The sequence below is a fragment of the Spartobacteria bacterium UBA695 genome (assembly GCA_002298145.1).
Taxonomy (GTDB): Bacteria; Verrucomicrobiota; Verrucomicrobiia; order Chthoniobacterales; family Chthoniobacteraceae; genus UBA695.
The window spans coordinates 286166-399246 of the sequence record DBMP01000013.1; the positions used below are offsets into that span (position 1 = coordinate 286166).

General features: G+C 59.7%; 105 protein-coding genes, 2 tRNA genes and 1 other RNA gene (1 of these 108 cut by a window edge). 58 read left to right on the forward strand and 50 right to left on the reverse strand.

Translation table 11 applies throughout. The annotated features are described in order from the left end of the window. From B2828_RS07470 to B2828_RS07490, 5 genes are all read right to left on the reverse strand, one after another. Positions 1-1170, reverse strand: partial view of an acetylxylan esterase gene (locus tag B2828_RS07470; protein ID WP_479633082.1) — the 5' portion only. It extends 183 nt beyond the left edge of the window; 1170 of the gene's 1353 nt are visible here — the first part of the coding sequence; its start codon is at positions 1168-1170; its stop codon lies beyond the left edge, outside the window. Positions 1171-1328: 158 nt separating this feature from the next. Beyond that, on the reverse strand, positions 1329-1874 hold the full coding sequence (locus tag B2828_RS07475) for a rubrerythrin family protein (RefSeq protein WP_479633083.1): 546 nt from the start codon (positions 1872-1874) through the stop codon (positions 1329-1331). A 54-nt stretch (positions 1875-1928) separates the two neighbouring features. Next, positions 1929-3401: a PLP-dependent transferase gene (locus B2828_RS07480; protein WP_479633084.1), complete on the reverse strand. Its 1473-nt coding sequence runs from the start codon at positions 3399-3401 to the stop codon at positions 1929-1931. Beyond that, entirely contained in the window at positions 3398-4555 is a 1158-nt protein-coding gene (locus B2828_RS07485) for a trans-sulfuration enzyme family protein (RefSeq protein WP_479633086.1), read from the reverse strand. The genes B2828_RS07480 and B2828_RS07485 overlap by 4 nt, the downstream gene beginning before the upstream one ends. A gap of 275 nt (positions 4556-4830) precedes the next feature. Then, positions 4831-5289, reverse strand: coding sequence for an RrF2 family transcriptional regulator (locus B2828_RS07490; RefSeq protein ID WP_479633087.1), 459 nt, complete (start codon positions 5287-5289; stop codon positions 4831-4833). Between the two features lie 147 nt (positions 5290-5436). Between B2828_RS07490 and cysK the strand changes: the two genes are divergently transcribed. Both cysK and B2828_RS07500 read left to right on the forward strand, forming a co-directional pair. Continuing rightward, positions 5437-6411: a cysteine synthase A gene (cysK, locus tag B2828_RS07495; protein WP_479633088.1), complete on the forward strand. Its 975-nt coding sequence runs from the start codon at positions 5437-5439 to the stop codon at positions 6409-6411. A 106-nt stretch (positions 6412-6517) separates the two neighbouring features. After that, on the forward strand, positions 6518-7693 hold the full coding sequence (locus tag B2828_RS07500) for a glycosyltransferase (RefSeq protein WP_479633089.1): 1176 nt from the start codon (positions 6518-6520) through the stop codon (positions 7691-7693). 87 nt (positions 7694-7780) lie between these two features. On the opposite strand, the gene B2828_RS07505 is transcribed toward B2828_RS07500, so the two are convergent. Further along, on the reverse strand, positions 7781-8509 hold the full coding sequence (locus B2828_RS07505; protein ID WP_479633090.1) for a Crp/Fnr family transcriptional regulator: 729 nt from the start codon (positions 8507-8509) through the stop codon (positions 7781-7783). A gap of 143 nt (positions 8510-8652) precedes the next feature. Here B2828_RS07505 and hcp point away from each other — a divergent pair, with 143 nt between their 5' ends. The 3 genes from hcp to B2828_RS07520 all read left to right on the forward strand — a co-directional run bounded on the left by hcp (position 8653) and on the right by B2828_RS07520 (position 12154). Continuing rightward, entirely contained in the window at positions 8653-10305 is a 1653-nt protein-coding gene (gene hcp / locus B2828_RS07510) for a hydroxylamine reductase (RefSeq protein ID WP_479633091.1), read from the forward strand. 28 nt (positions 10306-10333) lie between these two features. Beyond that, positions 10334-10633 (forward strand): DUF2249 domain-containing protein, encoded by a 300-nt coding sequence (locus B2828_RS07515; protein ID WP_479633092.1) that lies wholly within the window; start codon positions 10334-10336, stop codon positions 10631-10633. A 120-nt stretch (positions 10634-10753) separates the two neighbouring features. Further along, positions 10754-12154, forward strand: coding sequence for an MFS transporter (locus B2828_RS07520; RefSeq protein ID WP_479633093.1), 1401 nt, complete (start codon positions 10754-10756; stop codon positions 12152-12154). Between the two features lie 9 nt (positions 12155-12163). Here the strand turns inward: B2828_RS07520 and B2828_RS07525 are convergent, their stop codons facing one another. After that, positions 12164-15205: an autotransporter domain-containing protein gene (locus B2828_RS07525; protein WP_479633094.1), complete on the reverse strand. Its 3042-nt coding sequence runs from the start codon at positions 15203-15205 to the stop codon at positions 12164-12166. A gap of 437 nt (positions 15206-15642) precedes the next feature. On the opposite strand from B2828_RS07525, the gene B2828_RS07530 reads away from it, so the two are divergent. Together B2828_RS07530 and B2828_RS07535 are read left to right on the forward strand one after the other, a co-directional pair. Beyond that, positions 15643-15718 (forward strand) — tRNA-Ala (locus B2828_RS07530). A gap of 154 nt (positions 15719-15872) precedes the next feature. After that, positions 15873-16496 (forward strand): hypothetical protein, encoded by a 624-nt coding sequence (locus B2828_RS07535; protein ID WP_479633095.1) that lies wholly within the window; start codon positions 15873-15875, stop codon positions 16494-16496. 218 nt (positions 16497-16714) lie between these two features. On the opposite strand, the gene B2828_RS07540 is transcribed toward B2828_RS07535, so the two are convergent. After that, the gene (locus B2828_RS07540) at positions 16715-17605 is read right to left on the reverse strand and encodes a helix-turn-helix transcriptional regulator (protein ID WP_479633096.1); all 891 of its coding nucleotides are present in this window, start codon (positions 17603-17605) and stop codon (positions 16715-16717) included. A 95-nt stretch (positions 17606-17700) separates the two neighbouring features. Between B2828_RS07540 and B2828_RS07545 the strand changes: the two genes are divergently transcribed. From B2828_RS07545 to B2828_RS07600, 12 genes are all read left to right on the forward strand, one after another. Then, positions 17701-19068 carry an FAD-dependent oxidoreductase gene (locus B2828_RS07545; protein WP_479633097.1) on the forward strand — a complete coding sequence of 456 codons (1368 nt, stop codon included), beginning with the start codon at positions 17701-17703 and terminating at the stop codon, positions 19066-19068. A gap of 219 nt (positions 19069-19287) precedes the next feature. Beyond that, positions 19288-19361, forward strand: a tRNA-Arg gene (locus B2828_RS07550). An 81-nt stretch (positions 19362-19442) separates the two neighbouring features. Next, on the forward strand, positions 19443-20663 hold the full coding sequence (locus tag B2828_RS07555; protein ID WP_479633099.1) for a tyrosine-type recombinase/integrase: 1221 nt from the start codon (positions 19443-19445) through the stop codon (positions 20661-20663). A 137-nt stretch (positions 20664-20800) separates the two neighbouring features. Continuing rightward, positions 20801-21238: a hypothetical protein gene (locus B2828_RS07560; RefSeq protein ID WP_479633100.1), complete on the forward strand. Its 438-nt coding sequence runs from the start codon at positions 20801-20803 to the stop codon at positions 21236-21238. 424 nt (positions 21239-21662) lie between these two features. Further along, complete coding sequence (locus tag B2828_RS07565; protein WP_479633101.1) at positions 21663-22022, forward strand: hypothetical protein; 360 nt, start codon at positions 21663-21665, stop codon at positions 22020-22022. Positions 22023-22139: 117 nt separating this feature from the next. Then, positions 22140-23138 carry a CHC2 zinc finger domain-containing protein gene (locus B2828_RS07570; protein WP_479633102.1) on the forward strand — a complete coding sequence of 333 codons (999 nt, stop codon included), beginning with the start codon at positions 22140-22142 and terminating at the stop codon, positions 23136-23138. After that, complete coding sequence (locus B2828_RS07575; RefSeq protein WP_479633103.1) at positions 23138-24283, forward strand: AAA family ATPase; 1146 nt, start codon at positions 23138-23140, stop codon at positions 24281-24283. The genes B2828_RS07570 and B2828_RS07575 overlap by 1 nt, the downstream gene beginning before the upstream one ends. 187 nt (positions 24284-24470) lie before the next feature. Beyond that, positions 24471-24677 (forward strand): hypothetical protein, encoded by a 207-nt coding sequence (locus B2828_RS07580; protein WP_479633104.1) that lies wholly within the window; start codon positions 24471-24473, stop codon positions 24675-24677. Further along, positions 24656-25513 carry a hypothetical protein gene (locus tag B2828_RS07585; RefSeq protein WP_479633105.1) on the forward strand — a complete coding sequence of 286 codons (858 nt, stop codon included), beginning with the start codon at positions 24656-24658 and terminating at the stop codon, positions 25511-25513. The genes B2828_RS07580 and B2828_RS07585 overlap by 22 nt, the downstream gene beginning before the upstream one ends. Positions 25514-25820: 307 nt before the next feature. Further along, on the forward strand, positions 25821-28118 hold the full coding sequence (locus B2828_RS07590; RefSeq protein WP_479633106.1) for a hypothetical protein: 2298 nt from the start codon (positions 25821-25823) through the stop codon (positions 28116-28118). Between the two features lie 6 nt (positions 28119-28124). Next, positions 28125-32090 (forward strand): Ig-like domain-containing protein, encoded by a 3966-nt coding sequence (locus B2828_RS07595; RefSeq protein ID WP_479633107.1) that lies wholly within the window; start codon positions 28125-28127, stop codon positions 32088-32090. Continuing rightward, on the forward strand, positions 32087-33133 hold the full coding sequence (locus B2828_RS07600) for a carboxypeptidase-like regulatory domain-containing protein (RefSeq protein ID WP_479633108.1): 1047 nt from the start codon (positions 32087-32089) through the stop codon (positions 33131-33133). The genes B2828_RS07595 and B2828_RS07600 overlap by 4 nt, the downstream gene beginning before the upstream one ends. Positions 33134-33707: 574 nt before the next feature. On the opposite strand, the gene B2828_RS07605 is transcribed toward B2828_RS07600, so the two are convergent. Further along, positions 33708-33926: a helix-turn-helix domain-containing protein gene (locus B2828_RS07605; RefSeq protein ID WP_479633109.1), complete on the reverse strand. Its 219-nt coding sequence runs from the start codon at positions 33924-33926 to the stop codon at positions 33708-33710. A gap of 96 nt (positions 33927-34022) precedes the next feature. On the opposite strand from B2828_RS07605, the gene B2828_RS07610 reads away from it, so the two are divergent. From B2828_RS07610 to B2828_RS07650, 9 genes are all read left to right on the forward strand, one after another. Further along, entirely contained in the window at positions 34023-34667 is a 645-nt protein-coding gene (locus B2828_RS07610; protein ID WP_479633111.1) for a hypothetical protein, read from the forward strand. 53 nt (positions 34668-34720) lie between these two features. After that, positions 34721-35287, forward strand: a complete 567-nt coding sequence (locus B2828_RS07615; protein WP_479633112.1) for a hypothetical protein — start codon at positions 34721-34723, stop codon at positions 35285-35287. Between the two features lie 218 nt (positions 35288-35505). Beyond that, positions 35506-35997 (forward strand): hypothetical protein, encoded by a 492-nt coding sequence (locus B2828_RS07620; protein ID WP_479633113.1) that lies wholly within the window; start codon positions 35506-35508, stop codon positions 35995-35997. A gap of 67 nt (positions 35998-36064) precedes the next feature. Further along, a complete protein-coding gene (locus tag B2828_RS07625; RefSeq protein ID WP_479633114.1) occupies positions 36065-36313 on the forward strand; it encodes a hypothetical protein in 249 nt (82 codons plus the stop codon). A 19-nt stretch (positions 36314-36332) separates the two neighbouring features. Then, on the forward strand, positions 36333-36689 hold the full coding sequence (locus B2828_RS07630) for a hypothetical protein (protein ID WP_479633115.1): 357 nt from the start codon (positions 36333-36335) through the stop codon (positions 36687-36689). Positions 36690-36847: 158 nt separating this feature from the next. Next, positions 36848-37156, forward strand: coding sequence for a hypothetical protein (locus B2828_RS07635; RefSeq protein ID WP_479633117.1), 309 nt, complete (start codon positions 36848-36850; stop codon positions 37154-37156). 14 nt (positions 37157-37170) lie between these two features. Continuing rightward, a complete protein-coding gene (locus tag B2828_RS07640; RefSeq protein ID WP_479633118.1) occupies positions 37171-37953 on the forward strand; it encodes a DUF932 domain-containing protein in 783 nt (260 codons plus the stop codon). Between the two features lie 407 nt (positions 37954-38360). Further along, complete coding sequence (locus tag B2828_RS07645) at positions 38361-39815, forward strand: hypothetical protein (protein WP_479633119.1); 1455 nt, start codon at positions 38361-38363, stop codon at positions 39813-39815. Between the two features lie 1174 nt (positions 39816-40989). Beyond that, the gene (locus B2828_RS07650) at positions 40990-42597 is read left to right on the forward strand and encodes an ABC-F family ATP-binding cassette domain-containing protein (protein WP_479633120.1); all 1608 of its coding nucleotides are present in this window, start codon (positions 40990-40992) and stop codon (positions 42595-42597) included. 171 nt (positions 42598-42768) lie between these two features. Here B2828_RS07650 and B2828_RS07655 read toward each other — a convergent pair whose 3' ends face one another. Both B2828_RS07655 and B2828_RS07660 read right to left on the reverse strand, forming a co-directional pair. Continuing rightward, on the reverse strand, positions 42769-44892 hold the full coding sequence (locus tag B2828_RS07655; RefSeq protein WP_479633121.1) for a protein kinase domain-containing protein: 2124 nt from the start codon (positions 44890-44892) through the stop codon (positions 42769-42771). Between the two features lie 41 nt (positions 44893-44933). Further along, a complete protein-coding gene (locus B2828_RS07660; RefSeq protein ID WP_479633122.1) occupies positions 44934-45680 on the reverse strand; it encodes an RNA polymerase sigma factor in 747 nt (248 codons plus the stop codon). Positions 45681-45860: 180 nt separating this feature from the next. Here B2828_RS07660 and ald point away from each other — a divergent pair, with 180 nt between their 5' ends. After that, positions 45861-46985, forward strand: coding sequence for an alanine dehydrogenase (ald, locus tag B2828_RS07665; protein ID WP_479633123.1), 1125 nt, complete (start codon positions 45861-45863; stop codon positions 46983-46985). A 245-nt stretch (positions 46986-47230) separates the two neighbouring features. Further along, positions 47231-48166, forward strand: a complete 936-nt coding sequence (aroE, locus tag B2828_RS07670) for a shikimate dehydrogenase (RefSeq protein WP_479633124.1) — start codon at positions 47231-47233, stop codon at positions 48164-48166. Positions 48167-48325: 159 nt separating this feature from the next. Here aroE and B2828_RS07675 read toward each other — a convergent pair whose 3' ends face one another. The 4 genes from B2828_RS07675 to B2828_RS07690 all read right to left on the reverse strand — a co-directional run bounded on the left by B2828_RS07675 (position 48326) and on the right by B2828_RS07690 (position 53216). After that, on the reverse strand, positions 48326-49315 hold the full coding sequence (locus B2828_RS07675) for an NAD(P)H-dependent glycerol-3-phosphate dehydrogenase (RefSeq protein ID WP_479633125.1): 990 nt from the start codon (positions 49313-49315) through the stop codon (positions 48326-48328). Beyond that, a complete protein-coding gene (gene plsY, locus B2828_RS07680; protein ID WP_479633126.1) occupies positions 49312-49941 on the reverse strand; it encodes a glycerol-3-phosphate 1-O-acyltransferase PlsY in 630 nt (209 codons plus the stop codon). The genes B2828_RS07675 and plsY overlap by 4 nt, the downstream gene beginning before the upstream one ends. Before the next feature lie 42 nt (positions 49942-49983). After that, positions 49984-51270, reverse strand: a complete 1287-nt coding sequence (gene hisD, locus B2828_RS07685) for a histidinol dehydrogenase (protein WP_479633127.1) — start codon at positions 51268-51270, stop codon at positions 49984-49986. Positions 51271-51350: 80 nt separating this feature from the next. Continuing rightward, a complete protein-coding gene (locus B2828_RS07690; protein ID WP_479633128.1) occupies positions 51351-53216 on the reverse strand; it encodes an O-antigen ligase family protein in 1866 nt (621 codons plus the stop codon). A gap of 83 nt (positions 53217-53299) precedes the next feature. Between B2828_RS07690 and B2828_RS07695 the strand changes: the two genes are divergently transcribed. After that, positions 53300-54526: a class I SAM-dependent methyltransferase gene (locus tag B2828_RS07695; protein ID WP_479633129.1), complete on the forward strand. Its 1227-nt coding sequence runs from the start codon at positions 53300-53302 to the stop codon at positions 54524-54526. Beyond that, positions 54483-55451: a small ribosomal subunit Rsm22 family protein gene (locus B2828_RS07700; RefSeq protein WP_479633130.1), complete on the forward strand. Its 969-nt coding sequence runs from the start codon at positions 54483-54485 to the stop codon at positions 55449-55451. Before B2828_RS07695 ends, B2828_RS07700 begins: the two co-directional genes overlap by 44 nt. 154 nt (positions 55452-55605) lie before the next feature. Here B2828_RS07700 and B2828_RS07705 read toward each other — a convergent pair whose 3' ends face one another. Continuing rightward, entirely contained in the window at positions 55606-56733 is a 1128-nt protein-coding gene (locus tag B2828_RS07705; protein WP_479633131.1) for a citrate/2-methylcitrate synthase, read from the reverse strand. Between the two features lie 251 nt (positions 56734-56984). Between B2828_RS07705 and B2828_RS07710 the strand changes: the two genes are divergently transcribed. Then, on the forward strand, positions 56985-57281 hold the full coding sequence (locus B2828_RS07710) for a hypothetical protein (protein WP_479633132.1): 297 nt from the start codon (positions 56985-56987) through the stop codon (positions 57279-57281). A 149-nt stretch (positions 57282-57430) separates the two neighbouring features. Here the strand turns inward: B2828_RS07710 and B2828_RS07715 are convergent, their stop codons facing one another. The 8 genes from B2828_RS07715 to B2828_RS07750 all read right to left on the reverse strand — a co-directional run bounded on the left by B2828_RS07715 (position 57431) and on the right by B2828_RS07750 (position 63370). Beyond that, positions 57431-57973, reverse strand: a complete 543-nt coding sequence (locus B2828_RS07715) for a DUF1003 domain-containing protein (protein WP_479633133.1) — start codon at positions 57971-57973, stop codon at positions 57431-57433. Positions 57974-58080: 107 nt separating this feature from the next. Next, positions 58081-58998 (reverse strand): succinate--CoA ligase subunit alpha, encoded by a 918-nt coding sequence (sucD, locus tag B2828_RS07720; RefSeq protein ID WP_479633134.1) that lies wholly within the window; start codon positions 58996-58998, stop codon positions 58081-58083. A gap of 29 nt (positions 58999-59027) precedes the next feature. Further along, positions 59028-60224, reverse strand: a complete 1197-nt coding sequence (gene sucC / locus B2828_RS07725; protein WP_479633135.1) for an ADP-forming succinate--CoA ligase subunit beta — start codon at positions 60222-60224, stop codon at positions 59028-59030. 258 nt (positions 60225-60482) lie between these two features. Further along, entirely contained in the window at positions 60483-61115 is a 633-nt protein-coding gene (locus B2828_RS07730; RefSeq protein ID WP_479633136.1) for a hypothetical protein, read from the reverse strand. A 92-nt stretch (positions 61116-61207) separates the two neighbouring features. Continuing rightward, positions 61208-61603: a 30S ribosomal protein S9 gene (rpsI, locus tag B2828_RS07735; protein ID WP_479633137.1), complete on the reverse strand. Its 396-nt coding sequence runs from the start codon at positions 61601-61603 to the stop codon at positions 61208-61210. A 27-nt stretch (positions 61604-61630) separates the two neighbouring features. Next, complete coding sequence (gene rplM / locus B2828_RS07740) at positions 61631-62065, reverse strand: 50S ribosomal protein L13 (protein ID WP_479633138.1); 435 nt, start codon at positions 62063-62065, stop codon at positions 61631-61633. Positions 62066-62261: 196 nt separating this feature from the next. After that, positions 62262-63221, reverse strand: a complete 960-nt coding sequence (gene rbsK / locus B2828_RS07745) for a ribokinase (protein WP_479633139.1) — start codon at positions 63219-63221, stop codon at positions 62262-62264. Then, the gene (locus B2828_RS07750; protein WP_479633140.1) at positions 63218-63370 is read right to left on the reverse strand and encodes a hypothetical protein; all 153 of its coding nucleotides are present in this window, start codon (positions 63368-63370) and stop codon (positions 63218-63220) included. The genes rbsK and B2828_RS07750 overlap by 4 nt, the downstream gene beginning before the upstream one ends. A gap of 220 nt (positions 63371-63590) precedes the next feature. Here B2828_RS07750 and B2828_RS07755 point away from each other — a divergent pair, with 220 nt between their 5' ends. The 3 genes from B2828_RS07755 to B2828_RS07765 all read left to right on the forward strand — a co-directional run bounded on the left by B2828_RS07755 (position 63591) and on the right by B2828_RS07765 (position 67885). Beyond that, on the forward strand, positions 63591-64034 hold the full coding sequence (locus tag B2828_RS07755; RefSeq protein ID WP_479633141.1) for a hypothetical protein: 444 nt from the start codon (positions 63591-63593) through the stop codon (positions 64032-64034). A gap of 71 nt (positions 64035-64105) precedes the next feature. Further along, complete coding sequence (gene mutS, locus B2828_RS07760; protein ID WP_479633142.1) at positions 64106-66634, forward strand: DNA mismatch repair protein MutS; 2529 nt, start codon at positions 64106-64108, stop codon at positions 66632-66634. Positions 66635-66667: 33 nt separating this feature from the next. Next, positions 66668-67885 (forward strand): acyltransferase family protein, encoded by a 1218-nt coding sequence (locus B2828_RS07765; protein WP_479633143.1) that lies wholly within the window; start codon positions 66668-66670, stop codon positions 67883-67885. A gap of 38 nt (positions 67886-67923) precedes the next feature. On the opposite strand, the gene B2828_RS07770 is transcribed toward B2828_RS07765, so the two are convergent. Further along, on the reverse strand, positions 67924-68358 hold the full coding sequence (locus tag B2828_RS07770) for a DUF1294 domain-containing protein (protein ID WP_479633144.1): 435 nt from the start codon (positions 68356-68358) through the stop codon (positions 67924-67926). Between the two features lie 321 nt (positions 68359-68679). Here B2828_RS07770 and B2828_RS07775 point away from each other — a divergent pair, with 321 nt between their 5' ends. From B2828_RS07775 to B2828_RS07810, 8 genes are all read left to right on the forward strand, one after another. Continuing rightward, entirely contained in the window at positions 68680-69084 is a 405-nt protein-coding gene (locus B2828_RS07775; protein WP_479633145.1) for a ribosomal maturation YjgA family protein, read from the forward strand. A 182-nt stretch (positions 69085-69266) separates the two neighbouring features. Then, positions 69267-71657: a DNA polymerase III subunit gamma/tau gene (gene dnaX / locus B2828_RS07780; protein WP_479633146.1), complete on the forward strand. Its 2391-nt coding sequence runs from the start codon at positions 69267-69269 to the stop codon at positions 71655-71657. A 90-nt stretch (positions 71658-71747) separates the two neighbouring features. Continuing rightward, positions 71748-72059, forward strand: coding sequence for a YbaB/EbfC family nucleoid-associated protein (locus tag B2828_RS07785; RefSeq protein ID WP_479633147.1), 312 nt, complete (start codon positions 71748-71750; stop codon positions 72057-72059). A gap of 99 nt (positions 72060-72158) precedes the next feature. Continuing rightward, the gene (locus tag B2828_RS07790) at positions 72159-73334 is read left to right on the forward strand and encodes a pyridoxal phosphate-dependent aminotransferase (protein ID WP_479633148.1); all 1176 of its coding nucleotides are present in this window, start codon (positions 72159-72161) and stop codon (positions 73332-73334) included. A gap of 64 nt (positions 73335-73398) precedes the next feature. Continuing rightward, positions 73399-74112 carry a nucleotidyltransferase family protein gene (locus B2828_RS07795; RefSeq protein WP_479633149.1) on the forward strand — a complete coding sequence of 238 codons (714 nt, stop codon included), beginning with the start codon at positions 73399-73401 and terminating at the stop codon, positions 74110-74112. Between the two features lie 57 nt (positions 74113-74169). Next, entirely contained in the window at positions 74170-75693 is a 1524-nt protein-coding gene (gene cobA, locus B2828_RS07800; RefSeq protein ID WP_479633150.1) for a uroporphyrinogen-III C-methyltransferase, read from the forward strand. A gap of 15 nt (positions 75694-75708) precedes the next feature. Continuing rightward, on the forward strand, positions 75709-77310 hold the full coding sequence (locus tag B2828_RS07805; RefSeq protein ID WP_479633151.1) for an Hsp70 family protein: 1602 nt from the start codon (positions 75709-75711) through the stop codon (positions 77308-77310). Positions 77311-77339: 29 nt separating this feature from the next. Beyond that, positions 77340-78947, forward strand: coding sequence for a formylglycine-generating enzyme family protein (locus tag B2828_RS07810; protein WP_479633152.1), 1608 nt, complete (start codon positions 77340-77342; stop codon positions 78945-78947). Positions 78948-79187: 240 nt separating this feature from the next. On the opposite strand, the gene rpsU is transcribed toward B2828_RS07810, so the two are convergent. From rpsU to B2828_RS07840, 6 genes are all read right to left on the reverse strand, one after another. Then, a complete protein-coding gene (gene rpsU / locus B2828_RS07815) occupies positions 79188-79385 on the reverse strand; it encodes a 30S ribosomal protein S21 (RefSeq protein WP_479633153.1) in 198 nt (65 codons plus the stop codon). Positions 79386-79864: 479 nt separating this feature from the next. Next, complete coding sequence (locus B2828_RS07820; RefSeq protein WP_479633154.1) at positions 79865-80134, reverse strand: hypothetical protein; 270 nt, start codon at positions 80132-80134, stop codon at positions 79865-79867. Positions 80135-80243: 109 nt separating this feature from the next. Further along, complete coding sequence (locus tag B2828_RS07825) at positions 80244-80885, reverse strand: phosphopantothenoylcysteine decarboxylase domain-containing protein (protein ID WP_479633155.1); 642 nt, start codon at positions 80883-80885, stop codon at positions 80244-80246. A 19-nt stretch (positions 80886-80904) separates the two neighbouring features. Beyond that, on the reverse strand, positions 80905-81438 hold the full coding sequence (locus B2828_RS07830; protein ID WP_479633156.1) for a flavoprotein: 534 nt from the start codon (positions 81436-81438) through the stop codon (positions 80905-80907). Between the two features lie 26 nt (positions 81439-81464). After that, positions 81465-82088 (reverse strand): guanylate kinase, encoded by a 624-nt coding sequence (gene gmk / locus B2828_RS07835; protein ID WP_479633157.1) that lies wholly within the window; start codon positions 82086-82088, stop codon positions 81465-81467. After that, on the reverse strand, positions 82085-82957 hold the full coding sequence (locus B2828_RS07840; protein ID WP_479633158.1) for a YicC/YloC family endoribonuclease: 873 nt from the start codon (positions 82955-82957) through the stop codon (positions 82085-82087). Before B2828_RS07840 ends, gmk begins: the two co-directional genes overlap by 4 nt. A 149-nt stretch (positions 82958-83106) precedes the next feature. Between B2828_RS07840 and B2828_RS07845 the strand changes: the two genes are divergently transcribed. Then, positions 83107-85332, forward strand: a complete 2226-nt coding sequence (locus B2828_RS07845; protein WP_479633159.1) for a tetratricopeptide repeat protein — start codon at positions 83107-83109, stop codon at positions 85330-85332. A gap of 152 nt (positions 85333-85484) precedes the next feature. Here B2828_RS07845 and miaA read toward each other — a convergent pair whose 3' ends face one another. Continuing rightward, a complete protein-coding gene (gene miaA, locus B2828_RS07850; RefSeq protein ID WP_479633160.1) occupies positions 85485-86426 on the reverse strand; it encodes a tRNA (adenosine(37)-N6)-dimethylallyltransferase MiaA in 942 nt (313 codons plus the stop codon). 72 nt (positions 86427-86498) lie between these two features. Between miaA and B2828_RS07855 the strand changes: the two genes are divergently transcribed. Then, positions 86499-86942, forward strand: a complete 444-nt coding sequence (locus B2828_RS07855; RefSeq protein ID WP_479633161.1) for a hypothetical protein — start codon at positions 86499-86501, stop codon at positions 86940-86942. 112 nt (positions 86943-87054) lie between these two features. Here the strand turns inward: B2828_RS07855 and B2828_RS07860 are convergent, their stop codons facing one another. Then, positions 87055-87678 (reverse strand): hypothetical protein, encoded by a 624-nt coding sequence (locus B2828_RS07860; RefSeq protein WP_479633162.1) that lies wholly within the window; start codon positions 87676-87678, stop codon positions 87055-87057. 198 nt (positions 87679-87876) lie between these two features. On the opposite strand from B2828_RS07860, the gene B2828_RS07865 reads away from it, so the two are divergent. Further along, a complete protein-coding gene (locus B2828_RS07865) occupies positions 87877-89151 on the forward strand; it encodes a hemolysin family protein (protein WP_479633163.1) in 1275 nt (424 codons plus the stop codon). Continuing rightward, positions 89148-90095 carry a CNNM domain-containing protein gene (locus B2828_RS07870; RefSeq protein ID WP_479633164.1) on the forward strand — a complete coding sequence of 316 codons (948 nt, stop codon included), beginning with the start codon at positions 89148-89150 and terminating at the stop codon, positions 90093-90095. Before B2828_RS07865 ends, B2828_RS07870 begins: the two co-directional genes overlap by 4 nt. Before the next feature lie 37 nt (positions 90096-90132). Here the strand turns inward: B2828_RS07870 and B2828_RS07875 are convergent, their stop codons facing one another. Next, positions 90133-91518: an MFS transporter gene (locus B2828_RS07875; protein ID WP_479633165.1), complete on the reverse strand. Its 1386-nt coding sequence runs from the start codon at positions 91516-91518 to the stop codon at positions 90133-90135. A 379-nt stretch (positions 91519-91897) separates the two neighbouring features. Here B2828_RS07875 and B2828_RS07880 point away from each other — a divergent pair, with 379 nt between their 5' ends. Next, positions 91898-93967: a carbon starvation CstA family protein gene (locus B2828_RS07880; RefSeq protein WP_479633166.1), complete on the forward strand. Its 2070-nt coding sequence runs from the start codon at positions 91898-91900 to the stop codon at positions 93965-93967. Positions 93968-93972: 5 nt separating this feature from the next. On the opposite strand, the gene B2828_RS07885 is transcribed toward B2828_RS07880, so the two are convergent. Further along, positions 93973-94407, reverse strand: coding sequence for a hypothetical protein (locus B2828_RS07885; protein ID WP_479633167.1), 435 nt, complete (start codon positions 94405-94407; stop codon positions 93973-93975). Between the two features lie 65 nt (positions 94408-94472). Here B2828_RS07885 and B2828_RS07890 point away from each other — a divergent pair, with 65 nt between their 5' ends. After that, on the forward strand, positions 94473-95333 hold the full coding sequence (locus B2828_RS07890; protein ID WP_479633168.1) for a polysaccharide deacetylase family protein: 861 nt from the start codon (positions 94473-94475) through the stop codon (positions 95331-95333). Here the strand turns inward: B2828_RS07890 and B2828_RS07895 are convergent. From B2828_RS07895 to yajC, 3 genes are all read right to left on the reverse strand, one after another. Further along, positions 95330-95698 carry a thiol-disulfide oxidoreductase DCC family protein gene (locus tag B2828_RS07895; protein ID WP_479633169.1) on the reverse strand — a complete coding sequence of 123 codons (369 nt, stop codon included), beginning with the start codon at positions 95696-95698 and terminating at the stop codon, positions 95330-95332. The genes B2828_RS07890 and B2828_RS07895 overlap by 4 nt on opposite strands. Positions 95699-95790: 92 nt before the next feature. Further along, on the reverse strand, positions 95791-98229 hold the full coding sequence (secD, locus tag B2828_RS07900) for a protein translocase subunit SecD (RefSeq protein ID WP_479633170.1): 2439 nt from the start codon (positions 98227-98229) through the stop codon (positions 95791-95793). Between the two features lie 104 nt (positions 98230-98333). Continuing rightward, the gene (gene yajC / locus B2828_RS07905; RefSeq protein WP_479633171.1) at positions 98334-98657 is read right to left on the reverse strand and encodes a preprotein translocase subunit YajC; all 324 of its coding nucleotides are present in this window, start codon (positions 98655-98657) and stop codon (positions 98334-98336) included. A 147-nt stretch (positions 98658-98804) separates the two neighbouring features. Here yajC and B2828_RS07910 point away from each other — a divergent pair, with 147 nt between their 5' ends. The 3 genes from B2828_RS07910 to B2828_RS07920 all read left to right on the forward strand — a co-directional run bounded on the left by B2828_RS07910 (position 98805) and on the right by B2828_RS07920 (position 102767). After that, the gene (locus B2828_RS07910; protein ID WP_479633172.1) at positions 98805-100259 is read left to right on the forward strand and encodes a S1C family serine protease; all 1455 of its coding nucleotides are present in this window, start codon (positions 98805-98807) and stop codon (positions 100257-100259) included. Between the two features lie 10 nt (positions 100260-100269). Further along, entirely contained in the window at positions 100270-101793 is a 1524-nt protein-coding gene (locus B2828_RS07915; protein WP_479633173.1) for a S1C family serine protease, read from the forward strand. Positions 101794-101978: 185 nt separating this feature from the next. Continuing rightward, on the forward strand, positions 101979-102767 hold the full coding sequence (locus tag B2828_RS07920) for an Npun_F0296 family exosortase-dependent surface protein (protein WP_479633174.1): 789 nt from the start codon (positions 101979-101981) through the stop codon (positions 102765-102767). A 95-nt stretch (positions 102768-102862) separates the two neighbouring features. Here the strand turns inward: B2828_RS07920 and B2828_RS07925 are convergent, their stop codons facing one another. From B2828_RS07925 to B2828_RS07945, 5 genes are all read right to left on the reverse strand, one after another. Further along, positions 102863-103300, reverse strand: a complete 438-nt coding sequence (locus tag B2828_RS07925) for an RrF2 family transcriptional regulator (RefSeq protein WP_479633175.1) — start codon at positions 103298-103300, stop codon at positions 102863-102865. A 36-nt stretch (positions 103301-103336) separates the two neighbouring features. Further along, positions 103337-103591 carry a hypothetical protein gene (locus B2828_RS07930; protein WP_479633176.1) on the reverse strand — a complete coding sequence of 85 codons (255 nt, stop codon included), beginning with the start codon at positions 103589-103591 and terminating at the stop codon, positions 103337-103339. A 235-nt stretch (positions 103592-103826) separates the two neighbouring features. Beyond that, the gene (locus B2828_RS07935) at positions 103827-103991 is read right to left on the reverse strand and encodes a hypothetical protein (RefSeq protein WP_479633177.1); all 165 of its coding nucleotides are present in this window, start codon (positions 103989-103991) and stop codon (positions 103827-103829) included. Positions 103992-104015: 24 nt separating this feature from the next. Continuing rightward, entirely contained in the window at positions 104016-104297 is a 282-nt protein-coding gene (locus B2828_RS07940; RefSeq protein ID WP_479633178.1) for a hypothetical protein, read from the reverse strand. Between the two features lie 504 nt (positions 104298-104801). Next, the gene (locus tag B2828_RS07945) at positions 104802-105581 is read right to left on the reverse strand and encodes a hypothetical protein (RefSeq protein WP_479633179.1); all 780 of its coding nucleotides are present in this window, start codon (positions 105579-105581) and stop codon (positions 104802-104804) included. 143 nt (positions 105582-105724) lie between these two features. Between B2828_RS07945 and ffs the strand changes: the two genes are divergently transcribed. After that, positions 105725-105819: signal recognition particle sRNA small type (gene ffs / locus B2828_RS07950), an RNA gene on the forward strand. Positions 105820-105838: 19 nt separating this feature from the next. Here the strand turns inward: ffs and B2828_RS07955 are convergent. After that, positions 105839-106111: a DUF4404 family protein gene (locus tag B2828_RS07955; RefSeq protein ID WP_479633180.1), complete on the reverse strand. Its 273-nt coding sequence runs from the start codon at positions 106109-106111 to the stop codon at positions 105839-105841. 118 nt (positions 106112-106229) lie between these two features. Here B2828_RS07955 and panD point away from each other — a divergent pair, with 118 nt between their 5' ends. From panD to B2828_RS07970, 3 genes are read left to right on the forward strand one after another with little or no spacing between them, the layout of a single operon-like run. Continuing rightward, complete coding sequence (gene panD / locus B2828_RS07960) at positions 106230-106595, forward strand: aspartate 1-decarboxylase (RefSeq protein WP_479633181.1); 366 nt, start codon at positions 106230-106232, stop codon at positions 106593-106595. A gap of 21 nt (positions 106596-106616) precedes the next feature. After that, positions 106617-107087 carry a hypothetical protein gene (locus B2828_RS07965; RefSeq protein WP_479633182.1) on the forward strand — a complete coding sequence of 157 codons (471 nt, stop codon included), beginning with the start codon at positions 106617-106619 and terminating at the stop codon, positions 107085-107087. Between the two features lie 30 nt (positions 107088-107117). Continuing rightward, a complete protein-coding gene (locus B2828_RS07970; RefSeq protein ID WP_479633183.1) occupies positions 107118-107699 on the forward strand; it encodes a GNAT family N-acetyltransferase in 582 nt (193 codons plus the stop codon). Between the two features lie 7 nt (positions 107700-107706). Here the strand turns inward: B2828_RS07970 and B2828_RS07975 are convergent, their stop codons facing one another. Next, on the reverse strand, positions 107707-108384 hold the full coding sequence (locus tag B2828_RS07975; RefSeq protein ID WP_479633184.1) for a hypothetical protein: 678 nt from the start codon (positions 108382-108384) through the stop codon (positions 107707-107709). A 140-nt stretch (positions 108385-108524) separates the two neighbouring features. Here B2828_RS07975 and B2828_RS07980 point away from each other — a divergent pair, with 140 nt between their 5' ends. After that, positions 108525-109307, forward strand: a complete 783-nt coding sequence (locus tag B2828_RS07980) for a class I SAM-dependent methyltransferase (RefSeq protein ID WP_479633185.1) — start codon at positions 108525-108527, stop codon at positions 109305-109307. 90 nt (positions 109308-109397) lie between these two features. Here B2828_RS07980 and B2828_RS07985 read toward each other — a convergent pair whose 3' ends face one another. From B2828_RS07985 to B2828_RS08005, 5 genes are all read right to left on the reverse strand, one after another. Further along, complete coding sequence (locus B2828_RS07985; protein WP_479633186.1) at positions 109398-110039, reverse strand: DUF3592 domain-containing protein; 642 nt, start codon at positions 110037-110039, stop codon at positions 109398-109400. A 4-nt stretch (positions 110040-110043) separates the two neighbouring features. After that, entirely contained in the window at positions 110044-110979 is a 936-nt protein-coding gene (locus B2828_RS07990; RefSeq protein WP_479633187.1) for an L-lactate dehydrogenase, read from the reverse strand. Between the two features lie 283 nt (positions 110980-111262). Then, positions 111263-111691, reverse strand: coding sequence for a hypothetical protein (locus B2828_RS07995; RefSeq protein ID WP_479633188.1), 429 nt, complete (start codon positions 111689-111691; stop codon positions 111263-111265). A 4-nt stretch (positions 111692-111695) separates the two neighbouring features. Then, complete coding sequence (locus B2828_RS08000; protein WP_479633189.1) at positions 111696-112556, reverse strand: P-loop NTPase family protein; 861 nt, start codon at positions 112554-112556, stop codon at positions 111696-111698. Positions 112557-112792: 236 nt separating this feature from the next. After that, on the reverse strand, positions 112793-113038 hold the full coding sequence (locus tag B2828_RS08005; RefSeq protein ID WP_479633190.1) for an acyl carrier protein: 246 nt from the start codon (positions 113036-113038) through the stop codon (positions 112793-112795). Positions 113039-113081: the final 43 nt, after the last annotated feature.

A 113081-nucleotide genomic window follows, 5' to 3' on the forward strand; every position in this document is an offset into this window, starting at 1 on the left:
CGCCGCGTTATCGAGGAGCCCCACGCCGACCAGGGCCGGGCAGCGGATGCGGGCGGCGAAGTAAATCGTGTCGAAATACCCGGCGGTTTGCTTGACCTTCTCGGGGTCGCGGTCCCGGGGGCCCCAGTTGTTAAGCCAGTAGGGCCAGGCGACCGCGTGCGGGGGATTCGCCGTGGCTCCGTACACGTCGGCCCCGGCGGGAACGCCCGTAACGACTGCCGTGATCTTGGGGTAGAGCGCGGCGGTTGCGAACGATTGCAAGCCGCCCTGCGAGACCCCGGTAACGACCAGTACCTTCCCATTCCAGTCGGGCCGGGAGGCGAGGTATTCCGCGCCGCGCACACACCCGAGGAACATGCGCACGAAGTAGGATTGGTCGCGGTCGTCGTTGCCGAAGTAGATGTAATTTTTCAGCGCGTTTTCCTTCTGGTCCTTGTAGAAGGCCTCGCTTTCATCGGGCGGCAAGTCGTGCGCGTTGATGTTGAGCGCCAGCCAGCCCTCCTTTGCCTCGCTGGTGATCATGTTTTTGTCCAGCGGGTAGACTCCGGCGAAATTGACAACCAGCAGCGCGGGGAACTTTTCGCCCTGCGCGGGCCGGGCCAGGAGGCCGCGCGCATGGGTGCCGCGAATATTATCCAGAGTGACGCGGTAGAGATCGACGCCCTCGGCGTTGCGCAGGCCTTCGGTGCCGATTTTTTCAACCTGCGGGTTTGAGGCGACTTTCGCGAGTTCATCGAGCTTCGTTTTCCAGAAGGCGTCGAAATCAGCGGGCGCGGGGCACACCGGGCCGATCTTTTCCGGGGAGACGACCGCGCCCCCCACGCCGATGGGGAGCGATTTCGCTGGATCAGGCAACTTGATTTCCGCCCGCAGCGCGCCGGGGTCCTCGCGCGAAGCGGTGATCTTTGCCGGGCCTGCCGAGAGGTCGATCGTGCCGCTGGCAGCCTCCGCTTTGCCCCCGTCTTTGCTCACCCGGTAGGGCAGCGCGGTGAGCCCGGCGCGGTCGCCGGATTTGATGTCCACGGTCCAGGTGACCGGTTCGCCGGGTTTGTAAATGCCGGTGTCATGGTCCGGTGTGAGGGAGAGGAGGGGATCGGCGGCGAAGGCGAGCGCGGCGGAAAGCAGCGAGGAGGTGGCTGCAAACGCCCTAAGGAAAATGATTTTTTTCATGGGGAGACAGACTGAAATCAGCGGGTAGTTTAGCACAAAGTCGCCCATGGAAATGCTCGGTGTTGTGCTAACAATAGAACCACGCGGGCACAAAGAAACCGGCCCCTTTTCCAGAGCCGGTTTCCAGAGGTGCCCTTTAAAAAAAGCGCCCTTGGGGCTTACGCGATGGTCTCGAACACCTTCGCGGCGGCGTTGCAGACAGAGCATTTCTCCGGAAGCTCGGTGACGGTCTCGCCACAGACGGCACAGACGTAGAAAGGCTTGTCGGCGTTCTTGCCGAGGTTGTCGAGGGCGGCTTGGTAGAGCGCGGCGTGCTGCACTTCGACCTTCATCGCCCAGGTCATCGTCCGGAGGGCTTCTTTGCAGCCGTCCTTTTCCGCGACGGCGATGAACTCGGGGTACATTTCCTTGAATTCGTGGGTTTCGCCCTTGATCGCATCCTTGATGTTCTCGGCCGTGGCACCGGGCGTCACGTCAGCGAGGATCAGCTGATCGACCACGCCGCCGAGGGCGAGGATCGTCTTGCGGTGGTTGTTGGCGTGGATCGTCTCCGCGCGGGAGGCGGCCCGGAAAAGGCGGGCTTCGTAGGCGTAGCCCTCTGCGTCGGCTTTCTTGGCGTAGGCGGCGTATTTGTGGGAAGCGTTGGATTCGCCCTGGAAGGCGGCGTTAAGGTTGGCGATGGTCTCTTGGGATGCGGTGCTCATGGAGTGCGTATATTACCGCATCCGCGCCGCGAGGCAAGGCGGGTTAATCGTTGCTTAAACTACATTCAGCGCTGCTTCCAGCCGCTTCCAGAGGTCTTCCGAATCCTCCAGACCGGCGGAGATCCGGATCAGGTGGCTCGGCACGCCGCACGATTCCACCCAGTCCAGCTCGGTGTAGTGGGCCATGATCGTAAACGGGCAGGCCAGCGTGAAGACCGTTCCCAGGCTCGGGCCCTTGCAGTACGCCAGCGCGTCGTAGATTTTCGGGCTGTTGACCTCGGGGTTTTTCGGCAGAAAGGTAATCAGCGAGCCCCAGCCGCCCTCGGGTCGGCGCAAGGCCTCGTAGGCTTCCTTGAACTCCCACTTGGGGTACCAGACGCGCTCGACCGCCGGGTGACCGCGCAGTCGCTCGGCCAGGTAGAGGCCGTTGGCGTTGTGGATCTTCATCCGCTCGGGCGCGCCGTGGGCTTGGGCGTCGATGATTGCCGCGTCGCTTTCCCAAAGCAGCGGCTCGGCGTGCGCGGCGATGAGTGGCTTTAATACCGAATAATACGGAGAGCGCGGATTGCAGATCGCCGCCCCGCCCATCACGTCGCCCGTTCCGGCGATGTACTTGGTGAGGCTGGTGACGACCACGTCGGCGTCGCGGCTCAGGTCGATGTTGAAGGGCGTTGCGACGGTGTCGTCGACGACCAGCGGGATGCGGTGTTCCCTCAGCACGGGGCCGATGGCGCGCACGTCGGCGCTGCCCAGGGTTGGGTTGCCCGGGATCTCGCAGAAACACCCGGCGAGGCGTTCGCGGGTGAGCAGGTCGCGGAGCTTTTCCTCCAGGTTGTCGAGCCGCGCAAAAAGCGTCGCCCCGAGGCCGAACTTCTGCTGCTGCTTGAGCGTGTCGACATACGGGAAGCCGAGCTGCACGGTTTTCCGCCCCGGCGAGCGCTCGATGGTCGCTTGCAGCGCGGCGAACTGGGCCGCCATGCCCGAGGGGCAAAGAAATACGTCGCTCGGATCGCAGTCGTAGAACCCAGCGAGCTGCGCTTTCAAGGAACGGTGCATATCCGTCTCCACGACTTCGGGCGCATTCCCGGCCAGGAATGCCTCGGCGCGGCGGGTGGAGACGATGAGGCCGGTGTGCTGCCAGAAGGTGCGCAGCGCGGCGTAGCCGGTGGGGGTGGTCTCCACGGCGTGGATCTGCCTTGCCTCGCCCGGGCCTAGCAGCCGAGCCGGTTCGCCGGTGGTTTGACGCACAAAGGCGAGCGCCATTCCGGCCGTTTTCGCGGAAGGGAAGGGGAGGCACTCCAGCTGTTCGCTGAAGCGGCGCGCCACGGCGGCGACCAGCGTGTGGACGACGAAGCGCGGATAGCCTGCCTGGAGCCGGGCGACCACGGCGGGCTTTTTCTCCTCATACCCGATCACATCCTCCCAGCGCGGGAGCGAAACGGAGACGGCGTGCGTGGAGGCCGGGAGCGGGCGGCCCAGGTCGGACGGTTCCCAGAGCGGGTGGGCCAGCAAATCGGAGTCGTTCATCGGAGTACCTCCGTCAACGCTTGCTCGATGTCGCGGCGCAGGTCGGCGGCGTCCTCGACGCCCACCGAAAAGCGGATCAGGCCGTCGGAAATCCCCACGGCGCGGCGCACGCTCGGCGGGACGCCCGCGTGGGTCATTGTCGCCGGGTGGCAGACGAGGCTTTCCACGCCTCCGAGGCTCTCGGCCAGCGTAAAGAGGCGCAGCTTGCGGCAAAACTCCAGGGTCTTGTCCGTCGGGGCATCGAGTTCGGCGATCACGATGCCCGAGCCGCCGCTCATTTGTCTGCGAGCCAGCTCATACTGGGGATGACTCGGCAAATACGGATAGCGCACTGAGCGGATGCCCGCGTGGCCTTCCAGGAAACGGGCTAGCTCCAGGGCGTTGGCGCAGTGGCGCTCCATGCGCAGCGCGAGGGTCCGCTTGCCGCGTGTGATGAGCCAGGCGTCGAAGGGCGAGGGCTGGAGGCCCAGGGCCTTTTGCGCGAAGTCCATGCGCTTGTGCCATACCGGGTCATTAGTAGCCACCACGCCGCCGAGGGCGTCGCTGTGGCCGTTAATGTATTTCGTGCTGGAGGCGAGGCTCAAGGTCGCGCCCAGCTCCAGCGGGCGTTGCAGGTAGGGCGAGGCGAAGGTGTTATCGACCACCGTGGCCGCACCTGCTTCCGCCGCTACTTTGGCGATCCCCGCGATGTCGATGATTTTCAAGAGCGGGTTCGTCGGGCTCTCCAGCCAGACGAGCGCCGGGCGGGCCTGGCGGATCTGCTCCCAGTTCTCCTCGCGGGTCAGATCGACGTAGCGGGCTTGCACGCCGAATTTGTTAAACACGCGTTCAAAAAGGCGGTAGGTGCAGCCGTAGAGATTCTCCTCGGCGAGCACGAGGTCGCCGCTTTTTAGCGTCGAGATGACAGCGGTAATCGCCGATACGCCGCTGGCGAAGCAGGTGGCGAATTGCGACCCCTCCAGCGCTGCGATCGACTCCTGCAATAGACGGAAATTTGGATTTCCCGAGCGGGTGTAATCAAAACCATCGGCGTTGCCTTGTTCGAACGTCGAGGTCAGATAGACCGGCGGCATGACGGCTCCGGTGTTTCCCGTATAGCCCCGTCCTGAGTGGACGGCCTGGGTTCCAAAGCCTGCGTCGGTGTCGTGTGTCATAAAATTTAGGCGAAGGCTGACACTGGGAGCACCCGGAGCGGCGTTGCGCCCGGGGGACTACAGGAGTGTCTTTGAGCCTTCATGGGTGAAAAAATAGATTTGAAATGAGTAAGGTGATGTGGAGCCGGTGCCAGGACATAATAATGGCATGACTCGGATAAGGCAAAAAGAGGCAATCAGGCCCGCAGCATGGACATTCGGCGGACCTGCATACGCATTCGGTCCCCGTTCATGTTCCAGCTTGGGCTCTGATGATCCTCTTGGTTACTCATACTCTAGATCGAATAGTCGGGCGCCGCAGTGGCCTCCCGTAGCTTGTGGGAGCGCTCCACCAGATCGGCCAGGGTGACGCCGCCCAAAACATTCAAAATCGCCTCGCGAACTTCCTGCAACACACTGCGGATGGCCAGCTGCACCTCGTCGGTCCCGCCGGTGAAAGGCCCCGCGGAATCAGCGTCGGGCGGCAGCGCCACCAGCGACCCCTCCACGTACCGGATGAGATCCGAGAGCGTAATTTGCTCCGGCGGGCGCGCGAGTTGATAGCCCCCGGCGATTCCCCTTCGGCTCTCCACGAATCCGCCCGACTTCACATCGTTGAGGATCTGTTCGAGAAACCGCTTCGGGATGTTCTGCCGCTCCGAGATCGTCTGGATACGGACGATCCCCCGGCCGTAGTGCTCGGCAAGCACCATTAGAGCCCGAAGGGCATAGTCACCTCGAAGGGAAAGTTTCATGGAATAGATATGATCCTAATCTACATCGAGAAAATCAAGATAAACTAGAAACTTTTCTACCTAAACCCGATTGACATGCTGTAGTTTAGTGCTATTTTCAACGTGAGTCCGCACGGACGATTTGCAAACCTAAACACCCGAACAACCATGTCCCGTATTTTTAACGACATCAGCGAAACCATCGGCAACACGCCGCTTGTCCGGCTCAACCGCACCGCGCAAAAACACGGGGCACAGGCCGAAGTCCTTCTCAAACTCGAATTTTTCAACCCCCTCTCCAGCGTGAAAGACCGCATTGGCGTGGCGATGGTTGATGCCGCCACCCGCGATGGCCTTATCAAAAAGGACACGGTCCTTATCGAACCGACCAGCGGTAACACGGGCATCGCGCTCGCGTTCATCGCCGCGGCCCGTGGCCTGCACCTCATCCTTACCATGCCCGAGACGATGTCGCTCGAGCGCCGCAAGCTCCTGAAAATCCTCGGCGCCCGCCTGGTGCTGACCGAAGGAGCCAAGGGCATGAAGGGGGCCATCGCCAAGGCCGAGGAACTCCACGCCAAGATCCCCAACAGCATCATTCTCCAGCAGTTCGCCAACCCGGCCAACCCGGAGGCCCACCGCCGCACGACGGCCGAGGAAATCTGGCGCGACACCGACGGCAACGTTGACTTCATCGTCGCGGGCATCGGCACGGGCGGCACGCTCACCGGCATTGCCGAGGTCATCAAGTCCCGCCGCCCGAGCTTCAAGGCCGTGGCCGTGGAACCGGCCCGCTCTCCGGTGCTTGCCGGTGGCCAGCCCGCCCCGCACAAGCTCCAGGGCATCGGCGCCGGGTTCGTCCCCAGCGTGCTCAACACCAAGATCATTGACGAGATCATCCCGGTGCTCGAAGAGAACTCTGGCCCGATCTCCAAGGAAGTTAACCAACTCGACGGCATCCCTGTCGGCATCTCCTCCGGCGCGGCCATCTGGGCGGCGCTCGAACTGGCCAAGCGCCCTGAGAACAAAGGCAAGCGCATCGTCGCCATCGTGCCCTCGTCCACGGAGCGTTACCTCTCCAGCTGGCTCTTCGCCGACGTCGTTGCCGAAAGCGACAACGTGGACGACCTGATCCCGGCGTAGTTTGTAAGTTTCCTGGTTTGTTAAACCCGAAGCCCGTGGAAGTGCCATTCTTCCACGGGCTTTTTTTTGGACATTCCCCGGCGGGTGCGGCAGCATGGGCCTTCCTATGTCCATTTCAGAGAAGCTTCGCGGGGCCACAGTGTTTGTCGGGTGCGGTTTTGCCGCCAAATACCGGCTCGGGGGAGGGAACTTTTCCGTTCCGTTGCAATGGGTACTCGGTCTCCAGCGGATGGGCCTCGACGCGATCTGGCTGGAGCTCCTGCCCGCTACGGATGACCCGGCAAGCGACGCCGAACACATCCGCGTATTCCACGAACGCATGGAGCAGCACGGCCTGGGCTCCAACTACTGCCTGCTGTACCACCGCTGCCCGGGCGAGACGCAAGACCTCGCCGACATGGATGTCCACGGCATCACCCGGGCCGACCTCGAAGCCCGCCTGGCCCGCGCCAATGTGCTCTTAAATCTGAGCTACTCCATCCACCAGCCCTTCCTGGGCCGCTTCGAGCGCCGCGTGCTCTGCGACCTCGATCCCGGCGAAATCTCCTACTGGATGGCCCGCCTTGAGATGGGGCAATCCTACCACGACGTTTTCTGGACCATCGGGCTCAACCTCAACGCGCCCGACTGCACCGCCGCTCCGGCCGTCATGCCGCGCCACACCTTTTACCCGCTGGTCGATACCCGCCTTTTCGTCCCGCAGCCCCGCCCCGAGCGCGCCCGTTTCACCACCGTTACCCAGTGGTACTGGGGCAAATACATGGAGGTTAACGGCACCTACCCCGAGCTCTCCAAGCAGGCGGCCTTCGAGCAGTACATGACGCTCCCCAGCTGCGTGCCCGAGGCCGAGATGGAGCTGGCCGTGAACCTGAACGACGACGACCCCGAGCGCGACCGCATCCGGAGCTTCGGCTGGCGGCTCGCCCACCCGCACCAGGTGGCCTCCGGGCCCGTGGAGTACCGGCAGTACATCGCCAGTTCGCTGGGCGAATTCACCCCCGTCAAACAGGCCGACGCCCTCTGGAAAACCGGCTGGTTCAGCGACCGCGCCGCTGCCTACCTCGCCACGGGCCGCCCCGAGATCACCGAGGACACCACCGCCTCGCGCTACCTGCCGGAGGATTCCGGCGTGCTCATCGTCTCCAACCTAGCCGAGGCAGAGGAGGCCGTGCGCCGGGTCATCCAGGACTGGGAGCGCCTTTCCAAGCGGGCGCGCGAAACCGCCCTAGAATGCTTCGATTCCGTGCGCAACCTGGAGAAGATCCTCGCCAGCGTGGTATAGCTCATTATAAGGGCGCGCCCAAAGCCTTCCGCAAAATCGGCGCAGTGCTTTTAATTTTGCGCCTTTTGCGCCTATTTGCGGCCAATCCTATTCCCGTTCGCCCAGGTTGCGGCGCAGCAGCTCATCCAGCCGGGCCGGGCTGAGCACGGTCACGGTCTTCCCGCCGACCTCCACGAGCCCGCGCTCGCGGAACTTCGCCAGCGTGCGCGAGAGCGTTTCGCTGGCCGTTCCCAGCTCAGCTGCCAGCACGCGTTTCGTGCGGCCCAGCTCAATCTCCACCGGCTCCGCGCCCGGCGGCCGGGGGCAGCGCTTCAAGAGCCAGTGGGCGAGGCGGCTTTCCACATCCTTGAGCTTCAGATCGTCGAGCAGCCCCACCAAGCCGCGCAAATGCTGGCTCATCGAGGCGAGCATCCGCAGCCCCAGCTCTGGCTGGCGGCGGATCAGCTCCAGGAAATCCGCCCGCGGCACCAGCAGCACCGTGGAGGGCTCGATGGCCCGGGCGTCGGCGGGGTAGGTGCCTTCGCCCACCAGCGCGGCTTCGGCGAACGACTGCCCGGCGTGGAATACCGAAATCACCTGCTCCTTGCCCAGCGTATTGACCCGGTGGACGTTGATCGAGCCGCTTTGCACCACGTAAAAGCCCTCGCAGCGTTCTTGTTCGCGAAAGAGCGTCTCCCCTTTTTCCAGCAGCCGGGGCAGCACGAATGCGGCAATGCTCAGCACCGCCTCGCGCGGCAGTCCGCTAAAGAGCTGGCAGGCGCGGAGCGCATTGGCGCGGCCGCTGAGCTGGAGGTCGGCTGGATCGGTCGGAGGCATCGCCGGTTTCTACCACACCCGCCGCCCCGCGCGGAGAAAAACCGCTGAAACCTTGATGTGCGTCAAGGCGCGGCCCAGGCGGAGCCGCTAGCGTGGCGGGAGATTTCACTCCAACCCAACACCTTACCCTACCCATCGCACCCATGTTTTGCTTTCAATGTGAACAAACCGCCAACGCAACCGGCTGCACCCGCTTCGGCGTCTGTGGCAAGGACGGCGACGTCGCCAGCCTCCAGGACCTGCTCATTCACGCCGCCAAGGGCATTGCCCAGTACACCGTGCGTGCCCGGCGCCTAGGAGCCTCCGACCCAGCGATTGAGCGCTTTTTCATCGAGGCCCTCTTTTTGAGCGTTACCAATGTCAACTTCGACGCCGAGGCGCTCGGCCTGGCCCTCCAGCGCGCCGCCGGGGTCAAGGAACAGGCCCGGGCCCTTTACGAGACCGCCGCGCGCGAGGCCGGGCAGGTTCCCGACGAGCCCAAGGGCCCCGCGCTCTGGACGCTCGCGGAGGACCTACCCGGCCTCATCCGGCAGGGCGCGCAGGTCTCCATCCTCCACCGGCGCGACCAGTTCGGCCCGGATATCAGCGGACTCCAGGAGCTGCTCCTCTACGGCCTCAAAGGCATGGCCGCCTACGCCGACCACGCCCTTGTGCTCGGGCGCGAGTCGGAGGAAATCCACGCCTACTTTGCCGAGTCGCTGGCGTATCTGGCCGAGGGCGACCTCACCGTCGAGGGCCTCCTCGGGGCCAGCCTGCGCTGTGGCGAAATGAACCTCAAAGTCATGGAACTCCTCGACGGAGCCAACACCGGCACCTACGGCCACCCCGTTCCCACCCCCGTCCGCATCGAGCCGCTCCAGGGCAAGGCCATCCTCGTCTCCGGCCACGACCTTCACGACCTGGAGTCCCTCCTCATCCAGACCGCAGGCAAGGGGATCAACATCTACACCCATGGCGAAATGCTCCCCGCCCACGCCTACCCGGCGCTGAAAAAATACCCGCACCTCGTCGGCAACTACGGCGGCGCATGGCAGGACCAGAAAGCTGAATTCGCCCAATTCCCTGGCGCGATTTTGATGACCACCAACTGCATCCAGGCCCCGCAGCCCGGCTACGCGGAGCGCATCTTCACCACGGGCCGCGTCGGCTGGCCCGGCGTGCGGCACGTCACCCACCGCGACTTTTCGCCCGTCATCGAAGCCGCGCTTGCCGCCCCCGGGTTTGCCCAGGACGGCACGGATAAAACCATCCTCACCGGCTTCGGCCGCAACGCCGTCTTAAGCGTGGCCGACCAAGTCATCGCCGGGGTGAAAGCAGGCGCCATCCGGCACTTCTTCCTCGTCGGCGGCTGCGACGGCGCGCGCTCCGGGCGCGATTACTACACCGAGTTCGCCCAGTCCGTCCCCGAGGACTGCGTCATCCTCACGCTCGCTTGCGGCAAATACCGCTTCAACAAACTCGAATTCGGCTCAATCGGCGGCATCCCGCGCCTGCTCGACATCGGCCAATGCAACGACGCCTACTCCGCCATCCAGATCGCCGTGGCTCTCGCCAACGCCTTCGGGTGCGGCGTCAACGAACTGCCCCTCTCGCTGGTCCTCTCCTGGTACGAGCAGAAAGCAGTGGCGATCCTCCTGACGTTGCTGCATCTTGGCATCCGCAACATCCGCCTCGGGCCGACCCTGCCCGCCTTTGTCACACCGAATGTCCTCGCCCTCTTGAGCGAAAAATACAACCTCATGCCCATTGGCACCGCTGAAGGTGACCTCAAGGCCATCCTCAAACCCGCCGCGTAAAGTTACTAAATCATTTCAAATCATCCCTATGAGTATCCCATCTTCCATCCCCGCCGCCAGCATCCTGGACGTTCGCGAAACGCCCTGCGCCGATAAGCACCCGCTCATCTTTGCTCGTTACGACGCCCTGGCCGAAGGCGGCTCATTTGTTCTGTGCAACAGCCACGACCCGCAGCCGTTGCGGGGGAAATTCGAGGGTCTCTTTCCCGGCGGCTTCACCTGGGAGTACCTCCAGGAAGGCCCCGACTGGCTCATCCGTATCACCAAACTCCGCGACCAAGGCCCCAGCGGCCTCGCCGGGGCGGAGCCGTGCGGCTGCGATCACTAAAAGGCGGCGGCTTTTTTTGGGTGGGGGAGGTCGGCACCCGGCGGGTGGGGAAATGACTGTCAAGTGACTCCATTTTTGAAGTTAATTGACTGGCACCAAGCATATCTTAGTGTTGCGGCCATGGACACCCCCCGTTCAACCCACCCGCAGGCTACCCAGGCACCGGCTGCTGCCGGATTTTTCAGAACCGCAGACGGTAGAAACCACCTCTTTACCTTCATCCTCGTCACCTCGCTCTTCCTCCTCTGGGGGTTCTGCAACGGCATGATCGACGTGATGGACAAGCACTTCCAGCAGGAGCTGCACCTCACGCTGGCGCAGTCCGCCAACGTCCAGTGGGCTCATTACCTGGGCTACTTCCTCATGGCCCTCCCGGCAGGTTGGCTGGCCACGCGGCTCGGGTATAAAGGCGGCATCATCATGGGCCTCGTCATGGTCGCCGCGGGCGGGTTCTGGTTTATCGCCGCCACGCAAATCGCCGCCTTCTGGTCCTTCCTCGTTGGCGTCTGCGCCATCGCCGCGGGCCTCACCTTCCTGGAGACCATCGCCAACCCTTACTCCACCGTCCTCGGCGCGCCCCAGTTCGCCGCGGCGCGCATTAACCTGGCCCAGTCCTGCAACGGCATCGGCTGGATCTTCGGCCCCATTGCCGGGAGTCTATTTTTCTACTCCAAAGACGCCGCCGGGAATAGCACCGGCAGCCAGACCATCTGGATCCCCTACGTCGCCGTGGCCTTGGTCGTCCTCGTCCTGGCCGTCGTCTTCTACTTTGCCAACGTCCCCGACATCAAGCCCGAGGACGACTACCACCTCGACGAATCCAACGGCCCCGACGCCGGAGCCTCCACCCGCTCCATCTGGACGCGCCCCCACTTCGTTCTGGCCGTCGCCGCCCAGTTCCTCTACGTCGCCGCACAGGCAGGTATCTTCGCCTTTTTCATCAACTACATGACCAGCGAGGTCCCCGTCATTCCCGAGAACTGGAAGACCGCCATGGACACCTTCGCCGCCCACTCCGGCCTGCTGCACAACTGGCTCGGTGGCTGGATTGAAACGAGCAAAGCTGGCGTGCTGGCCATCAGCGACAAAGGAGCCGCCAACCTGGCCTCCGTCGCCTTCATCTGCTTCCTTCTGGGGCGGTTCTCCGGCGCGGCCCTGGTCAAGATCTTCCGTCCCCACACCGTTCTGGGGCTCTATGGGCTCCTCAACGTCGTGGCCACCGCCGTGGTCTTCTGCAAAATGGGCTGGCTCTCCGTCGCGGCCGTCTTTGTGAGCTACTTCTGCATGTCCATCATGTTCCCGACCATCTTCGCCCTGGGCATCTTTGGCCTCGGGGAGCGGGCCAAGACGGCCTCCTCCTTCATCGTCATGGCCATCATGGGCGGGGCGGTCTTGCCGAAGCTGATGGGCTCCATCGCGGATCACTCGGGGATCGCGCACAGCTTCATCGTCCCGATGATCTGCTTCGCCTTCGTGGCCGTCTACGGCTTCTCCTGGAAGCGGCTCAGCCGGGCGCAATAGAGCGCGAACTTAAAAGGCGATCCGCACGCCAGCGTTAACGGCTTGGGAGCTGTAGTTTTTAGCAAAAGCGTTCAGCGTATAGTAGGCGAAGAGCGTGGTCCGCTCGCCCAGCCGCACCGAGGTGCCAACGTCGAGAAGCAGACTGTCGCGCCCGATCTCCGGCCCCCAGACGGTAAACCCAGCCGCCGGGTCCTCCGCGAAATTAGAGCCGATGCCGTGCGCAGTGCTTTGGAACTGGTGCTGCCACTGGGCCCGCACTTCCGGCGTGACGGCGATATTGCATAACCGCCACGCATACGAAGCCCGGGCTCCGACCCGGGACTGAAGCGAGCTCTCGCCTTGATCGTTAATATGCAGAGCGGCCAGCGAACCGTGCTCCGTAAACGAATTGAGATCAATCGACGTATATTGAGCCGATGCGATGGGCCCCACCGTCCATCCGCACGCGCGGTATTCATACCCCGTTCCGATCAAGCCCGTGTACCCGGTTCCCTCCGTGGTTCCATAGGCATGGCCGCCGTAGGACTCCCGCGTGGTATCGTAGGAGCTATAGCTGCCTCCCACCATGCCATTTAGGAAGAAGCCGTTGCCAAACAACGAGGCATAGGCATTGGCGTTGGCGCTATCAATGTTGATCCGGCCGACGCCGAAGCCGTCCGTGGTCGTGTTGGCATAACCGGCGGTAAGGCCAATGACCAGGTGATCGCTCAGCCGGTAATCCACGCCGACGTTGCCACCGCCGGTTGTCATATCCGAGCCGGTGGCGTTCCACGTATTGTCAACGTCCATCCATTCGCCCATTCCGGCGGCGTAGAAGCCCCAGCGGCGGTCGCACGTCTCGTCGGCGAGGTCATGGCCGTTCTTGTCGATGAAGTGCTTGCCGTCTTTTGCCCCCAGGTCATAAGCGCCATGAGTATCACTCGGTACGTTGTCGCGAATCGACTCCAACCGCCGTTCGATATTGCCCGCCTCCAGCTGGGCCGTTGCAAACCCCACGTCGAAGATTGCCGCGAAATCCACCGGGCTGATCGCATTATAGATCCCGGGAAGCCGGGAAAGCTGTTCGTTATCGAGCGCCGCGATCAAGCGAGAGTTGGGGCGGTCGCTGGCCAGCCGGTCGAGCGCACTGGCCACGGCGGCTTGGTTCGGCGTAAGGCCCGGCAGATCCTGGAATGATCCCTGCACAAACTCCAGCAGGACGGAGTTGGCTAAGTAGATCGGTTGCAGAGTCAGCAGCGTGCCCGTGGGTTGCAAATCAATGAAATTGGAGAATTGGCCGATCACGCCCGCCCCTGAAGTAATGATGGTAAAGCTCTGCCCGCGGATCGCCTGGAATCCATTGGCATAACTGACAATCAACGTACCGCCGAGCTGCACCTGCCCGCCGACGGAGAGAAGATTGCTGGCATTGGGGCCGACGAGAGTGGAGACATAGACCGCGTTACCTCCCTGCGCGTAATTGCCCGAGACCGTGAGCGTCCCCCCTGGGTTGATGGCGTTACCTGCCCGGACCTCGCCGCCCGCCGCCGTGACGTTTGCATAAACCGTTCCGGTGCCGTTGAGCATCCCGGCGGTAACGAGAACATTGCTGGCAATGGAGCCGTTCACCTGCAAGGTGCCGTTGGTGACCTCGGTAGCGCCCGTGTAAGTATTTGCGCCGGTCAGGATCGTAACGCCCGCGCCACTTTGCACGAGGGCCCCCGTACCGCTGATCACGCCGGAAACGATATTCGTACCCGACGCGATGGTGGTGACAAGGCCGTTATCGACCACGTTGCTAGTGAAGGCCTCCCCGTTAGCGAGATTGATGGCGAGCGTAGGGTTACCCGTCGCTCCCTGCACGGTGACCCCGCTGGAGGAAGCGATGGAGCTCCCGGCCGTCGCGCCGTCGCCCACTTGCAGCGTGCCGCTGGTAATGAGCGTGGGGCCCGTGTAGGCCTCGGTCGCGGTGAGCGTCAGCTTGCTGGTGCCTGATTTTGTCAACCCGATGCTTCCCCCGATGGCTCCGCTGATCAAAAGACCGGCGGCATTATTCACCGTGATCGTCTGCGACGACCCGGACAGGACCACGTTGGTGGCAATGTTCGTAAAACCCGCGCCGGGGTTGATCGTGATGCCCCTGGGGGAGGTCGTCCCCGAGATCGTGAGCGTGTGGTTTCCGGAAATACTGACCGGATTGCTGTCATTCACCGTCAAGCTGGCGATGTTCGCGTCATAGTCGAGGACGGTATTTTGATTGGCTGGCGTGGTGCCGGTCACTGAGAAAACGACATTGGCCCCCGTGGGCGGCAGGTTCACGTTATCAGCGCCGGTGGTGTCGGTGGACCAGTTGGTGCTGGACCAAAGATTATTAACAGATCCTTTCCAAAAAGACCCAGCCGCCGGGCTCGTGATGTTATTGGTATCCAGCGTGACGGCTCCGTTAATAGCCAGCGCTCTCCCGTTGGTGATGGAAGCGCCCGTGGCCAAAGTAATACTCTGTTGCGCAAGAATCGTTCCCACGAAGGCCGAGCCGCTGCCAAGGCTGGCCGAGGTTCCGATCTGCCAGTAAATATTTGAATCCAGGATACCGCCCAGGATAATAATGGACGACACGTTCGCGGTCGTGAGCGTGGATCCGATCTGAAAAACAAAGGCCGCATTGGGATTGCCCAGCGTGTTCAGGAAAAGCGTCCCCGTCAGGTCCGCCGACGAGGCGAAAAAATAAACCCCGGGGGTGAGCGTAAGCCCGCCCAGGTTTTGCCCCGTCAGGTTTTCCGTCATTTGCATGGCGGCGAAATTATTATAGGCGGTGAGGGTATCGATCTGCGCCTGAGCCGCCAGAGCGTCGGCTGAATGAATCGCCCCGTTGATCACCGTGCCTGGAGGAAAGCCCGTAATAGCACTGCCCGGGCTGACCCCGACATTGCCACTCACGGTGGTGAACCCGGTATTGGTCACCGTGGAGCCCCCCAGCACGCCAAACGACTCAGCCGCGCCCAGCTGCGCATAGAGGGGTGAGGCTAGCGAACCGACAATTGCGAAAGAGAGAAACAAAGGGATGCACTTCATGAGTATCGTCTTGGTTTGGTAATGAGTTTGATGGATTGGCCGCTTCAATCACCTAAGCTACCGTGTTGTATGAGCCCTTATTCGTTTTTGAGCCGATAACACGCGTAAAGCGGGGAACAAATCCAACAGGTGCGGGATAAGCTGCTATGCCCGGCGGCTTTTCCTCTGAACGAACTGGGGGGCTGTTTCTAGCCGGAATGTAGTAAAGGGCGAGGCCAGGCGGTGCTTACGGGCCCGAGCGTCTCCGCCCAGGCCGTTTTTACAGCGGCCACCGGGACGCCGATCTTCCGCCTTTTGAAGCGCCTGCAACCTCTTCCGCTTCGTAGCCTTGCTGGGAAACCCGTTTTTCTGCGCTTTTTTCTTGCCGAAGCCATCGTTTTCGATGAGGCTCTTGGACCTTTCTCGCGGGGAAAGCCGCGTGAAATTTGAAGAAAAGTGGGGGTTTAGCTCAGTTGGTAGAGCGTCTCGTTCGCAATGAGAAGGTCAGGGGTTCGAATCCCCTAACCTCCACCACTTTGTAGCAAGTTATTGAAAATCAGGGGTAATTCGCCGTATGCACCAAAACCCTGCTACAAGTCCCATCGAAAAAGTGTCCGGCCCCCCTCTTCACTGTAGAAGGCGCACGCTATATTCCTGCATATAGCAAGAAGAACACCCGATTTTAGTAATGAACCTCAAACGCTTCATTTATCTCGATTCTCCGGGCATCGCTTCGCTCTATTCTCAACTTCGGGGAGAAGATGTTGTTGAGACGATGATGAATATGGAAAGCAGTCGCTCGTCCCGTTGGAACCTCGCATTGAAAGCCTTTTTAGGTGTGTCTCAAGAGGCCTCTTCGAGAGCCAAAGAAGGAGTTACAAAAAAAGTGATTCTACGGCCCGAGAACATGGTCAGGGAAATTGTGTCTAGCCTGCGAGCAGTAGGTAAGTTGCGTTGTTCCATAGGCGACGCCATTGCGTGCTTACGAACCACGCAAGAGCCGGAATGGTTTGAGACACGGCACCCATTTTCCATGCCGCTCCGAATCGAAGAGTGCAACGAGATGAAGACGGTGGTGTTTTTTTCCGGCTTTACACCTTTTGGAACACCTGTTGCGGGTACGGAACAGGTTAAGATGTCGGCAAGCCTTAACCATTTTCCGGCGGCCTACGGTGGTTATCTTGGCGTGAGTGGTCACGATGCCATGTTTTTTCGGTCGCTAAATGGCGAGGCGTATTCTTATTTGGTTTTTGGCTCTCTCTTTCGTTCTGGGGAGGGACTCCAAATCAAGCCGTACGCCATTAGTCTCTAGGACTGCGCCTCTCTTCCCAATTACATGAAGGGATGGATTCATTGACGAGACGAACAGACTTGCTACAAAAACCTGTAACAAAACACGAACTGCGTAGAATAAATAAGTTGTTGCTTCCAAATGACTTGAGAAGGTTGGTTGGGCCCCTAACCTCCACCACTTCAACATCGCTCGTTGAAGTTCAGGAGATGCCATTTGCGGAGCCTCCTGCGGCATGGCTATGCCGGATGCGTCTTTTGGAATGTCCGGGGCGACTCCCCTTTGAGCCGCCGGAACCATGCCGAAAAGTGCGACAATGAACGAAACCCGAGCAGGCTCGCCACTTCCTTGACAGAGTGCCGATGCAGTTGCAAAAGCGCGGCGGCTTTTTCCATTTGCCGCTGCTCCCGGTAGCGCCGGGGCGAGATCCCCCAATCACGCAAAAAAAGGCGGTTGAGCTGGCTGACGCTCAATCCCACGGCGTGCGCCAGCGCGCTCTCGGATAACGCGGAGTGCAACGGCTGGTCATCCAGGAGCCGCGCCGCGCGGATCGTGCGCGGGTCCGCCTCAGTCCCGCTCGAAGGCTGGAACCCCTCCACTCGCATCATCGCCACGTAGGCAGAGAGCCAGTCCTCAAAGGCCCTGCGGATGGCGAAATAACGCTCCACAGTCGCCTTGCCCTCGGCCAATAGATAGAACCCCTTGTGGCCCACCACGCGCTCCACACTCCTCACCAGCGCCGTAGCCGCACGCTCCAAGCGCCGCTGCTGCCCCGAGGCGGGCAGTAAGAGAATGCCGCGATCCGCAAAAAGCGGCTGTCCAGACGGCCACTCGGCAAAAAAGGCCAGGGAGAGCACCACCGAGCCGGGCTGGAACCGCTGCCAGCCGTCCGCCGACCCCGGAAATACCCACGCCCCTTCGCCCGCCTCCACCGACGCCCCGCGCGAAGTCACCGTCAGCCCCCCTTTGCGCATCCACCAGGCGCGGATACCATGCCTGGCCTGGTACGGGGCATCCAGATACTCCGGCTCCACCTCCCGCTGCGAGGCCCAGACCAACCCAGTGCGCACGTACAGCCAATCCGCAATGGAAACGACGGGAGACTCCGCGTCTGGGGGTGGGAGAGGCATGCGCAAAATCTATAACTTTTTGGCGAAATTGCAGCAACACTAATGATGGAGGAGTCCCCGCTCCCGAGGCAGCATCGAGTCCTCTTCTCGCACCCATGAACACCTGTACGAATACCTATACTCTCTCCCGCAGCATTCCGCTCTCCGATCCATGGGATGTCATCATCGTCGGCGGCGGCCCCGCGGGCTGCGCCGCAGCAATCGCCTCGGCTAGGGAGGGGGCTAAAACCTTGCTCGTAGAGTCTAGCGGCGTGCTGGGCGGCTGCGGCACCGGCTCGCTGGTGCCCGCCTGGTGCCCCTTCTCCGACAAAGAAAAAATCATCTACCGGGGCCTCGCGCTCAAGGTCTTTGAAGCCAGCAAAGCCGGGCTACCCCATGTGCAGCCGCAAGACGTGGACTGGGTGCCTATCGACGCCGAACAGCTCAAGCGCGTGTACGACGAAATGGTCACCGCCTCGGGGGCTCACCTCTTGTTTCACACCGTCCTGTCGGGCGTCGACCGGGATGACCAGGGCCGCGTCCAGGCGCTTATCGTCAGCAACAAAAACGGCCTCTCCGCCCTGCGCGCCAGCGTCTACATCGACGGCACCGGCGACGCCGACCTGGCGGCCTGGGCTGGCGTTCCGTTCCAGAAAGGGGATTCTCAGGGCGATCTGATGCCCGCCACACATTGCTTCCTCCTTACCAACGTCGACGAATACGCCTACCGCAATATCTACGGCAACGGCGGCCGCCTCCACGGAAACAACCCGGAAAGCCCGATCTACCGCATCGTCGAATCTGGAAAATACCCACTCATACGCGATGCCCACATGTGCAATAACCTGGTGGGGCCGGGAACCGTCGGCTTCAACGCAGGCCACCTCTGGGGCGTGGATAGCACCGACCCGGAAAGCGTCAGCCGGGCATTGGTCCAGGGCCGCAAGCTCGCCAAGCAAATCCGCGACGCCCTGGCGGAATATTGCCCGGAAGCCTTCGGCACCTCCTTCCTCTGCAACACCGCCTCGCTCGTCGGCATCCGCGAAAGCCGCCGCATCGAAGGGGACTACACCCTTACCCTTGACGACTACGTGAACCGCCGCAGCTTCCCCGACGAGATCGCCCGCAACTGTTACTTCATCGACATCCACCACAACGCCGAAGAATCGAGCAAGAATGTCGCGGAGCGCAGTGAGGGCTTGGACCAGACCGTCCGCTACAAAGCGGGCGAATCCCACGGCATCCCCTACCGCTGCCTGCTCCCCAAGGGGCTCCAAAACGTACTGGTTGCCGGGCGCTCGATCTCCTGCGAGCGCGTCGTGCAAGGCAGCGTGCGGGTCATGCCCGTCTGCCTCGCCATGGGAGAGGCGGCTGGCATCGCCGCAGCCCACGCCGCGCAATCCCACCACGGCGACGTGCGGGCCATCAGCACCGCGCAACTGCGCCACCGGCTTCAGGAAGAAGGCGCGTATCTGCCCGAGTGAACGCCCCGCTTGATTCCCACCGGGCAATCCTCGTAGCCAGACACGCATGGAATGAACCCGGCCCCAGGCATAATTCAGAGTGAACGGGTAGCGGGGAGGGGAGGGAAACGAGCAAATTGATCAGTAGGCGCAGATTTTTATAAAAAAATTCTTGAAACCGGCAGGCTGAAATAGCATTGTCTCACTCCCTTCCACGGCCACCATGGCCGAAAGGCAAACGCGCTCGTAGCTCAATTGGATAGAGCATCTGACTACGAATCAGAAGGTTTCAGGTTCGACTCCTGACGGGCGCAGTTCTTCTCGCTGAGGAACTTACAGAAGACCTGTTCCTCTCCTTCTTGACGAGTAAGGCACGCCATGAGACACATATTCTCATGAGCGCGAAAAAATCGTTCGCGGTTTACGAAAAACGGCATGCCAGCGGCAATGTCGGCTACCGTGTCGATCTCGGGTTGGTGAACGGTAAAAGGAAGTTCAAATCCTTTGATTCCCGGGAGAAAGCAGAGACTTTCAGCAAGAAATGCCAAAAGCTGGAGGTTCAGAAGAACCCGAACCTTTTGGTTGACCTGGATGAGGTTACCCGCCACGAGGTTCTTGCCGCTCTGGCTCGCTTGAAGGAATACCGCGCCTCGATTACCGATGCTGTTGACTTTTATCTGAAGCACGCCCGCCCAGCAAAGGCTGATGCCACCATTCAGCAGATCATGGACCTCTTTGAGGAGACCAAGAAGAAGGCTGGGCTTTCCTCCAAATACATCACAACGGCCAAGCAGAGCTTCTTTATCCCCTTCCGCGTCCAGTTCAAAAACTGCTTGGTCACGGATGTCACAGCCGATGCCTGCGAAAAGTACATCTACAAGCACAAGGAGTGGGGGACCACCACCCGGGCTACCCACATTCGCCACCTAAACGTGCTGTTCAATTTTGCGATCTCCAAGGGATACGCAACCATGAACCCGATGGAGAGCATCCAGCGTCCCAAGAAACCCGCCAGTAACTCGGGCGAAAAGGTGCTCTCTGTTGATCAAGTCATCCAACTGCTCCAGTACGCCTATAAAAACGACTACAAGCCGGAGTGCGCCTCGCTGGTGCTGGTTCTCTTCTGTGGGGTGCGGGTGGACGAGGTGGACCGCCTAACGTGGGAGAAGATCAAACTCGACGAAGAGAAGCCGGTGGTTGTGCTGGACAACACCAAAGCCAATCGGCGGCGCGTTAATCCGATTCCGGCCAATGCCGTTGCATGGCTTGAAGAACTCCGTGGCACGGGGCGAGTAACTCCCGCCAACTACGAGGGGCGGATGCGCTACTTGCGGAAGGTTTCAAAGGCCGGATGCAAGCAGAACTCCGCACGCATCAGCTTTTGCAGCTATCACGTCGCCATGTGGGAAGACCCTGCCAAGACCTCGCTGCTTCTCGGGCATCAGAACCCCGCTCTTCTTTGGAATACCTACCGCGCGCTTGTTTCCAAAAAGGAGGCGGAGCGGTATTGGTCAATCACGCCTACCTACGATGGCACGGGGGAGATCCAGACTGTTATAACCCAGGCGGAGGCGAGGAAAGCTCGCGGCAAAAGGTTGGCGGCGGCGGTTGGGTAAAAGACGTTCGTCCAATTCAGATCGTGGCGCCGTATTAACTGATAGAGAGCCCGATGAGTCGATCAGGAAAACCTTGACGCCATCCAAGGCCCTCTCTCCCGCAGCCGGTGAACCAAGTGGCTGTATTGACTAAAAACATGCCCACCGCAAAAGAAACCTTCCTCAAGGCGAAGGAAGCCGCCCGTAAAGAGCAGTTCGTTGAAATCACTGACAACCGCGTACAGTTGCTCACCAACCTGAAAGAGCTCGATGATAAGGACGTCGTCGGCTCCTATCGGCATACACTGGAACGGCTTGTGAGAGATGCTGGTTCGGACGGCATCAGCTTGGCGCTCGTCAAGCAGGTGCTCCCTGATCCTGTCATCCTCCAGCAGGCGCGGAATGAAATCGGTACCGGCTCCTATGTGGTCGGGAAAGGCACCCTCGGTGAAAAAGAGGTTGAGGGTGAAAAGTTGATTGTTGAGGGTAAAGGTCAATTTAAAGGTAACACCTTAACCTTTTACCCCGGCGAGAAGATGAAGTTGGAGTCTCCGGTTAATAACAACCCGGACACTAAGGTCGAGGCCGAAGGTTAGGCAAAAAAGGGGCCATAAGGGGTAAAGACCCCAACCTCTATTCTAGTTGGGGTACCTGGTACTACTTGACCGGGTACCCCATTTTTATTCCCTTTTTGGCGTCTCGACACGGACTCATACCCACGGCAACAAAATCGCAGGACCGGCCCTAGCTCATAAACCTCAGTTCGCCCATGATGAATCATATTTGACCTCTTGCCTTTGCTCTTCTCCTGTTTGCCAGTTCACTCTTCTCATCGGCCATGGACCTAGGGGCTTATCGACATGGCCGTATTTTAGCGACCCTGTGGTGAAATTTTCATCATAGGGTCAACTTTTGCGCACTTATTAGCTTGCGTTATTTGTACATACGCAATATACTAGTCTTATTCGTATGACAGTTTGCTTTGCAGTTAAATTAACTAGCTTGAGGGTGGGTGCCGGATTGACCAATATCCAATTGGCCGAACGCGCCGATGTCCCATGCTCGTTAATTGCTGGTCTGCAAAGTGGAAAGCGTAGGATTGGTGAGCTTCAGGCGCGACGTATCGGACTGGCATTGGGACTTCATGGCACTCAGTTTGAGGACTTCATCTTTGAAGCCATTAACCAGTGCTCCGAGAAGGTGCTCTTTGAATCGCGCCACTATCCCGCCGAGGTGTTGAATGCATGGGCCAAGGTACTGAGAGGAGCCGGAATAATGCCGGAACAGGTGCGCTGTGCTAAACTCACCGGCAATGAAGTGACGCTCGCTTTGGTCAATGGCACAAAAGTCAAACTGGAGGCAAAACTTGAAGTCGTATGAGCAACATTTTTTTACGTGAACGGTCTATCACTGATGGCATGAACACGAAGCAAAAACAAAGAAAAGAGCCCGCCAACGGAGTTAATCATTGGCGGGCAGAAACTAGTATCGAACTATATGAATATAATACCGAAAAAACCGGCAGATGTCGACGCAGAACATGATGCCGATGAAAATAAAAATGCGAATTTAGCGAAAGAGGACGGTAACGAAAGCATCGAAACGAACGATATTTCCGTTGCCTGCTACTTTTGGACCGCACCAAGCGCAATTCTAAAGGAGAAGATCTCTTTTCGAGGTCTTCTAGAATCGGATGGGCATAGATTTAAGAAAAGCGGCAAGGGCCATAAATGTCTATGTCCGTTTCACGATGAACGGACAGCTAGCTTTTATATTTGCCCGAACGACAACTACGGCAAATGCTACGGTTGTGGATGGAAAGGCAGCATCTTGGATTACGTAATGGAACGAGATCAGGTTGATTTCAACGCTGCCCTTAAAATATTGACGCAATTTTACGAGCATGGCACTGCGGTTAACAGAATAGTTTCCAGTCAGAAGCCTTCCTTGCCCGGTGAGGTCTATGTTCCTTCCGAATCCCAAAGAACGGTTATGGCTGATGCCGCAATCCGCCTAATGGATGACGAGCGGTTACAACATCGTGTTGCCGACCCTCGTAGCTGGAAAACGTCAACGATCTTAAAATTGGCTCAGGAAGGGTGTCTTGGCTGGGATGGTGCTTTGGCATTCATCTATTCAACCGGGATCAAATTTCGAAATTGGCCAAAGAAGGATTTCTTTTGGGGATTCGGGCATCAGTCGTTATGGCGCATCAATAAATTGGAAACAGCGAGCTCTGTGTATCTCACCGAAGGCGAAACCGATGCGATTAGCATGATCGATGCTGGATTTGAAAACACCCCCGGTGTAGCTGTAATTTGCATGCCAGGTGCGAGCTCATTTCAGGATGCGTGGGCTCCTCTTTTTCGAGGCAAGACCGTAACCCTTTGCTTGGACAATGATCCAGCTGGAGAAGCAGCCACCGGCAAGGTGGCAGAACTCTTGCATCCGTATGCCACCCGACTCCTAACCTTTAACCCAAGGGAGGTGGCATAATGAAGGATGTATCGGATGTATGCCGCGCTGTGGGCAGTGAAAATGCTGCACAGGTCATTACCCGCGCAGTAAGGCCAATCAACCTGCCCAACATCAATGGATCATCTCGTGGGGCTGGAGAACCACACCCTCTTCCACCTATTAAGTCCGTTCGAGATTTATGTCAGACCCTCTACGCAGCCCCTCAGGAAGTTATTGCCGGTTTGCTACATAAAGGGTCAAAGATGGTTCTTGGTGGTGGTTCCAAAAGCTACAAGACCTACTGTTTAACCGACCTTGCAATCAGTGTCGCACACGGCATCAACTGGTGGGGTATGGAGACAACCATGGGCAAGGTGCTTTATGTCAACTTCGAGATTCAAGAGGCATTTTTCCGTCAAAGACTGGATGCGGTTTCCAACGCCAAAAGCGTTTGCCTTAATGTAAGCGATAACCTTGATGTTTGGACACTCCGTGGATATTGCGCCGATTTGTCGGCGTTAATGCCACGCATTATTGAGAAGACCAAAGAACGCTCGTATGACTTGATCATTGTAGATCCTATTTATAAAGGAATGGGGGGCCGCGACGAGAATAGCGCCGGGGATATTAACTCGATGCTTAATGAGATCGAGAAGCTTGCGGTGCAGTCTGGCGCGGCAGTGGTATTTGGAGCTCACTTTTCCAAAGGGAATCAGGCGGGAAAGGACCCCATGGACCGTATTTCTGGGTCTGGTGTATTTGCTCGTGACCCCGACTCCGTTGTGGTTATGACCATGCACGAAAACGAACTTACGTATACGATTGAGGCACGCCTCAGAAATTTCAAACCCATAGATCCATTTTGCCTCCGCTGGGAATATCCCTTGATGGTAAGAGACGATAATGCCGACCCATGTGATCTCAAACGCCCCGGCAACAGGACAACAAAATATTCCCAAGAACAGGTGCTTGATGCCTTGGGCAATGATGCCATGACAACCAAGGAATGGCAAATTAGGCTACATCAGCTGTACGGCATGAGTGAACGGACTTTCCTAAATAAAAAGCGAGAACTCGTCGGAAGCGGACAAGTTATCAAGGCAGAGAGAAATACATGGAAGGCCAATAAACCCGCTATCGACTCGACTGAGAATGCAGCAAATGGAGGTGCAGAGGTGCAATGAATGCAATTTGCAGTTCATTGCAGTTTGCGCGGTGCATTGGTGCAGAGGTGCAGCAGCAGCAGTTACTTAACTGCTGCTGCACCTTATGCACTAGTTTGCATGAGATTCATGAGTTTTTAAAACATCCAACATTCATCTTGGCTTACGGCAATTCGAAAATTGCGGTTGGCCGCTATTCGGAAATATTATGAGCTACGCAGATTTTGAAAGAGGACTGACATCAGAACAGGTAAGGAAGAAAACGCTGGCGGAAAACGCAAAAAATACCGCCATGGAACACCTTTGTAGATTTAAGGAGTCGGAGCACGTTCTGAATATCCTTCGGTCAATTAAGGCGGAAAAGCATCCCATAACCAACGAGGAGGTAAAAAAATGGCTGGAAATAACGGCGTAGAGACAAGCTTAATACAAGAACCACGGTTTCGGATGCCGTCAATCTCGAAGAGGGAAACGGTGGCCGAAAACCCGAATCAATGGTTCGCCGCTAAGTTTCCCCATGCTGTAGCGACATATGGCCCGGCTTTTATGGAGGCAACACTTCTGGACCCTGATGGCTTTGGTAGATTCATCCCGGCCTACCTGAATGACGACTTTTTCGCAGCGATCCTTGGGGGTGATCCAAGGCTTGGGCATCGTGTCATATATTTCGCGCCAGAGGAGAGGTTTTATTTCTTTGATTGGCGGGTGGCTGCATTTTGCCCCACTTCCGAGGAAAAATTAAAGCTGCTGGTCTCTAATTACCTCCTGCGCTGTTCCCAGGAATGCGCGCATTGCGTAGACATCACCAGCCTTGTCATAAGATTCCGCAAGGATGAGGTGCTAAACAGGGTAGTGACCAAAGCCAAGGCGCTGCTGGAGGCAGATGCTGCGTTCTTTTCTGGAAAAAGTGGAAAACATCGGATGGTGAACGGGAAAATAATTAACCCCCTTGATGCGTCGCCCCATGAGATCTTTGTCAAAAACGCCATTGTCCAAGCTCCCAATGGAGCACTAACCGTCACCGAGTGCTATCACCAGTTTTATCTTTTCTGCCGTGAATCAGGAATGATCCCGCCACCACGGGCGGAATTTCAATCTCTGGTCGTCGAAGCTATCCGCTGCTCCTTTAATGTCGGGTTACGCCATGATGTGCCCGGGAACAATGGAAAACAGGCGAACGGATGGATGGGGATTGCGTGTCGATCACTGCTTACACCCCAAGAAAGTCCTGTTCCCCGCAATCCCGCCTAATCCGTACTTCCCGCCCCTGTCCAAAAGCACTCAAATTTCACTTATCACCCTCGGAATGAGAAAAATAGTCATTGCGGGCATGGATGGGGGCTCAGGTAAACGCTTCGCACAAAATGCAAGTGTCACTTTAATTTAGAAAACATACTCAGAAAGACTTTATACAGGAAAACTCTTGAATTCCGAATGGGACCAGCGTAAACATCCGTCGGTAATTTACAATTCAATATCGCCTCTTGGGGCCAGATGTAGCTGGTGGACATGGCTCACGGAAGACATTTTAAATTAAGCAGCCCTCCCCTCAAAACTTATGAGTAAAAACACCTGTTCCCCGCTGGTTTTTGCTTCTTGTTTGCTTTTATTGAGCGAATTCCCGTCGTTTGGACAAGCCCTTCAAGGCTCCAGCTTGGATGTGACCGGAACTGGCGCAATTAACACCCTTGTTTCGGGAACGGCAGCCATCACCTCCGGCTCGATAGGCTCATTGGTGGTTGGTGGCACAGCCGATGTTGTCGGCAATACGCTTTATTTCGGATCTTGGTCCGCCGATCCGACCCACCCGGGCTATTCCATTTTCTATAGTGACGGAGTTGCTGGAACCAACTCTGGCCTGACACAAACTCTTACTCGCCCCCAAGCTGTATGGAATTGGCAGCGAATTGCAACTTCCGGCAGTGCTGTGAATGTGATGCAGATTGATGCTTCCAACCGGCTGATTTTGACAGGAACCGATTCGAGTCAGCAAATCGTAATGGATCCGAACGGAACAATTTTTGTAAACGGCAGCAACCTATTAACGCAAGATGTTGCGGATTCTAGGTACTTCTTGGCGGGAATTGGGCTTACTAGCTTAAATGGGAAAATTGGTATAGGTACGGTGACTCCTGCTGTAGCCCTCGATGTATGGGGTTCCCTAAATGTCTCATCTGGATCTTCATCTGCCTTGTTTGTTGACTCTTCGTCGGGGTATGTAGGAATTGGAACCGCAACGCCATCGGCCAAACTTGATATAAAAGGAACTTTGAATGCTGGCGATAGGGTTAACTTAGGTTTATCTGCGCCAGGAACAGCATTTCATGCTGGCTCATCAGGGGTCATGTTTCGTCCATCATCTAGTGATAGAGCTATCATGGAGTTGCATTCTCCATCAAACAATACGCGAGGAGTCATTCAAGCTGTCGACAATTATGGAATATTTATTCAATCATTGACTTCGTTGCCAACGATATTTGATCAAAACTACGCTGGATCTTACGTACAAATTGCTGGCTCCTCGGTGAGTCGTGGCTTGAGATTCTCGAATGCCTGTGCTGGAGCTAATGATATAGGTCTTGGTCGCGCATCGGCGGGCGTACTGCAAGTGACAGATGGGAACACTGGTCTTGGAACTTTGATTGCTGGAAATTCTAGAATTTCAGGAACTCTTTCTGTTTCTGATACAAATAACGCGGGCAGATATGCCGTCTCATATACAGATGGAACTAATGGAATTGGTTCAAACATATTACAGATTACTTCCCGTCCGTCAACATCATGGACATGGCAACGAACAGCTGCTACCGGCACATCTGTCAATGTGATGCAAATTGACGCTGCAAATCGTCTAGTCTTGACGGGAACGGACTCGACTAAGCAACTTGTGCTCGATCCAAACGGAAATACTGCTCTCAATAGCAATAATATTCTAACCAAGGCAAGTGCCGATAGTCTTTATATTTCCTCTGCTGCCGGATTAACAATATCTGGCGGAAATGTGGGGATTGGTTCTGTAAATCCTTCTGGCCAGTTACAGATAAGTATTTCTGACGCAAGTAATGTTGGTGAAATTATCAAAAGCAATCCGTTGCAGGCTGTAGATTTAATGCAATTGCAAGATGCATACGGTTCATTGTTGGCGAAAATAGATTTGAAAGGAGCGGGGTATTTTGGACTGCAAACAGAGTATCCTGCTATTATTTGCGATAGTGACAACGGATCTAATATCACTTGGAAAAATCCGTATACATCATACAGCGCTCGTCTTAACCAGCGAGGTAATGGTGAGATTGTTTATAGTGCAAACATAAACGACTACGATATGCTGGATGATACGAGCCTTACGTCGTTTAAATTTGCCCTGTGGATGGAACTTGGGAAGGTTAATTTTCAATATAGCCCGGCTGGCAGTTCATATTGGGATGGTCATGAAGTTTTTGCAACGGATCTAAATACAGGGAATACATATTTTACAGCAAATTTTGGCGTAGGTGTTTCGGGGGGGTATATGCCATATCCGACGCATCTATTTGAAGTTGGTCTTTATGGAGCCAATGCTTGGATTGATACCAATCAGGCTTATTTTTCAGGGAATGTAGGCGTGGGTACCGCTACGCCTTTAGCTAAGCTCGATGTTGACGGCAATGCCAGATTTTCCGGAGCAGTTCGAATTGAACCACAGGGGGATCTTGATATGGGTGCATTCACAGTAGAACCAACCACTGCACAAGTTTCCCAGAATAATGCTGTAAAAGCCGCCTCGACAACCGCAAGTGTCTCCTCGACAACTGCAACATCGGGCACAAGCGTTTCTGGAACAACTCGGGCCACTACAAGTGGAACAAATTTCTAGCGTTCTATGGACCGGCCCAAAAACCACAGGAACCGAGGCGGGAAAAGTCTCTGTATTGCATTGGGAATTCTTTTTATTGTGGGATTGCCCTTGTTTCTCTTGGCAGAGAGCACGGCGCCACAATGGTGGACGGTTCGCACTGTTACAAACGGCAACCAAGGAAATGACTATGCCGCCGTCAATCAAGGGCAAATCAAAAATATCACCATAAAAGCAATTGCAGAACTGGATGACGAACTTCCAGGAGGAGCTGGAGATGCCCTGTACACGCTCAGAACAAAACTTTCTGGCACAACTGCAAATACCAATGACTACGCTGCGGTTAACCTTGGGCAATTGAAGGCGGTGGCGAAGCCGATTTTTGACAGGCTTCTGGAAGTGCAATACTTTGGCCATCCACTGGAATCAGGCACTTATCCATGGCTTAGCGGTTCAGCTAACCCCGCAAACGATTATGCCATGGCCAATATCGGCCAGGTTAAGAATCTTTTTTCATTCGACCTAACGGTTACGGGAACTAATGGTCTCCCTGACTGGTGGCAAAATTACTACTTCGGCGGGCCTGTTCCCGATCCTAATGCCCCTGCTCCAAGCGGGGTTTTAGTGGACGGCAATCCTGCGACGATTTTGGAGGCTTACAATAGCCACTTAAACCCTATCGATTTTTATAGCGGGCAAGCGCCGATTTTGACGATTACCAACGGAAACAATCAAACAGGCTCTCCCAGCTCTTTCCTTTCCGCGCCGCTCGTGGTAAAAGTCACTGATAATGCGGGGAACGCAATGAGCAAAGCTCCTGTTATATTTACCGTAACCCAGGGAGGCGGCACCTTGCAGGCCACTGCCACGGGAAGCAACGCCGGTGCGCTGAAGCTACAGACCAACACCAGTGGCTACGCGATTGTCTACTTCCAACTCCCCACCACGACCAGCGCCACTTGCCAGATTACCTGCATACCTGCCACGGGAAATTATGCCCAGGCAGCCGTTATCTTCACCGAAAAGAGCGACAATGGAACAGGCAGTTATGGCACGCCTACGTTGCCATCGGGTAATCAGCCGGAAAACCCGCCAACACCGCCTGTGGTAAGTTATCCAGCAATTAATGTTAGCGGAACAAACGCGGGAAATAACGTCAATATATGCGCCCTTGATGATACTAACAAGATGGCCTTTGCCTTCTTAAGTAATAGTTATACAGCGACCGTCATGACGTGGACGAGCGGTTCAACACAAACAGTTCAGCAGGTGAACCTTTTCGATAGTTTCACTGTAGGTCACGATGATGACCCAAATGATGAATTTGAGGGATATTTCCAAGTTAGCGTAACCTACACTCCAAAATTTGTCACGCCTTCCGGAAAACTCTATGGATCAGCGAGCTGCTATGGCTATGATGGCAATTGGGACTCTTTTGGAAGAGAGTGGGGGTTCTCCAGCTCTGATGGAGTGATTGCCGATATAGGGAAACCCTCGTGGAACTCATTCTCTATATGGGCATACTCAGTTTATAAAATCAATTCTATCACAGAGAATACATGGGGTGGAGAGACTAATGTCTATGGTAGGGGCATTCTTGGTGAATTTGGAATAGGCTTTATTTCTGTGAATGGGAGCCAAACGTACTTCGGTCAAGGTGAGGTTCCCACTCCCTATTCTGATTGGACATCTTATGCGGTAACTGCGGTAAACGACGGCGGATGGTGCCTTGGCTCATGGGGAGACTGGTTTGCGGGTCAGGGAGGTCCCATGGCCTGTGGATTAGGATTCATCTGGAATGGAAACCAAGTAATTATGGTGAGCCCCAATGAATGTTTCTGGGCCCTTAATAACAACAATCAAATCATCGGATGGGATTCCTCCATCAACGAGGGGATTATTTGGCAAGGTGGCGCTCGCACAGTACTAACCGCACTGATTCCTGCCGATTACCAGGGAGAGATCAGCGGGATTTTTCCGCGATTGATCAGTAATTCAGGAACTGACGGGATTATCCATATCCTCATGAATGCTACATTTACCGATCCCACTGATGGCTCCCAGTCAGCTAAAACCTACGTTCTCTCCGGCCCTTACGCTGCCCTAAGTTCCACAAATTGCACTCTCCAGGAAGTTCAGTTGCCCGATGGAATGAGTTCGTCGGACATTAGGTGCATTAACGCAAATGGATGGGTTGCCGGAATCAGCAATCTTTCGACGAGTTCCAGCGGAGGGACGAGTCAGACAATTTTGGCTCGGAGCACGATGGCGGCGTCCTCGTCCAGTTCGTCACAATCGCCTTGGGCAAGCCCACCTATGTATTTAGGAGTGGATGCGAACAGGGATGGAGTTGTGAAACTTGCTGTTACTGGAAGCGACGCCAAAACCACTCAGGGCGGGATATCGATGTCGGATAAGGATTACGACACAACTTCCGAGAACAGACCTTACAGGTTCTGGATGAACGATGACAACGATTTCAGTGAACAGGACCATCCCGGCTCAACAACCAAGGACTCCACTACCAACGGCATCGTGTCCCAGCGCGACCTGGAGGACTATGCGCGACTCCAAATTTACGTCGGGGGATACCAGAAGCAATTCGAGGATGGCACATACCAACTCGGTCTCGAATGGAAAACCGTTACGAGCGGAACCCCCTCAATCAAAATTGTTCAAGCAGCGGAGAATGACGGAGGCGGGAAATATCTGACTGATGACGCTACGGCGACAAACCAACTGAGCGCAATATCGGAAGGAGCTGTTAGCGTCAGCTCGCCGCTGAAATTATCGAGTTCTGTATGGAATCACTTGGGCGGACCATTTGGCACGACCAAAACTTTCCCATACTGCTATTTGCTATTCGACGGAGTCACGGAGGGCAAGGGGCAGCTTCTGGTGACCATTTGGCAGGGAAACACAAAGATTTCCGATGGACCTAGTGTGTGGCTCGACATCAAGGACATCAAGAAGATGTATCAGCGGAAAGACCTAAGCGGGAAGAGCCAATGGCCCGCCGTCCAATTTGAGGCGGCTCCGAATGAAACCAAGCAGGCTATTGTGTTTGTGCACGGATGGAACATGTCCCCCGATGGAGCAACGTCCTTTGCCGAAACGATGTTCAAGCGCCTGTATTGGCGTGGATTCAAGGGACGGTTTGCGGCTGTCCGGTGGGATACAGGGTATTCCGATAATTGGCAATGGGTACCTATGGCAGGACAAACCATTGATGCCTATCTCGCAAGTTATAACGACAGTGAGCACACCGCATGGCAGACTGGCCCGGCCTTAAAGAGCTTCGTGGACTCTCTAACTGGTTTCACATCCAAAAACATTGTTGCCCATAGCATGGGGAACATTGTGGTGGGTGGGGCACTCGCAAACAGCATGTCTGTGAACAATTATGCCCTATTGCAAGCGGCAGTCCCTGCGGCGTGCTACGATGATGGGGCGAATCTAAAACAAAGCCCATCTACAACGACTGTGAATGTTGGGGTAACGAACATAACGGTGAATCTGTGGAATAAGGACACACCCGACGACGACACTGACACCCCAACGCGAGCTATGGCGTATAGAGGGCGGCTAAAATCAGTTGGCGGAACTTTGACCAGCTTTTATCTGCCGCAGGACAATGCAACGTCTTATGCTTGGGAGTTGAACAACGCCATCATGAAACCCGCTAGCTACTTCGGGTATGACAGGACGGCCAGTTCCGGCCAAAGGTTGTATAAAACGAAGCTCGGGGGATTATTGATTGACCACTATCTTACTGACCCTAACGAAGCAGAGCCATACGCCTGTCGGACTTGGGCCAAAGCAGCCGGAGCCGAAAGCAGGACCAGTGGAAAAGTCTCGGGAAGCGTTGATTTGAGTTCGTCAGACTATGGATTTGGCACCCAACACAGCGCGGAATTTAACTGGAATATCCAGGGTTTAGAGCCTTTTTATAACAAACTTTTGGATTCCCTTGGAATCGATTCAAATCCATGAAACCTAATCGGGCCATTCTACTAGCGTCCTCCGCCGGGCTTTTAATTTTATTGTATTTTTGGCTAGGCCGAAGCGGACACCAAAAACGACAAAATTACGAATCCAAAACTGATTCTACAGCGCTTCCATTTGCACCAGCAACAACGCCAACCAAAAGCCCCAATCCATCCGTGGCTCCGACCCCTCCTGCCACTCAAGGGGATGAAGCTGTGTTACGCGAGGAGCGGGTAAAAACTGTGCAGTCCGTATTTGCCGCGCCTATTTCATTCTACGGAAAAGTTCTCGATCAGAACGGGAATCCAGTTCCAGAAGCGCACATCGAATATAGTGCGATAGATAAATTTTGGGCGGATGGGTCGAGATACCAAGGGACATCTGATGATAACGGGAACTTCTCAATTTCAGATATTAAGGGAGCTGGCCTGCTTGTGACCGTGGGCAAAAACGGATATGACTCGATCAATGGGAAGTCTTCACAAGCTTTTGGATACGGGATGCCGCCGGACAGTTCCCGCAAATCCCCACCCACAAAAGATACCCCTTCTATTTTTGTTTTGAGGAAAAAGGTCATAGGGGAACCTCTATTCACAGTAGCAAGAACCTTTCGTATTCCCCGAAATGGATCCCCTGTCGAAATCAATCTTAAAACGGCTATTTCAGTTCCGGCGGGGCAAGGCGATTTGGTAATTGCATGTTGGACGAACGATCAAGAGCAAGATGCGAACCGCCATTATGATTGGCAGTGCCGTTTTTCTGTGCCGGGTGGTGGGTTAGTGCAAAGCCAAGACGAAACAGATTACCAAGCTCCGATAGAGGGATACCAACCATCCGTGGAGATTTCGATGCCACACAATGCGGAGAACTGGAGATCCGATGTTAGCGGAGAATATTATTTGAAACTTGCCAATGGAACCTATGCTAGGGCGAAAATTAACATGATCGCAGGGGGAGACCACTTTGTGAGGATTACTTCATATTTAAACCCGCAGCAAGGTTCTCGAAACTTGGAATACGACCCAGCCCAGCAGGTCAATCTCAAGTAGCCGTCCGATGCGACCGACGCCGATAGCTATCGCCCTGATCGTTGCGGCCCTTCACCGCCTTGCTGTTGTCTTCATTTTCGCCTTGGGATTCCGGGCTGCCATGACTGCCTTCAATGGAAATTCCACATCCGTCCGGTTGTCAGGTCCGTTAATGGTGCTCTTCCAGTTATTGGATTTCCCGGTGTTCGTGATGAACTGCTTTGCGTTCCGGTTTACGCACGACTATTTCCCGCACGGCGGCATATTCGCGATCTTCGCTAACGAGCTTCCCTTTCGGTTTTTGCTTTCCTTGGGATGGTCACTGAGCATCGGGCTATGGTCGGTTGGCTGGTGGCTCGGCGTAGGCGTCGCAAATATGGCCCACCAAAGCCCCGGTATCGGTGATATGTCTCGGATTTACTGGGCGGTTGCCACTCGATTAGCTCGGGCACCTTGTCGCGAGGGGCCCAATGGAGACCTTCGGCGGCGAGGAGGACGAGGAAGAAGAGGGAACCTAGGGTGAGGAGGCTAAAACGATCTTGCGGTGGAGGAAGTCAAGCCAGTCGAACTCAGGTGGCAGGAGAGGCGCAATAGATTACGCCCCAAACACATTCCCCAAGCCCACCTTCAGCTTCGCCATCACCTGTTCCAGGCGCCGGAGGGTGATTGACTGTTCGGTATGCTCCAGCCGGAATAAGGTGGAGGGTGTTAACCCCGTTTTCTTCGAGAAATCGGCGTAACTCTGCTCTCCCCTCGTCTTTTTAAGGAAAGCAGCGAGTTTTTGGTCAAGATTCGGCTGGGAGTGCTTGGGCACTCATGGATTCTCTGAAAGAACTCATTCCGGATGTGGAATTTTTCCTTGATCTGTTCCTTTTAGGGAATAGCATCCGCTCTGGTTTTCCCGAATTTTATGACTTCTCTGCAAAGACAAAGCATGCCGCCCAATACTGAGACGGTTATATTTGAGAATCCTCCGCAGCCTCTTGGAGCCCTCGGTTATGGTCCAGTCGTTCCAGCAATAACCGTGACCAATACCCGTGTGACATTCGGAGAACACACAATCGTCCTTAAGGGAGTCAAAGAGGTAAAACTTGAGACTCGGTGGAAATGGATTGAGCCATGGTTGCGCACACGCAATATTTTTTTGGCGATTTTTCTGTGCCTGCTGACAACACCTCTATTCTTTACCCCGCTGTTCCCTCTATCGATTGTTACGTTTGCCGTCGTCATGGGTATTATATGGCATAGCCTGTTTGCGGCTTGGTACAGGTTTTGGAACGGTGGCTGGAACAGGCTTTGGAGCGGCCCAGCAAAAGGGAAATGGGAAAGGGTTATTCTTGTCTGCGAAAAGCGATCGATTGTTTGTTTTGAAATCTACCTGGAAGGCGGATTTTCCAAATACGAGTTTGCCCCTGGTGGTGGTTCAAGCCAGGAGGCAGTTCAAGAGTTCAAACGAGGCTACGCAGCGAGGGAAAAGCTGGCCCGAGATGTTGCCGTTGCTATTGGCAAGGCTATTGGAAGTTCATCACCGGACAAAAATACGCAGGACAATTAGTAACCAACTCCCCCCATGACAGAGTTCACGCAAAAGCGGGTATAGCAGGGAGAATGAAAACTACCATCAACTACATTTTAGCGGCGCTAATGTTTCTCGGCATGGGAGTCGTGGCAAAAGCGGAAAATAAGCCGGTCATTATCACCACGGTCGATGAACTTGGGGAAGCAGTCGTCAGCGGTTCCATCCAGATGATGTCCGGACGAGACGTTATTCTCAAGGGAACGGTCGCAAACATTGAAAAATCAGCCACCAACAGCACCGCATTTGGTGTGGTCTGCTTCATTGCCCAAAATAATGTTCAAATCAGGGCGGAAATCATCAGTTTTCCGCAAGTACCCGTCAGATCAGTCGTTAGCATCCCGCAAATCCAGGAAAGTAATCGGCTGGTGGGAAAGGTGGAAGGGAACACCCTCTATTTGAAGGTCGTCACTACTCGGAAATTACCCAGTGGTACGTTATATAAGACAGAATCCCAATGGGATCAGGTCATCAAAGCGGGGGATTTTATCGAAGTGGATGGAAAAATTCAGGGTGCGGCTTTCAAGGTGCTCACCATCAAGAATTGCAGTTGCCCAACGTTCTCCAAAAGTGAATCTGGCTTGATGCGAAGGCCGTAATTTCGGGTTCAATGGCCAAGACAGGTCATGGAAATATTTCCACAGGGTTGCATATGCCCCCTGTCTGAAAAATTCGCCCAGAAACAGGTATAATATAGTGAAACCCATGCATTAACCCTCGGCAAACCCGCTGAGCGGCTAAAAATCAACTCATCCGTACAAAACTGCCGCCATCTTGGCGGTTTTTTTGTGCCCAAACACAGAAAGGAAGCATCCCAATGGCAGTATTATTGCAGATGACCTATTCGAAGAAGCTGGGACTGCCCAACTTTAGCAGTCACAGTTGCGCGGTCAGTCTCCAGGTCGAGATTGCCGACGTATCACAGGTAACAACCGAGGTAAAACGCCTCTATGCACTCACCCAGGACTCCGTTGATCATGAAATCCAGCAAGTAGGATGGATGCCTGCCGATCCAGCGTATGGCCTGACCAATGGAAATGGTCATTCCCGCGCCGTAAACGACCGTCAAAGCCCTTCAAATGCTGAGACGGCTCCTATCACGGAAAAACAACTCGCGCTCATCCAGAAGGTGGTGCGGGATAACCATGCCAGCAAGCAGGATATCGAGCAAATGGCCCAACAGATGTTCGGTATTGGTGTGCTTTCATTAAGCCGTACCCAAGCCTCCTCGTTGATTGAGGACGTACTTGATCTCTACGGCAGAAAACCGAGCGCTCACAGTCGTTACCGCGAGAGGAGCAGAGCCTGAACCGTGCAATTCAAGCCAGTCTATCCCATGGGAACGCTGGCTTTTTTGCATTAACGAAAGGAGCCCTATGAAAAAGCACATCATCCTGGCCCTGGCTGTCCTTACGCTTAGCGTATCGACGGTGAGGGCAAGCTGGCTGGATAACGGCGAGAAAGAGCGCCGCATCGAACTCCAGCAACAACTGGATCAACAGCGGCATGAAACAAGTCATTGGCAAGGCATTGCCTTTGTCTTGGGCATCAGCGCTGTTTTCACCCTCATCACGGGAACCATCATTGGGAGCAGAGCACGAAAACATGCAAACCCCTCCCAATAATTGGTGGCAGCGGTGCAAAGTGCAGTGGAAACCTGCGCCAATTAACCAGCCGTCCATCGATCCCAAGATTGAGGAATTGGAGCCCTTGCAACGTTCAGCGGAAGTGATTCGATATTCGATATTATCCATCGAATTTTGGATCTCGCCCAATGGACAAGTGAGGGAATGGCTGCGCAACAACACGCACCTTGCGGCATGGCTTGCCATACCGGCATTTCTGGTTCTACCCATCGTCACCTATGCCTTATGCAAACTGGCGCTTGGGTTGCAAATGCTGGTTAGCATTGCGGGGAAACTCATCATTTTCCCGATCTTTGCGCTCATGGCAACGTGCGTCATTTGGATCAGCATCAAGATCGTCAAAGCGATCCGCTGATGAAAAAGGAAAATTAACAGTAATCCCGTGCAGTTGGTGCAGCAGCACTTAAGGTGTGCTGCTGCTGCACCTCTGCACTTGTACCAGATGCACTGCTGCAATTACTGCAAATTGCATTCATTGCACTTCTGCACCAGCTAAAAGAAAGGAGGCCCATCATGGCCAAATCAAGGAACACGCCGGTATTCGACCGGATTGTCCAAGCACTGACGTATTCATTCCCTACAAGGCAAATCGCTCTCCAGTTATTGGAAGAACGGTTTGAATACGATCTGTTCGTCCATGCCGGAGACATCACCACCATCGAAAAGGCTGCAAAGGAATTGCGGCTCGCCATTACCAAGGAAGAATGCGCCAAGGTGCTCGACTACATCGCCGAGCACTGCATGGTCGTCATCACCATCGAACACGTAGAAACAGCGGCCTACGCCCTCTTCGGCAACCGCTTCATCGAACCCGAAAACTAAACAAAAGAAAAACTATGGTCAACATACTCGAACCTATACCTGCCTTAACCACGAGACACCCCAACCTGCTCCTCCATTGCGGAGCAAAAGCTGTATCACGCCGCGCCGTGCAAAAGGTCGTCACCCCATTTCCAACGGATACATGGACACCCATCCCGCACATGGAGCTCATCCAGCGTGTCGAACATACGCTTAAAAGTAACCGCCTCACCATCGGCACCCAGGCCCACAGCTTGAGTCATGACGGCATGCGTTACTTCGGTCTCATGGAGGTCAAAGGACGCGCCACGGATGCGGACTATTGCTGGGTGCTGGGATTACGCAACAGCCACGATAAAACATTCCCTGCGGGAATTGTGGCTGGTTCCTCCGTGTTCTGCTGCGATAACCTGGCCTTCTCAGGCGAAGTAAAAATCGCCCGGAAACACACCCGGTTCATCACACGTGATTTGCCATTCCTCGTGCAACAAGCCATAGGCCGGTTGCTCGATAAATGGCATGATCAGGATAACCGCATTGATGCCTACCGGAACACGGCCCTGAAGGATCGTGACGCCCATGACCTCATCATCCGCGCCACGGATGTTGGAGCATGCACATCCCGTATGGTCCCTGCCATCCTCCACGAATGGCGCGAGTCCAAATACGAGCAGTTCCATGAGCGCAACGTCTGGTCCCTATTTAACGCCTTCACTGAGGCTTTGAAGGAGGGAGACCTTGCGGTTCTTCCCAAACGTACTGAAGCCCTACACGGGCTGATGGACAGCCATGTGGGGCTGGCGTTTGGTAGGAATTGATTCAAAGAGAAGGGCTTCCATTCATTGGAGACCCTTTTCTTTAGCTGTCCTCTGCGGTATCGGTGCTCTTACGTCGCGCCATGAAGGAAGATTGAATCATTCCCACTCAGGTTTGCAACGGTTGAAAATCGGCTTTGGCCGATGTCATTGGCTGAAAGTCGCCATGCTCGCAGTGTAAAAAGGTTTATGGCCTTCGAGCTGGAGTCGTTCTTGAGCGAATGTTCAGGCAGTCGCATCCAGAGCGAATGTTGTCCTACTGGCTTTACCAGCGATCTGCTCGTTGGTTTACGCCGTCCGGTAGAACCCCGGGGTAACTTTTGGCTTGCAAACAGAACTTTCTTCCGGTTCCGATATACCCGTGTGGAAAGTTTCGGGTGTGACCTTCCTCCCAAAAACAAATCTAATTCATGGCTGAATCCGAAAAATCAAATCAACTGGCGATACGCATGCCCTCTGAACTGGCGAGTTCGATCGAAGCGTTCAGTCCAGCAATGGCTGGCTACCTCGCTACCTTAGGTCTCCCTACTGAGAATGTGCTTTCTCCAATCGAGGAGAGACGCAAAGTAATCGCGTCTCTCGAAAGTGCGCTTGAGCCTCTCTCTTACTCCGAGCGACAAAAGGCATTTTATCTTACTCGTTTTGCAGTCGCTGCGTCAGTCGGACTTTTCAATGGCGCTTTAACGGACCTCTGGAACGAGACAATGGCAGCTCTTCGCTCCATGGTTGCGCGTTTTGATTTGGGATACTTTTTCTCCGTAGCCGAGAAGATCAGTTCCCGAAATAAGAACTTTCAGACAGTGGAAGATTTGGAGCAGGTAGCTGATCACGATCTGCTGGAAGCGTGTCGACGCATTGGTCTGTTGTCGGACGTGAACCATAAAAGATTGGAGCATGTCAATTACATGCGAAATCACGCAAGTTCAGCGCACCCGAACCAAAACGAAATAGACGGATTTGAGTTGGTTGGTTGGCTCACAAACTGTCTGCGTTACGCGATTACAGCAAAGCCTGACCACTCGGTCATCCAAGTAAAGCAACTGCTTGAAAACATTCGATCCCAAGCGATTCCAGCTAGCGACATACCGATAATCTGCCAAGATATAGCGCACCTTAGCGTGGAGCGGATTGACGATCTTCTCTGGACGCTCTTCGGAATCTACATCGACCTCCGACAGTTACCACAAACCAAATCGAACATCGCTCAAATGGCAAGGGCTGTTTGGTTGGTCGCATCAGAAGATCGAAAATACGAAATTGGTGCGAGGTTTGGTGTTTACCGCAAGAACGCGGACATTCCCCGAAAAGACGCTACTGCTGAGTTCTTAAACATAGTATGCGGAAATAGTTACAAGGACGAAGATAGCCTTGCGGGAGAGTTGATTGACAAACTGGGCACGCTGAAGACAGTTCACTACGACACGAACAATTTCTACAACGAATATGCGCACGCGAAAGTATTAGGTGAATCGCTACCGGTGAGCGGTGCTGTTCCGCGCGCAGCTAGGGCACTTTGGGTTAAAGTGATCGCGACCTGTTTCGTTGGTAACGGATATGGTTATCGCGAAGGAGTCGACGAGGGTGCGCTCCCGTATTATACGCATTATATTGCCGCATTTAGTGAATCTGAAACCATAGAATTTGCGCATCTGTTTTTCGATACGGAATTTGCAACTCCATTGGACCGAACCAAATGTGACCAACGACTGCGCCAATTGGCGCACAGCCTGAGATTGAAATCGACCAACATTTATTTACAGCGAGCCTTAGATTTAATGTTGGCTGCTCCTCAAGGCACTTTGGATCGCCTTGGAATAACGGCGGCATTCAAACAGGCTGTGCAATACATCCCAAAGTCAAAATAGCAAGAGCTGCATTGACGACACTTTCGTTGAGCACCCATGCGCAATGGACCGAACCAGTTATCTCGCATCGCCGCTCGGGCATCGCTTTGTTTGAGAAGAAAGGAAACGAGAACCAGCATCAGAACGACAGAGGTTGCAGTGCCGGACACCCATAGGAGCTTTGGAATATTCGCGAGAGCAAACCCTATAGAGACCACGGCGAGAGCAAGGACGACGTATGATGGCCAGCCTAGCGAAATGAAATTGATCCCTCCGAGAACGGGGATACTGCCCACTGGAGTGAATGCACCAAGGCACAGCAGAACAGATCCGATAACGGTAACGATTTTTGGAATCTCAGAACTAATCTGGCTCGATGATGGCGGAGGCGGCGCAGCAAAATTACTAGAGGCGGGGGAGTCCAGCAATTTCGAAAGGGTGACCCATCCTGTAGCCTTTCCACCGTAGGCAAGATCGTAGGATTTGAGTCTACCAGTTCTTAGATACTCGCGGGCATCTGCCTCTGTATATGGCCCAAATCGTTGTCCATCCCTTTCGATCGTGATTTTCATCCTTTGGAACTGTGATGGTCCTCCAGACAGAAGGCAATCTTGTTTTGCGCTGGCCTATTGAGCCGAGCAGGCACACGAAAACCCAACCTCCTATAAAGCCCGTTTTTTAGCCACCCGTACCTGGGACATGGTCCAGGAGTGCCTGATTTTGGTGAGAATGAAGCTTCTCCAAGAGGTATACCTAAAAGGTCGAGGTAAAGAAGAATGTCCGCCTTTACTTTTTTCCGCTCAGCCCGCAATTGTTGAACTCAACACACACGAATTTTCAGGGGTTTAGCCAGCCGGTTTTCGCTTGGGAAAATCATCGCCGAGACACGTAAGCGTGCCTCAATATGAATTTACGAATTTTGTAAGATGCTTAACAACAATTTCTTATAAAAATTTACTGCTCTGACTACGAATCAGAAGGTTTCAGGTTCGACTCCTGACGGGCGCAGTTCTTCTCGCTGAGGAACTTCCGCAAACCTCCATCCGCTCCACTCCTGGCGAGCGAGGTCGCTTGAGCGCGAATGAACGCAGCCCGGCTCTCTGCGAAATTCAGGCCAATCTCTGGAGCGCGGCATTCTTTTTCTGGCGCAATGCGCGCTCTACCGTTATCGAAGGGGCCGCCAACACAAGTTTCCATGCTCACCATTCGCGATCTCAAAAAAACCGTCGGGGGCCGTACGCTCTTTGAAAACGCCTCCATGCAAGTCAACTATGGAGAGCGCGTGGCATTGGTCGGCCCCAATGGCGCGGGTAAATCAACCCTTTTCGGGCTCATTCTGCGCAACGACGAGCCCGATTCCGGAACCGTCGACCGCGACGAATGGACCATGGTCGGCTATCTTCCCCAGGAGGGCGAAGCCGTTGGCGACGAAACGGTGCTCGACGTTGCGACCGGCCGCGCGGGTGAACTCGCCGCTCTGGAGTGCCGCCTCAAAGAACTCGAAGAAGCGGGCACGGTCGACACCCCGGAATACATGGAAGCCCATGCCAAGCACGACGCCCTCAACGACCCCCAGGTGGAGGCGAAGGCCAAGAAAATCCTCCACGGCCTCGGGTACCACGAGGATCAGTTCGGCCGCCGTGCCCGCGAGATGAGCGGCGGCTGGGTCATGCGCGCCCATCTGGCCCGCTTGCTCGTGATGGAGCCCGATCTCCTGCTCCTCGATGAGCCGACCAACCACCTCGACCTCCTCTCCCTCCTCTGGCTCCAGGATTACCTCAAAACCTATTCCGGTGCCATCCTCCTTATTTCCCACGACCGCCAGTTCATGGACGAACTCATCGAGACCGTCTACGAAATCAACGAAACGCAGCTCATTTCCTACACCGGCAACTATTCGGACTTCCTGCGCCAGCGCGAGGCGAACTACGAGCAGCAGCTCGCCGCCTATAACAACCAGCAAAAGGAAATCCGCGCCTTGCAGGAATTCGTCGACCGCTTCCGCTCCGTCGCTTCCAAAGCCTCGCAGGCCATGAGCAAGCTCAAGCAGATCGAGCGGATCAACAAACTCGAAAAACCGCTCCCCCCACGCAAACCCTTTCGCTTCCACATCCCGCAGCCTCCTCGCGGCGGCCAGCGAGCCATCACACTGGATAGTATCCACATGGCCTACGGCACGCACTCCGTCTACCAGGGCGTTGACCTCACCATCGAACGGGGCGAACGCACCGTGCTTGTGGGCCCCAACGGCGCGGGAAAATCGACCCTGCTCAAAATCCTCGCCGGAGTCGTCGAGTTCCAGAAAGGCGAACGCAAACTGGGCCACAACGCCAAGATCGGCTACTTTAGCCAGCACCGGGCCGACACCCTCGACGCCAACAAAACCGTCCTCGAAGAAGTCATGGACAGCGCCCCGGAGATCCGCGAAGACGAAGCCCGAGGGGTGCTCGGCTCGTTCCTTTTCCGCAAAGACGAGATCTACAAAAAAACCGGCGTCTTGAGCGGCGGCGAGAAAAGCCGACTCAATCTCATCAAATTCCTCGTGGACCCGCCCAACATCCTCCTCATGGACGAGCCCACGACCCACCTCGATATCCACAGCGTCGAATCGCTCATCCTCGCGCTTTCCTGCTACGAAGGCACCCTGATTTTCATCTCTCACGATGTGCATTTCATCCGCCAACTGGCCACGAAAGTCATCCACGTCCACTCGGGCCAGCTTTATCCCTATCCCGGCGGATACGACTACTACCTTGAGAAATCCGGTGCCACCAACGACCGCGCGGCCCTGACCGCAAACTAGGTAGTGTCGTCACAAGAGCCACAACGGCATCCACTTCGGCTTTTTGCGCCGTTTTGCAGCTATTTTTGGGTCAGTATTCACTAATATTGCCCTCAAAAATAACCACAAAACGGCATCAAAAATCCTTTGTGGCTGCCATGCGCATCTCGTGCCGATACTACCTAGGGAGCGTTATTTTTGTTCCGGCTGGGGCGTCGGCGTTGGCGAGGGGGCAAAGATGGACGACCCGGCGGGCACGACCCAAAGGCCGCTTACTTTTCCCGCCCGGTTGTACACGATTTTCAGATCCACCTGCATTCGTTCCCAGCGGCAGGGGACATAGGTGATGATGTATTCTTGAAAGATTTCCTGCCGGGGAGAGCCATGCCCCAGGTATTTTCCTCCGCCCGCGCCTAACTGCGCCCAGACGTTGCCGAGCATGGGTTCCGACATCGCGCTGCTCATCGTGGCGTCGAACTCCGCCCTCGCCTTGGCGAAGTCCCCCTTGGCGAGGAGATCGACAAAGGCCACAGCGCGGGTTTTCATATCACCGCTCGGGGCGGCAGGGACCGGCGAAGGCTTGGGAGCTGTTGATGCTGGCGCATCCGGCTGAATCTCGTTGATAATATGATCTGATATGGCCCCAGCGTGTGCGGCTGTCTCGGTCTGAGCTGTATTAGCGGGAGTCGCCAAGCGTTCGGGCCGGGTGTTGAGAATCACCTTGCCGATCACACTGGAGACAAGAATCTCCTGAAGCGGTTCGTTATGCCGCGCGATTTGCAGCATCCCGTGGGCGGGAGCTTGTGCCACGCGGGCAACCCGTACCTCGCGCCCCTGCCGATAGGCTACGAAATCACCGGGAACAAACTTGCGTCCCAGCTTAAAGACCAGAAGCTGGCTGCCACGGGGGATTTCCGGGAGTGCGGCATCGGTTGGCACCCGGTAGGGAGCAAGGAAGAAAAGCCGCGTTAACGCCGCAAGAACTGCGCAAATCATGACGATGGACAAGACCCATGTTATGGAGCGGCCCGAGGCGCATTTATCCAGACTGGCAAGCTGCGCCAAAGGTAATGCCCAGCCTTGCAACAGGCGAATCACCAAAAAAAGAGAGAGCAGCAGAACCCCCACCTCGAAATAAGCCCATGCCGAAAGAAAACGTTCGTTGCTATCAATCATAACGCCATTGAAGGCGATGCAAAGGATCAGAAGAACGAGCAAACCTCTCAGGCCGCACATCGCTACGGCCAGCCAGTGAATGACCCGCTGACCGTTGCGTTGCCCGACAAGCGGCGGCCAGATCCGCCTTCTCCACGGTTGCTGCGAATCCGGCCTCGGAGCCTCTGTGGTGGAAGCGTCCGAAGGCGCCTTTCCTTCCCCAGCTTGCCGCGTCCCCGCGATCGTCTCCACCTCCGTTTTGACCTCCCCGGCTTGCTGATAACGCCGCTCCGGCTCTTTTTCCAACGCCCTGAGCACCACTTCATCCAGGCGCACATCCACGCGGACTTTGCGCGAGGGCGGCGCAAAGCGGCCCAGCGGCAGCTCGCCCGTGAGCATCTGGTAAAAGACAACGCCCAGGGAATAAATATCCGCCCGGTGATCGACCTCGTTGGGGCGTTCCACCTGTTCCGGGGCCATGTAGGCGGGCGTGCCCATTACGTCTTCCGCGCGGGTCAGCGTGAAGTCCCGCGCTTCGCGGCCCACGATTTTCGCGATGCCGAAGTCGGCGATTTTCACCCGGCCCGCCTTGTCGATGAGGATGTTCTCCGGCTTGATGTCGCGGTGAACGATGCCCTGGTTATGCGCATATTGAAGCGCATCGCATATTTGCGGGACGATGGCCAGCGCCTGGGCCGGAGCGATGCCCCCCGCGGCTAAAACCTGCCGGAGGTTCGCGCCGTCCACGTATTCCATGATGAAATAGAAGAGCCCATTCACCTCCCCGGAGTCATGAACCGCAACGATGTTCGGGTGGTCGAGCCGGGCGAGGGCCCGCGCTTCCCGGGAAAAGCGTTCGGCAAACGCCGGGTTGCGCTGCGCCGCCGGGAGGATCTTCAGAGCCACCCAGCGGTCCAGCCCCTTGTGCCGGGCCTTGTAAACCGCCCCCATGCCGCCGCGCCCCAGCAGGTCCACGATCTCGAGCTGCGGAAAATAGCCCGCCAGCGCTTCCGGCGTGGGCGAGGGGATCTCGGGAGTTCCCCCGGTCCCGGCGGTTTGGGTCTCCATGCCGCGCTGCAACAAACACGCCGGGCAAAGGCCCTCGGGCGTTTCGCTGGGGAGGTTCGCGCCACATTGGGGGCACTGTTTTTCATCATTCATACCGATGGAAAAAGCAAAACGCGCCAGAGGTTACAAAAAAATCAGCGGAATGCGGCGAAAAGTTGGCGGAGTTCCTCTTCCACCTCTCCCGGAGTGCCCACCGTCTGCGCGATGTCCTCCCGCAGCACCTCCCGGTAGCGTTTCCGCAGCCGGTGAACGGCCACTTTTACCGCTCCCTCGCTCATCCCAATAGAAGCGGCTATCTGGGCCTGGGATTCGGCTGGGCCATCGCCGGTGAGGCAGCCTTTGAGCGCCTCGAAGAGCGGCTCCTTGCCCGCCAGGGTGTATTCCCTCCGCAGCCGGGAAAGGGCCTGGTCCAACAGCGTCAGCGCCCATTGCCGCTCAAACGCCTTGTCGGGGGAAAGATCGTCGGTGGGCTCAATGCGCTGGCGCTTTTCCAGCGGAATCGCGTCAAAGGCAATCAGCGGGATGCCGCCCCCGCGTTTCAACGCCTGCGCCCGGTCCCATTCATTGGCCAGGAAATGTTTGAGCGAAGCGAGCAGGAATGAGCGGAACTTTCCCTTCGCGGGGTTCACAGAGCCCAGCCCGTTGCCCTGCAATAACTGCTCGAAGAACGCCTGGGTAAGGTCCTCCGCTTGCGGAATATCATAGCCCCGCCAGCGGATATACGCGAAAAGCGGCGGCCAGTAGCTTTGGCACAGCTCGGCCAAGGCTCGGGAGCCCGTTCCCTGCCCATGGCCCGCCGCCGCGAGCACGACCGTCCAGCGCGTCGCGGCGAAGAGGCTGGGGGTGGGGGAAGGCGAAGCAGTGGAATGGCTCAATGGCATGAGGGAGGCTCTCCGTGGCTGAAAAACGAAACGCTTCGCGCGTTATACAACATTTGCCCCCGCCTGCCAGCGAATTACCGGAGCCTTTGCCTCAGCTCTCCGAGGCGTCAATAGGACGAAGGCATGGCCCCCGGCGTGCATTGTGCTATGTTGGTACAATCCGCAACAGGAGCAGACGCTATGATTATTGGAATTCTCAAGGAGATCAAAGCCGAGGAAAACCGGGTCGCCATGACCCCCGGCGGGGTGGATGCCCTGGTGCGCCAGGGACATATCCTGCTGGTTCAAACGGGAGCCGGAGTCGGCTCGGGCTTCGAGGACGACGAATATCGGGGGGCGGGGGCCGCGCTGGTGGCCGATCCCGCCGAGATCTACGCCCGCTCGGAGATGGTCATGCACGTCAAGGAGATCATGCCGCCCGAGTACGCCTTTCTGCGCCCTGGGCAGATCGTCTTTACCTACCTTCACCTGGCCGCCGACGAAGCCCAGACCCGCGCGCTCCTGGCCAGCGGCTGCGTGGCCATCGCCTACGAGACCATCCAGACCGACGACCACCGCCTGCCGCTGCTCCAGCCAATGAGCGAGGTGGCCGGGCGCATGGCCGTGCAGGAGGGGGCGAAGTACCTCGAAATGGCCGAGGGGGGCCGCGGCGTGCTCCTGGGGGGCGTTCCCGGGGTGGAACCGGCGCGGGTGCTCATCATCGGCGGCGGCATTGTCGGCACGAACGCGGCGAAAATGGCCTGCGGCTTGGGTGCCGATGTCACCCTGGTGGACGCGAATCTCGACCGCCTGCGCTACCTGAGCGACGTCATGCCCGCCAACTGCAAGCTTATCATGTCCAACCCGCTGACCATCCGCGAACTGCTCCGGCATGCCGACCTGGTCATCGGTGCGGTGCTCATCCCCGGGGCCAAAGCGCCGAAACTCATCACGCGCGAGATGCTCGGGGTGATGAAGCGCGGCTCGGTCCTGGTGGACGTAGCCATCGACCAGGGCGGCTGTTTCGAAACCTCGCACGCCACCAAGCACAGCGACCCGGTTTACGTCGTCGACGGCGTCATTCACTACTGTGTGGGCAACATGCCCGGGGCCGTCGCCCGCACCTCCACCCTTGCACTGACCAACGCCACGCTGCCCTACGCGGCGACGCTGGCGGACAAGGGCTGGGTGAGGGCCGTGCGCGAGGACGAGGCGCTGGCCCGGGGGCTCAACGTCTGCAACGGCGTGCTAACCTACCTGCCCGTGGGCGAGGCGCTCGGGCTTCCCTCCAAACCGTGGGAGGAAGTGGTGCCCCGGGTGGAGTAATACGAATTACCTATTCAAACGCCACTAAATGGCTTCTCCAGTAAAAATATTTCACGCAAAGCCGCAAAGGCGCAAAGGCGCAAAGGAGTCGAATGCATCTCCTCTTTGCGCCTTTGCGGCTTTGCGTGAGATTTGTCTGTATAAATCGTATAACTAGGCTCCGCTCCCCCTCCGGCAGAATCGTAGGCGGCTTTCCTCCCTTGACTTGCCGCCGCAAATCCTTCGTGATGGGCCCCCCAAGAACGATGAAACCGGTTTATACCCTCGAAGATTTGCGCGACTGGAAAAACGCCACCGCCGGGGAGGCCCTTCCCATCCGCCTGGCCGTCTTTGGCGACCCCGTGGCCCACTCCCTCTCGCCCCAGATGCACAATGCCGCCCTCGAAGCCTGCGGCATCCCCGCGCGCTACTGCCGCCTCCACATCCACCCGGAGGAACTGCCCGAGGCCCTTTCTCTGCTGCCCAAAGCCGGGTTCATCGGCGCGAATTTCACCATCCCCCACAAAGCCGCCGTGCTGGGCCTGCTCGATACCGTGGACGACCATGCGCGCAAGATCGGCGTGGTCAACACCGTCGTTGTCGGCGAGGACGGCCGGATGAGCGGCTTTAACACCGACGGCCCTGGCCTGCTGCGGGCCGTGCGCGCCGAGTTCGGCGTCGACCTGCGGGACCTGCGCGTCATGGTCCTGGGGGCGGGCGGCGGCGCGGGCCGGGCCATCTCCGCCCAGTGTGCCATCGAGAATTGCCAGCGGCTCGTGCTCGTCAACCGCACCTTCGAGAAAGCCCAACAAGTGGCGGCCGAGCTAGCCCCATATTTTAAAGACCCGCGCGTCTTTGGCCCCGCGCGCCGCCTGGAAGCCGTCCCGTGGGAGGAAAAAGAGCTGGCCCGCCAACTGGCCAACACAGACTTGGTCATCAACGCCACCTCCTGCGGCATGAAGCGCACCGATCCCTCCGTGCTCCCCGCCTCCATTCTCCAGGCGAACCTGCTGGTTTACGATACCATCTACACCGCCCAGCTCACCCCGCTTCTGGCCGATGCGCAGTCCGTCGGCGCACGCGGGGCCAACGGAGCCTCCATGCTACTCTACCAGGGCGTGGGATCGTTTGAGCTTTGGTTCGAGCGCGAAGCCCCCGTCGAAGTGATGAAAGCGGCGATGGAGCAGGCGAAACACCTGTAATACGATTTACAGATAAAAGGCATTAAGTCTCACGCAAAGCCGCAAAGGCGCAAAGAAGGCAGGTGCGTTTCTTCTTTGCGCCTTTGCGTCTTTGCGTGAAATATTTTTTATAGAGTGGCCGTTTAGTGGCGTTTGACTATGAAAGTCGTATAAGCTGGATCAATCCTCCGGCTTTGGCTCGCGGGAAAGAATCTCCGTGAGCACCTCGGCGGGCTTTTTCCCCTCGTAGAGAAGCCCGTAAACCGCGTCAATGATCGGCGTTTCCACCCCGTGCTTGCGGGCGCACTCGTAGGCGCTCAAGGCCGTCGGAACGCCCTCGGCTACCATCTGCATGGACCCCGCAATCTGCTCAAGCGTCTCGCCCTTGCCGACGCGCTCGCCCACGGCCCGGTTGCGGCTGTGGCGCGAGAAACAGGTCACCATCAGGTCGCCGATGCCGCTCAGGCCCCGGAAGGTCGCCTTGCGGCCCCCCAGCGCCGTGCCGATGCGGATCAACTCCACCAGCGCTCGTGTCACGAGGGCCGCCTTGCTGTTGTCGCCAAAGCCGAGGCCGTCGCTTACCCCGGCGGCAATCGCGAAAATGTTTTTGAGCGCCCCGCCCAGCTCGATGCCGGGCAGATCGGTGCTCGTGTAGACCCGGAAGGTCGGGCCGTTGAGTTCGAGCTGCACGCGGGCGGCCAGATCAGAGTCCTCGCAGCCGAGCACCACCGCCGTTGGCATATTGATGGCCACTTCCTCCGCATGGCTGGGGCCGGAAAGTACGCCGAGGGGGCTCTGCGGCAGCGCTTCGCGTAAAATCTCGCTCATGCGCAGCCCCGTGCCTTGCTCGATGCCCTTGGTGAAGGAAACCAGCACTCCGCGCGGGTTGACCTTGGCGAGCCCTGCGGCCACTCCGCGCATTCCCTTTGAGGGGGGGACCACCAGGATGAGATCCGCCCCGTCCACGGCCTCGGCCATGTTGGCGGTCGGGTTCACCGCGTCGTGCAGGCGCACGCTGGGCAGGAACGGGGTGTTTACGCGCGTTTCCCGGAGCGCTTCGATCAGCTTGGGCTCATAGCCCCAGAGAGAGACGGTGCGGCCTTTGGAGGCCATGAGATTGGCGAGAGCGGTTCCCCAGCCCCCCGCTCCGATGACGGCTACAGGATTCATTTTTTACGTTCGAATCGGCTTTCAGTGCCAGCTAGCAGGCGCTGCATATTCCCCCGGTGACGCCAGATGGCGATGAGGGCGAGAATCAGTGTGAACCAGAAGAGGGGGGAAAGGTACCCCTGGAGCAGCCGGGTGGTGATCGGCAGTGAGATGGCGGCGATGATGGAGGCCAGCGAAACGTAACGGCTGGCTTGGAAGCAGATGGCCCAGATGATCAGGCCGATGACGGCGGTCAGTGGCAGCAGGCCGATCAAAATTCCCGCGCCCACCGCCACCCCTTTGCCGCCCTTGAACCCGAGCCAGACCGGGAAGCAGTGGCCCAGAAAGCAGCCGAACCCAGCCGTGATGCCCAGGTACTGGTCGAGGGGCAGGCCTGCTTCGTTGACCAAGTTGGCCGCCGGTGAAAAGACGGCGATGGCGATGCGGACGCCCAAGATGCCTTTCAACACATCCAGAGCGAAGACTAGCACGCCCCACTTTTTGCCCATCGTGCGAACTACGTTGGTGGCCCCAATGTTTCCGCTGCCGTGCTGGCGGATATCGATGCCCTTGCACTTCCCGACCACATACCCCGACGGGAAAGAACCGAAGAGATAGCCGACAAAAAGAACGATAAGAAGAAACATGCGAGGGTGGTTTGAAAACGCGGGGGGGTGGGATTGCCGCAACTATTCGAGCCGGATGGCGGCGGAACGCCCGTGGGCGTCGAGACCTTCCACGTTGGCAAAGGTCTGGATGACCGGCAGCGAAGCGCGCAGCGACTCGGCGTCGAAGCGCACGAGGCTGGTGCGGCGCTGGAACTGGTCCACCGTAAGGCCGGGGAACGACTTGCCCGCGCCGCCCGTGGGCAGTTCGTGCGAGGGCCCGGCCACGAAGTCGCCGCCGGAAACCGGGGAGTAGCCGCCAAGGAAAATCGCGCCCGCCGTGCGCAGCCGGGCCGCCACGCCGTCGTCGTCGGCCGTAACCACCGAGGCGTGCTCGGGAGCAAACGCGTTGCAGAGTGCCACGGCCTCGTCGATGTCTTTTACCTGGAGCAGGTAGGTGCTCGTGTCGAGGACTTCGCGCAGGTGCGTCACCCGCGAGAGCTTGGCTGCCTGTGCCTCGACCTCCGCAGCCACTTTTTCCAGCAGCGCACCAGAGTCGGTGGCGAAAATGACCAGGCTATTGTGCCCGTGCTCGGCCTGGGCCAGCAGATCGGCCGCCACCCAGGCCGCGTTGGCGCTCTGGTCGGCGATGATGAAGATTTCGCTCGGCCCTGGGAGCAAGTCCACCGCCACGCGTCCGAAAACCTGGCGCTTGGCTTCCACCACGTAGGCGTTGCCGGGGCCGTAAATCTTGGCCACGGGGCGGATCGACTCCGTGCCAAAGGCCAGCGCGGCCACGGCCTGAGCGCCGCCGACTTTGTAAATTTCAGTGGCTCCGGTGAGCTGGAGCGCGAAGAGGAGCGCGTCGTTGACCTTGCCGTCCGGGCCCGCTGGGGTGGCGACGACGATCTCTGGCACTCCGGCCACCTGGGCCAGCGTGCAGGTCATGACCGCTGTGGAGACGAGCGGGGCCGTGCCGCCGGGGACGTAGACGCCCACGCGCTGGAATGGGTCAAAGCGTTCGCCCACCTGCACGCCCTGGGCGTTCTTGGCGGACCAGTCGACGCGGCGGCTCTTTTCCGCGAAGGTCTTGACGTTGAGGTGCGAGGTGGCGATGGCCTGCTTGGTTTCCTCGGAAACGCGGCCCACGGCGGCGGCCAGCTCGGCTTCGCTCACGCGGACGGTCGCGCCGGTCAGCTCGGGGCCGCCGAATTTGCGGGTCAGCTCAAAGAGCGCTTGGTCGCCTTCCTTGCGGATGCGCGCGACGATTTCCGCGACGGTGGAATGGACTTCCGCGCTCGGTTCCGCGTGGCGGTCTAGGAAACGGATGGCGTCGGGGTAGTCGGTATCGGTGAATCGCAGGGTGCGCATGGAAGGGAAAATCTAGGGGTTTGCGCGGGGTGCCGTCAAGCGCTTCGGCACGGGGCCCCTTTTTCCTCCCTGGCGCGAGGCTATCGCACCGGGGGCGCGCCGTGGGTCAGGATCGGCAGCGGGTCGTCGAGTTCGGTCAGTTTGCGCGAGGGGCCCATCAGCTTTTTGGCCGTGGTGGCGCACTCCAGCGCGCCGTCCAGGTCGCCCGCGAGGCGGAGGTGCTCGGCGTAGTAGCTGTAGAGAACGCCCAGGTTCGGGTCCGTTGCGATGCCCTGGACAAAGGCCTCTTCGGCGGCTTCGTGCTGGCCCGTGGCGTCGAGCGCCTGGCCGAGGCGAATCCAGAGGTTTTCATTGTCCGGGGAGCGCTTCAGCCCCTCGCGGAAAGCGTCAATGGCTTCCTGGAGCAGCTTCTCGCGCCCTTCCGCTGGGGCCTGGAGGGCCAGGTTGCGGAGCGATTCGCCGGAGATATAGTAATTTTCCGGGTTTGCGGGCTCGGATTTGATGGCCCGCTGCGCGATCGCGGCGGCATGGGTGTAATGGTGGCGTTCAAAGGCCTCGGTGGCCTTTTCCGTGAGCCGTTCGGCATGGAACCAGTAGGCGGAGGCGGCCAGCAACACGGTTCCGAGGGCCCCCAGGGCACCCCTCAAGGCGAGCGTCCGTTTTCCGGGAGCCACTTGCGATTCTTTGTTGAGCCCGGCGTTGGAGAGGACGCCGAAGACGAATCCCCACAGGAGAATGTTGGCCGGGGTGTGAAGGGTCGAGTCAAAGGCGCTGTGGACCAGCAGCGCGATGGTGGCGGAGAGCGCCGCCACGGTCAGCGCGAGCGAGTTGGTCTTGGGCGGGCCGAAGGTGTTCATCAGCCGCCGCGCCACGACGTCTTTAATATTGAGGAACCCGGAGATGATGTGGGTTACCAGAAAAAAAGCCACGAGCGCGCCGCCGAGCGCGCCGTACTGGGCCAGGATCTCCAGGTAATCTGAGTGAGTGTTGGTCGCGTCGGTCTGCACCGGGGCGCGGCGAAAAAGGCGCTGGAAGCCGGGGTGGGTTTCGACGCCGGTGCCCACGATGGGCTCGGTCTTGATTTGGTCGAGCGCCGCCGCCCAGTGGTATTTGCGAACGTCTTTCTCCACCCGGCTGATCTGTGCCATGCGTTCGGCGAGCTTCAGGCTCGACTTCATCATCCAGACCGTGCTGCCCAGCAGCGCGATGACCAGGATGGCCGAGCCAATGAGCGCCAGCGGGAACTGCGCGTCGCGGTAAAGGTGCACCACCCAGACGGAAATGGCGGCGAAAACCAGCAGGCCCGTGACGGCCCCGAGGTACCCGGCCTTGCTTCCCGTAATGGCCAGCCCGCCGATGCACACGAGCAGCAGGTAGCCGATGAAGAATTTCATCGGAAGGTGGTAGCGCCCCCAGATGGTGTAGCTCGCCGCGAAGAGGCCCGCGATCTCCAGATAAGCCGCCAGGTGGCTCGGGTTAGTAAAGAGCCCGCTCGCCTCGATGCCGAAAATCTCCGGCCGGGTGTACCCAAAGAGCATGTACCCGGTGCCGTCGGTGAACTGGATGGCCCCGACAAAGACCTGCACGGTCGTCACGACGCAGAGCGCCAGCGCCAGGCCGGTGCGGAACCGGGGCTGGCAGAGGTAGATCGCAGTGATGAGGTAGACGGACATCCCAGCCATGGCCATGAGGACATCAGTCCGCGCCAGGTAGGGCGAGGGAGAGAAAGCCGCCCGCCCCAGGACATAGGCAAAGAGCAACAGCGCCGACCCCACGCACCAGACGGAAGGCTTGATGCAAGCCCGCCGGATGCCGTTCAAGGAAAACAACGCCGCGCCGCCGATGAGCGCGTAAGGGCCAAGAGCACAAGCCAGGCGCGTCCCCCCAATGAGGCATTGGATCGCAACCATCGCTACCGTGAGGATCAGGAAGAGGACAAAGTTCACGCGGGGAAGAGTTTGTCAAAAGAATCGCCCTTGTGCAACTGTGGGTTCTTGCTCAATGGTGAAAGAAAGGTGAAGATTTGGTGATGAATCCGCTCACCGAATGGCTTGCTCTGTTACAAAAGAGCGTGGAAGCGGGCCTTTTCGTCAAGATGACCCTCGGGCATCCCACCGGAGGTCCTGATGCGCCGCGCAAGCTCCTTTTCAAGCCCGTGACGATTAAGGGGCGGCTCTGTTGCAGCGTGGTGAGCCGGTATGAGCGGCGCGACGTGACGAAAAATTACGACTTCCCCGAAGTCCTCCGGGACGTAGCTCAGAAGCTGGGGGGCGAATTCCTAAGCGCCCACTTGGTGACGCAAACCGAGGAGGCCCAGCTCGAACTCGGCCGCAAGCCGCGCCTGAAAGTCATCCCCCAAACGCACGCCCCCGCCGCGTTGGAGCACGACCGGGCCCCGATCCGCTGGGTGGACGCCAACGCCGCATACCTGAAAGCCCTGGAGGTGACTGACGCCCGGGGCCGTGTGCGCGAGCGCATGGGGGATAAGTTCCGGCAGATTGAGCGCTTCGTGGATCTGCTGGCATCCGCGTACAAAGAATCCGCCGGAGCCGGGCACGGCGGGCCGTTCACCTTTTGCGATATGGGCTGCGGCAAGGGCTACCTCACCTTTGCGGCCTACGATTATTTCCGCCGCGTGGAAAAGCTGGCCGTCGAGGCAACGGGCGTCGAGACGCGGCCAGACCTCGTTGGCTTGTGCAACCGGGTCGCCGGGGAATGCGGCATGGAGGGGCTCCGGTTCGTGGCCAGTAACATTGCCGAATACGCCGTCGCCCCGGGGCTGGATTGCCTTATCGCCCTCCACGCCTGCAACACCGCCACCGACGACGCCCTTTTCGCCGGGATCACCGCCGGGGCGCGGATCATTCTCACCGCCCCCTGCTGCCACAAGGAACTGCGCCCCCAGGTCGACGCCGCGCGCCAAGCCGGGCCGCTGGAAGACCTCCTGCGCCACGGCCTGTTCGCCGAACGCCATGCCGAAATGGCCACCGACGCGCTGCGAGCCCTGCTCCTGGAGCGCGAAGGCTACCGCGTGCGCGTGGGCGAATTCGTTTCGCTGGAACACACGGCCAAAAACGTCATGCTGATCGCCACCCGGCGCGAAACGCCGCTCGCGCCCGCCGCCGTCGCCGATCTCGACCGCCGCATAGCGCGGCTGAAAGCTTTTTATGGAATCGAACATCAATTTCTCGAAACCCTTCTCCTGGGCCGACGTGAACTGGAACGCCCTGCGGCGGCTTCGGGCGCGGTTCCTTGAGTTTGGCGACAACGCGGAAACCGCCGACCGGGCCGACTACTGGGGTTCGCACAGCGAACTGGCCAGCTACGACTTCACCTTCGCCGAGCGGATCGGCTGGAAGTGGGACACCCTCCTCGCCGAGCTGCGCCTGCGCGGCTGGACCCCGCCCTCCGGGGGCGTGCTCGACTGGGGCTGCGGTACCGGCGTCGCCAGCCGCCGCGTGCTTTCGGCATGGCCCGGGGTGTTTGATCGGCTCGTCCTCACCGATCGCTCCGGCCCGGCCCGGCGCTTCGCGGCCACGAAGGCCCGGGAAGCCTTTCCCGACGTCACCGTAGAGGTGGGCGGAGGCGGCGACGCGGGGTTGCTGGTCGTGAGCCATGTCCTCAACGAACTGCCCCCGAACGTCCTTGAAGCCCTGCTTGCCACGGCGGCGAAGGCCACGGCGATCCTGTGGGTCGAGCCCGGCACGCACGAGGTCAGCCGCCGGTTGTGCGCCCTGCGCGAGCGCTTGCTGGGGAGCGGCTTCCACGCCGTCGCCCCCTGCACCCACGCGGCGGCCTGCGGCATCCTGGCCCCCGGCAACGAACGCCACTGGTGCCACCACCTGGCGCGAGTCCCCTCCGAAGTCCACACCGACCCGGGCTGGGGGAAATTCGCGCAAACGCTCGACCTCGACTTGGGGCGTGTCCCGTTCAGCTTCCTTGTCCTCGACCGCCGGGCCGAACCGGCGCGCGATTTCCGGGAAGCTCGCGTCATCGGTGAGCCGCGCATGTACAAAGGCTTTGCCAAGGTCCTGAGCTGCCAGGCCGACGGCGTCCGCGAGCTGACCCAGCAAAAACGCGACTCCGGCGAGCTCTACAAGGAGCTGAAAAAAGACCCCGGTTCGCTCTATCGCTGGGAGCGGGAAGGGGACAAAATCGTGGGCGGGGAGCGGGTGTTCTAGATTAGTCTAGCCGCAAAAAGGCGCAAAAAGCTCAAAAGGGTTGCCCGTTTTTCCTCGTTACGAATCTCCAGATTCGTAACGCCCCTTTTCTCCGGGAATCTCCAGATTCCCCCACCGTCGCGAATCGGGGATTTGCCCCAATTGCGCAACGACTTTACCTCTCCTCAATGGGAATAAACTTCAGCCCCGGCGCGGGGCCGACGTATTCCGAGAGCGGGCGGTAGAGGCGGTTGTCGGCGAGTTGCTCCAGGACGTGGGCCGTCCACCCGGCACATCGCGCAATGGCGAAGATCGGTGTGAAAAGGTCCGTCGGGATGCCGAGCGAGTGGTAGACCGTGGCCGAGTAGAAATCGACGTTCGCTTCCAGCCCCTTTTTCTCCCGCATAAGCTGGGCGATGCGCTCGCTCATCCGGATCCACTTCGGTTCGCCGAGTTCGTCGGTCAGCTTAATGGCCATGTCGCGCAGGAAGGGGGCGCGCGGGTCGAGCACTTTGTAGACGCGGTGCCCGATGCCGAGGATTTTGCGTTTCTCGGCGAGCTGTTCGTCCACCCAGGCGTCCACGTTCTCCTCGCTGCCGATCTCCTGGAGCATGTGGATGACCCCCTCATTCGCCCCGCCATGGAGCGGCCCTTTCAGCGTGCCGATCGCGGACGTAATGGCGCTGTACATGTCGCTCAAGGTGGCGATGGTCACGCGCGCGCTGAAGGTCGAGGCGTTCATGCCATGGTCAGCGTGCAGCACGAAGGCGACATCCAGCGTTTTGACGGTCTCGGGCGAGGCCTCCTCGCCGTTAATGAGGTAAAGGAAATGGGCGGCTTCGCTCAGGTCGGTGCGAACCGGCGGCAGCGGCTTACCCTGCCGTGCCCGGTGAAAATAAGCCGCGATGACGCCGATCTTGGCCGTGATGTGGAAGGCCCTGATGCGGTTTTTGTCGACGTTGATGTCCTCCTCCAGGTCCGAGTCGTAGAGGCCGAGCATGGAAACGGCTGTCCGGATGACGTCCATCGGGTTGGCCTTGCGCGGGGCGCGGGTCAGGAACCGGACGACGCCGAGCGGCAGTTCGCGGCGGCTGCGGAGGTTCTGGGTCAGGTCGGCGAGCTCTTTGCGATTGGGGAGGTGGCCGTGCCAAAGCAGGTGGATCACCTCTTCGTAGGTCGCCTTGCCCGCGAGTTCGCTGATGTCGTAGCCCCCATAGATCAGTTTCCCCTGATCGCCCTGGACGTCGCTCAGACGGGTGCTGTTGGCGACGATCCCCTCTAGTCCTTTCGCGGTTACTGGCATACCGTCATGCTGACCTTATTTTGTTAAAAATCAACCCGATTTTTGGCACAAAATCATACCCAAAATGAGGGGTTTTATCAGGAACTCAGCAACTCAGGAAAAAGATGAAGGGCGGCGGCGGTTCAGAGATGAAACACCGCCGCCCATTGGCCGTGCTTTGGGCTCGGGCTTCTCAGGATGGAGACATATTGCTAGCATTGTGCCTACATTGTCAACGCGGATCGGTTTGTATTGGAGGAAAAGTTCTTAAAATGGCAAAAATGTCCACCCCAAGGAAAAACACCGACAGATTTCAGGTTCGAATTGATCGCAAGATTATTGAAAAGCTGAGAGAGGAAGCGGAGCGGCGGGAATTGCCTAACGCTCAGGCGTTGGCAGTGCAGATTCTGACAGAAGCGGTCCAGAAACCTCCGGAAAGCGCAGAGGCGAAAGTAAAGACGACGGCGTTTACCGATATCGACCTACGGGCCCTGCTACTGGATGCCCACAAGAGCATCGCGCACCTGACGGACATCATCGCCAGGATGGAAGCCGAGCGGAAGAAATAGCCGATGCGTTCCTTATTCCGTTTTCCTCGTTCCCAAACTCTATTTGGGAACGCCAGTGTAGCGGCAACTCCATTGCCGCAATTCAGATAGCCGCAATAGAGTTGCGGGCTCAAGTGCGTGCCCAAATGGAGTTTGGGCACGAGAGGAGATCAAGCCTCCCCGGCCGGTCCCCCCGGGACCATCTGCCGATGCATTTCCGCGGTAAGCTGTTCGATTTTCTGGCTGAGTTCCTTGGTCAATTGGGTCAGCTCGGTGTTGACCTTCATCAGGTCGAGCAGTTGCTGGGTCTGGGCTGCCGCGACTTTCTGGCGCTCCTCGCTGGCCGTCGCCAGGGCTTCGCGGTGCTGCGCGTCGGCTTCCATGTGGGCTTTGTCCCGGTCGGCCTGCCGGGTTTGGGCCAGAAGGATCAGCGGAGCCGCGTAAGCCGACTGAAGACTGAAGGCAAGGTTGAGGAGGATGAACGGGTAAACGTCAAATTTCGTAACCCCCGCGACGTTGAGCCCGATCCAGAGGAGCACCACCGCAGTCTGAGCCACCAAAAACACCGGGGTGCCAAAAAAGCGGGCAAACGCCTCGGCCTTGAGCGAGAACCAATCGCCGCCAAAGACGGAATGCAGATGGACGTAAGGTGCGTGAAACCGCAGATGGTGTGGATGCGAGGGTTTCGACAAAACGGCGGGTTGGGAAGTCATGGAAATCCTATGAACTCATCCTCAATGGCAATCAAGCGCGATTGTGGACGCAAAAAAAAAGAGCGGACAGCCGTTTCCGGCCATCCGCTCTTTGGTTTTTTAAGCGTTTAAAGCTTGCCCGCTTTTTTCAGGGCTTCGATGTGCTTGACGAGTGTCTCGGCCAGGACGGAAGGGGTTTCCGCAATGGCGATGCCCGCGTCTTGCATGGCTTCGATCTTGGCTTTCGCCGTGCCCTTGCCGCCGGAGACGATGGCGCCAGCGTGGCCCATGCGGCGTCCGGGAGGCGCGGTGGCCCCGGCGATGAAGCCCGCGATGGGCTTCTTGCAGTATTGCTTGATCCACGCGGCGGCTTCTTCTTCCGCCGCCCCGCCGATTTCGCCGATCATGATGATGGCTTCGGTTTCGGGATCGTCGTTGAACATCTTGATGACGTCGAGGTGCGAGGTGCCGTTGACCGGGTCGCCGCCGATGCCGACAGTCGTGCTCTGGCCGAGGCCGAGCTTGGTGAGCTGCCAGACGGCCTCATAGGTCAAGGTGCCGGAACGGGAGACAACGCCCACGTGGCCCTTGTGATTGATGTAGCCGGGGGCGATGCCGATGCGGCAGCCGCCATGCGAGCCTTCCCCTTCGCCGGGGACGACGATGCCGGGGCAGTTCGGGCCGATGAGGCGGGTCTTGCTGCCTTTCATGGCGGCTTTCACGCGCACCATGTCTTCCACCGGGATGCCCTCGGTGATACAGATGACGAGATCGAGACCAGCGTCGACGCCTTCCAGGATCGAGTCGGCCGCGAAGGCGGGCGGAACGAAGATGGCGGATACGGTGGCTCCGGTTTCGGTAACCGCCTCGGTGACGGTGTCGAAGACGGGCACTTTGTCGGCGAAGAGCAGGCCGCCCTTGCCGGGGGTTACGCCCGCGACGACTTGGGTGCCGTAGTCCAGGGAGAGCTGGGCATGGCGGGAACCGAATCCGCCGGTGATGCCCTGAATGAGAACCTTGGTGTCGGTTTTAACGAGAATAGACATAGGTCAAAGAATGGTTGGATGTTTCGAGGTTAGGCCGCTTTCCCTTCTTTGACGGCGGCGACGATCTTCTGCGCTCCGTCGGCGAGCGAGTCGGCGCTGATGACCGGCAGGTTGCTTTCGAGGATCAGTTTCTTGCCGATCTCCACGTTGGAGCCTTCGAGGCGAACCACGAGCGGCACGGGGAGCTTGGTTTCCTGCACCGCGGCGATGATGCCCTCGGCGATGATGTCGCAGCGCATGATGCCGCCGAAAATGTTGACCAGGATGCCTTCGACCTGTTTGTCGGAAAGGATGATCTTGAAGGCCGCGGCGACGGCTTCCTTGGTGGCGCTGCCGCCGACGTCGAGGAAGTTGGCGGGCTCTCCGCCGAAGTACTTGATGTTATCCATCGTGGCCATGGCCAGGCCTGCGCCGTTGACGAGGCAGGCGATGTTGCCGTCGAGCCCGATGTAGTTGAGGCCGTATTTGCTGGCCTCGACTTCGCGGGCGTCTTCCTCGGTCTCATCGCGCAGGGCGACGACTTCGGCGTGGCGGTAGAGGGCGTTGTCATCGAAGTTGAACTTGGCGTCGAGGGCGAGCACGTTGCCCTCCTTCGTGACGACGAGCGGGTTGACTTCGACGAGCGAACAGTCCTCAGCGACGAAGAGCCGGTACATGGCCTGGATCAACTTCGTGGCTTGGGAGAATTGCTGCCCCTTCAAGCCGAGGGCGTGGGCCAGTTTGCGAGCCTGGTAGGGCTGGATGCCGAGCAGCGGGTGGATCGGTTCGCGGAAGATGCGCTCCGGGGTCTTGGCCGCAACGGCTTCGATGTCCATGCCCCCTTCGGTGCTGGCGATGATGACCGGGGCGCTCTTGGCGCGGTCGAGCAGGATGGCGAGGTAGAGTTCTTTTTCGATGCCAGCGGCTTCGGCGATGTAGACCTTGCGGACGACACGGCCGGCGGGGCCGGTCTGGTGGGTGACGAGGGTCTGGCCAAGCATCTTGGCGGCGATCTCTTTGACTTCAGCCGGGGTCGAGGCGGCATGAACGCCACCCTGGTAACCGTTTTTGAAGGTGCCCTTACCGCGCCCTCCGGCGTGGATCTGAGCTTTGACCACCAACTTTTCAATTCCAAGCTCCCGGGCCGCGATCTCCGCTTCCTCGGGGGTGCTTGCCATCTTGCCACGTGGCGCTGCGACGCCAAACTTTTCGAACAAATCCCGCGCCTGATATTCGTGAATGTTCATAAATGATAGATAAAAACGAGCCGCTTCACCGGGCCCGGGGGCTGGGCGGGGCATGCGGGCAACGCAGATTTTTTATCGGCCGGGCTCGGCGAATGCAAGGATGTGCGTAGATTTGTTAAGAAAAGGGCAACAGAAGGGCAAGGGAAGGGCTTTGAAATGGGGGTCAATATCCCCCTACGACCCCCGCCCCGCGAGGCCGGGATTTTCTCTTTATGCGCGGTGGTTTTCCCCTCCGCTGCCCCGGCTTTGGGGCGGGTTCTAGTTGCCGTTCCAGGCGTGGGAATAGTAGGCCACGTTGGTGAGCGGGTCGGGGTGGTGCCGGAAGCCGGTGACGAGGGGGGTGGAGAGGTAGTTCTCCGCTCCGGCTTGCATGACGTTGGGGCCTTCTGCCGCGAGCTGCTGCGGGGTCTTTTCCCCGGGCAGGACGATGGCGATGTGGCCCGGTTTGTGGCTGTCGGAGTTGCGGTAGACGGCTAGGGTCAGTTCGCCCCGGTTGGCGGCGCTCTGGGCTTCGCCGCTGTTGCTCAAGTGGCTCCAGCCGTGCTGAAGGCCCTTGCGGCTTAGCCAGTCGGATTGTGCATTGGCCAGCAGGATGACGGAGTACTCGGGCGGGCGGGGGAGGTCGATCCCCGAACGGCAACAAACCGAGGCGACAAAGGCGCTGCAATGGGTGCTGTGCCGGTAGATTTTTTCCTTGGTGGGGACGCCGGTGTACCAGTCGACGTGTCTGTACGCCAGCCAGCTGCTATCGACATGGAGGCTGGTGAGAAAGGTCTGGAGCTGCGCGGCCTTTGGGGAGAGCTCTCCCGCCCAGGCCGGGCTCGCGGCCAGCAGCAGGAATAGCAATCCGGCGGCTAAAGCCCGCCCGTTTTTGAACAGTTGCCAGCGCATAAAGCTATTGTTTTCCAGGGGGCCCATTTTTCAAACAAAAAAGGCGATGCCCAGGATGAGCATCGCCTTTTCTGAAAACTGCCAGCGTTGGATTAACGCTTGGAGAACTGGAAGCGCTTGCGGGCGCCGGGCTGACCGGACTTCTTACGTTCCTTCATACGAGGATCGCGGGTCAGGTAGCCTTCCGCCTTCAGAGCGGGGCGGAGGTTGGCGTCCACTTGCAGGAGCGCGCGGGCGATGCCGAGGCGAACCGCTCCGGCTTGGCCGTTGACGCCGCCGCCGTTGGTGTTGACTGCCACGTCATAGGCGTTGACGAGGTTCGTCAAGGTCAGCGGGGCGAGAACCGTGTTCTGCAGGCCAACGGTGGGGAAATATTCTTCGAAAGGCCGTCCGTTCACTTCGATTTTGCCAGTGCCGGCAATGAGACGAACGCGAGCGACCGCGGTTTTGCGGCGTCCGGTGGCCGAGTTAGCAGGAATGTTTGCCATAAGGAAAATTGGATGAAAATTCTAGTGCTAGAGTGCGGTGACCGGAGTGGGGGCCTGGGCGGCATGAGGATGCTCAGTGCCGGCATAGACTTTCAGCTTGGTGAAGACCGAGCGGCCGAGGCGGTTGTGCGGGAGCATGCCTTTGACGGCGTGCTCGATCAAAGCTTCGGGGCGGCGGGCGCGGCGGGCCTTGACGGTCTCATGGTGATGGCCACCGACGTAGCCGGAGAAGCTCATGTAGCTCTTGGCTTCTTCTTTCTTGCCGGTGAGGCGGATTTTCTCCGCATTGATGATGATGACGAAATCGCCGGTGTCGACGTGCGTCGTGAAGATTGCCTTCTCCTTGCCGCGCATCAGATTGGCGGCTTTCACGGCGACGCGGCCCAGGACCTGGTCCTTGGCGTCGATGATCCACCAGTTGCGCTTCACCTCGTTGGCTTTCGCTGAGATAGTTTTGCTCATATTTACGGTTGTATTCAAGAGGGCGAGCAGAGAGGCGGTTTTGGCCCGCTTCTCTGGCAATTGTTTCAGGCAAATCGGCGAACTCGCGTTCGTGTCATTGACGACTCAACCACCCGGTTGAGCGATTTTTGAATCGCCCTGGAAAATCCAGTAAATCAGAGGAGTGCCTCTGGGGCAAGTGGGAAAACGCGCAATTTTACGCTTCCCCGGGGCCGCCTTTGTCGCAGTGTTCCCGGAGGAAGCGCTCGATTTCCTCCCGGCGCGGGGTGGATTCCTGGGCTCCGGAGCGGGTGACGGAGAGGGCGGCGGCGGCTTGGGCGAACCGGACGGCTTCGGGGAGCGGCTGCTTCTCGGCGAGGGCTACGGCCAGGGCGCCGTTGAAGGTATCCCCGGCGGCGGTGGTGTCCACGGCTTCCACTTTGAAGCTCTTAATGATCTGGCTGCGCTCCGGCTCGGAAATAAGAGCCCCGTTTTCGCCCATGGTGACGATGACGGCCTTCGAGCCCAGCCGATGGAGCACTTCGGCGGCTTTGCTGGCCTTTCTTTTCCCTTCGACGAACTGGTACCCGAGGCCGGAGAGGGCTCCGGCTTCGCTTTCGTTGGGGGTCAGGAGGTCGATTTGCTCCCGCAGGTCGTCGGGAAGCGGCTGCGCGGGGGCGGGGTTGAGGATCACGGGGACGCCTGCCTCGTGGGCCATGGCGACAGCGGAGCGGACGGTTTCCAGCGGGATCTCCAGTTGTAGGAGAACGGCATCCGCGCCGGTGATGACGGGGCGCGCCGCCTCCAGATCGGCAGGGGAGAGCTGTGCGTTGGCTCCCGGGGCCACGGCGATGCTGTTCTCCCCATGGCCGCCGACGAAGATGAGAGCCACTCCGGAGGCCGCCGATGGGTCGCGGAAAATGAACCGGGTGTCGATCCCTTCTTTAATATAGAAGGCCAGCGCCTGGTCGCCCAGGGCGTCGCAGCCGAGCCGGGCCACGAACGTCACGTCGCCGCCCGCGCGGACCGCGGCCACGGCCTGGTTGGCTCCCTTGCCGCCGCCGTAACTGGTGAATTCGCCGCCGAGGAGCGTTTCGCCTGGCTTGGGAAGGCGGTCGAGCTTGACGACCATGTCGGTGTTGGAACTGCCGATGACGACGATTTTAGGGGAAGTCATATGAGGGAGGGAATGATTTTGAGGGCAATCCGCGTGCTGCGCCGGGCGCATTCGCCGATGGCCAGCGGATGGTAATCCAGGATCAGGGAATAAAGGGTGTCGTGCAGCGGTGCAACCCATTTTTTGGGAAGCCGGATGGCTCCGTGCATCGCGCCTCAGATGGCCCATCCGTTGCGGCATTGCAATCAGTATCCCTGCGACCCATGACGGCGAAAGTTGCGTCCGTGTCATTGACGACTCGACCACCCGGTTGAGCGATTTTTGAATCGCCCTGGATAATCCAGTAAAGCACAGCTTCCACCATAAAAAGTGGACCGGGTTTGCCATTTTTAGGTTGTTGGGGCGGGCGCCCCCCCTAAAATCCAGACCATGGATGTCCCCCTTGCCCGACGACTCCCCATCGAAACGCCCCGCCGCATGAAATACGTGGCTTGTGCTCTTCTATTGGCCAGTCTGGCGGTGCCGCTGGTCTCGCGGGGTGAGGGTCTGGCCGCTCCTGCTTCGGCGTCATCGGCGAGCGAAGCCTCGCCAATCGTTGCCAGCCCTTTTTCCACGGAAACCAGCCCGAAGGCTGTTGAAGCCGCAAAAAAACGCGGTGCGGCGAGCGCGGCCAGGGACATTGAGGCGGGAGTTTTCCGCATTCTTTCCTATGGGAAACAGCCAGCGCCCACTACCCAACCGCGCTTGGATGCGGCCACGGGCTATCGCATCCAGCCCGTCGCGGGCTGTATCGTCTCCGAGCCGTTTTGCGCGGAGGTGCAGGCCTACAACCAAACGATGCGCGAGTGGCACGAAAAGAACGTGCCTCGGTAGGAAAGGCAAATTGACGGAGCCCCTTTTCCGCCATTGGCAATTTCCTCCCCGTTGTGCAAAGTAAGGGCTCTATGTCTTCCTCCGAAACCCTCACGCCGATGATGCAGCAGTATCAGAGCATCCGGCGGAGCCTGCCTGCCGACACAATCCTGATGTACCGGCTGGGGGACTTTTTCGAAATGTTCTTCGAGGACGCCAAGGAGGCTTCCGCGCTGCTTAACCTGGCGCTGACCAAGCGCGGCCAGACGACCCCCATGTGCGGCGTCCCGGCTCAGGCGGCTGACGGCTACATTGCCAAGCTCGTCGCCGCCGGTAAGCGCGTGGCCCTCTGCGACCAGATCGGCGACCCGCAGCCGGGGAAGATCGTCCAGCGGGAGATCACGCAAATGATCAGCCCCGGCACCATCGCCGACCTCAATCTCCTCGACTCGAAGACAAACAACTACCTGGCCGCCGTCTTCCAGAAGGGCACCGCTTTTGGCCTCGCCTTTGCCGACACCAGTACGGGGGAATTCCGCCTGACCGAGGTTCCCGACGCCGCGGCCCTTGAGGACGAGCTGCTCCGGATCACCCCGGCGGAAGTCTTGATCGCCGACGACCAGCAGGCGACCCTCCCGGCTATCCCTCACGCGGTCGTTTGCGACGGCTACATTTTCCTGCCCGATCACGCCGGGTTCACGCTGAAAGAGCACTTCAAAGTCCAGTCGCTCGACGGCTTTGGCTGCGCGGGGCTGACCGCCGCGACCGGGGCCGCCGGGGCGCTGCTCCATTATCTAAAACACCAGATGCGCCGCCGCGCGGAGAACCTGACCGGCCTCTCCGTCTACCGCAACAGCGCCTTTCTGATGCTGGACGCCGCCACCCAGGCCAACCTGGAACTGGTCGCCTCCCGGGGGAGCCGCAACATGAGCCTCCTCTCCGCGCTCGACCGGACCATGACCCCCATGGGCGCGCGCCTCCTGCGCCATTGGGTGCTCCATCCGTTGCGCGACTTGGGCCCGCTCGTGGCCCGTCAGCAGACCATCGCCGATCTTCTTCGCGACGCCTTTCTATTAAGCAAACTGCGCGAGGCCCTGCGCGGCATCCGGGATATCGAGCGGACCATCGGCCGCCTGAGCGCCTCCGGCGGCAATGCCCGCGACTTACAGGCCCTCAAGACCTCCCTCGACCAGCTCCCCGAACTGCGCGCCCACCTTTGCGCCCTCCTGGAGGCGAGCCAGTTCGGTGCCCCGGAGAGCCCCTCGCTCGTCCAGGCCATCTACGAGGGCATCGCCGAATTCCCCGTCCTGGCCCGCGAGCTCGCCTGTGCGCTCGTGGACGAACCGCCCATCGCTATCAAAGAGGGGGGCATTTTCCGCGACGGCTACAGCGAGGAGCTCGATGAACTGCGCGCCGCCTGCCGCGAGGGCAAGGACTGGATCGCCGCCCTCCAGCAGAAGGAAATCGAAGCCACCGGCATCAAGTCGCTCAAAGTCCGCTACACCTCCGTCTTCGGCTACTTCATCGAAATCACCAAGGCCAACCTCGGCAGCGTCCCCGAGCGTTACCATCGCAAGCAGACGACCGTCAACGGCGAGCGTTTCATCACCCCGGAGCTGAAGGAAATGGAGGGGAAAATCCTCGGAGCCGACGAGCGTTCCAAGAGCGTCGAATACGAGCTTTTCGTCGCCCTGCGCGGGCGGGTGCTCGACGACCTCGTGCCGCTCCAGAAAACCGCCGCCTCCCTGGCCGCCCTCGATGCCCTGGCCTCCCTAGCCGAGACCGCCCGGCTCTTTGGCTACTGCCGCCCCGTGCTCTCAGAGGGCCTGCGCATTGCCATCGCCGACGGTCGCCACCCCGTGCTCGATCAGAGCCTGGGCGATGAGAAATTCGTCCCCAACGATGTGGAGCTCGACGGCGACGAGAACCGCCTCCACTTGATCACCGGGCCCAACATGGCCGGTAAATCGACCTACATCCGGCAGGTCGCGCTCCTGGTCCTCATGGCGCAAATGGGCGGCTACCTCCCGGCTCGCAGCGCGGAGATCGGCTTGGTGGACCGGATCTTCACCCGCGTCGGGGCCAGCGACGACCTCTCGCGCGGCCAATCGACCTTCATGGTCGAAATGAACGAGACGGCCAACATCTTGAACAACGCCACCGAGCGCAGCCTCGTCATCCTGGATGAAATCGGGCGCGGCACCTCCACCTTCGACGGCCTTTCCATCGCCTGGAGCGTCGCCGAATACCTGCATGACGCCGTCGGCGCGCGCACCCTCTTCGCCACCCACTACCACGAGCTGACCGACCTGGAAATGACCCGCCCGGGCGTCAAAAACTACAACGTCGCCGTGCGCGAGTGGAACGACCAGATCATCTTCCTTCGCAAGATCGTCAAAGGCGGTGCGGACAAGAGCTACGGCATCCAGGTCGCGCGCCTCGCGGGCCTCCCCGGGGCCGTGCTGGAGCGGGCCAAGGAAATCTTAACCAACCTGGAGCAGGCCGAGCTCAACGCCGACGGAAAACCAAAAATCGCCGCCACCCCCAGCGCCCTTCCGCGCGTTAAAAAGAAAGCCCCGCCGCCCGAACGGGACCGGCCGCAAATGACGCTCGGGCTTTAGCTTTAGGAAAAAAACAGCGCCGTGGCTACTTTCATGCCAAAACCATTCGGCTCCCAGGGATTGCCTTCGCTCTCCCCGCCTCCGAGCCCGGGCGGGCGCATCGGTTTTCTCGACCGCGTCCGGGGCGTTGCCATCCTGCTGGTCGTCGCCTATCACGCGCTGGGCGCCGGGTATGGCTTGGATCAGCTTCACTGGAGGCGGTTTCTGCGGGATTTTGTGGACGCTCCCCAGGGTTTCGTTTTTTTCACGCCCGTGACCTTCGGCTGGCTCGGCGTCGCCGTGTTTTTCGCCGTCAGCGGCTTTTGCATTCACTTAAGCCACCAGAAAGCCCGCACCCCCGGGTTCCGGAACTTCTTCCTGCGCCGGTTCTTCCGGATTTACCCGCCGTATTTCGCCGCCCTTTGCTTTTTCGCCCTCCTGTTTCCCTTGGTGACGATGCGCGCCGACTGCATCGCCAGCTTCCGGCAGTTCTGGAGCCATCTGCTGCTGGTCAATAACGGCACCTCGGAGCTCTTTTATGGGATCAACCCCTCCTTCTGGAGCGTCGTCGTGGAGGTGCAGCTCTACGTGCTCTATCCGCTGTTGCTTTGGTTTGTGGGGCGTTTCGGCTGGCGAAGCGCTCTCTGGGGGTGTGGCCTTTTGGAAATCGGGTTGCGGCTCGTCCAGAGCGTCCACTGTTTGCCCGATTGGGTCCTCGGCTCCCCCTTCTATTATTGGTTTAGCTGGTCGGTCGGCGCGCGGCTGGCTGACGATTACCTGAAAGGCCGCCCGCTCTTCCTGGCCCGCTGCCCGCTCTGGGTCTGGCCCGCCGCCGTGGTCGGCTCCAACCTCTTCCGGCCCGCCTCGACCCTCACCTTTGTCTTCGGGGCGCTGGCGGCCACGAAGTGGATTTCCTATGAACTCTCGCGCCCCACGGCCCCCGCCGCCGGGAACCTCTGGGGGCGTTTTCTGACTCGCGTGGGCGTGGTCAGCTACAGCCTCTACCTCTTTAACCAGCCGCTCCTGGGTGCCCTCGGTTCCGTGCTCGAAACCGCCGGGGCCCCGCTCCACTTTTCGCCGACACTCCGGTTTGGGGTCGTGCTGATCGGCGGCGGCGCGCTGCTGATCCTGGGTTCGGAGCTATTCTACCGCTGGGTGGAGGCCCCGAGCTCCGAACTCGGGCGGCGTATCTGCGCCCGGTTGGCTCGGTCCAAGGCATCTTCCGCCGCCGCCGAGAAAAGCGAGGTCAACGTTCTTCCGCCCTCGGCGTAATTTTTTCCCTCTTGCTCCGCAGGGAATGATTGAAGTGCCTATTGAAAGAGCAACTGGATCACCTTGATGGAATAGGCCCAGCCATGGAGAAAATCGACCGAGGCGTATTCATGCAGGGCGACAATCGCCCAATACTGGATTTGAAAACTTGTTTTGGATGTTTTATGGCGAAAAGTGCGCTGGGCAAGGAAGGCCCCGGGCCAGCCTCCAATGAACTCTAGAAAATGCAGCGTCGATTCCGGGATTCTCCATTCGCCGGCCTGTGCTCTCTTCTTGTCATGCCGGTAGAAAAAGTAGGTTGCCGCAGAGATGGCCGCCACATAACCAAACAGCCAACTAGGATAGGGGATCATCCCTGCCAAACGCAAAACACTCATCAGTGGCAACAAGAGCAGAGCGAATAGGACGGCAATATGGAGAGGCGAAACGCCGCCGCGGAATTGTCTTTTGGGATATCCGTTGTTGATTGTCACAAATGAAGAGGGCGGCTCTCGTGAATTCTTATCATGGGTTCGCCTCGTGACCCAAGAAATTCGGCGGCGGCATTGTAAACCAGCACCGCCGCCGTTTTGACGCGTTTTGGCGACGGGCTTTCCAAGGCGGGATAGATTTATACGAAAACTCTACAATGTGGCACTTTGACAATAGTTAAAGTCTTGGTTCTGGCTCGCAATGAGGGTGTCACAAGAGAAAATTGACCTCTGGCTGGTCTTGAAAGGCGACAGAACGCACCACAACATTTGCATTCCCTCGCTGGAGATTCGCAAACCGGGATGGTAAAACCTGCGGAACTTATGTCAGCCCAACGCAATCGCTCCTGGTACAGCGCCGCCGTCCTCATCTCCATCGGGGGTGGCCTGCTTTCCCGCTGGTTTCCCGGCCTCCTACCCGTCGCGCTTGGCAAATACCCCGGCGATGCCTTCTGGGCGCTGATGGTCTTTTTCGCCTGGGCCGTGGTGCTGCCGAAAAAGACCACCCTGGGCATCGCCGCCTTCGCCTACATCACCTGTTGCATCATCGAATTGCTCAAGCTTTGCCAGGCTCCGTGGCTCGTGGCCCTCCGCCATAGCACCCTGGGGCACCTGGTCTTTGGCCACACCTTCACGTGGCAGAACTTCATCGCCTACGCCGCCGGAGTCGCGATCGGGATCCTCCTGGAAGCCCTCGCCGCCGGAGTGGCCCGGTTGGGGCTGCGCTAAACATAGGGCAGGGCACCTTGCCAGGCCAGGGATAGCGCCGCTTGCCGCAAAAATTCCTCCTTCCCGCCTCTGTGCCCTCTGTGTTCTCCGTGGTGAGTTCCTTCGCCAAAAAACAAGCTGGCTTTCGCCCGTGGCCGGAATAGATTTTTCCCTTCCAACCCAAACCTTTTTTGCCCGAGACCGTGAGCAGCTACCAAGTTTTTGCCCGTAAATACCGTCCACAGACCTTCGATGAGGTAGTGGGGCAGGAGCATATTACCCAGACGCTGAAAAACGCCATCACCGCGGGCCGCCTCGCCCACGCCTATCTTTTCGTGGGTCCGCGCGGCACCGGCAAGACCTCCACGGCCCGCATCCTGGCCAAGGCCCTCAACTGCGCGCACGGCCCCACCGTCACCCCGTGCGGCGAGTGCGACGCCTGCCGCGAAATCGCCGCGGGCAATTCGCTCGACGTCATGGAGATCGACGGCGCGTCCAATAACGGCGTCGAGCAGGTCCGCGAACTGCGCGACAACGTCCGCTTCGCCCCCACCCACGGGAAGTACAAGATCTACATCATCGACGAAGTCCACATGCTCACCACGGCGGCCTTCAACGCCCTCTTGAAGACCCTGGAGGAGCCGCCGGAACACGTCAAATTCGTCTTTGCCACCACCGACGTCCAGAAGGTCCTCCCGACGATCCTCTCGCGCTGTCAGCGCTTCGACCTGCGGCGCATCCCGGCCAAGCTCATCTCCGAGCACCTGCAATTCATCGCCGGGCATGAGCACATCACCCTCGAAGCCGAGGCCGCCCACGCCATTGCCAAGGGGGCCGAGGGGGGCTTGCGCGACGCCGAGTCGATGCTCGACCAGCTCGTTGCCTTTTGCGGCGAGACCATCGCCGAGGCCGACGTCCTCTCCGTCTTTGGCTTCACGGCCACCCAGACCGTTTCCCAGCTTTGCGACCACCTCCTGGATGGCGACGCCCCCTCGGCGCTCGGCATCGTTCAGGCCCAGGCCCAGGCCGGGCGCGACCTGAGCCGCCTCATGTCCGACCTGATCGGCCACGTGCGCAACCTGCTGGTCGCCAAGGCCAACCCCGAGGGCCTAGCCGCTGAATTCGGCCCCGAGGCGCTCGCCGCTCTCGAAAGCCAGGCCGACCGCCTCCCCATGGACCGCCTGCTGGATTTAATCGAGCAATTCGCGGCGGCCGAGGGGCGCATGAAGTGGGTGCCCAACAAAAAGCTGCATTTCGAAATCGCCGTCATCAAAGCGATCCAGACCCTCGGGCAAGCCTCCCTTACCGAAGTGCTCGACACGCTCACCGCGCTCAAGACCGGCGGCGAAATCCCGGCCTCGGGTCGCATCGCCCCGCGCGCAGCAGCTCCCGCCACGCCGCGCCCGGCGCTCAAAACCGTACCCGAGCCCGCGCCTGAAGCTGCCGCCCCCCGGCGGTCGCTCGTCGCCGCATTCAAGAAAAACCTGGAGCCGCTGAAAGTCGCCCCCAAGCCCGCCGAGCCCACGCCGGAACCCGCGCCCGTGGCGGCGGTACCCGTGGCCGCGCCCGCGCCGGTCGTGCCCGAGCCAGAGGCGACCCCGGTTGCTCCGGAGGCGATCCAGCCTGAGCCAGAGGTGCCCCAGCCGGAACCCGAGCCGACCCAGCCCGTACCGGTCGCGCCCGAGCCCGACCCGTCCGACCGCGCCCCGTGGGAGGAAGCCCCCGAGCCTGCGTCCAAAACCGAGCCGGAACCCGCCGTGAAACCACTTCCCGAGCCCGAGGCGAAAATCCTCCCGGCCCCGGAACCCGTACCCGAAGCGCCCGCGTCCCAGGCCCCCGAGCCGGAGCACATCCCCCGCACGATGTCGCTCTTCGGAGACGACTCCCTATTTTCCACCCCCGAAGCCCCCACGGTAACGCCCGTTATCGAGCCGGAGCCCGAGGCCGACGAAACCGCCCTGCTTGAAGAGCCGGAGGCGCAGGTCGCCGAGGCCGAGCCCGACCGCGAGCCAATGGAGCCCGAGCCCGAACCGGAGCCCGAGGCGTCCGAACCGGAACCCGTTGTTCTCGAACCCGAGCCCGAAGCCGACATCGAGCCCGAAGAGCCCGTTCTCGCCGAGGAACCCGTCGAGGAACCGGAGTCCGAACCCGAACCCGAACCCGCGCCAGAACCAGAGCCGGAGCCCGAACCGCAGCAACCCGCGGCCTCAGAGACCGACGCCATTCTTTGGCCGAAAGTCATCCGGTACGCCCGCGAACGGCGTCGGCTCATCAGCAGCTGGATGGAGATGAGCGCCTTCCGGGGCATCCGCGACGGCGTGGCCACCCTGGCCTTCCCTCAAGACGCCGGGTTTGCCCGCTCCTCCCTGGAGAAGCCCGACCAGATCCGCTTCCTCAAAGAAGCCTTCGCCGAAGCCGTGGGCCAGACCGTCTCAATCGCCTTCGAGGTCCTCCCCGCCGGGGAGATCGTCCCGCCCGTCGTCATTGCCGAGGCCGCCCCGGCCCCGGTCGTCGATCCCATGGCGGAATTCCAGAACGACCCGCTGATCAAACACGCCCTGGAAGTCTTCCAGGCCGAAATCCAATTGGGATAATCTGCGGATTTCTGCATAACTATTTCCGCAAGTCCCCACAGTTCCTGATAAACTAACTTTTTTTCAACCCACACGACCCAACCTGACCCTATGAACATCCAGAAAATGATGAAGCAGGCGCAGAAGATGCAAGAGCAGCTCGCTCGCGCCCAGGAAGACCTCGCAGCCAAAACGGTCGAAGCTAGCGCAGCAGGGGGGAAGGTCACCGTTGTCGCAACGTGCGCGGGCGACATCGTATCCATCAAGATCGCCAAGGAAGTCGTCGATCCCGAGGACGTCGAATTTCTCGAGGAAATGGTCCTCACCGGAGTCAAGGCCGCCATCGCCAAGGGCCGCGAAGAGTCCCAGCAGGAAATGGGCAAGCTGACCGGCGGAATGGGTCTGCCGCCCGGGCTGCTGTAGAGTTTTAACCGCAAAAAAGGCGCCAAAAGCACGTTAGTGCTCGTTCCAGTCACCGGATTGACCGGATTGGGACGGGAAGGCGCGCTATTTTCCCCTAAAATGGATTCCATTCGTCATATAGCTCACCACGTCCGGCCGATCCCGAAATCCGGGATTCGCGACTTCTTTGAAGTCGTGCAGACCATGTCGGACGTCATCTCGCTCGGCATCGGCGAGCCCGATTTCGATACCCCCTGGCACATCCGCGAGGCCGCCATCTACTCCCTGGAAAAGGGCCACACCGGCTACACCTCCAACCTCGGCCAGCCCGCCCTGCGAGCCGCCATCGCCAAATACGTCGAAGAGCACTTCCACGTCGGCTACGACCCTCACACCGAGATCATCGTCACCATCGGCGTCTCCCAGGCCATCGACTCCGCCCTGCGCGCCATCTTGAACCCCGGCGACGAAGTCCTCTACCACGAGCCGTGTTACGTCAGCTACAACCCGAGCGTCACCTTGTGCCACGGGGTCCCCGTCGCGGTGCCCACCCGGGCCGAGGATAACTTCCGCGTCACCGCCGAGGCCATCGCCGCCAAAATCACCCCGCGTTCGCGCGCGCTGATGCTCAACTTTCCCACCAACCCCACCGGCGGCACCCAGACCCGCGAGGAGCTGGAGAAAATCGCCGCCCTCTGCATCCGGCACGACCTCGTCGTTCTCTCCGACGAGATCTACAGCGAGCTGACCTACGACGGAGCCGAGCACTTCTCCATCGCCGCCATGCCCGGGATGCGCGAGCGCACCGTCTTTCTGCACGGCTTCTCCAAGGCCTTTGCCATGACCGGCTTCCGCATCGGCTACGCCTGCGCCCCCGCGCCGCTCACCGACGCCATGATGAAGATCCATCAATACGGCATCCTCTGCGCCAGCACCACCTCGCAGGAGGCCGCCCAGGAAGCCCTCGAAAACGGGGCCCCCGCCGTCGCCAGCATGCGCCGGAAATACGAAGCGCGCCGCAACTACATCGTGCGCGCCTTCAACGACATGGGCCTCGACTGCTTGAAGCCGCTGGGCGCCTTCTACTCCTTCCCGAGCATCAAGAGCACGGGGCTTTCCAGCAAAGAATTCTCGCTGCAACTGCTGAAAAGCAAAAAAGTGGCCGTCGTCCCCGGCAGCGCCTTTGGGGAAAGCGGCGAGGGCTTTGTGCGCGCCAGCTACTCCACCAGCCTGAGCGAGATCAAAGTCGCCATGAAGCGCATCGCCGAGTTCTGCAAAGAGATCGGGGCAAAATGAACGCACGGCGCGGCATGGAGCAGAAGCGTTTCCTACGCCAAGCCCATCTTTTCTAATCAGTCTTATGTCCACTGTCACCAAAGCCATGCTCCTTGCCGCCGGGCGCGGCACCCGGATGCGCGAACTCACCAACGACGTCCCCAAACCGATGATCGCCGTGCGCGGCAAGCCGATCCTCCAGCACATCATCGAGGGCCTCAAAGCGGCGGGCATCACCGACGTCCTCATCGTCGTCGGCTACCGCAAGGAAGTCGTCACCGATTTCTTTAAGGACGGCGCGGCCTTCGGCGTTCGCGTCCATTACGTCACCCAGGAAGTCCAGGACGGCACCGGCCGCGTTGTCGAGCTGGGCAAGGACTTCGCGGGCAGCGATCCCTTCATCCTGAGCTACGGCGACATCCTCGTCGATCCCGCCAACTACCTTCGCCTTGCCAACCCGGGAGCCGAAGAAGCCGTCATCAGCGTCAAGCGCAACGAAGACGTCAGCAAAGGCGGCGCGGTCTTCGTCAACGAGCGCTTCGAGCTTACCGACCTGCGCGAAAAACCCAAGCCGGGCGAGCCGACCAGCCCCTGGTACAACGCCGGAGTCTACACCTTCCGCCCGAGCATCTTCGACTTCACCGCCCGGCTCCAGCGCTCCCCGCGCGGCGAGTTCGAGCTCACCGACGCCATTCGCGACCTCGCCCAGAGCGGCAAGCTCGTGCAGGCCTACGAACTGATAGGCGACTGGGCCGACGTGCGCGACCCCGAAGTCCTCGCCGAGCTGAATTCCAAATAGCGCGCGCCCGCTTTCCGGCGTAGGTTTCCTCTTCATTCTCAACCACTTCACGAACGTATGGCCAAAACGCAAAAAGGGATTTGTTACCTCACCGGGGCGGGCCCGGGGGACCTCGGACTCGTCACACTCAAAGCCCGCCGCGTCCTTGAAGCGGCCGACGTGGTCATCTACGACGCCCTCTGCAACCCCGAAATGCTCGCCTGGGCGCCCAAGGGAGCCGAGATCATCTACGCCGGGAAAAAAGCCGGAGCCCACACCCTGCCCCAGGAGGAGATCAACGCGCTGCTCGTGCGCCTCACCAAAGAGGGTAAACGCGTCGTGCGCCTCAAGGGCGGCGACCCCTTCCTTTTCGGTCGCGGCGGCGAGGAAGCCGAAGCCCTTGCAGCCGCAGGCCAAGCCTTCGAGATCATCCCGGGCATCTCCTCCGCCCTTGCCGTCCCGGCCTACGCGGGCATCCCCATCACCCACCGCGAGCACAACGCGCAAGTCACCTTCTTCACCGGCCACGAGGACCCCTCCAAGCCCGAGTCGTCCCTCAACTACGCCGCCCTGGCCACCCAGCCGGGCGTCAAAGTCATGCTCATGGGCGTCGAGCGCCTGGAAGCCATCGCCGCCGAGCTCCTGCGCCACGGGGCCTCGCCCAAGCTGCCCGTCGCCCTCGTGCACCGCGGCACCACCAGCCGCCAGCAGACCGTTCGCGGGCCCCTCTCCGAGATCGCCCAAATCGCCGCCGACGCCGGGCTCGCCGCCCCCGCCGTGGCCGTTTTTGGCGAAGTCGTGGCCCTGCGCGACAAGCTCAACTGGTTTGAAACCAAGCCCCTTTTCGGCAAACGCATCGTCGTCACCCGCACCCGCAACCAGGCCGGCGCCCTCTCCGACGAACTCCGCGCCCTCGGGGCCGACGCCTTTGAAATGCCGCTGATTCGCATCGAACCGCCGAAGGAACTCCTGGAGTTCGGCCAACTCGTCCAGGAGAGCCATACCTACGACTGGCTCATCTTCACCAGCACCAACGGCGTCGACGCCTTCTTCGACCTCTTTTTCAAACTCTACGACGACACTCGCGAAATTGGGGGTGTCCGTATCGCAGCCGTGGGAGCCGCCACCGCCGCCAAGCTCAAGGAACTGCACCTCCACGTCGACCTCCAGCCCGAGCGCTACCTGCCAGAGGAAATCATCAAAGTGTTCCGGAAGGATCACTCCGTCGAAAACGAAAAAATCCTTATCATCCGCCCGGAGAGGGCACGGGACGTGCTTTCCAAGGAATTAACGAAAATGGGTGCGATTGTAGATGAAGCAATAGCCTACCGGACCGTACCGGAGGCGGAGACTGCGGGCAGCACCCGGTTCCGGGAAGAGGGGGCGGATCTTGTAACATTCGCCAGTTCCTCCGCCGTGGAGAATTTCATGGCGCTGAAACTGCCGCTTCCGGCCGGGGTGCGTACTGCCAGCATAGGGCCGGTGACGTCGGCCACCATGCGCGAGCTGGGTCTTCCCGTCGACATCGAGGCCAAACAACATGATATTCCCGGGCTGGTCAAAGCGATTACAGGGTATTATACTTCCGTAAAAGAGCCGTAGTAAAAGAGCCCTAATATGACCGAGCCCCTCTCCCTCCAGCAACCCTCCGCAAACGGCCGTCGCAAAGCGGTGGGCATCGACCTCGGCACCACCTTTTCGGCGATGTGCCATGTGGACGAGACCGGGCGCACTCAGATCATCCCCAACGCCGAAAGCGAGCGGATCACCCCGTCGGTCATCCTCTTTGATGGCACCACGGCCATCATCGGCTCTGCCGCCAAGCAGAACGCCGTGGCCGAGCCGGAAAAAATCGTCGATTTCGTCAAACGCGAGATGGGCAAGAGTAAGATCGAGTTCAACCGCGAATTTGGCGGCAAACTCTGGAGCGCCGAGGAGCTTTCGGCCTTGATCTTGCGGAAGCTCAAGCAAGACGGCGAAAAATTCCTGGGCGAGCCGATCACCTACGCCGTCATCACCGTGCCCGCCTACTTCAGCGACGTCGAGCGCACCGCCACGATGCACGCCGGGCAACTCGCCGGGTTCGACGTCCTGCAAATCCTCAACGAACCGACCGCCGCCGCGCTCGCCTACGGCATCGACAAGCACAGCTGCAACGAGACCGTCTTCGTCTTTGACCTGGGCGGGGGGACCTTCGATGTGACCATCATGCGCATCGGCGAACACCACATCCAGATGCTCGGCAGCAACGGCGACCACCGCCTCGGCGGCAAGGACTGGGACGACGTCATCGTCAACTGGGTCAGCGAAGAGTTTGACCGGCAGTTCGGCGAAAACCCGCTCCTGGACCTCAACAGCTACCAGGACCTCTACAACCGCGCGCTCACCGCCAAGATCCAGCTTTCCAGCCGCAACAGCGCCACCATCGTCCACAGCTACGCCGGGCACAGCCTCAAGCTGGAAGTCACGCGCGAGGAATTCGAATACCGCAGCCGCCACCTGCTGGAAAAAGCCAAGTCCATTTGCGAGATCGCCATGGCCGAAGCCAAGCTCGACTGGACCGGCATCAACCGCGTGCTCCTCACCGGCGGCATGACGCGCATGCCCTCCGTGCGCGAGATGATCCGGCAGATGACCGGCCGCCCGCTCTCCGAGGACATCAGCCCGGACGAAGCCGTCGCCATGGGGGCCGCCTTGCAGGCCACCTTGGTCCTCCTGGGCCGGGAGGATACCGAAGGCGGCCAGCGCTTCATCTCTGAGGAGACCCGAGGCAAGCTTTCCGACGAAGCGGGCACGCTCGTCAAAGTCACCAACATCACCACCCACACCCTCGGCGTCGTCCTCTGGGATGACGAGGCGCTGGAGGAATACGTCTTCCCGATGATCCGCAAATCGACCCCGATCCCGGCGGAGATCCAGAACTCCTTTGGCACGGCCAAGGCGAACATGAAGAACGTCATCGTCCGCGTCGTTGAGGGGGAGAGCACCGTCCCCGCTGAGTGCACGCCGCTGGGCATCTGCAACGTCGAGCTGCCCCCGTTCTTGCCCAAGGGCTCGCCCATCCAGCTCACCTACCGCTACGACGAGAACCAGGTCCTTGAGGTCAACGTGGACGCCTACGGCAACCAGAGCACCGTCAAAATCGCCCGCGAACTGGGCCTCAACGAAGCCGAAATGGAGAAAGCCACCGCGGATCTGATGTTGATCAACGTCGAATAAGCATTAGGCTGGACGGGACCTGTTTCCTCATGGCGTTGCCCGATCCGTTACCTGATAATCCGCTGCGTTGGGATGGCTGGAAGCTTTACGGCTCCGCCAATGCCTACGAGCGTCTTTGCCTGGATTTCTCCGCCAACCCCAGCAACGCCCAGATCGAGGCGAACTGCCGCCAGCTGCTGATGTGGTGGCAAAAAAAGCTGCCGCTCAAGAACCAGCCGAGCAACCCGCTCTCGCAGCTCCTGCGCGCCGGGCTCGACGAAGCCCCCGCCAAACTGGCCGAAGCCCGCACGCTGCTGCTCGACCCGGAGAGCCGCGCTGAGATCGATAAAACGCTCCTCGCCGCCGAAAAAGAGACGGCACTGGGGGAGTTCGATAAATTTTTGGAATTCGTTCTCGCCGACGGCGCGCTCGGCGAGGAGGAGGAAGAAAACCTCTACACCGTGTGCGAGGCCAATCTCGGCCTCGGTCGCGTGGAGATGAAGGCCATCGTGGATTGCGAGCTGCAAAAACGCGGCTTCCTGCGCATCCCCGCCCAGGCGGCCCCGCTTCCTCCGGCTCCCGAGGCGCCTTCCCGGGTTCAACCCGCCGCGACTTCCACGGCCGGTCCGCGCGAGGAATTCCTGCGCATGCTGCGGCTCTCCGAACTCGACGAGATTACCGACGACCAGCGCGACGCCTTCTGCAACATGGGCGAAGCCCTCGGCCTCAGCGGCGGCGATGCCGAGGACATCATCGACGATTACCTCGAAGAACGGATGCTCGCCGGGACCCAGGCGGTGCGCGCCGCGTTCCCTTCGGCAATTTCCAAGGCGGCCCCCCCCGCGGTCGCCGCTCCGCAGGGGCCCGATCTCTTTGCGCCGGTCTCGCCGCTTCAGCGCGCGGAGGAGAAGCGCCTGCATCCGAATTTCTCCAACTCGCTGGGCATGGAAATGCTGCTCGTGACCACCGGTGCCTTTGAAATGGGGAGCGTTGACGCCGACGCCGCGCCCAACGAAAAGCCTGTTACGCTCACGCAGATTCCTGCCTTTTACCTTTCGCGCTGGACCGTCACCAACGCCCAGTACGAAGCGTTCGACCCCGGCCATTGCAACCGCCGCGCTCCCGGGGCAGGGGACCGCCACCCGGTCGTCTACGTCACGCGCGCCGAAGCCGGGCGCTTTTGCGAATGGCTCGGCAAAAAGGAGCGCCGCCCCTACCGGCTCCCGACCGAGGCCGAATGGGAATACGCGGCGAGGGGAACCGACGGACGACAATTCCCGTGGGGCAATCGCCTCGACTCGGCCGACCGGGCCAATTTTGCCGACGCCAACAAGCGTCTGCCGTGGTCCGAGCCGTCCATCGACTGCGGATTCGCCGCCGCCTCGCCCGTGGGGAGCTTTCCCCTGGGAGCCAGCCCGTTTGGCCTGGAGGACATGGCCGGTAACGTCTGGGAATGGTGCGAAGATTGTTTTTCAGCCTATCCGGGCAGGCAACGGAGCGCCCCGCGAGGGCCCATCGGCGGCCCCCGGCAGATTTACCGAGGCGGTAGCTGGAAGTCGCGCATTACCAGCCTGCGAACTACCTCTCGGGGGATCAATTCCCCGGCCTACTCAGCCAACGACGTTGGGTTCCGGATTGCCTGCGATTGCGGGCGATAGGGGGCTCTTTTTTTCACACGAAGGCGCAAAGGCTCAAAGAAGGCAGGTGCGTCTCTTCTTTGCGCCTTTGCGCTTTTGCGTGAGACTTTATGCCCTTTTGTCTGTGTAAACCGTATAACTGGCAATCCCGGCCAGCTCCGCACGCTGGCGGGGCACGGGTGAGGCATCAGGTAAACACAAACAGCCACCGCTCTCTGTAGAGGCCGGTGGCTGTTTTGAAAAAAACGAGATCGGTAAGACCTAGCTGTTGAAGCGGAAAGACTTCATCTTCGCGCGCTTGGCGTTGGCGCGAGCTTTCCGTTTCGTCTTCTGGGTCGGGGTCTCAAAGGCCCGCAGCCGACGAACTTCCTCCATTACTCCCTCGGAATCGAGTTTGTTTTTGAGGCGCTTGAGCGCGCGGTCAATGGGTTCTCCTTTGCGAACGACTACTTCTGGCATGATGTTCTCCTTATGGGATCTGGTATTGGGATCCGGTATTTTTGGTAGGTAAAAATGAAAGGGTTTGGGCGGTCTAAATTGGGTTCGCGTCAAGAGAGGAGCTGGCCCCCAAGGACGTGAGGGTGGGATATTAGAGGCCGTTTACAGGTTCGTCAACCGCTGTTTCGGGTTTTTTCAATCGTCCTGTTTCCTCCCCAATGCCCCTTTTTTTTGACAAAATCACCCCTCCCCGGAATTTTTAGCCGGGCCTTTGCCGCATTCTTCGCGGCGAACCCTCTATAATTTAGTAACGAGACAACCGCCCCCATTGCGCGCAAATACGATTAACGATTTGCGGTATTACAGGCGGCGAAATTGCCAAGAGCGTATGCGGATATTTTTTCCGCAAAGGTTGCTCTATTACTAAATAGGTAACGCGCTAACTGCAAAAGGGGAGAAGGCATTCAATCCTTCCCCCCTTTTACTAAATAAACGAAGAACTATTTCTTCGCCGCTTTCTTAGCGACCGTCTTCTTGACTACTGCTTTCTTAGCAGCAGCTTTGGGCGCGGCTTTCTTAGCCGCCGCCTTTTTGGCGGGAGCTTTCGCAGCGACCGCTTTCTTAGCAGGAGCTTTCTTGGCGACTGCCTTCTTCGCAGGAGCCTTCTTGGCCGGAGCCTTCTTGGCTACAGCTTTCTTAGCCGGAGCTTTCTTAGCTACTTTCTTGGCCGGAGCTTTCTTAGCAGCGGCCTTTTTTTCTTTAATTGCCATGTGGGATTTTCCCCCCTTTCAAACCGCAGCAGCGGATATAAAAAAGTTGATTGAAACGAGTGAGATCATCGCTCGCTGGCCCTTCCGTAGCCGAAGTGAGGACCGCAAGTCAACTTATTTGTTGCAATGCGCAAAGTATTTTCACAAGGGACTTTGCGAGTTCCGCTTTGGGGGCGCGCGGTAATACCCTACTAGTTTGGTCGGGTAGGAAAATCGTCAGTTCGTTCTCGTCGCTTTCAAATCCTAGTCCGGGCGCGGAGACGTTGTTTCCAATGATGGCGTCGCATTGCTTTTTCGTAAGCTTGATGCGCGCGTTTTTTTCCAGATCGTTGGTTTCCGCGGCAAATCCGGCGAGTAAAAATTTTTTTTCGCTCAGCGCGCCAAGCGAGGCAAGAATGTCTCGCGTGGAAATGAGCTCGATGGACGGAATTCCGTCGCGCTTTTTGATTTTGCGTTCCACGTAGCGCGCGGGTTTGAAGTCGGCGACGGCGGCGCAGAGCACGGCGATGTCGACCCCGGCAAGATTTGCGTGGACGGCGTCGTACATGTCGTCGGCGCTGATCACGTTGACGACGTGCGCGCCGCGCGGTGCGGTGATTGCGACGGGGCCGCTGATGAGCACGACGTCATGGCCCGCGTCGAGCGCGGCTTGTGCGAGCGCGTAGCCCATTTTGCCCGAGGAGCGGTTGCTGATGAAGCGCACGGGATCGATCGCTTCGCGTGTGGGGCCCGCGGTGATGAGGAATTTCATGGCGCTCGGCTTTTAGGCTCTACGCAAGGATTTGAGCGGCGCGGGCTACGATGTCTTCGACGGGGCTCATGCGTCCCACGCCCTCATATCCGCATGCGAGTAACCCCGAGGCGGGGCCGACGAAATGGACGCCGCGTTCGCTCAGCTTGGCTGTGTTTTCCTTGGTCGCGGGGTGTTCCCACATTTTGCCGTTCATGGCGGGAGCGAGGAGAATCGGCGCGCGCGTGGCGAGCGCGATCTCGGTGAGATAGTTGTTGGCGAAGCCGTGGGCGAGGGCCGCGATGGTGTTCGCGCTGGCGGGCGCGACGATGAGCAGATCGGCTTGGTCGGCCAGTGCGATATGGCCCGGACGCCACTCGCCGGTGATGGCGAAAGGATCGGTAACGACATTGTGACGCGAAAGCGTTTGCAATGTGAGCGGCGTGATGAACTGACACGCGGCGGGCGTCATGGTGACATGTACTTCGTAGCCGAGCTTGACGAGTTGGCTGGTGAGGTCGGCTGCTTTGTAGGCGGCGATGGAACCGGTCACGCCGATGACGATGGTTTTCATGCGGGAATGTTTATATCAGATGCGTTTTATGCGATCGGATTGAAGAGCAGGCGCGAACTACGGCTGCGCTCGGAACGCATGATGGCACGGAATCCGGCGAGGTCTTCCTCGGGTGTCGTGGTGACGAGTGCGTATTGGTAGAGCCGCCAGTCGCGCATTTCGATTTCTGCGTTGTGGAGGCGCAGCGCGATTTGCTCGGGCGTCTCGGTGCCGCGTTTGGCGAGGCGCGCGCGCAGGACGTCCATGTGCTCGGGCATCAGGAAAACGTCTACGAGGGCGGCGCGAATTTCCGCGTCGCTGCTGGCGCGGATTTTCGCCGCACCCTGCGTGTCGATGTCGACGAGCACATCGCCGCCGCTGCGCACGACGTCGAGCACTTCGCTTTTCAGCGTGCCGTAGTAGTTGTTGTGCACTTGCGCGTATTCGAGGAATTCGCCCGCGGCGATGCGCCGTTCAAATTCCTCGCGCGAGATGAAGTGATAATCCACGCCGTCGGCTTCGCCGGGACGCGGCGCGCGCGTCGTGCAGGAGACCGAGTAGGCGAAATCCTGATCGCACTGGAGGCCCGCGCGAAGGGTTGATTTTCCCGCGCCGGAGGGTGCGGAGAGGATGAAGAGAATGCCGTGCCGGGGGAGTTTTTTAAGGTTCATTCAATGTTCTGGATTTGTTCGCGAATTTTTTCCATCTCAGCTTTGCACATCACCACGCATTGGGAAATTTCCACGTCGTTGGCCTTTGAGCCGAGCGTGTTGAGTTCGCGCACGATTTCCTGCGTCATGAACTCCAGCGTGCGGCCGACCGGTTCGTTGCGGCGGAGGTGATGGGCGAACTGGGTGAAGTGGCTGTCCAGGCGAGTGAGCTCTTCGGTGATGTCCGATTTATCGGCAAAGAAGATGACTTCTTTGGTGATCCGTTCGTCGTCGATGGGGAGCTCCAGGCCGACCTTCTCGATGCGTTCCTTGAGGTTCTGGCGGAATTTTTTCAACACTCCGGGGTGGAGGATGTGGATTTTGCGGAGCGCCTCGCGCACGGTCTTGAGGCGGCGGATCAAATCCTTGGCGAGGTTCTTGCCCTCGATCTCGCGCATGGCCACGAGCTGCACGAGGGCTTCCTTGAGGGCCTCCTCGATGTGGGGCCAGGCGTCGTGGGTGGAGAGGGACTCCTCCGGCACGCGCACCACGCCCGGGGCGCGCAGGACGGTCTCGATATTCACTTCGCCCGCCGCGCCGAGGCTCGTCTGAAGGTCGCGCATGGCTTTGAAATACGTTCGGGCAAGGTCGAAATCGATGGCGACTTTCTGGGAGGTGGGGCAGGCGTGCGCGGCCACGACCACGTTGAGCCGCCCCCGGGAGATCTCCGAGTTGATCAAATCGCGCACCCGGGGTTCCAGTTCTGCCAAGTCTCGCGGCAGGGTTACGGTGACGTCGCTCTGTTTCCGGTTTACGGAGTTTACTTCTACACTGTATTGGGTTCCGTTGGTGCCACTTTGGCCCCGTCCATACCCGGTCATGCTTCTCATTGTAAAAAGAGTCGATAATCTTTGGTGAAAATACAATGAGAAATAGCACATCCTCTGTTGCTATTCCTCACCATCGATTGTTAAATTCCCGCGCGTCAGACCTACCCATGAGCTCAACGGAAAACCCCGCAGATATCGCCGCTCCTAGTTTGGAGCGTTCCCTCGTATGGCAACCGGCCCGCTGGTTTCTCTCCTTTTTTTGGGGGGTGCTTTTTGCGGCAATTTTTAGTTTTTTCCTGAATGAAACCGATACGGGCAACTTTGCCACCTTCTTAAGAGGGCAGATCGGCCTGGAGGCGCTCGGGATGGCTTGGTTCTGGAAAGTCGGTGCGGGGTTCCTGATCGGGGCCGTGGGCGGCTTCTATTTTTATCTGGAAGTGCCAAAGTCTTATCACAAGAAGGCCAACCAAATGGCCCTGGTGATGAGTCTTTTTCTCATTCCGCTTTTGACCTACATCCCGGCCATGTCGGCGGGCTTCATCTGGGACGATGACCAGGAGATTTCGATGAACCCCTCCATCGTGCTTTCGTACAGTGCGCACGAGCGCGCCTACCATACGAACTGGAAGGGCCTTTGGGAAATCTGGACGGGCGGCATTACCAACCAGCGCGAGAGCGACGAGGGCCGCGCCGAGCTGGGTAAGGGCCCTGCGCCGTGGCTGGTCAAAGCCCTGCGGCCGCCGCTCTGTGCCATCGAGCGCGAGCTTTTTGGCGGAGCTAACAAGGAGGGCTACCTTTTCCAGGGCAATCAGTTTGCCGATTACTTCCCGGTCAAGTCGACCACGCTCTGGATCGAGTACCAGCTCTGGGGCTACCACATTGATCCGCAGGGGCGGGCCATCACCGACGGGCCTCCCTTCCACATCATGACGATCATTTTCCACGCGATCGACTGCGTGCTCCTCTGGGTCGTGCTGCGGCAGTTGGGGGTGCCCGGCGCTTGGCTCGGTGCGTTGCTCTTTGGCATTCACCCGGTGCACTCGGAGTCGGTGGCGTGGATCGCGGAACGCAAAAACACGCTCTCGTTGCTCTTCGTGCTCCTCTCGCTGCGCTACTGGCTCAAGTACGATGAAAGCGGCAACCGGCGGCAATATTTTGTTTCGCTGGGGCTCTTCATGACGGCGCTGTTGTGCAAAACGCACGTCGTGGTTTTCCCCGCCGTGTTGATGCTTCTGGAATGGTGGCAAAAGGGGACGGTGCCCGTGGCGGGGCCGCTCTGGAGGAAGCTGCGTGACGGCGACGTCAATGCCCAGAAGGACCTCGTGCGCGACCTCTTCCGCTACGTCCCGTTCTTTGTCATTACCATTCTGCTTTCCGAGATGACCATCTGGTTCCAGAACGACCGCGCCATTGGCGGCGAGGTCATCCCGATTGGCGACTTCGCCTCGCGGCTCGCCGGGGCCAGCGTAGTCATCTGGTCGTACCTCTCCAAGGCGCTCCTGCCGATCAACCTCAATACCATCTACGCCAACACCGGCTGGCTCTGGTGGCCGCTCACCGATCCGCAGCCGTGGATGTACCTGATGGGCGTGCTGGTGCTCGTTACGCTGCTGGTGCTCTTTTATATCGGGCGCATCTTCCAGTTCCGCACCGAGCGGGCCGCGCGGACGCCGTTCTTTGTCTTCGCCTTCTTTGTCGGAACGCTCGTGCCGGTCCTGGGCTTCCTGACGATGTCCTACATGCGCCTCACCTTGCAGGCGGATCACTTCCAATACTTCAGCGACATCGCGATCGTCGCCGCCATCGGGGCGCTGGTGGCGATTGCCTACGAACGGATTCATAAAACCTACCGGCCCCTGCTCGTCACCGTTTGCGTGTTGGTGATCGGAGGAGCGTGCATGTATAGCTGGGAGCGCGCGGGCGTTCACCAGGGCGAGGAAACGCTCTGGCGGGCCTGCCTGCTAAGGAACGAAGCCTCCTGGCAGGCGCACAACCATATGGGCGCTGTGCTCTATGGCCAGCGGAAGATCGCCGAGGCCGCGCCGCACTTTGAGCGGGCCGTGGAGCTCAAGCCGGAGAACCCGGAAGTCCACAACAACCTGGGGTTGGTCCGGTGGTATTATGGCCGGTTTGACGAAGCTATCGCGCAGTATCGCGAGGCCGTCCGGATCAAAGGCGAGGTGATCGCGCTGCGGCGCAACCTGGCCGACGCCTACGTCGCGCTCAAGCGCTACGACGAAGCCATCCAGGAATACGCGACCATGATCAAGGACGTCCCCAATGACCCGAACCTGCATGCTATGAAAGGCGTGATCCTGGCGGAACGTGGCCGTTTCCTGGAAGCTAAACAGGAAATGGAAATCGCCGTGAGCCTTGATCCCAATAACCTCATGGCGCGTAAGAACCTCGAAATCCTGCGCCAGAAGGGCTTCTAGGTAAAGGCCCGCCAAGCGCTCCGGGAGCTGATCTTCGGGCGCTTTGAGCTGCCCGCCTTGCTGAAAAGGGGAGTTGGGAGGTGCGCCTCCCAAACCCTTGCGAGCAGGAGCTTCGCCTACCGCTGCACCTCAGCCGGGAAACTTCGTTTCCACTAGCTCAGTGCCACGCGCGCCTGCTCCAGTACCAACTCCAACCCGTCGGGGCGGCTGAGCGAAACCGGCTTGAGCATCGGCTCGCGTCGGAACCACGTCAGCTGCTTCTTTGCATAGTGCCGCGTGGCCAAGCTAATGGCGGCTATCGCGTCCTCCCGCGAGAGTTCTCCGCGCAAGTAGGCCTCGATTTCATTCCAGCCGATCACCTGCCGGGCGGTCGGGCTCACGTTGCCGGAAGCCAGCGCCGCGCGCACCTCCTCCACCGCGCCCCCGGCTTCGAAAAGCGCCGCTGCGCGCCGGTCGATCCGCTCGTAAAGCTCCCCGCGCTCGCGGTCGAGCAATACGCCGTGGAAAGGAATTTCCCGCTCCCATTCCCGGCGAAATTCCGAGAACGGCTGCCCCGTGATGAGGCAAATCTCCAGCGCCCGCTGCACCCGGCGGGGGTTGAGAAGGTCAAGCGTTCGCGCCCCCTCCGGGTCGAGCCCTCGCAGCCGCTCCACCAGCGCGGGTAGCGGCGTGGCGATAAGCTCCTCGCGCAGCTCCGGCGGGGTGGGGGGCAGCTCCGCCAGGCCCCGCGTAAGCGCCCGCAGGTACATCCCCGTCCCGCCCACGACAATCGCCGGGCGGCCCCGGCCCCGTACGGACTCCAGCGCGGCACGGGCCAGCTCCAGGTAGCGCCCCACGTTGAAGGTCTCCGAGAGAGGAACCGTCCCCACCAGATGATGCGGGACACGGGCCAGCTCCTCGGGCGTCGGCTTGGCCGTGAGGCAGTCGAGCCCCTGGTAGACCTGGAACGCATCGGCCCCGATAATCTCCGCCCCGAGCGCCTCCGCCAGCTCCAGCGCCACAGCCGTCTTGCCCACGGCGGTCGGACCGGCGAGGAAAAACGCGCCTTTGAGAAGAGTAGGATCGACAGGAACGGCCATGGGGGAGCCCATCATAGCCGAGCCATGACAACCGGGGAGCTTCTTTTCTGGAAATTCGCGCCGCCAGATGCTCTATATACCCGCTACATGCAACTTAACGACGAACAGAAACGGGAAGTTACCCAATGGATTGAAGGCGGGGCGAAGCTATCGGAAGTGCAGCAACGGCTCGCGGAGGAATTTGGCATCCGGCTCACGTACATGGAGGCCCGGTTCCTCGTCGATGATCTGAGCCTGGTGCCCAAGGAACTGGTCGAGGAGAAAAAGCCTGAGGCGACCGAGGCCGAGGCCCCCGAGCCGCCGCAGCCGCCCGCCACGGGCCTGCGCGTGGATGTCGACGCCATCATGCGTCCCGGTGCGCTCATCAGCGGCAAAGTAACCTTTAGCGACGGCGAAACCGCCGACTGGTCGCTCGACCAGAGTGGCCGCTTCGGCATGGTCCCCAAGACGGAAGGCTACCGCCCCTCGCAAGCCGACCTTACCGATTTCCGCAAAGCCCTCGAGCGCGAACTGCAAAAGCAGGGACTCTAGATAGAATTCATCAGGAACTCAGGAATTGAAGGGAAACTTCCCAGAGCGGAAGTTTCCTTCAGTCAGGAGAATGTTGTCCTTATCTCTCTGTTCTTTGCGTTCCTGATATCAATCAATAGCGGATCGCCGGGGAAGAGCGCGCCCCGTAACGGAAGGGATCGGGCGTGAGCGCGATGGCCACTTGCTCCGCCGCGTTGCGGAAATCAAACGGCAGCGGGTAGCCGCCGCCCGGGCGCGTCACGCTCCCCAGCAGCGAGCCGTCCGACCAGGCCTTCACATCAAAAGCGTAGAGCACCGTCCCGTGCCGCACGTCGGAAATGCGCACATGCATCTTCACGCACGAGGGCATTGCGAGCGGGTTGCACCAGGGCCCCCGCCACGGCATCCAGCGCTCCGGCGGGTAGCCGCTTTCAATCCCCGCGAACTCCCCGTCCACCAGCCAGCCTATGGGCGCGGCCTCGTCCTCCTTTAACACCCGCGAAGGAGCGATCTTGGCCAGCTCTTCCTGGAGATTATTAGCGAACGCCACCGGGGCCAGCGAAGCGCGCAAAGGGCTATCGCCGCTGGGCGTGCAGCGGTCAAAGGCCATGGGGTTGAGGCGGAAAGGGCGGATGTAGATCGCCTTCGGGTCGGTTGCCCCCGTGGCGACAGACGTGCTGGTAATGCGAACCGGCGGGGTGGAACAAGAGGAGATCCACGCGAGAACCGGAAGGAGAAAGAGCGGCCACGTTTTCATACCCGGGGGCGAGTATCCCCGTGCCCCGGCCGCAAAGCGAGCCGCATCGGCCCACCTGACCCGCCAATCGGCAGGCCGCCGAGGCAGCTTGAGGGAGGTTCCCCGGGGGGCGGTGCAGGGGCGTTTGCAAAACCGATTCAGGCTGGCATTTTTTCGTGTATCAATCCCGGAACTCGGCTATCTTTTTCCTTCCTGGCAATGTCGTTTTTGATCCTAGCGGCGCTCTTGGGCGCGCTCATTTTTATCTCCGCGTTTTTTTCCGCGATGGAAACCGCTTTCTTCGCGCTGCGCCCCGGTCTGATCCGCCGTGTCGAGGACCGCGCCCTGGCAGACCGTCTTCAGCGCCTGCTGGCCAACCCCCGCCGCCTCCTGAGCGGCCTGCTTTTCGCCGACGCACTGGTGAACCTGCCGCTCATCATGCTCAGCCTCATCTTCATCCGCGAGCAGCATCCCTTTGGGCTCCAGTTCTGGAGCGGCATCCTGGCCATCTTCGCCGTCGTGGTCATCTTCGGCGACCTCATCCCCAAAGCCCTCGCGCTCCGCTCGCCGCTGCGCGTCACCGCCTTTGGCGCGGCGGCCATCGACCGCGTGCTGCCGGTGGTCGATCCCCTTTGCCGCTGGCTGCAATGGGCCGGAGAGCGCGTCACCGATGCGCTCACCCCGAAGTCCCTCGACGTCCACCAGCCGCTCGACGCCGAGGAACTGGAGACCTTGATCGAGCTCAGCGCCGAGGAAGGGGCCTTGCAGCCCACCGAGAGCGAAATCATCCAGGAAATCCTAAAGCTCGGCGACAAAACCGCGCGCGACTGCATGACCCCGCGCCTGGACATGTTCGCCATCCCCGACAGCCTCACCAACGAGCAGGCCATCGAGCGGCTGCGGCCCAAGCGCTTCCGGCTCGTCCCCGTCTACGCCGAGAACCCGGACAACATCCTCGGCCTCCTGGACGTCAAACGCTTCCTGCTCACGCCCGGCCTCCACTTCACCGAAGTGCTCACCCCGCCCAGCTACGTGGCCGAGACCATGCGCGCACTCGACCTCTTGCGCAGCTTCCTGACCCACCCGCAGCGCCTCGCCATCGTCGTCGATGAATTCGGCGGCACCGAGGGCGTTGTCTCGCTCGCCGACGTCGTCGAGCAGATCCTCTCCGACGCCATTCCCTCGGCGGGCAACGGCCTCTACATCGAGACCTCGGGCGACGGCCGCCTGATCGTCGCGGGCAACGCGCGCCTGGATGACCTGAGCGAACGCGTCGGAGCCGACCTGAGAACCGAGGGCATCGACACCATCGGCGGCCTTATCTTTAACCGCCTCGGCTCGCTGCCGCGGCAGGGCGAAGTCGTCGAAATCGGGCAACTGCGGTTCACCATCGAGCGCGTTACGCGCAAACGCATCCAGGAAGTCATGGTGGAGATTCCGCCCGCCACCGTTGCGGCCTCCGAGCCCGAGGACGAAGAGGAGGACGAATCATGATCCTGTGGCTTTGCATCCTGTTGTTCCTGTGCGTCTCCTTCGTATTCTCCGGCATCGAAGCGGGCCTCATGAGCCTTAACCGCGTCCGGCTGCGCAACCGCGTGAAACACCGCGACCGCAACGCGATGCGCCTCCAGCGGCTCCTCAAGAACCCGGGCCGTCTGCTCCTGACCGTGGTGGTCGTGACCAACCTGGCCAACATCTTTGCCATCGCCCTGGCCACCGCCTCGCTGGTGCGCCTCTGCGGGCGGCCGGGGTACGCCGTGGCGTTCGCGATCTTCCTGCCGCTCTATCTCTTTGGCCTGGAGCTTTTCCCCAAAGCGCTCTTTCGCCGCTTCCCCACGCATGCGCTGGCCTTCCTCTCCACACCGTTGCGGTTCGCCTACCTTGCCCTGGCCCCGGTTTTTAAATTGTGCGGCGGCGTGCTGCGGAAATTCCTCGCCCCCGTGGAGGCCGATGCCAATAAACTTTTCGTTGCCCGCGAGGACTTCAAATACCTCACGCTCGAAAGCGAGCGCACCGGCGCGATCTCCGGTGCCCAGCGGCGCTTGATCCACGGTGTGGTCGATTTCCGGGCCGTCACCGCCCGGGATCTGATGCGGCCGCTGGCTGAGTTCCCCACCATCGCGCCCGGCGCGACCTTGGAGGACCTCATCAAGGCGAGCTGCGGCGGCAGTCATGAGGATTTCGTCGTCGTCGATGGCGACGGCTCCGTGCTCGGGGTGATCTCGTTATTCGAGGCGCTCCTGGCGAGCTTGCCCGCCGGGCGCGTCAGCAGCTACTTCCGCCGCGCCCTGCCGATCCAGGCCGACGAGCCGTCGTTCTCCGTCTTGCGCGACCTGCGCACCTCGCGCGCACAGGTCGGCCTAGTCATGGACGGCGAAGCGCCGCTGGGCCTCCTGTTCCCGGGGCCCGTTTGCCGGCGGCTCGTTTCTGGCTCGTAACGGTTCTGGCTCGTAACCGCCGGGGTTGGCCCAGCCTCTAGGGCAACGGAGCCACGTAGTTGTGCGGGCCGCCGTGCTGCTTCCAGCCACGGTAGACGAGCATCATCGGGAAGAGGGACAAGGTCGCCAGCGCGGCGCTCCAAAGGTAAACCATCCGGTAGTCGCTGTGGACGAAGTCCATGTACTGGCCGATTAGGTAATTGCCGAAAATCAGCGCGCCGCATCCGAACACATTTAGGCCGGAGGAGAACTGGCCGAACTTCTCCTCGGGGAAAAGCTCCATGGCCATCGCCTGCGAACCCAGGCCCCAAGCCACACCGGGAACCGTGAAGATGATGCTGGCAATGTAGAAACTGCTCTTGCCCGTGACGAAGAAATAGTAGCTCAACGCGGCGATCAACTGGCCGACAATCGCGGCGAAGCTGACGTGAAGGGGCGACACCTTATCGCAGACCCACCCCAGAGGGAAGTAGGCCAGGGCCGAGATCACCGAGCCCCAGGCGAAAATCGCCCCCATGTCATCCATGTTCAAGCCCAGCGTTTCGCTGGTGAAGAGCATCGTGAAAGCGCCCGCGCAGCTCGTTCCCAGCAGGGAAAGCACGTAGGTGATGAAAAAGTTCCGGTAAAAGGGAATCCTCAGGCACTCGCGGAAGTAAATGGCGAAGCTCTTCAGGATGCCGGGCCGCTGATCGACCGGTTCGGGCTCGGGGTATTCGCCCTCCTTCACGTTGTGGCACATGATCAGGAAGACCACCAGGTAGAACAGGCCGACCCCGGCGCAGATCTCCCGGCGATGCGAGAGGATGTACGGGAATACCAGCCAGAGGAAGAGCGCGCCGCTGATCGACCCAATGATGCGGAACCAGGAAAGAAAGCGGGCCATGACCTCCTGTGGCACCACGTCGCGCAAGAGCCAGTTGTACGCGTTGACGAGCACCATGTTAAAGAAGTGGAAGGAAACCACAAAGGTGCACAGCAGAATCAAGATGAGCGTGCTCAGCGCGAGCGAGGGCGTCAGGTGGCGGAAGATCGCGTTGTAGGACCACTCGGCGATTTCCGGCGCGAACCCGACGGCCACCAGCGAGCCCACCACCAGCGGGGTCACCACGTAGAGGAAAGGAATGCGGCGGCCCCAGCGGCTGCGGTAATTATCGCTCCACTGGCTGATGTTGGGCAAAAAGAGAATATTCACCACGCCCGCGAAGCTCCCGGTCATAATGCCGATGAGCGAGTTGGAGGCGTGCACCTCGCGCAGGTAGAGCGGAATGAAGCGACCCAGCACCGATTCGAAGAAGCTGTAGGCGAAGTCGCCCCAGAGCAGCCAGAGGAAAAGGACCGTCAACCCCTTGAGGGTGTATTTCAGTGTTCCTACGTTGTAAGTCTTATGCTCCTCGGTCTGTATTGATGCGGAAGAAGCAGACACGGTGGGGGGCGGTAATGGGGATTGATCCATGGGGAGGAAGTAGGGAATTGGGAGTGAGCCCTGACGTATAATGCCCCGGAGGGCGTTTGGCAATCCAAGGTGCTGAGATTGTCTTGGTCAAAGGGATGCCTATATTGTGCCCTGTTTTCGCCTTTTTTCTCGCCCGCCGGGGGCGCCCGCCGCCGAATGCCTTTGGTCCCATGGAGTTAACCCGGGAGGCGCGTAGGTGAAAGGGCTGCAAAGTGCTTGCGCTTTGGGGCCGGGCGTTTTTCAATACCTGCAAAAGTTTCCCCACCTGGAGCGGTCCAAACCACCGGCACGGCTTGCCGGATCGCCCCGCTAGGTCCCCCCGGGATTGGGCGAAGCGTCCCCTTCCAACATGAATGCTCTTCGCCGTTTTGCCTCGCTGGCTGCATGGATCGCCTGTGGCGCGCTGGCCGTGGGCGCGCTCGCGCTCTTGGCCACGACCCATAATGAACCCGTCAACGCTCTCTGGATTATCGTCGCGTCGGTTTGTGTTTTTGCCCTCGCCTACCGGTTTCATTCCGCGTGGTTGATGGCCCGGGTCTTTACCCTCGACGAACTGCGCGCCACGCCCGCCCGGGTGCGCGATGACGGTAAGGACTTCGTGCCGACCAGCAAGTGGGTTGTCTTTGGCCACCACTTCGCCGCCATCGCTGGGCCGGGGCCGCTCGTGGGGCCAGTGCTCGCGGCGCAGTTCGGCTTCCTGCCGGGGCTCCTCTGGATGCTCGTCGGAGCCACGCTCGGCGGCGCGGTGCACGATTCCATCGTCCTCTTTTGCTCCACCCGGCGCGGCGGCAAATCCATCGGCCAGATGGTGCGCGAGGAAGTCGGGCCGTTCGCGGGAACCGTTGCATTGATCAGCACCACGGCCATCCTCGTCGTCGTCATGGCCGTCCTCTCGCTGGTCGTCGTCAAGGCGCTCGCCGAGAGCCCCTGGGGCCTCTCCACGATCCTCGCTTCCATCCCCATCGCCGTGGCCATGGGCTTCGCCATGCGTTTCTCGCGCCTTCACATCGGCATCGTCAGCGCGCTGGGCGTCGCGGCGCTGCTCTTCTCGGTCGCTGCGGGCCAGTGGCTCCATGGCACCGTGCTCGAAGCCTGGCTGACGCTCGATGGCCTCAAGCTCGCGGGCGGGATTACTGCGTATGCGCTCCTCGCCTCCTCGCTGCCCGTCTGGATGCTGCTCGCCCCGCGCGATTACTTGAGCTCGTACCTGAAAATCGGCGCGGTCGGCTTGCTGGCTGTTGCGATCGTTATTATCGCCCCGACGCTGCAAATGCCAGCCCTGACCCGCTTCATCGACGGCACGGGCCCCGTCTTTGCCGGGCCGGTTTTCCCCTTCTGTTTCATCACCATTGCCTGCGGAGCCATCTCCGGCTTTCACGCCTTGATCTCATCCGGTACTACGCCGAAAATCATCTCGAGTGAGAAGGAGATCCGCATCATCGGCTACGGCTCGATGCTCACCGAAATGATGGTCGGCATCATGGCGCTCATCGCCGCGTGCGTCATGCAGCCGGGCGAATACTTTGCGGTCAACATGAAGGGCGTGCCGAGCGAAGTCGTCGCGCAGGTTACCGCGCTCGGCTTCCCCGTCACGGAAGCGCAGATGACCGACCTGGCCGCCAGCGTGGGCGAGAAAACGATGATCGGCCGCACCGGCGGCGCGCCGACCTTCGCCGTGGGCATGGCGCAGATGTTCAGCAAAGTTTTCCAAAGCTCCACCGCGCGCGCCCTCTGGTACCACTTTGCCATCATGTTTGAGGCGATGTTCATCCTCACCACCATTGACGCCGGGACGCGCGTGGGGCGCTTCATGGTGCAGGACCTCCTGGGGAGCCTCTGGAAGCCGCTGGGGCGCTCGGACTGGCTGCCCGCGAATCTTTTTGCCGGGGTGCTTTTCATCGCCACGTGGGGCTGGTTTTTGTTTCAGGGCGTCATCGACCCGGCGGGCGGCATCAACTCCCTCTGGCCGATCTTCGGCGTGGCCAATCAGCTCCTGGCCGTCATCGCGCTCTCGCTGGGCGTCACGGTACTCCTCAAGATGAAGCGTGCGCGCTACGCCTGGGTGCCCGGCCTGCCGCTGGCGTGGCTCCTGGCCGTGACGATGAGCGCGGGCTGGATCAAGATTTTCAGCCCCGATCCGCGCCTCGGTTTCCTGAGCGCCGTTGGCAGCTTCCGCGAAAAGATCGTCCATGGTGGCGAGGCCGCGCAGCTCGCCGCGTGGCGCGTGCAGGTTTTCAATAACCAGATCGACGCCGTGCTCACGGGCCTCTTCATGGTGCTCGTGCTGCTGGTGCTGGGGGCCTCCTGCCGCGTCTGGTTGCGGCTGCTGGCAAAGAAAACCGAGCCCGTGCTGCACGAGGAGCCCTACGTCCCCGTCGCCGCGCTGGGCGAGAAATGCGGCGCGCCAACGGCTTTGTAGGGCGTCTATGCTTCGCGCCTTTGGGGCTTTGCGTGAGGCTTGTTTTTCCGCTTCTTCGGTCGCGGATCGACGCCGATGCGCGCGTCGCCCTGGCGGACGCAACGCACGATTTTGAGCGCCACGGATTCGAACGCTGGGTCGTCCTGCGAGAGGTAGAGCCATTTTCCGAGCACCGGGTGGGAGGCGAGGCGCGGCCACTCGGCCTGCAAGGAGGCGTGGAATTCGCGGCACGTCGCCACCATCAGGCCGTTCCACGGTTCCTCGCCCGCGGCGATCACCAGGCACATCCGCCCCTTGAGGTAGGCCGCCTCGCAGCCGAAGATCTTGCGGCGGCTGTAGCCGGGCAGCTCCTCCAGCGGCTCGAAAATCCAGTCGAGCGGGTGGGGCGGCCGAGCGTGGACGCTCAGCAAAGCGTCGAATTTTTTGGAATTCTTGCGCATTGGGAAGCAGGTGGTATGACAGAAAGCTTCTCTCCATTTATCCGTTTCTTCAATCCACAACGAACATGACGACTCCCAAACGCATCGAAATCCCCTCTTTTCCCGGCGGCAAACGCATCGCTCTCACCCTCAGCTTTGACGACGGCGACACCTGCGACCGCCGGATCGTGCCCGCCTTCAACGAGTGGGGCCTCAAGGCGACCTTCAACCTCAACTCCGCGCTGTTTGGGCGCACTGGCAAACCGGCCGTTGAAAAACACTCCGGTCCCGGCGGCCATGTAAGGCTCGACGCCTCCGAGGTGGCCGAGCTCTACAAAGGCCACGAAGTCGCCGTCCACGCCGCCACGCACCCGTGGCTGGAGCGCCTCAGTGAGTGCCAGGTGGTGGAGGAAATCCTGCGCGACCGCCAGGCCTTGGAAGACCTGGTCGGCTACCCCGTGCGCGGCATGGCCTACCCCTTCGGCACCTATAGCCCGAAGGTGATCGAGATTCTCCGCTCGCTCGGCATCGTCTACAGCCGCACCGTGGCGAATGCCGATCCGTGCTTCCCGCCGCAGGAGCCGCTCGCGTGGTCTTCCACCGCGCATCAGTTCGCCGAAAACCCGACCGTCCCCGAGCGCTTCAAAACGTGGCTGGAGAACCCGCACCAGAGCGGCGTTTTCTTCGTCTGGGGGCACGGCTTCGAGTTTCAGAATCGGCAGGACTGGGGGGCCATCGAGCGCATTTACAAGCCCCTCTCGGGTCACGAGGCGGTCTGGTATTGCACCAACATCGAGCTTTTCGATTACGAAGCCGCCCGCGAGCGCCTCGTCATCGCCGCCAACCGCCGCACCGCCTACAACCCGAGCGCCATTCCCGTCTGGGTCAACGTTGACGGTAAGCTTAAGAGCATCGCCCCCGGTGTCGTCGTCCCGCTGGAAGATTAGGGCCGGGAATCGCCCAAAACGCGGCTGAGCCAGCTCCGGTGGGCGGCGACCCAGCGGTAAACCACCTCGGCCACGAGGATCACCCCGGGCACCCACATCAGCAGCGCCAGCGGCGTGAGCAGCGGGACCCGGGAGAAAAGATGCCGGAAGGCCCTGGCGGCCGTCAGCACGCGGCCGCGCGGCGTTACGCAGTGGAGTTCCCGGGTCAGCCCCTCGCGGGTTAGCCCCGGAGCGGCCTCCAGCGCCTCGGGTGCGGAGAGGGGCATCGCGAGAAGCGCGTGGCGCCAGTCCAGCCGCTCCAGGCGGCGCATCTGCACCGTGCAGAAGGCACACCCATCATCGTAGAGCACCACGGTTTTTTTCATTTCCTCAATCTCCCCCCGGGTGCCCGAAAACTCAAATGGCCGCGTGGCTTTGGAAAAAAGCCGCGCGGCCATGAAATGAGTCGCTCGTAGTTTTACGCTTCCACGGCGGGCGAATCGCCCTTCTTCGCCGAGGGGGTGGAGGCACCGTGGCGGTGGTGGCCCGTTGCCCAGAGTACGATCGGCGAGGCGATGAAGATCGACGAGTAGGTGCCGACGACGATACCGATCAGGATCGCCAGCGCGAAGTCCCGCAGCGTTTCGCCGCCGAAGATGAAGAGCGCCAGCACCGAGAGGAGCGTCGTGCCGGAGGTGAGCAGCGTCCGGGAGAGCGTCTCGTTGATGGAGGCGTTCATGATCTCCTGGAGCGTTCCCTTGCGGCCGCTGTGCAGACCCTCGCGGATGCGGTCGTAGACCACGATGGTGTCGTTGATCGAGTAACCGGCGATGGTCAGGATCGCGCCCACCATGACCAGCGAAAGCTCGCGCTGGAACATGGAGAAGACGCCGACGGTGATGATGACGTCGTGCAGCAGCGCGACGACCGCGCCGATGGCGAACGAGAACTCAAACCGCAGCGTGACGTAGATCAGAATGCCCAGGATGCCCAGGCCGAGGGCGATGGCCGAGTTGCGGGCCAGTTCCGCGCCGACGAGCGTTCCCACGTGGTCGCGCTTGTGTTCCTTAAACCCGGCGTCGGGCAGGGATTTGAAGAGTTCCGCCTCGGCTTTGTCCGCCGTGCCGGTCGGGATGCGGATCGAGATGAAGTCTGCCGCGCTCTGGCCGACGCCGCCCGCTTGGTGTTCCTTCTGGATGACCGCTTCGGCTCCGAGGCCCACCTTGTCGAGAGCATCGCGAACCTGTTTTTCCGAGACATTGGCGTTGGCTTGCAGCATGAGCAGATCGCCGCCCTTGAAGTCGATGCCGAAGTTCTTCTCGCCGCGCCAGGTAAAGGAGACGACGCTGGCCAGGATGACCAGGAGTGACAGCCCGATGCAGAAGTGCCGCCAGCCGAGGAAGTCGATGTTCATCTTGTCGGAGATCAGGTGGCAGAGCTTGATCTTCTTGAGGCCGAACTTGGCGATCCCCCAGTCAAAGCAGTTGCGGCCCACGACCATGGCCGTGAAGACCGAGGCGATGACGCCGACGATCAGCGTGATGGAGAAGCCCTTCACGGGGCCCGCCGCGTACCAGAAAAGGATGGTCGCGGTGATGAGCGTCGTCACGTTGGCGTCGAAGATGACCGTGAACGCCTTGGCGTAAGCGCCCTGGATAGCCGCCGGGAGCGTCTTGCCCGCCGTCAGTTCCTCGCGCAAGCGTTCGAAAATCAGCACGTTGGAGTCGACCGCCAGGCCGATGGTCAAAATGATACCGGCGATGCCCGGCAGCGTGAGCACGAAGTTGAACATTGCCATGATGCCCAGCAGGATGATCACGTTGACCAAGAGGGCGACGATGGCGAAAAGCCCCGCCAAGCGGTAGTAGAGGGCCACCACGATGAGCACCAGGATGAGGCCGCCGACGCCCGCGTAAACGCCGCTCCAGATGGAGTCCGCGCCCAGCGTGCTCGAAGCACTCCGCTCTTCCTCGATCTGCACCGGCACGGCCAGCGGGTTTTCAAGGACGCTGGCGAGGTTCTGCGCTTCCTTCTGCGTAAAGTGCCCGGTGATCGAGGCGCTGCCGCCCCAGATGGCGTCGCGGATGACCGGCGCGCTCTGCACCTTGCCATCGAGCATGATCGCGAAGCGTTCGCCGATGTGTTTCTGGGTCAGCTCGCCGAAAAGCTGGGCGCCCTCGCCGGTGAACCGGAGCGCCACGCCCCAGCCCTGCTGGTCGAAGGTCGGGAAGCCGCTCTTGACGTATTTGCCGTCGATGTCCGTCTTGGTCTTTACGAGGAGCTTCTCAGAACGCTCCTGGCCGTCGCGCGTGGCTTCGACTGTCTCGATGCGGTAGCCGGGGGGAATCGGGGCTTGGCCGGACTGGATCGCGCCGATCAGCTCATCGTTCTGCGGGTGGACCAGGCGGAATTCCAGCTTGGCCACTTTTTTAAGCTGTTCGCGGGCGTCGGCCGTCTTTTCGGCGTCGAGGCCCGGGATCTGGACGAGAATGCGGTCCTTGCCCTGCGGGGTGATGACCGGCTCGCTGACGCCGAACTTGTCGATGCGCTTGCGGATGACCTCCACCGCCTGGTCGAGCACTTCCTTGCTGGGTGTCTGGCCTTCCTCACGGACGAGGCGGACTAAGAACGACGTGCCGCCCTGAAGGTCGAGGCCCAGGTTGATCTTGTGCTGAAGCTTGTACGGGACGGGCTGGGCCGGGGTGGCTTCCTTGGAGGCGTCCGTGATCTGCGGCACCTCGGTGGACGCTTTCACGGGCACTTTGACGGGCCACATTGACTGAATGCTGACCGCGATGACTAGAAGTGTAAGCACCGTCCCCAGAATTCTCCGGCGCGCCGCGGAATCCGTAGCGAAGTACCAGAAGAAGACGATGAGGATCAGAAGACCGGTGAAGAAGGTCAGGGTAGGGCTCATGGAAGCAAGGAAAGAATAAGGCTAAGACTGAGGGGAGCAATGCAAGCAGCCGGGGCGGCCTCTTTGCACTGGCCGAAAAAAGCGCTCCGGGGGGGGGACGCTAGTTAGGCTTCCGGCGTGGTCGGCTTGATCACGGTGGCGACGGCCGCTTTGTCGAACTCGATTTTGACGTTGTCGGCTACTTTCACGATCACCGTGGCGTCCTTTACATTGGCCACCAGGCCGTGGATGCCGCTGCTGGTGATCACTTTATCGCCGATTTTCACCGACGCGATGAGCTGGGCCTGGGCTTTCTGGCGCTTTTGCTGCGGCCGGATCAGGAGAAAATAGAAGATGGCCGCCAGCGCGACGAGCTGGATGATGAAATAGCCAGAGGAAGGTGATTGCTGCGCGTCGGCCGCCAAGGTAAAGAAAAGTGGTTGAATCATAATGAGCGTTTCCGGGTATCCCGATAAAGAGACGTAAGTTATGCAGGGATTAGCCGCTTCGTCCACGGCTTTTTTGTAAAACAGGAGAACTCCCCTTCCGGTAGACAAAACTTGCAGCCCCGGCAGGATCGGCTAACTTGCACCCTCATGCGCCTAGCTTGGATAGCAATCTGCCTGCTCGTCACCCAAATTCCTTCGCGAGCCATCTCTATTTCCGAGGTTCGAAAGAGCCTCGTTCACATCACGACGACCTCCCAGGACGCCAATTACCGCGTTCCGTGGAATCCCGGTTCGGTCAACAGCGGTTCCGGTACCGGGTTCATCATCGACGGCAATCGGATCTTGACCAACGCCCATGTGGTGGCCAATGCCCGGTATATCTCCGTTGAGCGGGAGAATGACCCGAAACGCTATGAGGCCCGGGTGGAGCACGTTGGCCATGATTGCGACTTGGCCGTGCTGACCGTCTCGGAGGCGAGCTTCTTTGAGGGGACCGTGGCCCTCCGGTTTACCAACCAGATCCCGGCCATCGAGTCGTCGGTCTCTGTCTACGGCTACCCGATCGGCGGCGACCGGCTCTCCGTTACCACCGGCGTCGTCTCGCGCATTGCCTTCCAGCCTTACGCCCATTCGGCTGCCGACAGCCACCTGGCCATCCAGACCAACGCGGCCATCAACCCCGGTAACAGCGGCGGCCCCGTGCTCCAGGAAGGAAAGGTGATCGGCATCGCCTTCCAGGGCTTTAATGGCGAAGTGGCCCAGAACGTCGGCTACATGATCCCGGTGCCCGTCATCGGGCGTTTCCTCAAGGACATCGAGGACGGCCATTACGACCGCTACATGGACCTCTCCATTACCACCTTTGACCTCCTTAACCCCGCCCAGCGCAAATCGCTCGGCCTCGCCGACGACGGCCGGGGCGTGCTCGTCGGCAGCGTGATCGCGGGGGGCGTGGCCGACGGCGTGCTCAAGCCGGGCGACGTGATTCTTTCCATCGACGGCCATACCGTCCAGAGCGACGGCTTCGTGGAGCTCGAAGGCGAACGGGTGGAAATGCCCGAGATCGTCGAGCGGAAATTCAAGGGCGACTCCGCCAACGTCCACATCGTCCGGGCCAAAGAAACCCAGGACGTCACCATCCACTTCAACCAGGCTTGGCCCTTCCAGATCCAGTCCAACCAATACGAGGTGCGGCCCCGCTACATCCTCTTTGGTGGCCTGCTCTTCCAGCCCGTTTCGCGGAACTTCCTGGAGGAAACCAAGCTCGATAACCTGCGCGTTCGCTACCTCTACGACTTCTACACCTCGGACCAAGTCTTTAAGGAACGCCCGGACATTATCGTTTTAAGCGCCGTCCTGCCCGATCCGGTCAACACCTACCTCGGCAGCTTCCGGGGCGGGATCGTGGATAAGATCAACGGCGTTAAAATCCGCACGCTCGACGAAATGGCGGCGGAACTCGCCAAACCGGCGCAGCAGTACGTCATCGAAATGCTGGGCGAAGGCCGCCCCATCGTCATGGAACGCGCCGCCGTCGAAGCCGCCCGCGAGCGCATCCTCGGCCATTACAACGTTCGCAATGAACAGAACCTCACCGAATAGCTTTCTTCCTATGAGTCGCTTTCTACTTACCGCGCTCGCCCTTTGCGCCGTCTCTTTAACCAACGTCCTCGGGGCTAACCCGGCCACGGCGCAAAAGCCGCAGCCCAAGCCCACGGTCCAGGCCGGGCCTGTGCAAAAGGAGGGCTCCGTCATCCGGGTCAACTCCACCAACCAGGTCTACGACTTCCTGCGCCCGTGGAGCAAACGCCCGCCCTACCAGCTCCGCGCCGTCGGAGCCGTGCTGCCCGGCGGCCGCGTCCTGACCACCGCCGAGCAGGTCGCCAACTCGACCTACCTGGAGCTGGAAAAGCCTGACAGCGGTGAAAAATCGCCCGCCACGGTGGAAGTGGTCGATTTCGACTGCAACCTGGCCCTCATCAAAGCCTCAGACCCCGCGTTTCTCGCCCCGTACAAGCCGCTGGAAGTCGCCGAACCGGCCGTCGGTGACGAAGTGACCATCCTTCAGCTCGAAGCCAACGGCGCCGTCCTCAACACCCGGGCGCTGCTGACCACCGCCGAGGTGGGGGCCTACCCCGTGGGCGAGCTCTCGCTGATGCTCTACCGGCTCTCCTCCTCGCTCCAGCCGCGCGATGGCGGGTTCACCTTCCCGGTCGTCAAGAAAGGGGCGCTTGTCGGGATGCTCCTGCGCTTCGATAACCGGACCCAGACCGCCGACGCCATTGCCGCCCCCGTTATCCGGCATTTCCTCAAAGCCGCGACAGCGAAGGGGGGCTACGTCGGCTTCCCTCGTGCCGGAATGGGCGCCGCTCCGCTGCGCGATCCGCAACTGCGCCGTTACGCGGGCCTTACCGATGGCCTCGGTGGCGTCTACGTGACCGAAGTCACTCCGGGCGGCCCGGCGGAAAAAGCGGGCATCCAGCAGGGCGACGTGGTCGTCAACGTGGCCGGGCACGAGATCGACCGCGACGGCAATTACCTCGACCCGCATTACGGTAAAATCGCCAAGGCCCACCTCTACTCCTGCGTTCACTTCAGCGGCGACAAAATCCCCGTCACCCTGATGCGCCAGGGCCAGAAAGTGCAAACTGAGCTCACCCTGGCCTACAAGGACCCCTCCGAATCCGTGATCGAGCCCTACACCATCGGCAAGGCCCCGCGCTACTACATCCTGGGCGGCCTCGTCTTCCAGGAGCTTTCCCGCCAGTTCCTGCGCGAATGGGGCTCGGAGTGGACCCGCAAGGCCCCGGAGAAATTCCTCTACCTCGACGCCTACCAGCGGGAGCTCTTTAAAGACGATCCCCGCCAGCGCGTCGTGATATTGAGCAACGTCCTGCCTACCCCCTGCACCGTTGGCTACGAGGACCTTAATTGCCTGGTTGTTACCAAGATCAACGGGCGGGTCCTCAAGAGCCTGGCCGACATCGAAGAGGCCCTGGCGCACCCGGTCGAGGGCTTCCACCATATCGAATTTCAGGGGCACCCGGGAGAAATCGTGATCGATCCAGCCCAGGCTTGCGGCATCGAGGACGGCCTCGTGCGCAGCTACGGCCTGCCCGCCCTCAAGCGGCTTTAATTGGTTGATCCGCAGCCGATTGCCTTCAAGGCCCGGGACACCCGTTGTTCCGGGCCTTTCTTTCCCCTCCACCTGGAAGGGATTAGCCTCCTTAATTTAGGGAAGATAAAAATGCAATGTGCTTCAAAATACTTGTTGTCATCCATTCTCATTAGAGGCACTCTACGCACCGTTAAATTGCGTATATGAAACTTCTGGGGTACCTAATAACACTGACAAGCTTGGGGGTATTATACGTATCCCAGGCGAACGCGACGGTGATCGTGACCTATGCTGAAAAGCCGGGCATCGAGCAGTCCACGTTCATCAATGCGACGACCTACAACTTCGACAGCCTGTCGACGGGGCTCAACACGAATGTGAGCTGGACCGGGGTAGGGTCGTTTGACCAGCTCTACATCAAGACGGCTGACCAGTACGGCGGCGCGGGCAACAGCCTCTACTCTGTGCAAGGGGTGGGCACGTCTGTTTCGCAGACCGTTTTAAACCTGAACAACGCCAGCGCCTACTTCGGCCTCTGGTGGTCCGCGGGCGACGCCAGCAACGTGATGCGCTTTTACACCGGCCTCAACGGGACCGGCACCCTCGCGGCTGAGTTCACCACGGCCAGCCTGCTCAAGGCCCTGGGTACCGCCTACAACGGCAACCCCAACTCGGGGACCTTCCACGGTAAAGATTCCAACGAGCCGTTCGCATTTATCAACTTCTTCGCCGTCGAGGGGACCACATGGCAGTCGGTGGTCTTTACCAACTCCTCCAGCAGCGGCTTTGAGTCGGATAACTACGCCTCGCGCACGGAGGCCTACAATGCCGCTACCGACGGAGCGATGCCCGGCGTCGTTCTGGAAGCCATCAACGGCACCCAGGTGGTGTCGCTGGTTCCCGAGCCGAGCCCGACCCTCGCCATTGCCTTGCTGGGCGGGTTGACCTTCACCGGGTCATTCATGCGCAGCCTGCGCAAGCGCAAAGCCTGATTTTTACCCCCTTACCCCTGAAAGGGCCGTCACAGGATTCTGTGGCGGCCTTTCCTTTTGCCCCTGGCAGGGAATACCCAACGGCAACCCCGCCGCTAAATATCGTACATCGGCACGCCATGAACGACCTGGCGCTCGCGCAGCATCTGCTCGATGGATTTGAAATCGAGCACGTTGGTGATGGCGTTGGTGACATCGTGGAGCACCACGCGGATCAAGCAATCGCCCTCGCCGGGGCAGTCCTCACAGCGTTCGTGGGCGCTGCATGTCGTCACCGGCGGCCCGTCAATGGCGCGGACGATCCGGCCAATGGTCAGCCGCTGCGGCGTCTCCTTGAGCGTGTAGCCCCCCTTTTTACCCCGGTGGCTGTGGAGAATCCCCGCCTTTTTCAGATCCTGCATGATGGTCTCCAGGAACTTCCTGGAAATTCTCTCATCCGTGGCGATCTCATCCACCGAGACCGGCTGGCCGCCATGCCTGCGCGCCAGAAACAGCGTTGCTCGAACGGCGTAAAGTCCCTTACGTGAAATCATTTTCCCTGTCCCACGGCCGCCTGGGTTAGAAAGCGGCTAGTTCAGGCCGATGCTGTCAAAGTTCCCGTCGAAGGGGAAGTTGAATCGGCGTTGCAGGCGGGCGGCCCGCTGGGCCTGCTTCCATGCGCGCTCGTAGACGCGGGCGATTTCATTGAGCTGCTCTTTGGAAAGGCCCGCCAGAAGGGCCACGGGGCATTGCACAAATCCATTCGAGGGAACGGACATCGAATTCAGCCCAGACGAAGAGGAGTTCTCATCCACCGGCAGCGTAAAGCGTGAACTGTAGTGCATAGGTGCATACTCCCATCAACTTGGTAGGCGAACAAGTAAAAAGCGAGCCCATGCGCAAAAATCTTTGGATCTAATTCCCTAATTCCTATGGGAATAAGGAGATATAACTTATTGAAAATTAGGCACTTATGTAAAAATTGCTATTGAAAACACCCGTGAAGAAATTTATACCCTGTGCGTACCGGCCGACGAAAACACAAACCGGACGGTGTTTAACCAAACCAGAAACGCGATTTTAACCTGTTTTAGAAAGACTTACGAATATGATGACCATGGAACGCTCCGCGATGGGAATGTCCACGATGATGCCCGGCATGAACGCCTCGATGCCCGCCGCGAACATGAACATGATGATGATTCCCCGCTGCACGATGAAGATGGAGAAGTGCGACGGCGGCATGAAGATGATGTGTATGTGTGAGGATCAGATGGCTACCAGCATGATGCAGAACATGGCCAACATGCTCGCTGGCGGCATGATGACCTGCACCATGATGATGAACGGCATGATGATGATGACCTGCAACATGACGATGGGCATGTGCAAGTGCGAGATGATGCCCAACGGCATGATGATGACCTGCACCAGCGGCGACGCCGACTGCTGCAACATGATCCAGGCCTGCTGCGATGCGATGATGGCCATGATGAAGGCCGGCTGCACCTGCTGCATGAGCATGAACAACACGCCTTGCTGCTGCGGCACCTGCGCTTGCTAGTACCGCCATACGGTCTAGTTTTTTTACCCCATTCCGGCGCGGGCGATCCGCGCCGGTTTTTTTGTGCCCTGGTGGCGGCCTCCACGCGGCATGAAAAACGGGGGGGAAGATTTTAGTCTCACGCAAAGACGCAAAGGCGCAAAAAAGACAACGGCAAGAATTCGCCATCTTTGCGGCTTTGCGTGAGCCCTCTTTTTGCCCCTACCGATGAGGGAACGGGTTCAGGGCAACAAAAAAGGCGGCCTGTGGCAGCCGCCTTTTTTTAAAAGAAATGAACTAAAGGAAATAAACCCGTGGAGGGGCGTTCCGTCTTAGTGGGTATTCATCAACCCGCCCATCATTGCCCCTTCGCCCGCTTGGGGCTGATTCCAGGGAATCGTGCTGTAGGTTTGTGGGGAAGTGGGAGACTTCGGCTCGTTGCTTGCGCAACCTTCGAGCAAAAGAGTGGAGCCGACCAACGCAAAAGACAGAATCACACGGAGCATATAACTTTACGTACCGGGGAATATTACCACATCTCCCGGCTGGACGGAAAGTCCTTTGACGCTTCCCGGCTGAATATCGGCAATCGCGGTCGAAGGCTCAACCGAGGTGATCTTCACCCGGCCGATGACCGAACCGCCGCGTTTGACTACCATCGATGCCCCGGAGACCACGCCTTGGCGGTCGCCGATATTGAGTACGACGAAGTTCCAGTTCGGGTTGACGACGAGGATGCGGCCTTCGAGCCCGGGCCGCAGCGTGGTCGAGGCGCGGCGGGTTGCGTCGGCTTCGAGCGAGGAAACTTGTTTTTCAGCGGCGTCGGCTTTTGCCTGGGCGGCTTTGAGCAGCGTCTCTTGTTCCTTGGCCTTGGCCTCGGCGTCGGCCACCTTCTTGAGGAGTTCCGGATCAGGCGTTGCGGCCGGGATGACGACGTTCTTGGCGTCGGCGAGCTGCTTCTTGAGGTCGGTCAGCTCGGTGTCCTTGGATTGAATCTGTTTGGAGAGCGCATCCACCTGCTGGCGGATCTTGCCCGTGTCGCCGGTGCTGGAGGCGATTCTCTTTTCCAGGTCGGCCTTGGCCTTTACGGCGACGGCGGCCTCGGCCTTGGCGGCGTCCACTTCCTGCTTGTCTTTTTGCTGCTGGGTTTCAGCGGCAGTCTTGTAGGACTGGGCTTCGTCCTTAGCTTTGGACAGGGCGCCTTTGGACAGATAGCTTTGGCCACCGGCAACGGCAGATAGAACAAATGCTGCACCGAGCAACACTCTGGGAATGAACGGGGAACTGGGCATAAGGGAAGACGATAGGTGAAGGGGGAGGGTGCGGACCTAAGGCACCCGAGCGGGATACTTCTATGCCCTTAGGGGAGGTAAATGCAAGTCGATTGACACAAAAAAATTGTCAGAGCCGCAAATCCCGGCGATAGTCGCGTTATCGCCAGGGACTACGGATTGAGAGCAGGCTAACCCCGCCAGGGCAGGAATGCAGCAACGGTCGTTTGACTCTCCTTGTCGTAGCTCTCTGGCGACTTTCTTTTTTTGCGTCCCGACTACATCCCCATGTTGGAGAGCACGATCGAGAGGCGGTTGACCGCCGCGGCCAGATCGGGGTAGGTGGATTCGAGTTCCTTTACTTTTTCGTTCAGTTCGGCGAGCGCCGAGCCGTCGCCATCCGGGATGGCGAGCTGGGTTTCCTCGGGCCGTTCGGCGATTTCAGATCGCAAGGCGGCCAGGAGGCGAAGCATTTCCGCCCGGGTCTCCTGGGGGAGATTCTCCGAGGCCTCGATCTGTTCTTCCAGTTTGTTGAGGCGTTCTTCGATCATGCCCTCAGTATAGCGTTTTTCCGCCCTGATTGCCACCTTAGAAGACGCCTTCCTCCAGGGGGAAAATCGGCTTTCGGTTGCGAATTTTCAGCTTTTGCCCCATGGTAGGGGGATGCAAATGACGATTTTGAAGTCCAAAATCCACCGTGCGGCGGTCTCCGGGGCCAGCCTGCATTACGAGGGGAGTATGACCATTTCGGAGGATTTGGCTGAAAAAGTGGGCCTTTTACCCTACGAACGCATCCTGGTGGGCAACATGGCCAACGGCGAACGTTTTGAGACGTATGTGATCTACGGCAAACGCGGCGCGGGCATTATCGAGCTCAACGGCGCCACGGCGCACCTGGGCAAGGTGGGCGACCGCGTGACGATCATGAACTTCGGCCTGTACACCCCGGAGGAAGCGGCCCAGCACCATCCGCGCATTATCCGGATGAATGAAAAGAACGAAATCCTGAGCTACCAGGGGCCCGAGACGGTCTAACCTCGCGATTCTCTTCCCATAGTGGACTACCATATCCTGCTGCAACCTTTCGCTCTGGGGCTCGAACTGGGCCTCCTCTTCACCGGCATCGTGCTCTGGCGCGTGATCCGGCTGAAGCTGGAGCTCGCGCGTTTCAAAACGCACGTCAGTGACCGGATCGAGCTGGAAGCGGGGTCGCTCCGTCAGCTTAAGGACGACCTGGAGGGGGTTCGCCGGGAAAACGAACAACTGCGCTTGCGAGCCGCGGCCTTTGGCGGGAAACCGGAAGGCCGACTCCAGCGCGAACTGGAAATCTACGCCCGGGCGGAAAAGCAGATGGTCGTGAATGTGCCCGGCTTCGCCGCCGCCTGGGAAAACGCCAAAGCCGCCGCGCAGGCGGAGGTAGAGCGCGAGGAGGCGGGGAAAAGCCTCACGAAAAGGGTTTTCTCCCGCTGGTTTAATCCGGGAGCGGGGAAAGACGCGCTTCCGGGGTCCTCTTCCGATACTTTGTAAACAGACAGGTGGAGAGGAAGGTGGGCAACAATGGACTGTCAGCCGACGCTGAAAACCAAACGGCTCAATCTGAGGCCGTTTCGACCGGACGACGCTGGGGCGCTCTATGCGCTCGTCAGCGCGCCGGAGATCGCTGCCACGACGCTGCGAATTCCCCATCCCTACCCGCGCGAGCTTGCCGGGCCGTGGATTGCGGGGCACGCCGATTTGTTTGAATCCGGTGACGGCGTCATCTTTGCCATCGTGCAGCGCCGCGATGCTGAGTTGGTCGGCTGCGTCGGCCTGGAGTGCGACGGCTGCAACCGGAGCGCGGAACTCGGCTACTGGATCGGCCTCCCGTACTGGAACCGAGGCTACGCCACCGAGGCGGCCCGGATGGTGCTCGCCTTTGGGTTCGCCTACTTTGGCCTGCACGCCGTCAAGAGCAGCCACTTTGCCTCCAACCCGGCCTCGGGCCGCGTGATGGAGAAAATCGGGATGCGCTACGAGGGCCGCCGCCGCGAACACGTCTTCAAAGAAGGACGGGGCTTCGAGGACCTCGTGGACTACGGCATCTTAAACGGCGACTTTAACGCCCAGGTCCTTAACAGCGGCGAGACGGCCCGCGGCTGAAGCGCTCCTAGAACTCCACCGGCTGGGCCTGGATCGTCGGGACCAGGTTCATCTCCTTAAGCGTCTCGGGGTCCTTGTGGTAGCGCTTGATGCCGCTCTCGGAAAGGGCTGCGGCGGGGACGTTGGTGATGAATTCGGCAAAGCTCTTGTCCACGCCGTCGCGCTGGAGCTTCTGGCCCTTCTTGGTCGACCAGAATTCCTCCTGGATATTGGCCAGCGCGCGCACGGCCTCATCGGGGCCGAGGTTCTCCTTGCGGGCCAGGGACCAGACCAGCGACGGATCGTTGGGCAGGCTGACGGGGAAGGGGATAAACGGCGCGTCGGCAAGCTCGTCCTCCTCTTCGCCGGGGGCCACGACCTTCACCTCGGTGTTGACGATGTGGTCCGGCAGCGCGATCTCCACTGACACGGCCTTACCATCGTCCTTGGGCGTCACCACGACGTTCTCCTCGCCGAAGTTCCCCGCGAGCTGGCCCTTGAACTCCTCCACCGTGGCCGGTTGGGCATCGGGCAGGGAGCCCTTGGCGGCGAATTTCTCGAACGAATCGAGGCTCTTGTAGAGGCGCACTTCAGTGACCACTTGCTCGTAAATCGAGTTGGCGAGGTGCGGGTCCTGGATGGTCTTGGGCAGAACGCGCTGGAGAACGGCGAGAAAACGGGCTTCGTCTAGTTTCGAGGATTTCATCGGGAAAAATATGCAGGAGTTTTTTGGCGGGGGGATTTCTTTAATCCCTCCGGCCCGTTTCGGCAATCGAGGAATTTGGAACTTACCGAAGCTCAGAAAAAGCTGGGTCAAATCGGCGCATTTTGATAACCCTTGGGCTCATGGAAACGAAATCGCCAGTCATTCATCATACCGCGGCTGAAGGATATCAAGTGCGCGCGGAGACTTACGTGAGCGGCCGCCCGGATTACCCGCCGGAAGTGGCGGCGTGGCTGCGGGAAGAGCTCGGGGCCGCCCCGGGCAAGCGTGTGCTCGATCTCGGGGCAGGAACGGGGAAATTTACCCCAAGGCTCGTGGCGACGGGCGCGGATGTCGTCGCCGTCGAACCCGTGGCGGCCATGCGCGAGCAGCTCATTCGCCTTAACCCCACCGTCCAGGCCCTCGAAGGCAGCGCGGAGGCCATTCCGCTGCCGGACGCCTCCGTGGACGCCGTGGTCTGCGCTCAGGCCTTTCACTGGTTTGCCAACGCCCGGGCGCTGGAGGAAATTCAGCGCGTCCTCAAGCCCGGCGGCGTGCTGGGGCTGATCTGGAATGTCCGGGACGAAACGGTGCCGTGGGTGGCCGCGCTGAGCCGGATCCTCACGCCGCATGAGGGCGACGCGCCCCGGTATGTTTCGCAAAAGTGGCGGCGGCTCTTCCCCGCGCCGGGCTTCACGCCTCTGCGCGAGCGGCATTTCCCCAATGCCCACGCCGGTTCGCCGGAACGGGTGATTGTCGACCGCTCGCTTTCCGTGAGCTTCATCGCGGCACTCCCCGCCCCGGAACAGGCGCGCGTGGCCGCCCAGGTGCGCGAGCTGATCGCCGCGACGCCGGAGCTGGCGGGCAAAGAGACCGTCATCTCCCCCTACGACACGGCGGCGTTCTCCTGCACGAAGCTTGGATGAAACCATCCCGCAAACTCAGTGAGGCCAACGGCCCGTCAAGCATACCAGCATGGGCCGTTGACGCTTCGTGTGCTACGGGTTGGCTGCTGTTTACAGCTTAACGAGGTAACCCCGGCTACAAAGGTACATCAGCCCCGCAAAAGCGGCGACCATCAGGAACAGCGCCCCGTCCAGGACTCTTGCCATCGGGTGCCCTCCGTGCAAGGTGAAGGTCTTGCCGTCGGGCTTGAGTTTCCCGTACCTGGGAATGAAGCCGCATGCCGCAACACTGGAGCCGCCAAACAGAAAAGCGCCCACCCCCAAAAGCAGATTCAAAAAGGAACAAGGCTGGATTCCCGGCTCCAGGTAAGCATTGGCCGGGTTATCTGGTTGATAGTAAACGTTCTGGATTGATCTTGTTGGATAGCGAGAGAGGACCGTTCGGGCAAGGTCTGCGGATTGAAACGCCAACCCCGGTGATATGGCCGTTCCGGTAAAGGATGCGCCGTTGACGGCGTAAAAATACGTGATCGCGGGTTCCATCGAGGGATTCTCGTTGCCGACGGATCTAAGGGTGGACTCCGTGACACGGCCCTGCGCCACAGGCCAGCGCGACGACGATGCGGCGGTGATGAAACTGGTTGCGCCTTTCGTTATTTCAAAAAGCCCAAAACCCATTACCACCCAGCAAATCAATATGAAGAGCCATAAATTCGGGGTTTGGGAATAGGAATACCTGCTTGCGGCGCGCATGGGTCTACAGCCCCTCAATCCCCGCAGCCGCTTCGGCCAGGACGCGGGCGCTTTGCTGGATGGCGGCCCGCTCTTCCTCCGCGAGCTTCGGGTGGACGGTCTCGATGATCCCGCTCGCCCCCACTACGCGCGGCAGCGAGAGGCACGAGCCCGCAAATTCGCTTTCGCTCGTGAGCGGCGCGGAGACCGTTAACACCGCCCGCGCGTCGTCGCGGATGACCCTCACCAAGTAGGCGATGCCCGCCCCGATGCCGTAGTTGGTCGCCCCTTTGCCCTCGATAATCCGGTAGGCGGCGCGGCGCACGGCGTCGTCGATCTCGGCCTGGGTCTCCGGCGTGAAGGGGCGCCCCATCTGGGCAGAAAACTCGGCCACCGGCAGCCCGCCGATGTGGGCGCTCGACCAGATGAGCACCTCGCTGTCGCCATGCTCGCCCAGCACGTTGGCGTGGACCGATTGCGGGGCCACCCCGGCGTGCTCGGCCAGGAGCGTCCGGAAGCGCGCGGTATCCAGGATCGTCCCGGAGCCGAAAACGCGCCCTGCGGGTAGGCCCGAGAGGCGGCACGTTACCGCCGTCATGATGTCCACGGGATTGGTGGCCACGATGAGGAGCGCCCCGGGGGCGTACTCCATCACATGGGAGATGACGGCCCTGAAGACTGCCGTGTTGCGCGTGAGCAGCTGGAGGCGCGTCTCGCCCGGCCGCTGCCCCACGCCGCAGCAGAGCACCACGGCGTCGGCCCCGGCCAGCAGGGCGTAATCGCCTGCCGAGACGCGCGTGGGGCGCACAAAAGGCGTGGCGTGGAGAATATCCTCGGCCTGGGCGCGGGCCAGGGCTTCGTTGAGATCTACGAGCACTACTTCGCTCGCCGCACCGCTCATGACAATGGCGAAAGCCGCACTGCTCCCGACGGCTCCGCTTCCCACAATGCCGATTTTCATGCCCGCGAGCCTATCAGCAACTCGGGAGCCGGGAAAAGAAAAAGAGAAAGAGGGAAAGTATTAGAAACGCCGCTAAACGGCCTCTTCCCAGAAAAAACTTAATGCCTTTTGTCTGTGTAAATCGCGTAAGCACCGAAACTCTCGATGCCTTTTTTGTGGAGGGCATTATCTCCCTTGAAACGCAAATCATCCGCGAGCGCGGGACGGATTTTCAGCCCTATAGCTCCATTTTACCGCGTCGAATCTACGGAACCCGTTTTCCTTGTAAAAGCGGCCTGCAAACCTACCGGAACCCGTAGGCCAGGGCCCAGTGGGTCCGCTCCAGGGGGGATTTTTCGATCTCGACGATCAGGTAATACGAGCCGCTGACCTTGGGCACCACGCGGGCGGCGGCCATGTGCGGCTTGTTTTTCCAGTATTCGGCCTCGGCCAGCTTGCCATCGGCATCGTAGACGTGGACGGAGATTTTGGCGTTCGCCACGTCTGTCCCCATCCAGAACCAGTATTCGTTGCCCTTGAAGAGCTGCTGCACGATGGCTTTCTGCTGCTTGACGGGGAGATCCCCGCCCCAGTAATCCTCGCGAACAGTGAACCCTTCTTTCACATAAGGATGTGCCGCCTGCAACGCGTAGGAAAGCGCGTCGTCCACGGTGGCGTGGGCCGTACAAAGAAGGACCAGAAGGCCGAGAGTGAAGGATAGGATGGTTTTCACAAGGTTAGTCCTGAGAAGAAATCGTTTTCACCATATCCGCGGTAATGGCGTGGATTCTTTCCACTTTTTGCGGGGTGATGTTCCCGGCGGGTTCGATGAGCGGGCGCAGCTCCGGCAGCCCTTGGGCAATTTGGCGGACGGCTTTATTTTCCTTCAGCCGGGGATTGAGGCCATCGAGCCGCCGCTGGAAGTAGTCCAGGATGGCGGGCTGGTGGAGCAGTTCCGCGCCGTCCTTGCTGTAGCTCTTGGTGACGACCTGTGTGAGCGCCTCCGTGCCGCGCAGCCAGCCGCCGAGGCTGACGAGCTGGGCCAGTTGGGCGTCCTCAAGCTCGATCATGGCTTGTTTAACGTCCTTGAGCGCACCGTCGAATTCCCGCCGCACCGTGCTCCAGTCTTTTTTGTCGGCGGCTTCGATGATGCTGCTCGTGCGGCTGATCACCGATTTCTGCACGCCGATGGCTTTCGAGAGCGAGAGCACCTGGCGGCCGATCTTTTTAACGTCCTCGGGCTCCTGCGCCTCCACGGCGATGAAGCCTTCGGCGATGGTCGCGCCCAAGAGGAGGGCCACTTGCGGGCGTTTGCCGAGGGTCTCGGTCTTCACCGGGCGCATCACCTCGTGCCAGTTGGGCGAGCCGAGCTTGTCGAGCACGCCGAAAACTTCCGTGGGCATCGGGATGACGACTTCGTCAACGACCGTGGCGGGCAGCGAGCCCACGTCGATACTACGGGGCGGCTCGGCGTCCTTGGCCAGAGCGCACAGCGGCATACAGGCAGCAAGGAGGGCGGAGAGGAGACCTGGGCGGAATTTGCCGGGGTTCGCGGTGTTCCGCTGGGCCGGACGGGCGGTCGAAGAGAAATTAATCATGGCGAATGAGCCTTACAATTATGCACATCCAAGCCCAAACTCAACCAAACCCGGGGCCTTCTAGCAATCTTTTTTCCGACCCCACGGAGCGCTAGTGGAGGGGCCCCACGAAGCGAGCGGGGAATGCACGAGGTGGCGGTCAGGGGGTGTTTGCGGGTAAAAAAGAAAGCCACGAGGCGGGCTCGTGGCTTTCTTAGGTGCGGGAGAACCCGCAAGGTTGTGTTTAGTTGGGGGGATTACTTGGTCCCTTTTTCTTCGATATACTTCACGACGTCGCCGACGGTCTGCAGTTTTTCGGCGTCTTCGTCGGGAACCTCAACCGAGAACTCCTCTTCGAACGCCATGACGAGTTCGACGGTGTCCAGCGAGTCCGCGCCCAGATCTTCGATGAACGAAGCGCTAATGGTCACCTGTTCGGGGTTGACGCCCAGTTGCTCGACGATGATGTCTCTGACTTTTTCTTCGATGGTTTTCTCTGACATATTGGGTTTCCTGGTTGAGGTTAAAAGTTGGTTTCGGAATCTG

What these genes read in the sequence shown, in the direction of transcription:
- B2828_RS07475 (WP_479633083.1), bottom strand. Translation starts at nt 1,874, where the DNA reads ATGAGCACCGCATCCCAAGAGACCATCGCCAACCTTAACGCCGCCTTC.
- B2828_RS07480 (WP_479633084.1), bottom strand. Translation starts at nt 3,401, where the DNA reads ATGAACGACTCCGATTTGCTGGCCCACCCGCTCTGGGAACCGTCCGAC.
- B2828_RS07485 (WP_479633086.1), bottom strand. Translation starts at nt 4,555, where the DNA reads ATGACACACGACACCGACGCAGGCTTTGGAACCCAGGCCGTCCACTCA.
- B2828_RS07490 (WP_479633087.1), bottom strand. Translation starts at nt 5,289, where the DNA reads ATGAAACTTTCCCTTCGAGGTGACTATGCCCTTCGGGCTCTAATGGTG.
- cysK (WP_479633088.1), top strand. Translation starts at nt 5,437, where the DNA reads ATGTCCCGTATTTTTAACGACATCAGCGAAACCATCGGCAACACGCCG.
- B2828_RS07500 (WP_479633089.1), top strand. Translation starts at nt 6,518, where the DNA reads ATGTCCATTTCAGAGAAGCTTCGCGGGGCCACAGTGTTTGTCGGGTGC.
- B2828_RS07505 (WP_479633090.1), bottom strand. Translation starts at nt 8,509, where the DNA reads ATGCCTCCGACCGATCCAGCCGACCTCCAGCTCAGCGGCCGCGCCAAT.
- hcp (WP_479633091.1), top strand. Translation starts at nt 8,653, where the DNA reads ATGTTTTGCTTTCAATGTGAACAAACCGCCAACGCAACCGGCTGCACC.
- B2828_RS07515 (WP_479633092.1), top strand. Translation starts at nt 10,334, where the DNA reads ATGAGTATCCCATCTTCCATCCCCGCCGCCAGCATCCTGGACGTTCGC.
- B2828_RS07520 (WP_479633093.1), top strand. Translation starts at nt 10,754, where the DNA reads ATGGACACCCCCCGTTCAACCCACCCGCAGGCTACCCAGGCACCGGCT.
- B2828_RS07525 (WP_479633094.1), bottom strand. Translation starts at nt 15,205, where the DNA reads ATGAAGTGCATCCCTTTGTTTCTCTCTTTCGCAATTGTCGGTTCGCTA.
- B2828_RS07535 (WP_479633095.1), top strand. Translation starts at nt 15,873, where the DNA reads ATGAACCTCAAACGCTTCATTTATCTCGATTCTCCGGGCATCGCTTCG.
- B2828_RS07540 (WP_479633096.1), bottom strand. Translation starts at nt 17,605, where the DNA reads ATGCCTCTCCCACCCCCAGACGCGGAGTCTCCCGTCGTTTCCATTGCG.
- B2828_RS07545 (WP_479633097.1), top strand. Translation starts at nt 17,701, where the DNA reads ATGAACACCTGTACGAATACCTATACTCTCTCCCGCAGCATTCCGCTC.
- B2828_RS07555 (WP_479633099.1), top strand. Translation starts at nt 19,443, where the DNA reads ATGAGCGCGAAAAAATCGTTCGCGGTTTACGAAAAACGGCATGCCAGC.
- B2828_RS07560 (WP_479633100.1), top strand. Translation starts at nt 20,801, where the DNA reads ATGCCCACCGCAAAAGAAACCTTCCTCAAGGCGAAGGAAGCCGCCCGT.
- B2828_RS07570 (WP_479633102.1), top strand. Translation starts at nt 22,140, where the DNA reads ATGAATATAATACCGAAAAAACCGGCAGATGTCGACGCAGAACATGAT.
- B2828_RS07575 (WP_479633103.1), top strand. Translation starts at nt 23,138, where the DNA reads ATGAAGGATGTATCGGATGTATGCCGCGCTGTGGGCAGTGAAAATGCT.
- B2828_RS07580 (WP_479633104.1), top strand. Translation starts at nt 24,471, where the DNA reads ATGAGCTACGCAGATTTTGAAAGAGGACTGACATCAGAACAGGTAAGG.
- B2828_RS07585 (WP_479633105.1), top strand. Translation starts at nt 24,656, where the DNA reads ATGGCTGGAAATAACGGCGTAGAGACAAGCTTAATACAAGAACCACGG.
- B2828_RS07590 (WP_479633106.1), top strand. Translation starts at nt 25,821, where the DNA reads ATGAGTAAAAACACCTGTTCCCCGCTGGTTTTTGCTTCTTGTTTGCTT.
- B2828_RS07595 (WP_479633107.1), top strand. Translation starts at nt 28,125, where the DNA reads ATGGACCGGCCCAAAAACCACAGGAACCGAGGCGGGAAAAGTCTCTGT.
- B2828_RS07600 (WP_479633108.1), top strand. Translation starts at nt 32,087, where the DNA reads ATGAAACCTAATCGGGCCATTCTACTAGCGTCCTCCGCCGGGCTTTTA.
- B2828_RS07610 (WP_479633111.1), top strand. Translation starts at nt 34,023, where the DNA reads ATGACTTCTCTGCAAAGACAAAGCATGCCGCCCAATACTGAGACGGTT.
- B2828_RS07615 (WP_479633112.1), top strand. Translation starts at nt 34,721, where the DNA reads ATGAAAACTACCATCAACTACATTTTAGCGGCGCTAATGTTTCTCGGC.
- B2828_RS07620 (WP_479633113.1), top strand. Translation starts at nt 35,506, where the DNA reads ATGGCAGTATTATTGCAGATGACCTATTCGAAGAAGCTGGGACTGCCC.
- B2828_RS07625 (WP_479633114.1), top strand. Translation starts at nt 36,065, where the DNA reads ATGAAAAAGCACATCATCCTGGCCCTGGCTGTCCTTACGCTTAGCGTA.
- B2828_RS07635 (WP_479633117.1), top strand. Translation starts at nt 36,848, where the DNA reads ATGGCCAAATCAAGGAACACGCCGGTATTCGACCGGATTGTCCAAGCA.
- B2828_RS07640 (WP_479633118.1), top strand. Translation starts at nt 37,171, where the DNA reads ATGGTCAACATACTCGAACCTATACCTGCCTTAACCACGAGACACCCC.
- B2828_RS07645 (WP_479633119.1), top strand. Translation starts at nt 38,361, where the DNA reads ATGGCTGAATCCGAAAAATCAAATCAACTGGCGATACGCATGCCCTCT.
- B2828_RS07650 (WP_479633120.1), top strand. Translation starts at nt 40,990, where the DNA reads ATGCTCACCATTCGCGATCTCAAAAAAACCGTCGGGGGCCGTACGCTC.
- B2828_RS07655 (WP_479633121.1), bottom strand. Translation starts at nt 44,892, where the DNA reads ATGAATGATGAAAAACAGTGCCCCCAATGTGGCGCGAACCTCCCCAGC.
- B2828_RS07660 (WP_479633122.1), bottom strand. Translation starts at nt 45,680, where the DNA reads ATGCCATTGAGCCATTCCACTGCTTCGCCTTCCCCCACCCCCAGCCTC.
- ald (WP_479633123.1), top strand. Translation starts at nt 45,861, where the DNA reads ATGATTATTGGAATTCTCAAGGAGATCAAAGCCGAGGAAAACCGGGTC.
- aroE (WP_479633124.1), top strand. Translation starts at nt 47,231, where the DNA reads ATGAAACCGGTTTATACCCTCGAAGATTTGCGCGACTGGAAAAACGCC.
- B2828_RS07675 (WP_479633125.1), bottom strand. Translation starts at nt 49,315, where the DNA reads ATGAATCCTGTAGCCGTCATCGGAGCGGGGGGCTGGGGAACCGCTCTC.
- plsY (WP_479633126.1), bottom strand. Translation starts at nt 49,941, where the DNA reads ATGTTTCTTCTTATCGTTCTTTTTGTCGGCTATCTCTTCGGTTCTTTC.
- hisD (WP_479633127.1), bottom strand. Translation starts at nt 51,270, where the DNA reads ATGCGCACCCTGCGATTCACCGATACCGACTACCCCGACGCCATCCGT.
- B2828_RS07695 (WP_479633129.1), top strand. Translation starts at nt 53,300, where the DNA reads ATGAATCCGCTCACCGAATGGCTTGCTCTGTTACAAAAGAGCGTGGAA.
- B2828_RS07705 (WP_479633131.1), bottom strand. Translation starts at nt 56,733, where the DNA reads ATGCCAGTAACCGCGAAAGGACTAGAGGGGATCGTCGCCAACAGCACC.
- B2828_RS07710 (WP_479633132.1), top strand. Translation starts at nt 56,985, where the DNA reads ATGGCAAAAATGTCCACCCCAAGGAAAAACACCGACAGATTTCAGGTT.
- B2828_RS07715 (WP_479633133.1), bottom strand. Translation starts at nt 57,973, where the DNA reads ATGACTTCCCAACCCGCCGTTTTGTCGAAACCCTCGCATCCACACCAT.
- sucD (WP_479633134.1), bottom strand. Translation starts at nt 58,998, where the DNA reads ATGTCTATTCTCGTTAAAACCGACACCAAGGTTCTCATTCAGGGCATC.
- sucC (WP_479633135.1), bottom strand. Translation starts at nt 60,224, where the DNA reads ATGAACATTCACGAATATCAGGCGCGGGATTTGTTCGAAAAGTTTGGC.
- B2828_RS07730 (WP_479633136.1), bottom strand. Translation starts at nt 61,115, where the DNA reads ATGCGCTGGCAACTGTTCAAAAACGGGCGGGCTTTAGCCGCCGGATTG.
- rpsI (WP_479633137.1), bottom strand. Translation starts at nt 61,603, where the DNA reads ATGGCAAACATTCCTGCTAACTCGGCCACCGGACGCCGCAAAACCGCG.
- rplM (WP_479633138.1), bottom strand. Translation starts at nt 62,065, where the DNA reads ATGAGCAAAACTATCTCAGCGAAAGCCAACGAGGTGAAGCGCAACTGG.
- rbsK (WP_479633139.1), bottom strand. Translation starts at nt 63,221, where the DNA reads ATGACTTCCCCTAAAATCGTCGTCATCGGCAGTTCCAACACCGACATG.
- B2828_RS07750 (WP_479633140.1), bottom strand. Translation starts at nt 63,370, where the DNA reads ATGCACGGAGCCATCCGGCTTCCCAAAAAATGGGTTGCACCGCTGCAC.
- B2828_RS07755 (WP_479633141.1), top strand. Translation starts at nt 63,591, where the DNA reads ATGGATGTCCCCCTTGCCCGACGACTCCCCATCGAAACGCCCCGCCGC.
- mutS (WP_479633142.1), top strand. Translation starts at nt 64,106, where the DNA reads ATGTCTTCCTCCGAAACCCTCACGCCGATGATGCAGCAGTATCAGAGC.
- B2828_RS07765 (WP_479633143.1), top strand. Translation starts at nt 66,668, where the DNA reads ATGCCAAAACCATTCGGCTCCCAGGGATTGCCTTCGCTCTCCCCGCCT.
- B2828_RS07775 (WP_479633145.1), top strand. Translation starts at nt 68,680, where the DNA reads ATGTCAGCCCAACGCAATCGCTCCTGGTACAGCGCCGCCGTCCTCATC.
- B2828_RS07785 (WP_479633147.1), top strand. Translation starts at nt 71,748, where the DNA reads ATGAACATCCAGAAAATGATGAAGCAGGCGCAGAAGATGCAAGAGCAG.
- B2828_RS07790 (WP_479633148.1), top strand. Translation starts at nt 72,159, where the DNA reads ATGGATTCCATTCGTCATATAGCTCACCACGTCCGGCCGATCCCGAAA.
- B2828_RS07795 (WP_479633149.1), top strand. Translation starts at nt 73,399, where the DNA reads ATGTCCACTGTCACCAAAGCCATGCTCCTTGCCGCCGGGCGCGGCACC.
- cobA (WP_479633150.1), top strand. Translation starts at nt 74,170, where the DNA reads ATGGCCAAAACGCAAAAAGGGATTTGTTACCTCACCGGGGCGGGCCCG.
- B2828_RS07805 (WP_479633151.1), top strand. Translation starts at nt 75,709, where the DNA reads ATGACCGAGCCCCTCTCCCTCCAGCAACCCTCCGCAAACGGCCGTCGC.
- B2828_RS07810 (WP_479633152.1), top strand. Translation starts at nt 77,340, where the DNA reads ATGGCGTTGCCCGATCCGTTACCTGATAATCCGCTGCGTTGGGATGGC.
- rpsU (WP_479633153.1), bottom strand. Translation starts at nt 79,385, where the DNA reads ATGCCAGAAGTAGTCGTTCGCAAAGGAGAACCCATTGACCGCGCGCTC.
- B2828_RS07820 (WP_479633154.1), bottom strand. Translation starts at nt 80,134, where the DNA reads ATGGCAATTAAAGAAAAAAAGGCCGCTGCTAAGAAAGCTCCGGCCAAG.
- B2828_RS07825 (WP_479633155.1), bottom strand. Translation starts at nt 80,885, where the DNA reads ATGAAATTCCTCATCACCGCGGGCCCCACACGCGAAGCGATCGATCCC.
- B2828_RS07830 (WP_479633156.1), bottom strand. Translation starts at nt 81,438, where the DNA reads ATGAAAACCATCGTCATCGGCGTGACCGGTTCCATCGCCGCCTACAAA.
- gmk (WP_479633157.1), bottom strand. Translation starts at nt 82,088, where the DNA reads ATGAACCTTAAAAAACTCCCCCGGCACGGCATTCTCTTCATCCTCTCC.
- B2828_RS07840 (WP_479633158.1), bottom strand. Translation starts at nt 82,957, where the DNA reads ATGAGAAGCATGACCGGGTATGGACGGGGCCAAAGTGGCACCAACGGA.
- miaA (WP_479633160.1), bottom strand. Translation starts at nt 86,426, where the DNA reads ATGATGGGCTCCCCCATGGCCGTTCCTGTCGATCCTACTCTTCTCAAA.
- B2828_RS07855 (WP_479633161.1), top strand. Translation starts at nt 86,499, where the DNA reads ATGCAACTTAACGACGAACAGAAACGGGAAGTTACCCAATGGATTGAA.
- B2828_RS07860 (WP_479633162.1), bottom strand. Translation starts at nt 87,678, where the DNA reads ATGAAAACGTGGCCGCTCTTTCTCCTTCCGGTTCTCGCGTGGATCTCC.
- B2828_RS07865 (WP_479633163.1), top strand. Translation starts at nt 87,877, where the DNA reads ATGTCGTTTTTGATCCTAGCGGCGCTCTTGGGCGCGCTCATTTTTATC.
- B2828_RS07870 (WP_479633164.1), top strand. Translation starts at nt 89,148, where the DNA reads ATGATCCTGTGGCTTTGCATCCTGTTGTTCCTGTGCGTCTCCTTCGTA.
- B2828_RS07880 (WP_479633166.1), top strand. Translation starts at nt 91,898, where the DNA reads ATGAATGCTCTTCGCCGTTTTGCCTCGCTGGCTGCATGGATCGCCTGT.
- B2828_RS07885 (WP_479633167.1), bottom strand. Translation starts at nt 94,407, where the DNA reads ATGCGCAAGAATTCCAAAAAATTCGACGCTTTGCTGAGCGTCCACGCT.
- B2828_RS07890 (WP_479633168.1), top strand. Translation starts at nt 94,473, where the DNA reads ATGACGACTCCCAAACGCATCGAAATCCCCTCTTTTCCCGGCGGCAAA.
- B2828_RS07895 (WP_479633169.1), bottom strand. Translation starts at nt 95,698, where the DNA reads ATGAAAAAAACCGTGGTGCTCTACGATGATGGGTGTGCCTTCTGCACG.
- secD (WP_479633170.1), bottom strand. Translation starts at nt 98,229, where the DNA reads ATGAGCCCTACCCTGACCTTCTTCACCGGTCTTCTGATCCTCATCGTC.
- yajC (WP_479633171.1), bottom strand. Translation starts at nt 98,657, where the DNA reads ATGATTCAACCACTTTTCTTTACCTTGGCGGCCGACGCGCAGCAATCA.
- B2828_RS07910 (WP_479633172.1), top strand. Translation starts at nt 98,805, where the DNA reads ATGCGCCTAGCTTGGATAGCAATCTGCCTGCTCGTCACCCAAATTCCT.
- B2828_RS07915 (WP_479633173.1), top strand. Translation starts at nt 100,270, where the DNA reads ATGAGTCGCTTTCTACTTACCGCGCTCGCCCTTTGCGCCGTCTCTTTA.
- B2828_RS07920 (WP_479633174.1), top strand. Translation starts at nt 101,979, where the DNA reads ATGAAACTTCTGGGGTACCTAATAACACTGACAAGCTTGGGGGTATTA.
- B2828_RS07925 (WP_479633175.1), bottom strand. Translation starts at nt 103,300, where the DNA reads ATGATTTCACGTAAGGGACTTTACGCCGTTCGAGCAACGCTGTTTCTG.
- B2828_RS07930 (WP_479633176.1), bottom strand. Translation starts at nt 103,591, where the DNA reads ATGCACTACAGTTCACGCTTTACGCTGCCGGTGGATGAGAACTCCTCT.
- B2828_RS07935 (WP_479633177.1), bottom strand. Translation starts at nt 103,991, where the DNA reads ATGCCGCCGTCGCACTTCTCCATCTTCATCGTGCAGCGGGGAATCATC.
- B2828_RS07945 (WP_479633179.1), bottom strand. Translation starts at nt 105,581, where the DNA reads ATGCCCAGTTCCCCGTTCATTCCCAGAGTGTTGCTCGGTGCAGCATTT.
- B2828_RS07955 (WP_479633180.1), bottom strand. Translation starts at nt 106,111, where the DNA reads ATGATCGAAGAACGCCTCAACAAACTGGAAGAACAGATCGAGGCCTCG.
- panD (WP_479633181.1), top strand. Translation starts at nt 106,230, where the DNA reads ATGACGATTTTGAAGTCCAAAATCCACCGTGCGGCGGTCTCCGGGGCC.
- B2828_RS07970 (WP_479633183.1), top strand. Translation starts at nt 107,118, where the DNA reads ATGGACTGTCAGCCGACGCTGAAAACCAAACGGCTCAATCTGAGGCCG.
- B2828_RS07975 (WP_479633184.1), bottom strand. Translation starts at nt 108,384, where the DNA reads ATGAAATCCTCGAAACTAGACGAAGCCCGTTTTCTCGCCGTTCTCCAG.
- B2828_RS07980 (WP_479633185.1), top strand. Translation starts at nt 108,525, where the DNA reads ATGGAAACGAAATCGCCAGTCATTCATCATACCGCGGCTGAAGGATAT.
- B2828_RS07985 (WP_479633186.1), bottom strand. Translation starts at nt 110,039, where the DNA reads ATGCGCGCCGCAAGCAGGTATTCCTATTCCCAAACCCCGAATTTATGG.
- B2828_RS07990 (WP_479633187.1), bottom strand. Translation starts at nt 110,979, where the DNA reads ATGAAAATCGGCATTGTGGGAAGCGGAGCCGTCGGGAGCAGTGCGGCT.
- B2828_RS08000 (WP_479633189.1), bottom strand. Translation starts at nt 112,556, where the DNA reads ATGATTAATTTCTCTTCGACCGCCCGTCCGGCCCAGCGGAACACCGCG.
- B2828_RS08005 (WP_479633190.1), bottom strand. Translation starts at nt 113,038, where the DNA reads ATGTCAGAGAAAACCATCGAAGAAAAAGTCAGAGACATCATCGTCGAG.